79 protein-coding genes and 3 pseudogenes are annotated in these 83969 nt (G+C 59.9%); 35 read left to right on the top strand and 47 right to left on the bottom strand.

Annotated features, from left to right (window positions below):
• Positions 1 to 201 precede the first annotated feature (201 nt).
• Both AEQ67_RS05720 and AEQ67_RS05725 read left to right on the top strand, forming a co-directional pair.
• Positions 202 to 1224, top strand: a complete 1023-nt coding sequence (locus AEQ67_RS05720; protein WP_059402936.1) for a transporter — start codon at positions 202 to 204, stop codon at positions 1222 to 1224.
• A 211-nt stretch (positions 1225 to 1435) separates the two neighbouring features.
• The gene (locus tag AEQ67_RS05725) at positions 1436 to 3052 is read left to right on the top strand and encodes an inorganic phosphate transporter (RefSeq protein WP_059402937.1); all 1617 of its coding nucleotides are present in this window, start codon (positions 1436 to 1438) and stop codon (positions 3050 to 3052) included.
• 658 nt (positions 3053 to 3710) lie between these two features.
• Here AEQ67_RS05725 and AEQ67_RS05730 read toward each other — a convergent pair.
• Entirely contained in the window at positions 3711 to 4619 is a 909-nt protein-coding gene (locus AEQ67_RS05730; protein WP_059402938.1) for a LysR family transcriptional regulator, read from the bottom strand.
• Between the two features lie 121 nt (positions 4620 to 4740).
• Between AEQ67_RS05730 and AEQ67_RS05735 the strand changes: the two genes are divergently transcribed.
• The gene (locus AEQ67_RS05735) at positions 4741 to 5499 is read left to right on the top strand and encodes an SDR family NAD(P)-dependent oxidoreductase (protein WP_059402939.1); all 759 of its coding nucleotides are present in this window, start codon (positions 4741 to 4743) and stop codon (positions 5497 to 5499) included.
• Between the two features lie 44 nt (positions 5500 to 5543).
• On the opposite strand, the gene AEQ67_RS05740 is transcribed toward AEQ67_RS05735, so the two are convergent.
• A complete protein-coding gene (locus AEQ67_RS05740; RefSeq protein ID WP_059402940.1) occupies positions 5544 to 6398 on the bottom strand; it encodes an NmrA family NAD(P)-binding protein in 855 nt (284 codons plus the stop codon).
• A gap of 112 nt (positions 6399 to 6510) precedes the next feature.
• On the opposite strand from AEQ67_RS05740, the gene AEQ67_RS05745 reads away from it, so the two are divergent.
• Positions 6511 to 7425, top strand: a complete 915-nt coding sequence (locus AEQ67_RS05745; RefSeq protein WP_059402941.1) for a LysR family transcriptional regulator — start codon at positions 6511 to 6513, stop codon at positions 7423 to 7425.
• A gap of 90 nt (positions 7426 to 7515) precedes the next feature.
• On the opposite strand, the gene AEQ67_RS05750 is transcribed toward AEQ67_RS05745, so the two are convergent.
• A complete protein-coding gene (locus AEQ67_RS05750; RefSeq protein ID WP_059402942.1) occupies positions 7516 to 7953 on the bottom strand; it encodes a multidrug/biocide efflux PACE transporter in 438 nt (145 codons plus the stop codon).
• A gap of 89 nt (positions 7954 to 8042) precedes the next feature.
• Here AEQ67_RS05750 and AEQ67_RS05755 point away from each other — a divergent pair, with 89 nt between their 5' ends.
• Entirely contained in the window at positions 8043 to 8897 is an 855-nt protein-coding gene (locus AEQ67_RS05755) for a LysR family transcriptional regulator (protein WP_059402943.1), read from the top strand.
• 102 nt (positions 8898 to 8999) lie between these two features.
• On the opposite strand, the gene AEQ67_RS05760 is transcribed toward AEQ67_RS05755, so the two are convergent.
• From AEQ67_RS05760 to AEQ67_RS05775, 4 genes are all read right to left on the bottom strand, one after another.
• Positions 9000 to 10235 (bottom strand): RNA polymerase sigma factor, encoded by a 1236-nt coding sequence (locus AEQ67_RS05760; RefSeq protein WP_059402944.1) that lies wholly within the window; start codon positions 10233 to 10235, stop codon positions 9000 to 9002.
• Entirely contained in the window at positions 10235 to 10726 is a 492-nt protein-coding gene (locus tag AEQ67_RS05765; RefSeq protein ID WP_059402945.1) for an SRPBCC family protein, read from the bottom strand. The genes AEQ67_RS05760 and AEQ67_RS05765 overlap by 1 nt, the downstream gene beginning before the upstream one ends.
• A 26-nt stretch (positions 10727 to 10752) precedes the next feature.
• Positions 10753 to 11097, bottom strand: coding sequence for a YciI family protein (locus tag AEQ67_RS05770; protein ID WP_059402946.1), 345 nt, complete (start codon positions 11095 to 11097; stop codon positions 10753 to 10755).
• Positions 11098 to 11194: 97 nt separating this feature from the next.
• The gene (locus AEQ67_RS05775; RefSeq protein ID WP_059402947.1) at positions 11195 to 11620 is read right to left on the bottom strand and encodes a YybH family protein; all 426 of its coding nucleotides are present in this window, start codon (positions 11618 to 11620) and stop codon (positions 11195 to 11197) included.
• 141 nt (positions 11621 to 11761) lie between these two features.
• Between AEQ67_RS05775 and AEQ67_RS05780 the strand changes: the two genes are divergently transcribed.
• Together AEQ67_RS05780 and AEQ67_RS05785 are read left to right on the top strand one after the other, a co-directional pair.
• Positions 11762 to 12247, top strand: a complete 486-nt coding sequence (locus AEQ67_RS05780; protein ID WP_059402948.1) for a GNAT family N-acetyltransferase — start codon at positions 11762 to 11764, stop codon at positions 12245 to 12247.
• Between the two features lie 7 nt (positions 12248 to 12254).
• Entirely contained in the window at positions 12255 to 12860 is a 606-nt protein-coding gene (locus AEQ67_RS05785) for a pyridoxamine 5'-phosphate oxidase family protein (RefSeq protein ID WP_059402949.1), read from the top strand.
• A 138-nt stretch (positions 12861 to 12998) separates the two neighbouring features.
• Here AEQ67_RS05785 and AEQ67_RS05790 read toward each other — a convergent pair whose 3' ends face one another.
• The 3 genes from AEQ67_RS05790 to AEQ67_RS05800 all read right to left on the bottom strand — a co-directional run bounded on the left by AEQ67_RS05790 (position 12999) and on the right by AEQ67_RS05800 (position 14799).
• Positions 12999 to 13487 carry a GNAT family N-acetyltransferase gene (locus AEQ67_RS05790; protein WP_059402950.1) on the bottom strand — a complete coding sequence of 163 codons (489 nt, stop codon included), beginning with the start codon at positions 13485 to 13487 and terminating at the stop codon, positions 12999 to 13001.
• A 96-nt stretch (positions 13488 to 13583) separates the two neighbouring features.
• Complete coding sequence (locus AEQ67_RS05795; protein ID WP_059402951.1) at positions 13584 to 14069, bottom strand: GyrI-like domain-containing protein; 486 nt, start codon at positions 14067 to 14069, stop codon at positions 13584 to 13586.
• A 67-nt stretch (positions 14070 to 14136) separates the two neighbouring features.
• On the bottom strand, positions 14137 to 14799 hold the full coding sequence (locus tag AEQ67_RS05800) for a LysE family translocator (protein ID WP_059402952.1): 663 nt from the start codon (positions 14797 to 14799) through the stop codon (positions 14137 to 14139).
• Between the two features lie 139 nt (positions 14800 to 14938).
• On the opposite strand from AEQ67_RS05800, the gene alaC reads away from it, so the two are divergent.
• Positions 14939 to 16156 carry an alanine transaminase gene (alaC, locus tag AEQ67_RS05805; RefSeq protein WP_059402953.1) on the top strand — a complete coding sequence of 406 codons (1218 nt, stop codon included), beginning with the start codon at positions 14939 to 14941 and terminating at the stop codon, positions 16154 to 16156.
• Between the two features lie 118 nt (positions 16157 to 16274).
• Here the strand turns inward: alaC and AEQ67_RS05810 are convergent, their stop codons facing one another.
• A complete protein-coding gene (locus tag AEQ67_RS05810) occupies positions 16275 to 17627 on the bottom strand; it encodes a GntP family permease (protein ID WP_059402954.1) in 1353 nt (450 codons plus the stop codon).
• An 82-nt stretch (positions 17628 to 17709) separates the two neighbouring features.
• A complete protein-coding gene (locus AEQ67_RS05815) occupies positions 17710 to 18243 on the bottom strand; it encodes a gluconokinase (protein WP_059402955.1) in 534 nt (177 codons plus the stop codon).
• A 215-nt stretch (positions 18244 to 18458) separates the two neighbouring features.
• Here AEQ67_RS05815 and AEQ67_RS05820 point away from each other — a divergent pair, with 215 nt between their 5' ends.
• The 4 genes from AEQ67_RS05820 (at position 18459) to AEQ67_RS05835 (ending at position 22656) form a co-directional block, all read left to right on the top strand.
• Complete coding sequence (locus tag AEQ67_RS05820) at positions 18459 to 19490, top strand: LacI family DNA-binding transcriptional regulator (protein ID WP_059402956.1); 1032 nt, start codon at positions 18459 to 18461, stop codon at positions 19488 to 19490.
• A 247-nt stretch (positions 19491 to 19737) separates the two neighbouring features.
• A complete protein-coding gene (locus AEQ67_RS05825) occupies positions 19738 to 20370 on the top strand; it encodes a glutathione S-transferase family protein (protein WP_059402957.1) in 633 nt (210 codons plus the stop codon).
• A gap of 143 nt (positions 20371 to 20513) precedes the next feature.
• Positions 20514 to 21938 carry an MFS transporter gene (locus AEQ67_RS05830; RefSeq protein ID WP_059402958.1) on the top strand — a complete coding sequence of 475 codons (1425 nt, stop codon included), beginning with the start codon at positions 20514 to 20516 and terminating at the stop codon, positions 21936 to 21938.
• A 154-nt stretch (positions 21939 to 22092) separates the two neighbouring features.
• Positions 22093 to 22656, top strand: coding sequence for a hypothetical protein (locus AEQ67_RS05835; RefSeq protein ID WP_059402959.1), 564 nt, complete (start codon positions 22093 to 22095; stop codon positions 22654 to 22656).
• Positions 22657 to 22779: 123 nt separating this feature from the next.
• On the opposite strand, the gene AEQ67_RS05840 is transcribed toward AEQ67_RS05835, so the two are convergent.
• A complete protein-coding gene (locus AEQ67_RS05840; RefSeq protein WP_059402960.1) occupies positions 22780 to 23667 on the bottom strand; it encodes a LysR family transcriptional regulator in 888 nt (295 codons plus the stop codon).
• 99 nt (positions 23668 to 23766) lie between these two features.
• Here AEQ67_RS05840 and gstA point away from each other — a divergent pair, with 99 nt between their 5' ends.
• The gene (gstA, locus tag AEQ67_RS05845; protein ID WP_059402961.1) at positions 23767 to 24369 is read left to right on the top strand and encodes a glutathione transferase GstA; all 603 of its coding nucleotides are present in this window, start codon (positions 23767 to 23769) and stop codon (positions 24367 to 24369) included.
• A 101-nt stretch (positions 24370 to 24470) separates the two neighbouring features.
• Here the strand turns inward: gstA and AEQ67_RS05850 are convergent, their stop codons facing one another.
• The 4 genes from AEQ67_RS05850 to AEQ67_RS05865 all read right to left on the bottom strand — a co-directional run bounded on the left by AEQ67_RS05850 (position 24471) and on the right by AEQ67_RS05865 (position 28131).
• Positions 24471 to 25484 (bottom strand): ABC transporter substrate-binding protein, encoded by a 1014-nt coding sequence (locus AEQ67_RS05850; RefSeq protein WP_059402962.1) that lies wholly within the window; start codon positions 25482 to 25484, stop codon positions 24471 to 24473.
• Positions 25481 to 26023, bottom strand: a complete 543-nt coding sequence (locus AEQ67_RS05855) for a sigma-70 family RNA polymerase sigma factor (protein WP_059402963.1) — start codon at positions 26021 to 26023, stop codon at positions 25481 to 25483. The genes AEQ67_RS05850 and AEQ67_RS05855 overlap by 4 nt, the downstream gene beginning before the upstream one ends.
• 239 nt (positions 26024 to 26262) lie before the next feature.
• Positions 26263 to 27054, bottom strand: a complete 792-nt coding sequence (locus tag AEQ67_RS05860; protein WP_059402964.1) for a phosphate/phosphite/phosphonate ABC transporter substrate-binding protein — start codon at positions 27052 to 27054, stop codon at positions 26263 to 26265.
• A gap of 135 nt (positions 27055 to 27189) precedes the next feature.
• Positions 27190 to 28131, bottom strand: coding sequence for a fatty acid desaturase (locus AEQ67_RS05865; RefSeq protein ID WP_059402965.1), 942 nt, complete (start codon positions 28129 to 28131; stop codon positions 27190 to 27192).
• 437 nt (positions 28132 to 28568) lie between these two features.
• On the opposite strand from AEQ67_RS05865, the gene AEQ67_RS05870 reads away from it, so the two are divergent.
• Together AEQ67_RS05870 and AEQ67_RS05875 are read left to right on the top strand one after the other, a co-directional pair.
• A complete protein-coding gene (locus AEQ67_RS05870; protein WP_059402966.1) occupies positions 28569 to 29006 on the top strand; it encodes a GNAT family N-acetyltransferase in 438 nt (145 codons plus the stop codon).
• A gap of 59 nt (positions 29007 to 29065) precedes the next feature.
• Positions 29066 to 29887, top strand: a complete 822-nt coding sequence (locus AEQ67_RS05875) for a class I SAM-dependent methyltransferase (RefSeq protein WP_059402967.1) — start codon at positions 29066 to 29068, stop codon at positions 29885 to 29887.
• 136 nt (positions 29888 to 30023) lie between these two features.
• Here AEQ67_RS05875 and def read toward each other — a convergent pair whose 3' ends face one another.
• The 3 genes from def to AEQ67_RS05890 form a co-directional block, all read right to left on the bottom strand.
• Complete coding sequence (gene def / locus AEQ67_RS05880) at positions 30024 to 30563, bottom strand: peptide deformylase (RefSeq protein WP_059402968.1); 540 nt, start codon at positions 30561 to 30563, stop codon at positions 30024 to 30026.
• Complete coding sequence (locus AEQ67_RS05885; RefSeq protein ID WP_059402969.1) at positions 30560 to 31516, bottom strand: YihY/virulence factor BrkB family protein; 957 nt, start codon at positions 31514 to 31516, stop codon at positions 30560 to 30562. Before AEQ67_RS05885 ends, def begins: the two co-directional genes overlap by 4 nt.
• A 173-nt stretch (positions 31517 to 31689) precedes the next feature.
• Positions 31690 to 31881: a CsbD family protein gene (locus AEQ67_RS05890; RefSeq protein ID WP_046056167.1), complete on the bottom strand. Its 192-nt coding sequence runs from the start codon at positions 31879 to 31881 to the stop codon at positions 31690 to 31692.
• 200 nt (positions 31882 to 32081) lie between these two features.
• Between AEQ67_RS05890 and AEQ67_RS05895 the strand changes: the two genes are divergently transcribed.
• Entirely contained in the window at positions 32082 to 32459 is a 378-nt protein-coding gene (locus AEQ67_RS05895; RefSeq protein ID WP_033056806.1) for a hypothetical protein, read from the top strand.
• Positions 32460 to 32583: 124 nt separating this feature from the next.
• Here the strand turns inward: AEQ67_RS05895 and fadD1 are convergent, their stop codons facing one another.
• The gene (gene fadD1, locus AEQ67_RS05900) at positions 32584 to 34284 is read right to left on the bottom strand and encodes a long-chain-fatty-acid--CoA ligase FadD1 (protein ID WP_059402970.1); all 1701 of its coding nucleotides are present in this window, start codon (positions 34282 to 34284) and stop codon (positions 32584 to 32586) included.
• Positions 34285 to 34668: 384 nt separating this feature from the next.
• Complete coding sequence (gene fadD2, locus AEQ67_RS05905) at positions 34669 to 36357, bottom strand: long-chain-fatty-acid--CoA ligase FadD2 (protein ID WP_059402971.1); 1689 nt, start codon at positions 36355 to 36357, stop codon at positions 34669 to 34671.
• Between the two features lie 237 nt (positions 36358 to 36594).
• Between fadD2 and AEQ67_RS05910 the strand changes: the two genes are divergently transcribed.
• A complete protein-coding gene (locus tag AEQ67_RS05910) occupies positions 36595 to 37539 on the top strand; it encodes an alpha/beta hydrolase (RefSeq protein WP_059402972.1) in 945 nt (314 codons plus the stop codon).
• Positions 37540 to 37581: 42 nt separating this feature from the next.
• Positions 37582 to 38052 carry a MaoC family dehydratase gene (locus AEQ67_RS05915; RefSeq protein WP_059402973.1) on the top strand — a complete coding sequence of 157 codons (471 nt, stop codon included), beginning with the start codon at positions 37582 to 37584 and terminating at the stop codon, positions 38050 to 38052.
• Positions 38053 to 38139: 87 nt separating this feature from the next.
• Here the strand turns inward: AEQ67_RS05915 and AEQ67_RS05920 are convergent, their stop codons facing one another.
• The 4 genes from AEQ67_RS05920 to AEQ67_RS05935 all read right to left on the bottom strand — a co-directional run bounded on the left by AEQ67_RS05920 (position 38140) and on the right by AEQ67_RS05935 (position 41818).
• Positions 38140 to 39000: an efflux RND transporter periplasmic adaptor subunit gene (locus tag AEQ67_RS05920; RefSeq protein WP_059402974.1), complete on the bottom strand. Its 861-nt coding sequence runs from the start codon at positions 38998 to 39000 to the stop codon at positions 38140 to 38142.
• A gap of 11 nt (positions 39001 to 39011) precedes the next feature.
• On the bottom strand, positions 39012 to 39218 hold the full coding sequence (locus AEQ67_RS05925) for a DUF1656 domain-containing protein (protein ID WP_059402975.1): 207 nt from the start codon (positions 39216 to 39218) through the stop codon (positions 39012 to 39014).
• Complete coding sequence (locus AEQ67_RS05930; RefSeq protein WP_059402976.1) at positions 39205 to 41193, bottom strand: FUSC family protein; 1989 nt, start codon at positions 41191 to 41193, stop codon at positions 39205 to 39207. The genes AEQ67_RS05925 and AEQ67_RS05930 overlap by 14 nt, the downstream gene beginning before the upstream one ends.
• 157 nt (positions 41194 to 41350) lie before the next feature.
• A complete protein-coding gene (locus tag AEQ67_RS05935) occupies positions 41351 to 41818 on the bottom strand; it encodes a ferritin-like domain-containing protein (protein ID WP_059402977.1) in 468 nt (155 codons plus the stop codon).
• Positions 41819 to 42021: 203 nt separating this feature from the next.
• Between AEQ67_RS05935 and AEQ67_RS05940 the strand changes: the two genes are divergently transcribed.
• Positions 42022 to 42258 carry a DUF3820 family protein gene (locus AEQ67_RS05940; protein ID WP_007949456.1) on the top strand — a complete coding sequence of 79 codons (237 nt, stop codon included), beginning with the start codon at positions 42022 to 42024 and terminating at the stop codon, positions 42256 to 42258.
• 17 nt (positions 42259 to 42275) lie between these two features.
• On the top strand, positions 42276 to 43457 hold the full coding sequence (locus AEQ67_RS05945; RefSeq protein ID WP_059402978.1) for an aminotransferase class V-fold PLP-dependent enzyme: 1182 nt from the start codon (positions 42276 to 42278) through the stop codon (positions 43455 to 43457).
• Positions 43458 to 43459: 2 nt separating this feature from the next.
• On the opposite strand, the gene AEQ67_RS05950 is transcribed toward AEQ67_RS05945, so the two are convergent.
• The 4 genes from AEQ67_RS05950 to zwf form a co-directional block, all read right to left on the bottom strand.
• Positions 43460 to 44185, bottom strand: a complete 726-nt coding sequence (locus tag AEQ67_RS05950) for an intradiol ring-cleavage dioxygenase (protein WP_059402979.1) — start codon at positions 44183 to 44185, stop codon at positions 43460 to 43462.
• A 326-nt stretch (positions 44186 to 44511) separates the two neighbouring features.
• Complete coding sequence (locus tag AEQ67_RS05955) at positions 44512 to 45177, bottom strand: bifunctional 4-hydroxy-2-oxoglutarate aldolase/2-dehydro-3-deoxy-phosphogluconate aldolase (protein ID WP_059402980.1); 666 nt, start codon at positions 45175 to 45177, stop codon at positions 44512 to 44514.
• A 17-nt stretch (positions 45178 to 45194) separates the two neighbouring features.
• The gene (pgl, locus tag AEQ67_RS05960; protein ID WP_059402981.1) at positions 45195 to 45908 is read right to left on the bottom strand and encodes a 6-phosphogluconolactonase; all 714 of its coding nucleotides are present in this window, start codon (positions 45906 to 45908) and stop codon (positions 45195 to 45197) included.
• On the bottom strand, positions 45895 to 47361 hold the full coding sequence (gene zwf, locus AEQ67_RS05965; protein ID WP_059402982.1) for a glucose-6-phosphate dehydrogenase: 1467 nt from the start codon (positions 47359 to 47361) through the stop codon (positions 45895 to 45897). The genes pgl and zwf overlap by 14 nt, the downstream gene beginning before the upstream one ends.
• 226 nt (positions 47362 to 47587) lie before the next feature.
• Between zwf and AEQ67_RS05970 the strand changes: the two genes are divergently transcribed.
• Complete coding sequence (locus tag AEQ67_RS05970) at positions 47588 to 48448, top strand: MurR/RpiR family transcriptional regulator (RefSeq protein ID WP_177318169.1); 861 nt, start codon at positions 47588 to 47590, stop codon at positions 48446 to 48448.
• 107 nt (positions 48449 to 48555) lie between these two features.
• On the opposite strand, the gene AEQ67_RS05975 is transcribed toward AEQ67_RS05970, so the two are convergent.
• From AEQ67_RS05975 to edd, 11 genes and pseudogenes are all read right to left on the bottom strand, one after another.
• Positions 48556 to 49428 (bottom strand): D-hexose-6-phosphate mutarotase, encoded by an 873-nt coding sequence (locus AEQ67_RS05975; protein WP_059402983.1) that lies wholly within the window; start codon positions 49426 to 49428, stop codon positions 48556 to 48558.
• A 115-nt stretch (positions 49429 to 49543) separates the two neighbouring features.
• Entirely contained in the window at positions 49544 to 50890 is a 1347-nt protein-coding gene (locus AEQ67_RS05980; RefSeq protein WP_059402984.1) for a carbohydrate porin, read from the bottom strand.
• A 219-nt stretch (positions 50891 to 51109) separates the two neighbouring features.
• Complete coding sequence (locus AEQ67_RS05985; RefSeq protein WP_059402985.1) at positions 51110 to 52270, bottom strand: ABC transporter ATP-binding protein; 1161 nt, start codon at positions 52268 to 52270, stop codon at positions 51110 to 51112.
• 2 nt (positions 52271 to 52272) lie between these two features.
• A complete protein-coding gene (locus AEQ67_RS05990; protein WP_059402986.1) occupies positions 52273 to 53118 on the bottom strand; it encodes a carbohydrate ABC transporter permease in 846 nt (281 codons plus the stop codon).
• Positions 53111 to 54019, bottom strand: coding sequence for a carbohydrate ABC transporter permease (locus AEQ67_RS05995; RefSeq protein ID WP_054044927.1), 909 nt, complete (start codon positions 54017 to 54019; stop codon positions 53111 to 53113). Before AEQ67_RS05995 ends, AEQ67_RS05990 begins: the two co-directional genes overlap by 8 nt.
• A gap of 173 nt (positions 54020 to 54192) precedes the next feature.
• Positions 54193 to 55494 carry an ABC transporter substrate-binding protein gene (locus tag AEQ67_RS06000; protein ID WP_059402987.1) on the bottom strand — a complete coding sequence of 434 codons (1302 nt, stop codon included), beginning with the start codon at positions 55492 to 55494 and terminating at the stop codon, positions 54193 to 54195.
• 117 nt (positions 55495 to 55611) lie between these two features.
• On the bottom strand, positions 55612 to 56871 hold the full coding sequence (locus AEQ67_RS06005; RefSeq protein WP_059402988.1) for a D-mannose isomerase: 1260 nt from the start codon (positions 56869 to 56871) through the stop codon (positions 55612 to 55614).
• A gap of 235 nt (positions 56872 to 57106) precedes the next feature.
• Positions 57107 to 58574: pseudogene (locus AEQ67_RS06010) on the bottom strand (ATP-binding protein).
• A complete protein-coding gene (locus AEQ67_RS06015) occupies positions 58564 to 59295 on the bottom strand; it encodes a response regulator (RefSeq protein WP_059402989.1) in 732 nt (243 codons plus the stop codon). Before AEQ67_RS06015 ends, AEQ67_RS06010 begins: the two are co-directional and overlap by 11 nt.
• 157 nt (positions 59296 to 59452) lie before the next feature.
• Positions 59453 to 60403, bottom strand: a complete 951-nt coding sequence (locus tag AEQ67_RS06020) for a glucokinase (protein WP_059402990.1) — start codon at positions 60401 to 60403, stop codon at positions 59453 to 59455.
• Entirely contained in the window at positions 60400 to 62226 is a 1827-nt protein-coding gene (edd, locus tag AEQ67_RS06025; RefSeq protein ID WP_059402991.1) for a phosphogluconate dehydratase, read from the bottom strand. Before edd ends, AEQ67_RS06020 begins: the two co-directional genes overlap by 4 nt.
• A gap of 220 nt (positions 62227 to 62446) precedes the next feature.
• Here edd and gap point away from each other — a divergent pair, with 220 nt between their 5' ends.
• Together gap and AEQ67_RS06035 are read left to right on the top strand one after the other, a co-directional pair.
• Complete coding sequence (gene gap, locus AEQ67_RS06030; RefSeq protein WP_059402992.1) at positions 62447 to 63448, top strand: type I glyceraldehyde-3-phosphate dehydrogenase; 1002 nt, start codon at positions 62447 to 62449, stop codon at positions 63446 to 63448.
• A 148-nt stretch (positions 63449 to 63596) separates the two neighbouring features.
• Positions 63597 to 64061 (top strand): methylglyoxal synthase, encoded by a 465-nt coding sequence (locus tag AEQ67_RS06035; RefSeq protein ID WP_059402993.1) that lies wholly within the window; start codon positions 63597 to 63599, stop codon positions 64059 to 64061.
• 5 nt (positions 64062 to 64066) lie between these two features.
• Here AEQ67_RS06035 and AEQ67_RS06040 read toward each other — a convergent pair whose 3' ends face one another.
• The 5 genes from AEQ67_RS06040 to AEQ67_RS06055 are packed head-to-tail and all read right to left on the bottom strand — an operon-like array spanning position 64067 to position 70020.
• Positions 64067 to 64909, bottom strand: coding sequence for a DUF4123 domain-containing protein (locus AEQ67_RS06040; RefSeq protein WP_059402994.1), 843 nt, complete (start codon positions 64907 to 64909; stop codon positions 64067 to 64069).
• Positions 64906 to 66963, bottom strand: coding sequence for a type VI secretion system Vgr family protein (locus AEQ67_RS06045; protein WP_059402995.1), 2058 nt, complete (start codon positions 66961 to 66963; stop codon positions 64906 to 64908). The genes AEQ67_RS06040 and AEQ67_RS06045 overlap by 4 nt, the downstream gene beginning before the upstream one ends.
• A 34-nt stretch (positions 66964 to 66997) precedes the next feature.
• Positions 66998 to 68008, bottom strand: a complete 1011-nt coding sequence (locus AEQ67_RS36565) for a lipase family protein (RefSeq protein WP_330219458.1) — start codon at positions 68006 to 68008, stop codon at positions 66998 to 67000.
• Entirely contained in the window at positions 68009 to 69160 is a 1152-nt protein-coding gene (locus tag AEQ67_RS36570; protein WP_330219457.1) for a hypothetical protein, read from the bottom strand.
• A complete protein-coding gene (locus AEQ67_RS06055; protein ID WP_059402996.1) occupies positions 69157 to 70020 on the bottom strand; it encodes a hypothetical protein in 864 nt (287 codons plus the stop codon). Before AEQ67_RS06055 ends, AEQ67_RS36570 begins: the two co-directional genes overlap by 4 nt.
• Positions 70021 to 70314: 294 nt before the next feature.
• Here AEQ67_RS06055 and AEQ67_RS06060 point away from each other — a divergent pair, with 294 nt between their 5' ends.
• The 8 genes and pseudogenes from AEQ67_RS06060 to AEQ67_RS06090 all read left to right on the top strand — a co-directional run bounded on the left by AEQ67_RS06060 (position 70315) and on the right by AEQ67_RS06090 (position 79647).
• Entirely contained in the window at positions 70315 to 70833 is a 519-nt protein-coding gene (locus tag AEQ67_RS06060) for an RNA polymerase sigma factor (protein WP_059402997.1), read from the top strand.
• Positions 70834 to 70917: 84 nt separating this feature from the next.
• Positions 70918 to 71883 (top strand): FecR family protein, encoded by a 966-nt coding sequence (locus tag AEQ67_RS06065; RefSeq protein ID WP_059402998.1) that lies wholly within the window; start codon positions 70918 to 70920, stop codon positions 71881 to 71883.
• A 122-nt stretch (positions 71884 to 72005) separates the two neighbouring features.
• Positions 72006 to 74570, top strand: a complete 2565-nt coding sequence (locus tag AEQ67_RS06070; protein WP_059402999.1) for a TonB-dependent receptor — start codon at positions 72006 to 72008, stop codon at positions 74568 to 74570.
• Positions 74571 to 74684: 114 nt separating this feature from the next.
• Positions 74685 to 75287 (top strand): biliverdin-producing heme oxygenase, encoded by a 603-nt coding sequence (locus AEQ67_RS06075; RefSeq protein WP_059403000.1) that lies wholly within the window; start codon positions 74685 to 74687, stop codon positions 75285 to 75287.
• A 162-nt stretch (positions 75288 to 75449) separates the two neighbouring features.
• Entirely contained in the window at positions 75450 to 75845 is a 396-nt protein-coding gene (locus tag AEQ67_RS06080) for a YbaN family protein (protein ID WP_059403001.1), read from the top strand.
• A gap of 442 nt (positions 75846 to 76287) precedes the next feature.
• A pseudogene (locus tag AEQ67_RS36660) lies at positions 76288 to 77304 on the top strand (PDC sensor domain-containing protein); the annotation flags it as partial.
• Positions 77305 to 77406: 102 nt separating this feature from the next.
• Positions 77407 to 78162, top strand: a complete 756-nt coding sequence (locus AEQ67_RS36665) for a methyl-accepting chemotaxis protein (RefSeq protein WP_442965630.1) — start codon at positions 77407 to 77409, stop codon at positions 78160 to 78162.
• A gap of 135 nt (positions 78163 to 78297) precedes the next feature.
• On the top strand, positions 78298 to 79647 hold the full coding sequence (locus AEQ67_RS06090; RefSeq protein WP_059403003.1) for a CoA transferase: 1350 nt from the start codon (positions 78298 to 78300) through the stop codon (positions 79645 to 79647).
• A 142-nt stretch (positions 79648 to 79789) separates the two neighbouring features.
• On the opposite strand, the gene AEQ67_RS06095 is transcribed toward AEQ67_RS06090, so the two are convergent.
• Complete coding sequence (locus AEQ67_RS06095; RefSeq protein ID WP_059403004.1) at positions 79790 to 80653, bottom strand: DNA-3-methyladenine glycosylase family protein; 864 nt, start codon at positions 80651 to 80653, stop codon at positions 79790 to 79792.
• A 120-nt stretch (positions 80654 to 80773) separates the two neighbouring features.
• On the opposite strand from AEQ67_RS06095, the gene AEQ67_RS06100 reads away from it, so the two are divergent.
• The 4 genes and pseudogenes from AEQ67_RS06100 to AEQ67_RS06115 all read left to right on the top strand — a co-directional run.
• Complete coding sequence (locus AEQ67_RS06100) at positions 80774 to 81127, top strand: DUF5064 family protein (RefSeq protein WP_059403005.1); 354 nt, start codon at positions 80774 to 80776, stop codon at positions 81125 to 81127.
• Between the two features lie 181 nt (positions 81128 to 81308).
• Complete coding sequence (locus AEQ67_RS06105) at positions 81309 to 82817, top strand: sigma-54-dependent transcriptional regulator (RefSeq protein WP_059403006.1); 1509 nt, start codon at positions 81309 to 81311, stop codon at positions 82815 to 82817.
• A 450-nt stretch (positions 82818 to 83267) separates the two neighbouring features.
• A complete protein-coding gene (gene gcvH / locus AEQ67_RS06110) occupies positions 83268 to 83651 on the top strand; it encodes a glycine cleavage system protein GcvH (protein WP_059403007.1) in 384 nt (127 codons plus the stop codon).
• Positions 83652 to 83662: 11 nt separating this feature from the next.
• A pseudogene (locus AEQ67_RS06115) lies at positions 83663 to 83969 on the top strand (glycine dehydrogenase (aminomethyl-transferring)); the annotation flags it as partial.

Genomic DNA, 83969 nt, shown 5'->3' on the forward strand with positions numbered 1-83969 from the left:
CCCGAACCCCGTGTAGCAGCTGGCGAAGCCTGCGTTCGGCTCGGCCCGCGATCGGACGGAGCAGTCGCCTACTGAACACGCGGTCTCCCAATGGCAATGCATTGCCTGACTCACGTCTGCTTCGTCCGATCGCGGCCCGAGCCGAACGCAGGCTTCGCCAGCTGCTACATAAAGCGATTGCGTCTCCCCTTGCGAGCCCTCATGAACCACAGCATCGACCAAAGCCATCGCGACCCGGACCTGTTTGGTCTGCTTTACGGTTTCAGTTTTCGTCCCGGCGAGCGCGGTCGGGAGATCGACTCGGCCAAGGCGTTGCAGTGCCTGCAACAACCGGACGACAGTGAAGAATTTCTCTGGTTGCACCTGAACCTCGCTCACGCCGCGTGCGAGCGCTGGATGAAAAGCCATCTGGAATTGCCCGAGGAGTTTTTCGAAGCGCTGCACGAAGGCTCGCGTTCGACGCGCATCGAGCACGTCGATTCGGCGTTGCTGGCGGTGGTCAACGACGTGGTGTTCAACCTCAGCAGCATGGTTTCTTCGGATGTGTCGACGTTGTGGGTCTGCGCCCGCAGTCGGCTGATCATTAGCGCGCGCCTGCAACCGCTGCACTCGGTGGACAAGCTGCGCTCGTCGGTGAAGGCCGGTGAATGCTTCCGTTCGCCACTGGAGTTGCTGGTGCATTTGCTCCGAGATCAGGGCGAAGTGCTGACCCAGATCGTGCGCAAGACCAGCCTCAGCGTCGACCAGATCGAAGATGAGTTGCTGTCCTCGCGGCTGTCGACCAACCGCGCCGAGCTGGGTGCCAATCGCCGGGTGCTGGTGCGTCTGCAACGGCTGCTGGCGCTAGAGCCGGGCTCGCTGCTGCGCCTGCTCAATCGCCCACCGCAGTGGCTGCAGAAGGAGGACGTCAAGGAGCTGCGCAAGTCCACCGAGGAGTTCGCGCTGATCATCAACGACCTCACGGCACTGGGTGAGCGGATCAAGCTGTTGCAGGAAGAGATCGCCGCCAACCTCAATGAACAGAGCAACCGCACGCTGTTTACCCTGACCGTGGTCACGGTGCTGGCATTGCCGATCAACATTATCGCGGGGTTCTTCGGCATGAACGTCGGCGGAGTGCCGCTTTCCGGTGATCCGGAGGGGTTCTGGATTCTGGTGGCGCTGGTGGCAACGTTTACCGTGATTGCCGGGCGCTGGGCGTTTCGCAAGCGCCAGGATTACTAAGTCCACATCCTTGTAGGAGCGAGGCTTGCCCGCGAATGGCGCACCTCGGTCTAACTCAATGACCGCGTTATCGTTCTTCGCGGGCAAGCCTCGCTCCTACAGGGTTGGTGTGTAATTGGGAAAAAAACCAAACACTGATCCAACGCAGCCTCTCTGTAACATTCAGCAACGATCATGGCAGACACTCCTTCCCTCCTCAGGATTGTCCGTCATGGCTACTCCTTCCTTCACCGCCGCCCCGGCGCCCGCCACCAGTAGTGCCAAGCCGCAATTTGATAAAAAACCCGGCTTGCTGACGATCGTGGTGTTTTTCGCAGTATTGGCTATTGGCTTGCTGTTTACCGCTTACAGCCTGATGCACGACATGAACGAACTCGGCACCGTGGTGACCACCTGGACGCCGTTTCTGTTGCTCGGCGTGGCGCTGGTGATTGCGCTGGGCTTTGAGTTCGTCAACGGTTTCCACGACACCGCCAACGCGGTGGCCACGGTGATTTACACCAACTCGCTGCCGCCGAATGTCGCGGTGGTCTGGTCCGGGTTCTTCAACTTCCTCGGCGTGTTGCTGTCCAGCGGCGCGGTCGCGTTCGGCATCATCGCCCTGCTGCCGGTGGAGCTGATCCTACAGGTCGGCTCCTCCGCCGGTTTCGCCATGATCTTCGCCCTGCTGATCGCCGCGATCCTGTGGAACCTCGGCACCTGGTGGCTGGGCCTGCCAGCGTCGTCGTCGCACACGTTGATCGGTTCGATCATTGGTGTCGGCGTCGCCAACGCGCTGATGCATGGCCGTGACGGCACCAGCGGCGTGGACTGGGCGCAGGCGACCAAAATCGGTTATGCGCTGCTACTGTCGCCGCTGGTCGGCTTCGGCTTCGCCGCTTTGTTGCTGCTGGCCCTGCGCGCCTTCGTGAAGAATCGCGCGCTGTACAAAGAACCGAAAGGCACCACCCCGCCACCGTGGTGGATTCGCGGTCTGCTGATCGTGACCTGCACCGGCGTGTCCTTCGCCCACGGTTCTAACGACGGCCAGAAAGGCATGGGCCTGATCATGCTGATTCTGGTCGGCACCCTGCCCATGGCTTACGCGCTGAACCGCACCATGCCGGCGGATCAGGCGTTGCAGTTCGCCGCCGTGGCGGAAGTCACCCAGCAAGCACTGGTCAAGGCTGCGCCGCAACCGGCCCCGGCCGACCCGCGCCCGATACTGTCCGAATACGTGCGCAGCAAGGAAGCGACACCGCAACTGGTGCCGGCGCTCGCTGCACTGACCGGCCGCATCGGCGCTGAGGTCAAGGGTTATGGTTCGTTGTCGAAGGTGCCCGCCGAGGCCGTGGGCAACGTGCGAAACGACATGTACCTGACCAGCGAAACCATTCGCCTGATGGACAAGAACAAGGTCGGCAACTTCGACGCCGACACCAGCAGCAAGCTGCAACTGTTCAAACAGCAGATCGACAACTCCACGCGGTTCATTCCGCTGTGGGTGAAAATCGCCGTGGCCATCGCGCTGGGGCTGGGCACCATGGTCGGCTGGAAGCGCATCGTGGTGACGGTCGGCGAGAAGATCGGCAAGACTCACCTGACGTACGCCCAAGGCGCTTCGGCGGAAACCGTGGCCATGCTGACCATCGGCGCGGCGGACATGTTCGGGCTTCCGGTGTCGACCACGCATGTATTGTCTTCGGGGGTGGCCGGGACCATGGTCGCCAACGGCGGCGGATTGCAGATGAAGACCATCCGCAACCTGTTGATGGCTTGGGTGCTGACCTTGCCGGCGGCGATTCTGCTGTCGGGCAGCTTGTATTGGCTGTTCACCCAATTGTTCTGACCCCAAGACCTGTGTAGGAGCTGACTTGCCAGCGAAGAGGCCCTCGATATTTGCATCGCCCTTCAGGCCGCCTTCGCTGGCAAGCCAGCTCCTACAAGGTTGTGGATTGGATGACGGTCCCCAACCATTCCATGAATGCCGTTGCCGGGCAGCTTGTACTGGCTGCTCACCCCATTGTTCTGACGCCAACACCTCTGTAGGAGCTGGCTTGCCAGCGAAGAGGCCCTCGATATTTGCATCGCCCTTCAGGCCGCCTTCGCTGGCAAGCCAGCTCCTACAGGTGATGGGTTGTTGTGGATTGGATAACGGCCCCCAACCAATCCATGAATGCCGTTGCCGGGCAGCTTGTACTGGCTGCTCACCCCATTGTTCTGACGCCAAGACCTGTGTAGGAGCTGGCTTGCCAGCGAAGAGGCCCTCGATATTTGCATCGCCCTTCAGGCCGCCTTCGCTGGCAAGCCAGCTCCTACAGGTGATGGGTTGTTGTGGATTGGATAACGGCCCCCAACCAATCCATGAATGCCGTTGCCGGGCAGCTTGTACTGGCTGCTCACCCCATTGTTCTGACGCCAAGACCTGTGTAGGAGCTGGCTTGCCAGCGAAGAGGCCCTCGATATTTGCATCGCCCTTCAGGCCGCCTTCGCTGGCAAGCCAGCTCCTACAGGTGATGGGTTGTTGTGGATTGGATAACGGCCCCCAACCAAGCCATGAATGCCCGAACCCGCAACGGCAGATGCCGTTGCCGGGCATAGAGCAGCGAACCCTCCATCGACGGTGCATTGTGCTGTGGCAGCACCGCCACCAACTCGCCGCTGAGCAGGTAGGGTTTCATGCCCATCATCGGCGCCTGTGCCAAACCGAACCCACCCAGGCACGCCGATTCATAACCGTCAGTGCTGTTCACCGTGACGCTGCCGGCCATCGATACTCGATGCAGCTGGCCAACTTCCTCGTACAAAAATCCTTCCGACCGCGCGCCCAGCACACCGACGTAATGCACCAGTCGATGCTGCGCCAGATCGTCCAGCGTTTCGGGGATGCCATAGCGCTGCACATACGCTGGGCTGACGCAGTTGACCATGGTGAAATCGCACAGGTGACGCGCGACCACCGATTGATCCGGCTGAGCGCCAACGCGAACCACACAATCGAAGCCTTCGCTGAGCAAATCGACGCGGCGGTCGGTGGTGCTGATTTCGAGCTCAAGATTAGGGTGCAGCGCCATGAATTCCGGCAGCCGTGGCATCACGATGCGACGGGCCAGGATGTTCGGCATGTCGACGCGAATCCGCCCGGTGAGTGAGGCCGCGTCCTGGCGAAACAGCCCTTCGATTTCGTCCATGTGCGACAGCAAATCCTTGCTGCGCTCATACAACACCAAGCCGTCCTGAGTCGCCTGCACCTTGCGCGTGGTGCGTTGCAGCAAGCGCGTTCCTAACAGCGCTTCCAAGGCCTGCACGTGCTCCGACACCGTGGACCGGGGCAAACCCAGACTTTCACCGGCGAGGGTAAAACTCGACATTTCGCTGACGCGGACGAAGGTGCGCAGCAGTTCCAGTTTGTTCATGGGCCGACCTTCTATTGTTCGGATAAACCGACCAGTGATTCCAGTTTCACTCTGTTTATCACTACAAGGCGGATAAATAAACTTCCTCACATCAACCAACCACTGCTCTTGAGGAAGTCCCATGAACCGTAAAATCGCACTGATCACCGGCGCCAGCCGCGGCCTTGGCAAAAACGCAGCCCTGCACCTCGCAGCCCAAGGCATCGACGTCATCGGCACCTACAACAGCAAGGCTGATGAGGCGCACGCACTGGTCGCAGAAATCGAAAATCTCGGCGGTCGCGCCGCCATGCTGCAACTCGACGTTGGCCGCAGTGAAGGCTTCGCCGACTTCGCCACTCAGGTGGCCGATGTATTGAGCCGCCATTTTGATCGCGAGCATTTTGACTTCTTGATCAACAACGCCGGCATCGGCCTGAATGCGAGTTTCGTCGACACCACCGTCGCCCAGTTCGACTTGCTGATGAACATCCATTTGAAGGGGCCGTTTTTCCTGACGCAAAACCTGCTGCCGCTGATGGCAGACGGTGGACGAATCCTCAACGTGTCCAGCGGTCTGACCCGCTTCAGCTTGCCGGGTTACGGTGCTTATGCGGCGATGAAAGGGGCGATGGAAGTGCTGACGCGCTACCAGGCCAAGGAACTCGGTGCCCGTGGGATTTCCGTGAATACTTTGGCGCCTGGCGCGATCGAAACCGATTTCGGCGGCGGTACGGTGCGCGATAACAGCGAAGTGAACAGCTACGTGGCTGGCAATACCGCGCTGGGTCGCGTCGGTCTGCCGGACGACATTGGCGCTGCGATTGCGTTGTTGCTGGCGCCGGGCAGTCAGTGGATCAACGGCCAGCGTGTCGAGGCGTCGGGCGGAATGTTTCTGTAACTGGCGTACCGTTGAGCGGGCTGAACATCAGCCCGCTCATCCTTTCAACTGCGCGATACCAGACGCTCCAGCACCGTCAACAGCTCCACCCTGCCCTTGCGCGGCTCGCCTTCAAACTCGATCCAGCCCTCGTTGAACCCATCGATCATCTGCATTCGCGGCAGTGGATTGCGCATGCCTTGACTGGCGAACAACGCCTGCCACGTCTCGCGCGGCACACTTTGCATCCGTACCGGTTTGCCCAGCAGTGCGCTGAAAGCGGCGCCCAGTTGCAGCGGCGTGATGCGTTGCGGGCCTTCCAGTTCGACGATGCGTTTGCCCTGCCATGACGCCTGCAACAGCTCGGCAGCCACCCGGCCGACATCCGCCGTGGCGATCATCGGCACCGGTTTATCGAGGGGTTGCAGGAAACTCGGAATCATTCCTGAACCCATCGCGTGTTCGACGTCCCACTGAGCGTTTTCCATGAACCAGGCCGGGCGCAGGAAGGTGACAGGCGACTGCAGATTCGTTAACGCCTGCTCCAGCAATTGCAGCTGGTTCAGCAGGTTTGGCTGAGTGGCTTGGGCGCCGATGGTCGACAGGCACACAACCTTACCGGGGCGCGCGGCTGCAAGCGCAAGACGGATGTTTTCCACTACTTGCCGGGTTTCCGGGAAGCCCGGCGACGGGTCGAAATTCGACGGCATCATCACAAATACGCCTTCCACGCCGGAGAACGCCCGCGCCATGGCGTCACGATCGTCGACATCGGCAATCGCCACGTCACACCCGCGTTGCGCCCACGCCGCGCCTTTGTCTGCGCTACGCACCACGGCGCGCACGCTGTGACCGGCGGCCAACAATGTACGGGCGACTTCGCCGCCCACCTGCCCGGTAATGCCCATCACTGCATACATGAATTGTTCTCCTGCTCGAAGACGACCTGTGTCGCGATGAGGAAATAGTCAGCGATAAACGAAGATTCTCCGATAGCATGAATGTCATTGCACACGTGATCAGGATTCATCAATGAGCTTCGATGCCAGCCTTGCCAATGGCATGGGCGTGTTCAGCGCGGTGGTCGATGGCGGCAGTTTTGTCCGCGCCGCCGAAGCGCTGGAGCTGACGCCATCCGGCGTGAGCCGGGCCATTGCGCGCCTGGAAAAACGCCTGGGCATTCGCCTGTTCGACCGCACCACTCGCTCCGTCACGCTCACTGACGAAGGCCGACGGTTTTACGGAGAAATCGCGCCGCTGCTGGCCAGTCTCGAAGAGGCTGCCAATTCGGCCTCGAGCAGCGCCACTCAGGTCAGAGGGCGCTTGCGGGTCAACATGGACCCGTATTTTTCGCGGCTGATTCTGGGCCCGGCGCTGGGGCGGTTCATGGCGCGCTATCCCGAGTTGTACCTGGAACTGCAAACCCGCGATCAATTAGGCGACATGGTCGCGGACGGTTTTGATCTGGCGGTGCGCTTCGGCCACCCGGCGTCCTCGTCGCTGGTGGCGCGCAAGCTGCTGGACGTGCGGGTGCTGACCCTCGCCTCGCCGGCTTACCTGAAAAAACACGGACGCCCGCTAACACCGCAAGACATGGAGCACGAGCAGCACGTGTGCATGCAGTTTCGCGATCCACAAACCGCCCGGCCGTTTGGCTGGGAATTCCATCAACCGGGAAGACCGGTGCTGCATGTGCAGCCGCACTGCCGATTGTTGGTCAATGACGTCGGCACGTTGCACAGCGTCTGTGAAAGCGGCCAGGCCATCGCCCAGGTGCTGGACCTGGGGATAGCGCCGGCCTTGAAGGAGGGTCGTTTGATCGAGTTGTTTCCCGACTGGCCCGACGAGCGTTTTCCGTTGTTCGCGCTGTATCCGTCACGGCATTTGCCGGCGGCCAAGGTCCGGGCGTTTCTGGATTTTGTCATTGAGCTTTGTAGGGTGCGGTAGGCCAAGATCAAAAGATCGCAGCCTTCGGCAGCTCCTACAGGGGATCGCATTTCAACTGTAGGAGCTGCCGCAGGCTGCGATCTTTTGCTTTTATCCCTCGACAGACTGGCGCATCACCACGCGCTCGCGCACCACGTCATACACCCAGTGATAAACGTAGGTATACGGCAGGAAAAACAGCAACACACCGATGTCCAGCAGGAACGCTTGCCACAGGCTGATGTTCAGCCACCAGGCAATCAATGGCACACCGACCGCGACCAGGCCACCTTCGAACAGCAAGGCATGGACGACACGTACCCAAGCGTTACGCACGATCTGCAAGCGCTCGAGCAGGCGGTCGAACAGGCCGTTGAAAACCACGTTCCAGGCCAGGGCCAGGGCCGCGATCGCCATGGTCACCAGGCCCATGTCGAGCATCGGTTTGTCCATGATCCAGGCCAGCAACGGGGTACAGATCAGGATGGCCAGCAGTTCGAAACCGACGGCCTGGAAAATACGTTCAGTGATGGATTTGTTGAGGGTCATAATCAGACTCCCTAAGTGACTGTGGTTGCCATGATCGGCCATCACACCGATACTTCATAACCAATAACCATCGATCAAGGCGATAGTTCATGCCCTCCCACGAGGTGTTGCAGGCCTTCGTCCAAGCCGCGACCCAAGGCTCGTTTTCTGCTGCAGCGCGCAAGCTGGGGCGCAGTCAGTCGACCATCAGCGCGGCGGTCGCCAGCCTGGAAATCGATTTGAACCTGACCCTGTTCGACCGCCGCAGTCGCAAGCCGACACTGACGCCGGCCGGGCGCGTCATGCTGCTGCGGGCGGAAGAAATTCTGGCTGCCACCAGCCGTCTGGAAATGACCGCCAGCCAATTGTCCGAAGGGGTCGAGGCGAAACTGACGGTGGCGATTTCCGACACCTACCAGTCGGACCGATTTGAAGCAGCGCTGAGTAGCTTCGAGCAGCGGTATCCGGACCTGGAACTTGAATGCCTGATTGCCGAATGCGATGACCTCGTGGCGTTGGTGCAAAGCGGCCGGGCGCATGTGGCCTTCGCTGAGATGCAGGACAGTTACCCGCCGGATTTGGTCAGTTCGACGGTGGATGAACGCACGGAGATCGCGCTGTTTGTGGCCCATGAACACCCATTGGCGGCGCTGGGCACAGTCGATCAGGACGTGCTGCAACAACATCGCGAGTTGCGCCTGGCGACCATCGTCAATCCGTACGAAAGCCGGGCGAAGGGACGCGTCTGGTCGGCGCCGAGTTACTTGATGTTGATGGAAATGGCTCAGGGCGGGTTTGGCTGGGCGCCGTTGCCTCGGTGGTTGGTGGGGCGTTTTGGGGCGGGGACGTTGCAGGAACTTCAGGTTCGCGGCTGGCCGAAAACGGTGTCGGTGGATGCGCTGTGGTCGCGGCAGCATCCGCCGGGGCCGGCGGGGAGTTGGTTGTTGAGCAAGATGCTGGAATGAGATCAAAAGATCGCAGCCTTCGGCAGCTCCTACAGTTGATCTCCTGTGTACAGATCAACTGTGGGAGCGGGCTTGCCCGCGATGGGGCCAGCAAATTTCACCTCACTCCAACGCCCTGAGCCGGGCCTCGATAAACCGCCGCTCCGGCACCTGCTGCGTCAACTCCAACGCGCGCTCATACGCCGCACGCGCCTCCTCGACCCGCCCCAACTGCCGACAAAACTCCGCCCGCGCCGAATGCGCCAAGTGGTAATCGAGTAATTCACCGCGACCCAGAATCGCCTCGACCAGCGTCAGCCCCACTAACGGTCCATCCCGCTTCGACAGCGCCGCCGCACGGTTCAACTCGATCACCGGCGACGGCACGGCCTGCAGCAGCACGTCATACAGCCCGACAATTTCCACCCAATCGGTCTCCCCCACCGACGGCGCTTCGGCATGCACCGCCGCGATGGCCGCTTGCAGGCAATAAGGCCCGAACCGCCGAGTGGTCAGCGCCCGCTCCACCAGCGCACAGCCTTCGGCAATCATCCCCGCGTCCCACAACGAGCGGTCCTGCTCATCCAGCACAATCAACTCACCGCTGGTTGAGGTCCGCGCCGGGCGACGCGACTCATGCAACAGCATCAGTGCCAGTAGCCCCATGACTTCCGGCTCGGGCAGTAACTCCATCAATAACCGTCCCAGGCGAATCGCTTCGCGGGTCAGGTCCTCACGGGTCAGTTCAGTGCCGATGGACGCCGAATACCCTTCGTTGAACACCAGGTAAATCACCCGCAATACGCTGTCGAGGCGCTCGGGCAATTCGGCCAGGGTGGGTACTTGATAAGGGATTTTCGCGTCGCGGATTTTCGCTTTGGCGCGCACGATGCGCTGGGCGATGGTGGCCGGTGCGGAGAGGAAGGCCCGAGCGATTTCCTCAGTGGTCAGGTCGCAGACTTCCCGCAGCGTCAACGGAACCTGGGCGTCTGCCGCGAGTGCCGGGTGACAACAGGTGAAGATCAGGCGCAGGCGATCGTCTTCCACGTCTTCGTCACTCCAGTCGGCCTGCTCCAGCGCCTCCAGTTGAGCGATCAACATCGGCTGCGACGCGGTGAAACGTGCGCGCCGACGCAACGTATCAATGGCTTTGAAGCGCCCGGTGGACACCAGCCAGGCGCGCGGATTGTCCGGCACACCGTCACGCTGCCAGCGCTCGACCGCCACGAAAAATGCCTCGTGCAAGGCCTCTTCCGCGAGGTCGAAATCGCCGAGCAAGCGGATCAGGGTCGCCAGGATTCGCCGCGAATCTTCGCGATAAACCTGCTCGACCCGAGCCGTCACTGTCACGCCAGGCATCAGTCCGGCATGCCTTCGGTCACCAGCGTCACCAGCCGATCCAGGCTTTGCCCCCAACCGTCGTGAAAACCCATGGCCTCGTGAGCCTGCCGATCCTCTTCGGACCAGTGCATGGCGCGAGCGGTGTAGAGGGTTTTGCCGTCTCGGTCTTCGAGGGTCACTTCGGCGCTCATGAAGGGTTTTCCCGACGGAATCCAGCCGGGAATGAAGGCATCGGTAAAGACCAACCGTTCAGGGGCGACGATCTCCAGAAACACGCCCATGGTCGGGTACTCGGTGCCGTCCGGCGCGCGCATCAGGGTGCGAAACTGGCCACCGACCCACAGGTCCATTTCGCACTCGGGGGTGGTCATGCCGTGGGGCCCCCACCACTGCACGAGCAAGGCCGGCTCGGTCCAGGCGCGGAAGATTTTGCGGCGCGGTGCATCGATCAGACGGCTGATGGATAACTCGAACGCGGCAGGCTGTTTTTTATAGGGTTGCGGGCTCATGGGCTCTCCTGTCTTGTGATTGTTATTCAGGGATTCAACTGGCGAACGGGACGCACCTCGACGCAGCCGACCCGGGCCGCCGGGATGTTGCCGGCGACCTGGATCGCTTCATTGAGGTCCTTGGCATCGATCAGGTAGAAGCCGGCCAACTGCTCCTTGGTTTCGGCGAACGGGCCGTCGGTGATCGACATTTTGCCGTTGCGCATGCGCACGGTGGTGGCGGTCTGCACCGACTCCAGCGCCTCGGCGGCGATCATTCGGCCGCTGCCCTGGATCGACTCGGCGTAGGCCATGCACTCGGCGTCTTTCGGGCTTTCGGGCAGCGAGTGCAGTTCGCGCTCGCTGCTGTAGACCAGGCATAAATACTTCATGGAGGCTCTCCATTTCTTGGGGCTCAGCCCGAACCGAACTGATCAACTATGGCTGCAGTTTGCTGCTTTCGCGACATTCCCGACGACCAGCCGGCCCTCAAGGTTCCAGGTTGAACAAGGTCGTGCCGCTCATCATGTCGAACGGCGCCGACCAGTGTTCGTGAACGATGCGCCATTGCCCCTCGTCGCGCCGATAGCAGGCGGTCACGCGCATCCAGCAGGCCTGGGTTTCACCTTTCTCGTTGGTGCCGCCGCAATGGGCCAGCCAATGGGCGAAGGCAATGTGTTCGTCCGCGACGATGTTCATGTGGTCGAAGTCAAACTTGTGCGCGCCCTGGCACATTTCCATGCATTCCTGCCAATGCGCGCGGTAGGCGGCCTTGCCGCGAAATTGCAGGGCCTTGACCGCGTCGTAGGAGACGATGTCCTCGGCGTACAGGGGCATGAGTTTCTCGATGTCCTTGGCGATGACCGCCTGACGATACGTGTCGATCAGGGTCTGGATTTCGTGGGTCGCGTTCATGGTGGTTCTCCGTGGTTTTTGGTGTGAAGACACCCTTAGTCGTCTGGCGCAAAGCCAAATCGACAGTCCAAATAAAAATAATCCAGGAACGCAAACTCGTTAGAATTCGAAGCACATTCATGTTGGAAAAAGGACACTCCAGTGACAACCCGACTCGTGCCTTACGAATGCCTGAACGCGCGCCAGCGCCAGCAGGTCGAGGCCATTGAAGTTCACAAGGAACAAATCAAATTCTCCGGCGACATTCACGGTGCCTTGCACACCTTGCTGTCCAAACCCGGCCCCGGCGTCAAAGGATTTGCCCTGCTGGCCGAGGAGGTTCCTGTCGCCTTCCTGCTGCTCAAACGCCCGCCGGTCCTGCCCGCCTGGGCCGATGAACACAGCGCCACCCTGCATGCCTTGCAGGTCGATCAACGAGCCCAGGGCAAAGGGTACGGCAAGGCCTGTTTGCAAGCCTTGCCCGACGTGGCGCGCCAGGCCTGGCCACACATCAAAGCGCTGGAATTGTCGGTGGATGCAGACAACGAGGCCGCCATCGCGCTCTATGCAAAATTCGGCTGGGTCGACAGCGGCGAAGCCTACAAGGGCCGGATCGGCTACGAACGGCGCATGAGTCTGGTTTTCTGAGGTGGTTATGCTCGACAGCATCGAAGCACTGGAAGCGATCTACGGCCAACCTCACGACCGCGCCGTTCGCAAGCAAATCCCCTTTCTCAACGAGGACTACCAGGCGATGGTCCGCGCCTCGCCGCTGGTGATTATCAGCTCGGTCGGCCCCGACGGCCTGGACGGCTCACCCCGTGGCGACTTGCCGGGCTTCGTGCGGATCATCGATGAGCGGACACTGGCGATCCCGGATCGGCCCGGCAACAACCGCATCGACACCTTGCGCAACGTCGTGCTCGATTCGCGGGTGTCGCTGCTGTTCATCATTCCGGGGATCGGCGAGACGTTGCGGGTCAACGGTACGGCGCAGATCAGCGCCGAACCCGAGCTACTGGAGAGTTTTTCGGTCAACGGCAAACCGGCGCGCACGGTGATGCTGGTCACGGTGGAAGCGGCGTTTTTCCACTGTTCGAAAGCGATGGTGCGTTCGGACTTGTGGAACCCGCACAAGCATTTGGATCGCTCGGCACTGCCGACGGCGGGGGCGTTTCACAAGCGGCTGAATGACGGGCAGTTCGATGCCGAGGCGTATGACCGGGAAGCGCCGGTGAGGGTCCGCGACAGCCTCTACTGACAAACACATTCCCCCGGTAGGAGCTGTCGAGTGAAACGAGGCTGCGATCTTTTGATCTTGTTTTATAAGATCACGATCAAAAGATCGCAGCCTCGTTTCACTCGACAGCTCCTACAGGGGATTGGGTTGGGGTTGGGTTTATAGCTCCAGCACCATTTCATGCCACGCCATACCGCCGTGATCAGAGGCCGATGGCTTGATGTAGGCGAAGCCGAACCCGGCGTAGAGCGGTATGTGCCGTTCCTTGCACATCAGGTTGATGCTGACTTTATTCAGTGCCCGCATCCGCTCGATGAATTCAACCATCAAGCGTTTTGCCAGGCCTTGCCCCTGATAATCCGGGTGCACCACCACCGACATGATCACCACATGAGGCCCGGCCGGGTCGTGGCCGATCAGTTCCTTGAAGGCTTCGTCCGACATTTCCACCTGAAACGCCGCACCGGAGTTGATGAAACCGGCGACAACGCCGTCCACTTCGGCCACGATAAAACCCTCTGGCCAAGTGGCGATACGAGTGGCGATTTTCTCGCGGGTCGCGGCTTCGTCGCCTTCGTAGGCAACGGTTTCGATGGCGTAGCAGCGGTCCAGATCAGCAGGCGTGACGTTGCGGATGACGGTGTTCATGGCGACTCGGGATCAACGTGGGAAGGCCGCCGATCATAAATGAGCTTCAGCACGACATCGAGAGGCGAATCACTGAGCCGCCTCTCGATGCGTTCATTACGGTTTGAGCGGCAGCCAGATTTCCAGCACACCGGTGTTGAGCTTCGGGTTGAAGTCTTCGCTGTAGCGTTCGAACTCCGGGGCGTCCGCCGCTTGATAACCGGACTGCGGCAGCCAGGTTTTCCAGATGTACTGAAAGGTCTGCGGCAAGGTATCCAGAGAGCCCTTGTGCTCGAATACCGCGTAATGCTGGGGCTGAACCTCGACCCAGCGGTACTTGTCGGGCAGGTCGTCGAGCTTGCTGATTTCAACGCCGGCGATGTATTCGAAGCCGCCCTTGCCATCCGGATTGCAGCAGATGCCGTAGGTCACTTCGCTTTTTTGACCGGGAATCCGGCCAATTTCGGGTATGAACTTCTCCCATAAGTCAGGGATTTCTTTGGTCGTATTCGCAGTGAATCGTCCGCCAAGCCCTGCAATGAGCAGGAAGTGCCCGTGCTCGAAGCGAGGCTTGGCCGGTTCGATGCCTGTTTGCTCATCCATGACTCAACTCCTGGAACTAAAAAGTGGGTTCGGCTGGGAGTATAGAAGCCAAACCAGATTCGCCCACTTACAGCGTGTGCAACTGTTCGACGGCGCCGGAGCCGACGAACTCGTTGTACCCCGATAGGATCACGTAGACCGCGAAATAGCAGAAGATCGCCGCCGATGCCATGTACGAATAACGCAGCAGTTTGTCACCCAGCAATTTGCCGCCGTGGCTCGCCGCAAAGCATAAAGCGACACACCAAAGCACGCCGGCGCACAGAAACCCGCCAAGAAACAGCGCCGAACTGAGGGCTCCACCGCCGCCGGACCGGGCGATCAATGTGCCGCCCACCGCCGCGAACCAGAGAATGGCGCTGGGGGACGACATGGCGAGGAAGATCCCGCGAAAAAACTCCTTGCGGTGCGAGTTCTGCCCCACTTCTGCGGTCTGTGCCAGCACCGCTTCGTGGTGGATCGCCGAATAAATCATCTTCGCCGCGAAATACACCAGCAGCGCCGACCCGCCGATCCACAGCACCCAACGGACGGTTTCGTATTGCAGCAAAACGGTCATGCCCGCCAACGCCAGCACCGCGTAGATCAGGTCACCGACACATGTCCCCAACCCCAGGGCAAAGCCTTGAAAATAGCCGCGTTGCATCGCCAGCGTGATCATCGCGATGTTGGCCACGCCGATGTCCAGGCACAGCGAAAGGCTCAGCAAGAAGCCACTGCTAAATTCCATCAACCGATTTCCTTCGGAAAAATTTGTTTACATAGTCGCTGGACAGTTTGCCACATCAGCCCTTACATTCCGCCACAGGCCACCGCAGTGGCCAGCGTCGCTCGGACGGTTCCGGGCGCTCACGTTATCCGAGGCAACAATGGCTAACCCAGGTTCGCCGCGCCGCTTTGCGCGCATAGATCGACTCCCCCCTTACGTATTCAACATCACTGCCGAGCTGAAGATGGCCGCCCGTCGTCGTGGCGAAGACATCATCGACTTCAGCATGGGCAACCCTGACGGCCCTACTCCGCCGCACATCGTCGAAAAACTGGTTACCGTCGCCCAGCGCGAAGACACCCACGGCTACTCCACGTCCAAGGGTATTCCGCGCCTGCGCCGGGCGATTTCCAACTGGTACAAGGATCGCTACGCGGTCGACATCGACCCGGAAAGCGAAGCCATCGTGACCATCGGTTCCAAGGAAGGCCTGGCGCATTTGATGCTGGCCACCCTCGACCAGGGCGACACCGTGCTGGTGCCGAACCCGAGCTACCCGATCCACATCTACGGCGCGGTGATTGCCGGCGCCCAGGTGCGTTCGGTGCCGCTGATTCCCGGCGTGGATTTCTTCGCCGAACTGGAAAGTGCGATTCGCGGTTCGATCCCGAAGCCGAAGATGATGATCCTCGGCTTTCCGTCCAACCCTACCGCGCAATGCGTGGAACTGGATTTCTTCGAGCGGGTGATCGCCCTCGCCAAGCAGTACGACGTGTTGGTGGTGCACGACCTGGCTTACGCCGACATCGTCTACGACGGCTGGAAAGCCCCGTCGATCATGCAAGTACCGGGCGCCAAGGACATCGCGGTGGAGTTTTTCACCCTGTCCAAGAGCTACAACATGGCGGGCTGGCGCATCGGTTTCATGGTCGGTAACGCTGAACTGGTCAACGCCCTGGCGCGGATCAAGAGCTACCACGACTACGGCACGTTTACGCCGCTGCAAGTCGCGGCGATTGCGGCGCTGGAAGGCGATCAACAGTGCGTCAAAGACATCGCCGAGCAATACCGGCAGCGTCGCAACGTGCTGGTCAAAGGCCTGCATGAATTGGGCTGGATGGTCGAGAACCCGAAAGCGTCGATGTACGTCTGGGCGAAGATTCCCGACGCTTACGCGCACCTGGGCTCGCTGGAATTCGCCAAGAAGCTGCTCGCCGAGGCCAAGGTCTGCGTCTCGCCGGGTGTCGGGTTTGGGGAGTATGGGGATGATCATGTGCGCTTCGCGCTGATCGAAAACCAGGACCGGATTCGTCAGGCCGTGCGCGGGATTCGCGGGATGTTCCGGGCGGATGGGCTGGTCAGCAAAACCAGCGCCTGAAGCAAAAACCTGTAGGAGCTGGCTTGCCAGCGAAGAGGGCCTGACATTCAACATTGATGTTGACTGTCAGGCCGCTTTCGCTGGCAAGCCAGCTCCTACATTGGTTTTGCGGTGTTACTTAGACGAACAGCGACAACAGCAGGATAAAGCCCAGCGCAACGATGGACAGGATGGTTTCCATCGCGGTCCAGGTCTTGAAGGTTTCTGCCACGGTCATGTTGAAGTACTGCTTCACCAGCCAGAAACCGGCGTCGTTGACGTGAGACAGGATCAACGAACCGGCACCGGTGGCCAACACCAGCAGTTCACGGTTCACACCCGGAATCATCCCCACCACCGGCACCACGATGCCCGCGCCGGTAATGGTCGCCACGGTCGCCGAACCGGTGGCCACGCGAATCACCGCCGCCACCAGCCACGCCAGCAAAATTGGCGAGATCTGTGCGTTCACCGCCATGTGGCCGATCACGTCACCCACACCGCTGGTCACCAGCATCTGCTTGAAGCCACCGCCGGCACCGATAATCAAGATGATCGCGGCGGTCGGCGCAAGGCTGGCGTCGAGCAACTTGAGAATTTTGCTCGAGCCCATGCCCTGCTTGTGGCCAAAGGTGTACAGCGACAGCAGCAACGCCAGCAACAGTGCCGAAATCGGGTGACCGACCAGGTCCATGAAGGAGCGCGCGAAATTGCCTTCCGGCAACACCACGTCAGCAAAGGTCTTGAGCAACATCAGGAACACCGGCAGCAACACGGTGATCAGGGTGATGCTGAAGCTTGGCAGCTCTGCCGCATCCGGCTCGCGAGCCAGTTGATCCACCAGTTCCTGGTTGGGATGACCGGGAATGTACTTGGCAATGAAAGTGCCGTAGATCGGGCCGGCAATAATGGCGGTCGGCAGTGCAACGATCAGCCCGTAGAGAATGGTTTTACCGATGTCGGCACCGAACACGCCGATGGCCAGCAACGGACCCGGGTGCGGCGGAACCAGACCGTGCACAGCGGACAGACCGGCCAGCAGCGGGATACCGATCTTGATGATCGACACGCCGGTACGCCGGGCGACGATGAACACCAGCGGGATCAGCAGCACGAAACCGATTTCGAAGAACAGCGGAATACCGACCAGGAACGCGGCGAACATCATCGCCCACTGCACTTTGTCCTTGCCGAACGCGCGAATCAGGGTCTGGGCAATCTGATCCGCCCCGCCCGATTCGGCCATCATTTTGCCGAGCATGGTGCCCAACGCGAGGATGATCCCGACGAAGCCGAGCACGCCACCGAAGCCGTCCTGGAACGCCTTGATGATGGTGCCGATCGGCATGCCGGAGGTCAGGCCGAGAAACGCGGCGGCAATGATCAGGGCAATGAAGGGATGGAGCTTGAACTTGGTGATCAGGACGATAAGCCCGATCACCGTGACCACTGCATCGAGCAGCAGGAACGTCTCGTGGGACATGCCAAACATTAGGGGTGTCTCCTGGTTGTTGTTGTTATTAAAGCGGGTAATTCGCAAGCCATCAGGACAGCGCTATCTCTCGGAGCAAAACTCATACGGCGAGTTTCAGGCCATGTTCAAGCCACCAGTGGTGTGCCTGAACGGCCAATTCGTCGACGCTGTGGGTTGAGGCATCGAGGGCCAGCGTCAATGGCTCGCCAACGGGGGATTCGAGGGTCGCGAACTGGCTTTCGATCAACGTCGACGGCATGAAGTGACCCGGGCGGTGCGACACACGATCGGCGGCGACTTCAGGGGTCAGCTCAAGGAACACGAAGCCCAGGCCCGGCAAGGCGCTGCGCAGACGTTCGCGGTAAATGTGTTTGAGGGCCGAGCAGGTCAACACCGGGCGCTGGCCCTGGGCGTCAACGCGGCGCAATTCATCGCACAGGCTGTCGAGCCAGCCGGCACGGTCTTCGTCGTTCAGGGGGATCCCCGCGCTCATCTTTTCGATATTGGCGGCAGGGTGGAAAGTGTCGCCTTCAATGGCGGTCGCGCCGCTGAGTTGGCACAAGGCCTCGCTGACACAAGTCTTGCCGCAACCGGCAACGCCCATGATGACCAGGGCGGTGATGGGATGATTCATGTAACACCTCAGCGCGCAGACAGCGCTACCTTTGTCATCAATGACACTAGATCAAAAGTAGAAGTTGCCGACGCCTTCTTGTCATTTTTGTGGGTTGCAGCATGTTCGTTCCCAACGCCAAAAAGCGAGGATCAGGCAGACCCCGCTCACGCATTTGCAGCTGCATCGAGACAGCGCTACCTTAGTGCCTCGAATTTTGTTTGGCAAGCCGTCCGATGATCTCCCCTAAAAACGATAAAAATACGCGCACCACTGGCCGCCCCACCCTGAACGAAGTTGCGCGCCTGGCCGGTGTCAGCCCGATCACTGCCTCCCGCGCCCTGCGCGGCGTCAGCACGGTGGCCACCGAACTGGTGGAAAAAGTCCAGAAAGCGGCGCTTGAACTCAACTACGTGGTCAACCCTGCCGCCCGCGCACTGGCCTCGGCGCAGAGCCATTCGGTGGTGGTATTGGTGCCGTCGCTCTCAAACTTGCTGTTCATCGATACGCTGGAAGCCATTCATCAGGTTTTGCGCCCCAAGGGTTTCGAAGTGCTGATCGGCAACTTCCATTACTCGCGCGATGAAGAAGAAAACCTGCTGCGCAATTACATGGCCTATCAGCCGCGCGGGTTGCTGCTGACCGGTTTCGACCGCACCGAAAGTTCGCGCAGGATGATCGAGGCGAGCAACATTCCGTGCGTGTACATGATGGAACTGGACAGTGCCGCAGGCCTCAATTGCGTCGGTTTTTCGCAACTGGCGGCGGGTGAAACGGCGGCGGAACATTTGCTCTCCCGCGGACGCAAGCGCCTGGCCTACATCGGCGCGCAGCTGGATCAACGCACGTTGCTGCGCGGCGAAGGTTTCCGCCGCGCGCTACAAAAAGCCGGTTTGTATGACCCAGACCTGGAAGTGCTGACCCCGCGCGCCTCCTCCGTCGGGTTAGGCGGCGAGTTGTTCTTGCAACTTTTGGCCAGTCATCCGGATGTCGATGCGATCTTCTTCGGTAACGACGACCTGGCTCAGGGGGCGCTGCTGGAAGCCATGCGTTGCGGGATCAAGATCCCCGAACAAGTGGCGGTTCTCGGTTTCAACGACCTGCCGGCCTCGGCGCACATGGTCCCACGCCTGAGCAGCATCAGCACCCCACGAGAAGCCATTGGCCGTCGTTCGGCGGAGTTGATGCTGACCTTGCTGGCGGGTAATTCAGTGGCCAAACCGGTGCAGGACATGGGGTTTGAGCTGAAGGTGCGCGAGAGCACCTGATGTGACAATGGACTCGCGGAACACGCTCTTTTTGTAGCAGCTGGCGAAGCCTGCGTTCGGCTGCGCAGCAGTCGTCAAACCTGAATGTGCGGTCTTCCTGACAAACCGTGCGGTCTGATTTTACGACTGCTGCGCAGCCGAACGCAGGCTTCGCCAGCTGCTACAGATCGCGTTACGCCCTTGCTCACTCGCCTTGGCAGGCACACTATTAATTCCCGAAGCCTTGAACCGCTAACGGAGTAGCTCCATGGAACATGCACTGAAGATTCTCGGTAAAGCCTCCTCGATCAACGTCAGAAAGGTCCTGTGGACCTGTGAGGAGCTGGACCTTTCCTACGAACGTGAGGACTGGGGCGGCGGTTTTGCATCCACCCACACGCCCGAGTTTCTCAGGCTCAACCCCAACGCACTGGTGCCCGTGATCATCGATGAGGCCGGTGTGCTGTGGGAATCCAACACCATCTGCCGCTATCTGGCCGCTAAACACCAGCATACCGATCTGCTTCCCCACGAGCCGGCGGCGCGTGCCCGGGTGGAGCAGTGGATGGATTGGCAGGCCACCGAACTCAATGCCTCGTGGAGCTACGCGTTCACGGCGTTGGTGCGCAAGGATCCGGAGTTCCAGGACGCGCATCACATTGCCGCCGGTGTACGCGGCTGGAATCAGAAGATGGGCATCCTCGAGCATCAGCTCGCGGCCACCAAAGCCTATGTCGCCGGGCCCCGGTTCACGCTGGCCGACATTGTCATCGGGCTGTCGATCAACCGCTGGTTGATGACACCGATGGAACGGCCCGATTACCCGGCTATCGACGAGTATTTTCAACGGTTGGCACAACGCCCGGGATTCCTCAAATACGGCTGCAACGGCCTGCCTTGAGCGATCGTCGCGCTACGAACCGCCAAAATGTATGCATTCATTGCAAGAAATGGGTGAATCTCGGGGCAAAGTCACCGAGATTCACAATCATTGATTTCCGATAGCAGGCTAAGCTTCTCCATCAATAAGAAATGGACCTGCCCATGACTGCTCACTCACCCTCTATTGCTCAACCCGACGGAATCGACCCCGTTCGGGCCGCGCAAATATCCGCACGCATCGACAGGCTTCCTGCCGTCTCGACAATCTGGCGCTTGGTGGCGCTGCTCTCGATCGGTGGTTTTTTCGAACTGTATGACCTGTTTCAAACGGCCTACATCAGCCCCGGCCTGATTCGCGATGGCATTTTCGCCACTGGCAGCCAGGGCGTGTTCGGCTTCTCCGATCAGGCCGCTTTCGCTTCGGCGACGTTTCTCGGGTTGTTCCTCGGCGCGAGTCTGTTGAGTCCGTTGGCCGACCGTTTCGGCCGACGCGCGATCTTCACTTTCGCGTTGATCTGGTACACCGTTGCCACTGTCGCCATGGGTGTTCAGAGTTCAGCGTTGGGCATTATCTGCATGCGCTTTCTGGTCGGCATCGGGCTGGGTATCGAACTGGTGACCATCGACGCTTACCTCTCGGAACTGGTGCCCAAGCGCATGCGCAGTTCGGCGTTTGCCTTCGCGTTTTTCGTGCAGTTCCTGTCGGTGCCGGCGGTGGCGTTGATGTCCTGGTGGCTGGTGCCGCAAGCGCCTTTCGGTGTGTCCGGCTGGCGCTGGGTGGTGTTGGCCAGTGCGGTGTTTGCGTTGTTCATCTGGTGGCTGCGTTCGCGGTTGCCAGAGTCACCGCGCTGGCTGGCCCAGCATGGGCGGTTCGACGAGGCCAGCCGGATTCTCGACGGCATCGAAGCACGCTGCGTGAAGGACCAGGGCACGCCGCTGGATGAGCCGGAACTGGCGGCGGTGGATGTTCAGGGCACGGGCCGATTTGCCGACATCTGGCAGCCGCCCTATCGCCGTCGGGCCTTGATGCTGATCGTGTTTCACGTGTTCCAGGCGATCGGTTTCTTTGGCTTCGGCAACTGGCTGCCGGCGCTGCTCTCCGGCCAGGGCGTGAGCGTGACGCACAGCCTGATGTACGCCTTCATCATCACCCTCGCCTACCCGCTTGGGCCGTTGCTGTTCGTGAAGTTCGCCAACCGCTTCGAGAACAAGTGGCAGATCGTCGGCTCGGCACTGGGCGCCATGACCTTCGGTACGTTGTTCGCCCTGCAAACCAGCGCCTTCGGCCTGATCTTTTGCGGGGTGATGATCACCTTCTGCAACGCCTGGCTGAGCTTCAGCTATCACTCTTATCAAAGCGAATTGTTCCCGACCAACATACGCGCCCGGGCGGTCGGTTTCTGTTATTCGTTCAGTCGCCTGTCGACGGTGTTCAGCAGTTTGCTGATCGGGATTTTTCTCGAACACTTCGGTACGCCCGGGGTGTTGGCGTTCATCGTCAGCAGCATGCTGATCGTGATGCTGACCATCGGCTGGTTCGGTCCGCGAACCCGCAACCTGGCGCTGGAAAACATCGCGCATCGATGACGACTTTGCGGTCGAGCACTGCCGCCAAACGGCAAGGGTTGACCGCCGCCCCCCGCAGACCTCACGTCGCGCCCCCTGAAAACAGGGGGTTCTGGCGACGGCACGCTATTTGCTCAAGCCGCTGTACCGCAAATACCTACAAGGTCTATTCATCATGTTGGTCAGTGCTCATAAACAAACGTTAGTGACGCCTCTCCCGAAAAAACCCGGCAAAGATCCAACCGCCGAAGCCGCTGCCGGTCTGCAGAGCGTGCTGACGCAAGCCCTGCAAAACAACGTTCAGGCTCAAACCGCGCAGGCCGGCGCGCAGGTGCACGAATCGGCCACGCAAATCGCCACGCAGCAAGTCAGTAAGGCGAGCAAAATCAGCGACAACGTTGATGAGGCATTCGCCAAAACCCGCGTGAACCTGCAAGCGGTCAACGGGGCACTGCCTGACGCCGTGAAGGACAAGGTCGGTAGTGGCTCGGCCACAGACGAATTCAAGGACTACATGAGCAAAACGCCGGAACAGCGTATGCGCGACAGCATCCTGCAAGAGATGGGGCTGACGGAAGATGAAGTGAAACAGATGCCGCCGGAAAAACAACAAGCGATCGCCAAAGAAATCACCGACCGCATGCAAGACAAAGTAAAACTGGCGCAGGCCGAGAAAGAAAATAGCAGCAGCGAAAAAGGCAGCAGCCAGGTCGTCGACAAGTTCCTGGCCTCGCTTTAACAGAAGTCCACGCACACTGCAGGAACTGCCGAAGGCTGCGATCTTTTGATCTTCGACGTCGGTTTAAAGATCAAAAGATCGCAGCCTTCGGCAGCTCCTGCACGGGTTGTGGTGTGGGTCATTTCAGCGGCACATCGCAATCGGTTTGGCGAGCATCTCCAGCAACACCTGCACAGCGGCCGAAGGTGTTTTGTTCGACGCCGCCACCAAGGCAAATTCTCGATCGATGCGCGGACTCACCGGCAGGACGCACAGGCCCTGCCGCTGGGTTGGCAGTGTCATCGCCGGCACCACGGTCACGCCGATGTTTTCCCGTACCAGCGTAAATGCACTGCTCCATTCACGGACCTCGACCCGAACGTCATGCAGTTGCAATCCGGCATCGATGGCCAGGCTACCGGCGTTGGTCGAACAGCCTCCCGTGGCCAGCACAAAAGGTTGCTCGACCAGCTCTGCAAGGGAAACGCCTTCTTCATTGGAACGGCGCGCCAAAGGATGGCCGCCCGGCAGCACCGCCATCCAGGCATCACGCCCCAATAGAATGGCATTGCGCGCAGGTGTCGGGTTCAACACCACGCCGACATCCACCAGCCCGGCACCGAGCAGCGTTTCCACTTCGTCGTCGCTGACTTCCAGCGCGACCACCTGAATGCCGGGATAAAGCCGATTGAACTGGCGCAGCAGTGGCGGCAGCAACGTCGCCAGCACCATGGGGAAACTGGCCAGACGGATCGTTGCGCGCTGAATGCCTTTGCCGGCATCGACGGTGCTGCGAATGTTCTCCAGCGCGCCGAGCATGGTTCGCGCGTGCTCGATGACAGGCAGTCCGATGGCAGTCGGCAAGGTCTGGCGATTTTCCCGGCTGAATAGCTGGACGCCCAGGGTGTCTTCGATCAACGCCAATGCCTGACTGGCCCCTGATTGAGTCATGCCGACTCGCTCGGCAGCCCGGGTAATGTTGCCGGTATCCGCCACCGCTACCACCATTCGCCAGTGCATCAGATTCATCATGGCAGTAGCTTTCCTTATGGCAGTTGTCTGAAAGATTAATTTTACCGAGGGCGTCGCGCACTATGACACTGGCGCAAATCCCCAACCAGAGCCCTCCCGATGAAGTTGTACTACGCCCCCCAAGCCTGCTCGCTGGCGCCGCACATTGTGCTGCGCGAACTGGACCTGCCGTTCGAATTGGTCCGTGTCGACAACGCCACCAAGAAAACCTTTGATGGCGACGACTTCCTTGTCATTAACCCAAAGGGTTACGTTGCGGCGTTGCAATTGGACAACGGTGAGGTGCTGACCGAAGGCCCGGCGATCCTGCAATACCTCGCGGACCAGCGACCGGAGGCGAATCTGGCAGCCATGCCTGGGACATTCGAGCGGGTGCGCTTGCAAGAGTGGCTGAACTTCGTGTCGACGGAAATTCACGGTGGGTTGGGTTGGTTGTTCAGTTCGCAATTTGGGCAGGAGGTCAAAGCGCTGATCAAGGAGAAACTGTTCAAGCGCTTTGTGGTGTTGAGCCAAACGCTGGAGCGGCAGGATTATTTGATGGGCGACGGGTTCGGCATTGCCGATGCGTATTTGTTTACGGTGCTGCGCTGGACTCCGCTGTTTACCATTGATTTGAATCAGTGGCCGGCGTTGGTGCGGTTTCAGGCGAGGGTTGATCAGCGGCCGGCAGTGAGAGCAGCGTTGGTGGCGGAGTCGGTGTAAGTCTTTACATCGCTTCGCGGGCAAGCCTCGCTCCTACGGGTTAACACTATCCTGTAGGAGCGAGGCTTGCCCACGAATGCTATCTATCAATCACCGCTGAACTACAAACTCGCACTCACCTTGGTCGCCACCTCCCCCGGCACCCAGCCCTTCCACACCTGCGGCTGATCGCGCAAAAACGCTTCGGCGACTTCACGCGGTTTCTGCCGTTTTTCGCTCATCTGCGCCAGGGTCTGGTTCAGCAGATCAATCGGCAAGTCGACCTTTTCGAAGAACGCCACCAGGTCCGGATACTGCGCCTTGAACGGTGCAGACACACCAATCGCAAGGCTCGCCGGCATCGAGCGGGTGCCTTTGGGGTTCGGGTTGTTGGCATCGGCGAGGGTCTTCCAGGCTTCGGCATCGAACGCCGGCTCGTCGAGTTTCACCAGTTTGAAACGACCCAACAATGGTGTCGGCGACCAGTAGTAGAACAGCACCGGCTTACCACGACGGATTGAAGAAGCCACCTCGGCATCCAGCGCCGCGCCGGAGCCGGTGCGGAAGTTGACGAAGCTGGTGGTCAGGTCGTAGGCCTTGAGTTTCTGGCTGTTGACGATCTCCGAAGTCCAGCCCGTCGGGCTGTTGAGGAAGCGTCCGCGACTCGGGTCTTCCGGGTCGCGGAACACGTCTTTGTAGCGCGCCAGATCAGCGACGGATTTCAGCTCCGGGGCCAGGGGTTTGATGCCGCGTTCCGGGTCGCCCTTGATCACGTATTCCGGCACCCACCAGCCTTCGGTGGCGCCTTTGACCGTGTCACCCAGGCCAAACACTTTGCCTTCCGACGAGGCCTTGACCCAGGCTGGACTGCGCCCGGCCCACTCTTCGCCGATCACTTGAATGTCGTTCTTGGCCAGCGCCGCTTCGAGGCTGACGGTGCTGCCCGGCAAGGTATCCGTCGGGTAGCCGTAACCCTTCTCGACTATCAACCGCAAGATCTCGGTGATCAGGCTGCCACTCTCCCAGGTGATATCACCGAAGTGGATGGGCGCGGTTTTTTCTGCCGCCGGTGCCTGGGTGGCCATCAGGCTCAGGGCCAGCAGCGAACTGCCGAGCAGGGTTTTGATCGATCTCATGCAGACCTCCGGGTCAAGGGATTCAAGGGTTGATTGGCACTGTGCTGGGCGCACAAGGCCTGGGAGCGGGTCATGTAGACGCTGACCGAGCGCTGGGAAATGCCCAGCTCGGCGGCAATTTGCGGGTAGGTCAAACCGTCGACACGCGACAACAGGAAGGTCGCACGGACCTTGCCCGGCAGGCGCTCAAGTGTCCGGTCGAGGCCATGCAGCGCCTGGGTCAGTTGCACCCGTTCTTCAGGCGATGGCGCTTGCGGGTGATCGTCGTGTTGCCACTGAGCGAAGTGTTGGCGCTCCAGATCGCGGCGGCGCCAGAGTTGATAGATCAACCGTTGGGCGATGGTGGTGAGCAAGGCGCGAGGCTCGCGGATCGGCGTCAGCCCCGGCGATTCGAGCAACTGCACGAAGGTTTCGGCGGCGATGTCTTCGACGCTGGAACTGGTCCCCAGTTGCCGGCGCAACCGTGCGCAGAGCCAGGGGTAATGGGCGCGGAACAATCCGCCCACATCGTTACGATGGGCAAGGTCGGTGCCGGACATAGAGGCTCCAAGGGTTAGGGGTCGCTGAATGTCCGGTGATCCGGTGACGCGATCCTAGCAAGGAGCCTTATTCATTAATAATACTTAAAATGCATTTTTATATTCGATTATGGAATTTAGATAAAGGGATGTCTGATCCATCGCTTTCGCGGGCAAGCCTCGCTCCTACAAGTCTGCGGATATCCTGTGGGAGCGTGGCTTGCCCGCGAAAATGGGTCTGTCAGCACACATCTAAATCCTCAGCGCAATCGCCCGAACCCTAAAGCCTCCGCCTCTTGCTGATAATCGAGAACAATCTGGTAGTCGTTTTCGCTGGCCGGCAATACCGCTTGCAGCCCGAGGATCTCAGCAACCTCAGGCAACTCCCGCAACGCCTGATTCATCAGCTGACGAAGCTGCTCAACCTGTTCATCAGTGGCGGCGGCAGGGGTGATGTAAGGCAAGGTCGGACTGAATGCACTGCGAACCACGACGCGCAGGCCGGCTACTTCGTCTTCAGCGTGCCGGGCCAGATAGGCAAAGGTCACGCTGTCGATGGCCGCCAAATCGGCTTTGTCTTCACGCAGCCAGCGCAGGCTCTCACGGTGGCTGCCGCTGATGCCGACGCTGGCGAAGAACCGCCCTTCCCGATGCAACGGTGCCAGTCGGTGGCGCAGCAGGTTCATGCCGCTGTTGGAGTCTTCGCCATTGATCACACCGCGGCTGTCGCGAAAGGCTGGCAAGGTCCGTCGCGCATCATCGGCGCGACTCAACAACAGGCTGCAATGGTTGCCGCCGGTGCTGTCGGGCAGCTCATAGCGAGGACGGCCGACGACCCGAACCTGACGGCGTAAGGCCGTCATCAACGGGTAGCCGCAGGTTTGGGTCAGCAGCAAGTTCGGGGACAGCCACAGATCCATCAGCGACAACCCGTCGGCGTTGCGGCGGGTGACGGCCAGGTGTTCGAGGATTCGAGTCAGCCAGCGCTCGTTGGCCTGGCGGATCGGTTCGGGGGCGACGTACATCAGTAATTCAGCGATGTGTTGTGTCATCGAAATCTTCCCGGCAACGAAATTCAACTGTAGGAGCAAGCTTGCTCGCGATGGGGTCGTGTCAGTCGACATCAATCTAACCTGACACACCGCAATCGCGAGCAAGCTTGCTCCTACAAGGGTCTGCGTTCGCAATCAGTGGAACGGGTGTCTTGGGCTGTCGATGGCCTTGATCCCATTCTCGCGCCACAGCTGGCCATAACCTTGCACCAGAAACCCGCCGCTGCGCGCCAGCCATTGTTCACGGCGCGCGTGGTAGGCGCGGGGCAGGTCGTACCAGGGCAGGCCCGGCAAGTCGTGATGCACCAGGTGCAGGTTGAGGTTGAGGAACAGCCAGCGCCACGGCCATGCGGCTTCATTGAGCACAGTGCGTTGCTCGGGTTGTGCATGGGGACGATGTTCATAGTAAGAGCGGATCATCGCAATCGACAACGCGGGCACGCTGATCAGCAAAAGGTAGTGCCACACGGGCAGCACGCTGTAACGGGCGATGAACAGCAACATCAACAGGGTCAGCGCGCCGTGGGTCAGCCACATCAACCAGACCTGCCGCTCGCCCGCTTTCAGGCGTTGCAGTTCCTCCCTGGCCAGCGCCAGCAACGCCAGCGGCGCACCGAGGGCGAAACGTCCGAGCACGGTTTTGTTCAGCCAGTGCAGGCCCCGTTCAAACAACGAACTGCCCTGCCACTGCTCGGCGCTCAGGTAACGGCTTTCCGGATCGCGTCCGGGGATGGTCAGGTCCTCGTCGCGGTGATGCAGCAAATGGCTGTCGCGATAAAGGGTGTAGGGATACCAGACGGCGAACGGTGCGTAGCCGAGGATTTTGTTCAGCGATGTCCACCGGGTGGGATGGCCGTGCAGCAGTTCGTGCTGCACGGACAGCCAAAGCACCACCAACGGAATCAACAACACGGTGCTCCACCACAGCCCCAACCGGGCACTGCCCAGCACAAGGCTGAACCAGCCGGCGTACACGCCGATCAGCAGCAGCCAGGTAGGCCATTCGGTGCGGGCGGTCAGGCGTTGGCGCAGGGTGTCGATTTCTTCACGGTGGGCGCTATCGAAATAATGGGGCATGACGTTGCTCAGATCGGGGACCAGTCCCCCTCTGTGCAATGGCGCAGGGAAATCTTGCAGATTATTTGTTTATTTCAACGACCCTCTGTAGGAGCTGTCGAGTAAAACGAGGCTGCGATCTTTTGATCTTGATCTTTTCGGGATCGCTGAAAAGCAAGATCAAAAGATCGCAGCCTCGTTTTACTCGACAGCTCCTACAGGGGGGACGGGTGTGGCTTGGAGCTTAGTGACCGAACACATCCACCTTCTTGGCCTTCTTGTCCGCACGCTTTTCATCGGCGGTTTTCGCCGGTTTTTTCTTTGCTGCTTTCTTTGAATCCATGCCTTTGGCCATGATACGTACTCCACTCATACGGGATGTGAGATCAGGTATACACCTATCCCTTCGCCCGTGTTCTTTTATAATCGTGCGCCTTGCATACCGACAGTCCAATCCTATGCCCAACACCCAATACACCTTGCTCGCCGAGCCTTTGTGGCCATTGATGAACAAGTTTTATCGTGCTCACCAATCGTCGATGAAAGCGGTCCGCGACGCTCAACTGTGGGTGGCCAGGCGCGACGAGATCATCGGCGCACTGTGTTTGCGCCCGGTGGCGGATGGGCATTGGTTGACGGGATTGTTTGTTGACCCGGCGTGTCGCGAACAGGGGATCGCGGCGGCGTTGATCGCTCACGCCATCAAGGACGTCGAAGGCCCGGTCTGGCTGTTTTGTCACCCGGATTTGCGCGGCTTTTATGAGCGTCGCGGTTTTGCTTTCGACCCGTCGTTACCCTATTCGATGGCCGAGCGCTTGAGCCGTTATGCCCGCAGTAAACCGATGATTGCCATGGGCTTAGAACCGTTGGTGAGGTCGACCGTCGATAATGTGTGATCGGCCGGTGATAGCTGCATGCTAGCCTCGGGGTCGACTTCGACTTCTCAGGATTTTTCATGAAACCTGCCCTTCTGGCTTTGACGCTCGCCGCCTTGCTCAGCCCCACTTTCAGCCATGCCGCCCAAACCCGATCGGTGTCTGCCGAGCAATACGCCAATGTGCTGAAAGGCTCTTGGCGAGCGCCGGAGAACGTGGCGCGCGATGGCTACCGTCACCCGCAGCAGACGCTGCAATTCTTTGGATTGGCGCCGAATCAGACGGTGATTGAAATCACCCCCGGCAACGGTTGGTACAGCGAGCTGCTGGCACCATTGCTCAAGGACCACGGGCACTATGTCGCCGCCGTGCAGGCGCCGACGGTCAGTGATTACGCGCGCAAGAACGAAGAAAAACTCAAGGCGAAATACGCTGCGGCGCCAGCGCAATACGCCAAGGCCCAGGTGCTGGAGTTTGATCCAAAAGCACCGGCGCTGGGTCAACCCGGTTCGGCGGACACCGTGCTGACCTTTCGCAACGTGCACAACTGGGTGCTGGCAGACACGGCGCCGCTGATGTTCGAGGCGTTCTTCAAGGTGCTGAAACCGGGTGGCGTGCTCGGTGTGGTCGATCACCGGGCCAAGGACGGGGCGTCGCTGGACGACATCAAGCACAGCGGTTACCTGACCACCGATTACGTGGTGAAACTGGCGACGGATGCAGGCTTCAAGCTTGAGGGGCAGAGCGAGATCAATGCCAATCCGAAGGACACCAAGGATTACCCGGAAGGCGTCTGGACGTTGCCACCGGCGTTGACGTTGGGGGACAAGGATCGGGCGAAGTATGTGGCGATCGGTGAGTCGGACCGGATGACGTTGCGGTTCGTTAAACCCGCGAACTGATGCACAAAGACCAATGGAGATCAAATGTGGGAGCGGGCTTGCCCGCGATAGCGGTGTGACAGTCACCATCAATATTGACTGCCCGGCCGCCATCGCGGGCAAGCCCGCTCCCACATTGGTTTGAGGTGTGCCTGAATCAGTCGTCCGCGTTGGGATCAAGGTCCGGGAACATCACTTCGGTAAACCCGAACTTGCTGAAATCACTGATGCGCGACGGGTATAACCGGCCGATCAAGTGATCGCATTCATGTTGCACCACCCGCGCATGAAACCCCTCGGCAACGCGCACGATCGGATTGCCCTTGGGATCGAAACCCTCATAACGAATCTGCTGATAGCGCTCCACCGCGCCGCGCAGGCCCGGCACTGACAGGCAACCTTCGAAACCCTCTTCCAGCGTCGGACTCAGCGGTGTGATCAGCGGGTTGATCAGGATGGTCTGCGGCACCGCTTCGGCGTCCGGATAACGCTCGCTGTGCTCGAAACCGAAGATCACCAATTGCAGGTCGACGCCGATCTGTGGCGCGGCCAGGCCGACGCCACCGACGCTTTCCATGGTCTGGAACATGTCATCGATCAGTTGCCACAACTCAGGGCTGTCGAACATCTCGGCGGGCACTGGCGGCGCGATGCGCAGCAGGCGTTCATCGCCCATTTTCAGGATTTCACGGATCATTTTATGACTTCGTCAGTGGTCGGCTTGATCGAGTGGTCCCGACCCAGTCCCGAAACGTGTTGTTTAGGTTCGTGATCGAGCTCGCCGGGGACTTTTTCGCCATCATTCTTGCCTTCGGTCGACATGTGCTCGATCACCGCATTCATCTCGGCGCCGAGCAACAGCACCGCCGCGGAAATGTAGAAGTACAGCAACAGCACGATGATCGCGCCGATACTGCCATACATGGCGTTGTAGTTGGCGAACTCCTTGACGTACAGGCCAAATCCCAGCGACGCGATGATCCACACCCCCACCGCCAGCACCGAACCCGGGGTGATAAACCGAAACTCCTGTTTGACGTCGGGCATGACGTAATAAATCAGTGCCACCGCCATCATCAACAGAATCACCACCACCGGCCAACGGACGATGGTCCAGAGCGTCACGATGAAGTATTCAAGGCCGACTTGCGAGGCGATCCACTCCATCACCTGCGGCCCGAGCACCATCAGCGCGGCGGCGACCAGCAGCATGCCGGCGATGCCGACGGTGTAGATGATCGACAGCGGAAAGCGCTTCCACGCCGGCCGGCCCTCGACCACGTCGTAGGCCGCGTTCATCGCGCTCATCATCAGCCGCACGCCGGCGGACGCGGTCCACAGGGCAATCACGATACCCACCGACAGCAAGCCACCCTTGGATTGCTGGAGTTGGTCGATCACCGGATTGACCTGTTCCAGCGCCTGGGGCGGCAGGACCAGTTCCGATTGCAAGCGCAGCCAGGAGAAGAAGTCCGGCAGGTGCAGGAAGCCGATCAGGGCAATCAAGAAGAGAATGAAGGGAAATAGCGAAAACAGCATTTGATAGGCCAGCGCCGAGGCATAGGTCGACATCTCGTCGTCGACGAACTCGGTCACCGTGCGCACCATCACACGGTGTATGGGCAAGCCTTTCATGTGAGGGAAAAACATTAGCGTCTCCTTTCGCCGCAAATTTGGTCGAAGTCGTGGCGACTCAGGGGCCGTTTTTCTACATCAAAGTAGCGTACTTGGCGACTTTGAAACAATTTCCTTGCGCAAGTTCAGGCTGACACAAAAACGGCCATCCGCAGATGGCCGTTTCCTGTTGATTTTTAAAGGCCGGATCACGCCTTGTCGATGCCTTTTTTGAGCGCATCCTTGGCTTTGCCGACCGCTTGCTGGGCTTCGCCTTTCTTTTCCTGCACCACGCCTTCGGCGCGCATTTTGTCGTTACCGGTGGCCTTGCCGACGCCTTGCTTGACGTTGCCGGCGGCTTCGTTGGCCATGCCTTTTACTTTATCGCCAGTGCTGCTCATGGTGTTTCTCCTGTGAACAAATCAATGAGAAAAGTCGTTACACAAGGATTGACCGGAGGCGTTTGCACGGAGTTTCATTTATTTTCAGCAGGACATTTCATCGATCACAGCAGGTTGGGCTTTATGTTTGCCGACCAACCCCCGAGAATGCGCAACGTATTCAGGCCGTGGCGCTGAAGATCCAATCCCGTAGGAATGTTATGAAACTCGATAAAAAGCAGGCCATTGCCCGCAGAAACCAGGAACTCGGCGGTGCTGTGCTTGGCGTCAACAACTGCCATTTCACCGAATTGAACCGCAACCGCAACATCTGGTGGTTCGATATCCCGGTCGCGCGCCTGGCCATTGGTCAGTACGAATGGGTTCACCTGCTGATGCACACGCCGGATACCGACGAACTGCTGCACCTGAAAGTGCCGACGGTGTTCCTGCGCGAGAAGCTTGAAGGTTTGGTAGTGCGCAACGAAGGCAAGCGCAAAGCGGCGCTGAGCCTGGAATTGAGCGCGGATAAGGATTCGTACCTGCAGGACATGCGGCCGGCGGGCACTAACGTCAATTTCGCGCAGTTCCGTCTTTAAAAGCAAAAGATCGCAGCCTTCGGCAGCTCCTACAGGGTGTCGCCACCCCATGTAGGAGCTGCCGAAGGCTGCGATCTTTTGACCTTCAACAAAAAGCCCCGCATCTGCGGGGCTTTTTGTTTGATCAGGCGCTTACTTTCTTCACACCGAGTTTCTTCAGTTCCTCATCGCGCAGTTCGCGACGCAGGATCTTGCCGACGTTAGTGGTCGGCAGCGCATCGCGGAACTCCACGGAACGCGGCACCTTGTAGCCGGTGACGTTGGCGCGCATGTGCTCCATCACCTGTTCCTTGGTCAGCGTGACGCCCGGTTTAGCCACGATGAAGATCTTGATCGCCTCGCCCGACTTCTCGTCCGGCACGCCGATGGCGGCGCATTGCAGCACGCCCGGCAGGGTCGCCAGCACGTCCTCGAGCTCGTTCGGGTACACGTTGAAACCGGACACCAGGATCATGTCTTTCTTGCGATCGACAATGCGCATATAGCCGTCAGGCTGGATCAGCGCGATGTCACCGGTCTTTAACCAGCCTTCGCTGTCGAGGATTTCATCGGTGGCTTCCTGACGCTGCCAGTAGCCCTTCATCACCTGCGGACCTTTCACACACAGCTCGCCGATTTCGCCCATCGGCTGCTCAATGCCGGCATCGTCGATGACTTTGCACAGGGTCGACGGAACCGGGATACCGATGGTGCCGATCTGGATGTTCTGGATCGGATTCACCGTCGCCACCGGGCTGGTTTCGGTCATGCCGTAACCTTCGCAGATGGCGCAACCGGTAACCGCTTTCCAGCGCTCGGCCGCCGCCAGTTGCAGGGCCATGCCGCCAGACAGGGTGACTTTCAGGCCGGAGAAATCCAGCTTGCGGAAACCTTCGTTATTGCACAGGGCCACGAACAGCGTGTTCAGGCCAACGAAACCGCTGAACTTCCACTTCGACAGTTCCTTGACCATCGCCGTCAGGTCGCGCGGGTTGCTGATCAGGATGTTGTGGTTACCGATCAGCATCATCGCCATGCAATGAAAGGTGAAGGCATAGATGTGGTACAGCGGCAGCGGCGTGATCAGGATCTCGCAGCCTTCGTTGAGGTTGGAGCCCATCAGCGCCTTGCACTGCAGCATGTTCGCCACCAGGTTGCGGTGGGTCAGCATCGCGCCCTTGGCCACGCCGGTGGTGCCGCCGGTGTATTGCAGCACCGCGACGTCGCTGCTGGCCGGGTTGGCTTCAGCCACTGGCTGGCCATGGCCCTTGCTCAGCACGTCGTTGAACTTGATGGCTTTCGGCAGGTGATACGCCGGGACCATCTTCTTCACGTACTTGATGACGCTGTTGACCAGCAAGCGTTTTAGCGGCGGCAGCAGGTCGGCCACTTCGGTGACGATCACGTGCTTGACGCCGGTTTTCGGCACGACGATCTGGGCCAGGTGCGCCATGTTGGCCAGGCAGACCAGGGCTTTGGCGCCGGAGTCGTTGAATTGGTGTTCCATTTCCCGCGCGGTGTACAGCGGGTTGGTGTTGACCACGATCAGCCCGGCGCGGATGGCACCGAAGACCGCAACCGGGTACTGCAACAGGTTGGGCAGTTGCACAGCGATTCGATCGCCCGGCTTCAAGTCGGTATGCTGTTGCAGGTAAGCGGCAAAGGCACCGGACAATTCGTACAGTTCACCGTAGGTGATTGTCTTGCCCAGGTTGCTGAATGCCGGCTTGTTGGCAAAGCGTTGGCAGGATTGCTTCAACACTGCCTGAATATTCGGATACTCGTCTGGATTGATGTCGGCAGCAATCCCGGCAGGGTACTTATCCTTCCAAAAGTCTTCGATCATGGAAGCCCACTCCTCAGCAACGCGAATTCATCACCGCATTTGATGCGATTATTATTGGTGTGTGTTTTTGGTGTCTATTTTGTTGGTGAGTCTGGCTTTTTACTTAGGCCGAGAAGTCACAAGCGCGCCGAGAGTAGCAGCTTTGCCAAGGGTCGACTAGAGCCAAAAGCCGCCTCTACAGTCACGATTTTGACTCATGATTATCAAATAGTCATTTTTAGAGTAAAAATTCTATAAGGCCTTGAGAGCCTCTGAATCCGGGGCTTTTCAGTACCCCAAAAGCTTCGCGGGCAAGCCTCGCTCCTACAGGTTTGATGTCGGTCACACCGAACCTGTAGGAGCGAGGCTTGCCCGCGAACCGCGCAAAGCGCGGCCATTCACCACTCAAGCAATATCGCGCAACTCCCGCCGCAAGATCTTGCCCACCGGTGTCATCGGCAACGACTCACGCAACACGATGTGCTTGGGCACTTTGTACGCCGTGAAGTTTTCCTTGCAGTAAGCCTTCAGCTCTTCAAGGCTGACACCCGATTCACGGGCCACCACAAACAGTTTCACCGCCTCGCCCGAACGCTCGTCCGGTACACCGATCACCGCGCAGTTGGCGACTTTCGGGTGAGCCATGACCACGTCTTCGATCTCGTTCGGGTACACGTTGAAACCCGAGACGATGATCATGTCTTTCTTGCGATCGACGATGCGCACAAAACCGTCCGGGTCGATCACCGCGATGTCCCCGGACTTGAACCAGCCCTCGGCATCCAGCACTTCGTTGGTGGCTTCGGGTTTCTGCCAGTAGCCCTTCATGATCTGCGGGCCCTTGATGCACAGTTCGCCACGCTCGCCCAACGGCTGCTCGACGCCTTCATCGTTGATCACTTTCAGCGTGGTGCCCGGCACTGGCAGGCCGACCGTGCCGAGGCGCGACTGGTCGCCGTACGGGTTGGTGCAGGCCACTGGCGAGGTTTCGGTCAGACCGTAACCTTCGGTGATGCGGCAACCGGTGAGCTGTTCCCAGCGCTCGGCGGTGGCCTTGACCAGCGCGGTGCCGCCGGAGTTGGTGAGTTTGAGGCTGGAAAAATCCAGGGTCTTGAAGTCCGGGTGGTCCATCAGCGCGACGAACAGCGTGTTGAGCCCCAGCAGCGCCGAGAAGCGCCAGTTTTTCAGCTCCTTGATGAAGCCCTTGATGTCCCGTGGATTGGTGATCAGCACGTTGTGATTACCCGACACCATCATGCACATGCAATTCGCGGTGAAGGCATAGATGTGGTACAGCGGCAGCGGCGCGACCATCACCTCTTGCCCTTCACGCAACAGTGGCTGACCGTCCTTGCCCGACTGCTCCAGGCACGCCCGCACCTGTTGCATGTTGGCCACCAGGTTGCCGTGGGTGAGCATCGCGCCCTTGGCCAGGCCGGTGGTGCCGCCGGTGTATTGCAACACGGCGATGTCGCCGAGACTGGCGTTCAGCGGCTTGATTCCCAGGCCCCGGCCCAGACGCAGCGCGCTCTTGAAGGAGATGGCCTGGGGCAACGAATACGCCGGCACCATTTTCTTCACCTTGCTCACCATCGTGTTGACCAGCCAGCCCTTGGCGCCGGGCATCAGGTCGCCCATCTTCGCTTCGATCAGGTACTGGATGTCCGTGTCGGGAAGCACTTCCTGGACCTTCGCCCCGAACATGTTCAGGTAGACCAGCGCCCGGGCGCCGGAGTCCTTGAACTGATGACGCATCTCCCGCGCGGTGTACAGCGGGTTGGTGTTGACCACGATCAGCCCGGCGCGCAAGGCCCCGAACACGGCAATCGGGTAATGCAGGACATTGGGCATCTGCACCGCAATGCGATCCCCCGGCACCAGGTCGGTGTGGGCTTGCAGGTAACCGGCAAACGCGGCGCTGTAGCGTTCCAGTTCGGCGTAGGTCAGGGTTACGCCCATGTTGCTGAATGCCGGGCGGTCAGCAAATTTCTTGCAGGAACGCTCGAACACCTCGATCACCGACTTGTAGGCCCCTTGATCGATGTCCAGGGGCACGCCGGCCGGGCGTTTGTCATTCCAGAAATCAGGTTGCATTGTTCTTGTCCTCTTTACCTGAACCTATCCGGGGCCGCTTTCTGCCCTTCTTCAAAACAAAGAGCGAAAAAACGGGGCTGCACGGACACTAGCAGCTATGGCGAATCAGGCAAATATGCCAAAGGCCGTCATTGATCGTGTGAATCTTCCTGCCGTGGCGTGGCCTGATCAGACGGCGGGCGAAGGATGCGCTATACAATGCTGCTAGCCCGTGCCCATGTATGCAAAGGAACCGCCATGATCCACGACACTTTCTGGCTGACCGCGAGTGACCGCAGCCGCCTCTTCGTCAACCAGTGGCTGCCCGAGCCGCCTTTAAAAGCAGTGATCCTGTTGGCGCACGGTATGGCGGAACACAGTGGCCGCTACGCCCGTCTGGCGGAAAAACTCTGTGATCAGGATTATGGCGTCTACGCGCCGGACTTGCGCGGACATGGCAAAACTGCCGAAAACGGGACACTGGGCCATTTCGCCGACGACGATGGCTGGTGCAAAGTGGTGGGCGACCTGGCGAGCCTCAACCAGCACATCGGTCAACAACATCCGGGCGTGCCGATTGTGCTGCTCGGCCACAGCATGGGCAGCTACATTGCCCAGGCGTATCTGCTGCATCACAGCGCCAGCCTGCATGGCGCGGTGCTCAGCGGTTCGAACTTCCAGCCCGTGGCGCTTTATCGCGCGGCGCGGCAGATCGCTCGTCTGGAAAAACTGCGTCAGGGTCCCAAGGGATGTAGCGCGCTGATCGAATGGTTGTCGTTCGGCTCGTTCAACAAGCGATTCAAGCCTGCGCGCACGCGGTTCGACTGGCTCAGCCGCGATCCGGCGGAGGTCGACCTGTACGCCAATGACCCGCTCTGCGGCTTTCGCTGCACCAATCAACTGTGGATCGATTTGCTCGGTGGCTTGCAGCAAATCAGCAAAGCGTCCAATCTCGCTCAGATCGATCCGGGCCTGCCGCTGCTGGTGATAGGTGGTGAATGTGATCCGGTGAGCGAAGGCAAACGTCTGAAAGATCTGGCCCATGCGTTGCGCACGGCCGGCAGCCAGAACCTGCAACTGACTATTTACCCGCAGGCACGGCACGAACTGTTCAACGAGAGCAATCGCGATGAAGTGATCAATGACGTGTTGAACTGGATCGCCCAGGCGCTGAGCCACCGTCGGCCACCCCGATCGGAATAGTTTTTTTGTGAATTTATTTATTCGTGACAGGAATTGAAACAGATGACCCAGGTTACCAACACCCCTTACGAAGCCCTCGAAGTCGGCCAGACCGCCAGCTATAGCAAGACGATCGAAGAGCGCGACATTCAGTTGTTCGCCGCGATGTCCGGCGATCACAACCCGGTACACCTGGACGCAGAATTCGCCGCGGGCACCATGTTCAAGGAGCGCATCGCTCACGGCATGTTCAGCGGTGCGCTGATCAGTGCAGCAGTGGCCTGCGAGTTGCCTGGGCCGGGAACGATCTATATCGGTCAGCAGATGAGCTTTCAGAAGCCGGTGAAGATCGGCGACACCTTGACGGTACGCCTGGAGATTCTCGAGAAACTGCCGAAGTTTCGGGTGCGGATTGCCACGCGTGTGTTTAACCAGCGCGATGAGTTGGTGGTGGATGGCGAGGCGGAGATTCTGGCGCCGCGCAAGCAACAGACGGTGACGTTGCCGACATTGCCGGCCATTAGCATCGGCTGACCCACCGCTGATCCGTAGGAGCCGGCTTGCTGGCGAACCGGGCGACGCGGTGTGCCAGACATGCCGCCTTCGCTGGCAAGCCAGCTCCTACAGGGTCTCCTGCACCTGCACACTCGCCGTCATCCCCGAACTCAAATTCATCCCCTCCGGCACCTTGTCGAGCTTGATCCGCACCGGAATCCGCTGCGCCAACCTCACCCAGTTAAACGTCGGTTCCACCTCCGCCAACAGCTGTCCATCCGGCGTGGTGTTGCGGTCGGTGATCCCGCGGCTGATGCTTTCGACATGCCCCTGCAACGCCTCGCCGGCGCTCATCAACCAGACCTTGACCGGGTCGCCGACGCGAATCCGGGGCAGTTTGGTTTCTTCGAAATAGGCCTGCACATAGAACGTAGAATCGTCGATCAACGCCATCACCGATTGCCCGGCATTCACGTAATTGCCTTCGGCCAGACGCAGGTTGGTGATGTGGCCATTGCGCGGCGCATGCACCTGGCTGCGGGCCAGGTTGAGCTCCGCGACCTTGGCTTCGGCCTGGGCTTCGCGCAATTCGCCACGGGCGATGCCGGCGTTGATCTGCGCGTTTTCCCGCAGCTCGGCGCTGATCGCCTGTGGCCCGAGACTGGCGCGGCGACTGGCTTCGCGTTCGCGCAAATTGAGCTGTTGCTGGCGCGTCTCGACCACTGCTTTCGCCTTCTCCAAAGCAGCTTCAAAGCGATCGCGGTCGATGCTCAGCAACAGATCGCCGGCCTTGACCTGCTGGTTGTCAAAGGCCTTGAGTTCACGCACCCAACCCGACACGTCCGGGGCGATGACCACCACATCGGCGCGGATCCGCGCGTCACGGGTCCAGGGCGTCAACATGTAGTATTGCCACAAATGGAAACCGGCAAAAATCGCCACCGCCACCAGGCACAGGGTTACCGCGACACGTACGGGTGTACGCATGTTCAACTCCTTTATAAAGGTCCGAGGACGACAGTGATCACAGTCAATACACAGACGTACAAGGCGCAATCAAATAACGCTTCGTGCCAGATCCAGCGACCGGCCGGCGTCAGGCGCAGCAGCAGGCGCAAGGCACCGGTCACCAGCAGCGCCAGCAACACATAAATCAAAAACGGACTGAGCAGCACGCCACCCACCGACCACTCACGCAAGCCCATGGCTTTCCTCCTGCTGACGGCACCAGGCACGCCAACTGTTTTGCAATTGCAGCACCGCGCCCTGGGCCAGTTTCACCGCGTCGCTGGGGGGCAGCGCGTACAAGGTCTTGAGAAATTCTTCGCTCGGTTGCGCCAACGCCTCGGCGTTGCTAGCGGTCGGACCTTGCTCCAGGACTTTTTCCAGTTGGTCCAGATAGCGTCGTTGCTGCGCGCTGACCGGTGCCTGCGCCACCGCGAGGCTCAAGCGCAGATGCAGCAGTTCGTCGCCAATATCGAGGCCGAGCAAGCCGTCGTCCCAACGGCTGCGCGCCGGCTCCGGCAGTTCCGGATAGTGCCGCGCCAATTGCAGCAAGCGGTCGGCCATGCGCCCGCCAAACCAGCTTTCGGCACCGCGCAGATTGCGCCGGGTCAGGCGCAGCAGATCGTGGAGCGTCGCCGCCAACAATCGTCGGCCATGCCACGTCGGGTTGCGCAGGATCAGCAAGTGAAACGCCAACACGGCAGCGCCGACGCCCACCACCATGGCTTGGGCGCTGTTGAAGAACGTCGCGACATCGAATTTCATCGTGTTGAGCGGCGCGACCAACACAATGAAGTGCAGACAGAACGAAGTGGCCGTGGCGCCGATCTGTGGCTTGGCCATGCCCAGCGCCCCGAGGAACAACGGCACGCCCATGCCCATGCACAGCAAGGCAAAACCGCTCCATTGCGGCAGCAGAATCTGCCCGACGATAAACGCCGCCGGCACCGCCAGGAAAATCCCGCGCATAAAACTCATGCCAATTTGTGCACCGTTCTCGCGGCTGGCAAACAGGCTGCAGACCACGCACGTCAACACCAGCGCACCCGATGCGGCAGGCCATGCCGTCGCCAACCAGAAGCACGAGACCACCAGAAAGGCCAACGCACTGCGCGCACCGAACACCAGCGCCAATGACAGGTCGCGATGAGGTGTCAGGGTGCGCGGCGGGTCAACCGTTTCCTTACCCTCCTCGACCGCTTTCAACGCCGCGTTCGCCGCCATGGCGGTATCCATCAGCAAGGTAAAACGGACCAGGCAATAACTCTGCGCGGAGCTGATCTGCGGATCGTGCGAGGCGTCGAGCAATCGTGGCCGTAACGCTTGCAGGGTCGACGTATCGGCGCTGACCAGCGCTTCCTGAACCTCGATCATCCAGTGCAGCATTTGCTTGGACTCCTGGGGTTCCAACTGCTTCCACTGACGGCGCACCGAACGGGCGATGCGCAGCAGCATCAACAGTTTCTGGCTCAAGCCGCTGATCGCACGCGCACGTTGTCGACCGAGGCCGCCTTCGAACCAGGCATGCTCGCGCTGGGCATCCACCGCGACAATTCTGCCGAGAATCTCCAACAGACCTCTGCGCGCCTGACCATCGCCGGCCAAGGTTGCGCGCGCAGCATTCATCCCGCTTTGCCAGGCGGCTCGCGCCTGATCCGCCAGTTGCCGTTCGACGCGCATCGGCCACAGCAGCGCACTGGCGGCGGTGGCACAGAGAATGCCCAGGCAGATTTCCGTACAACGCGCCACGGCTTGATCGAACACCGTCAATGGATGGCTGATCGCCGGCAATGCGATGATCGCCACCGTGTAACCGGCCAGCACGAATGAATAGGACCAGGCGCTGCGCAGCAAGGTCGAACTCGCCGTACACAGCCCGAGCCACAACGCCAGGGCCAACAGGAACAGCCAGGGCGTCTGGGCGAACAAGCCCATGAACACCACCGACATGATCGTCCCGATCAACGTCCCCAACAGCCGCGCCAAACCCTTTTGCACCACCATCCCGGACAAGGGCTGGGCGACGATGAATGCGGTCATCAAGGCCCAAGCCGGTTGCTCCAGGCCCCAGCGCAACGCCAGCCACAGCGCCAGGCCTCCGCCGATCAAGGTCTTGATCGCGAACTGCAAGGCGCGGCGGTCAGGCGCGAATAAAGCCTGCAAAGTGATTGGCACGTCGAGGACTCTTGGGAAGACGATTTAACGATAGACGGCTTCGGTTGATTCACTTGAAAAACAAATTATTAGCTAGCTATCTATAACCCGTCCAGCGCTAATTCCCAGGCACAAAAAAACGCCAGACTGGCTGGCGTTTTTGACAGGCTTTAAGCACTTACGAGCGTGCGCGAGCCTGGTTACGCAGAGCTTTCACCTGGTCGTGGTTGCGTTGTACGCCGTGGTACTGACGTTCAACCAGGTCACGAATACCCACCAGGTTGTGCTTGTTGATTTTTTCGATGGCTTCCTTGTATGCCTTCAACGCATGGTCCTCACCGCGTTCGGCTTCGTTCAGCACAGCCTCTTCGTCCTTGCCGGTGAACATCGCTTTCACGTCGACCCAACGACGGTGCAAGTCACCGCTGACGCTGGTGGAAGTTTCCGGATCGCCGCCCAACGAACGTACCGTGCTCTGCAGTTCCGCAGCCGCAGTGGCGCAGTCAGCCGAGCGTTGCACGAACAGGGTTTTGAGTTCAGGGTGTTTGATGTCTTCAGCGCAAGTCTTGAACCCTTCCTGACCGTCTTTGCTGGTTTCAATCAGGTCGTTGAGTACAGAGATGGCTTCTTTATTCATGTCGGTCATTTTCAATTCCTCGCGGGTTGATGAAAGATGCATTAGGTATTGCACCCTGCATGCCAGCTTTGAATTGACAATTTAATCGTTATATTTCAACAGGTTATATTTTAATGCGAAATCTGTATCCGCTTTTTTTGCATGATCTGTCATTTGGCCTGCATGCAGAATGCCTGTATTTTCCAGACTGTTTGAATCAAGACGACTGATTGATGAACCCTGAAAAGCTCGAACTGCTGATTACCCGTGAAATGCCCTTCGGCAAATACAAGGGCCGAATCATTGCCGACCTGCCCGGCCAATACCTGAACTGGTTCGCCCGGGAAGGTTTCCCCCATGGTGAACTCGGTGGCCTGCTGGCCCTGATGCAGGAAATCGATCACAACGGCCTGTCGGAGTTGCTCGAACCGCTGCGCGCCAAACACGGCAAACCTGCCCCTCGCCACTGATCCTGACTGAGTAATCCATGCCCGATAACACTCGCCGCGCCCGTGATGAAGCCTTTTGGCTGACCTTTGCCGATCGTTATGCTGTTGAACCCGGCCCGGTGAACCTGGAAAACGGTTACTTCGGGCGCATGTCCCGAACGGTGGTCGAGGAGTATCAGCGCAACATCGAACTCATCAATCGCAGCAACTCGGTGCATGTGCGTCAGCAATTCGAGGTGGTTGAAAGCCTGGAGATTCGCGCGCAGCTCGCCGAGCTGATGGGCGTACCCGCCGGCAGCGTCGCCCTGACTCGCAACGCTTCGGACGGTTTGCAATCACTGATCCGCAACTACAACCGCCTGCAGCCGGGTGACCAGGTGCTGATCTGCGACCTGGAATACGACACCGTCAAAGGCGCCATGCGCTGGCTGGCGCGCCATCGTGGCGTCGAAGTGATCGAGATCGAACACGCGCACCCCGCCACGTTCGACAGCTTGCTGGCCAGCTACCGTGAAGCCTTCGTGCGTTATCCGCGACTCAAACTGATGGCCCTAACCCACGTCACTCATCGCACCGGGTTGGTGATGCCGGTGCAGGCGATTGCCGCGATCGCCAAAGAGCATGGCGTCGACGTGATCCTCGACGGCGCCCACGCGCTTGGCCAACTGGAGTTCAATCTCGACAAACTGGGCATCGCCTTTGCCGGGTACAACCTGCATAAGTGGATCGGTGCGCCGCTGACGCTGGGCTTCATGTACATCGCCCCGGAACGCCTGGCCGACATCGACCCGGACATGGGCGAGATGCATTTTGCGCATTACGATATTCGCGCCCGCACGCCCTATAGCACGCCGAACATCCCGGCGCTGCTGACCCTGCCGCTGGTGTTCGAGGAGCACCGCGCAATGGGTGGTTCTGCCGCCAAGGGCGCACGGCTCAATTACCTGCGTAACCTGTGGGTGCGCGCAGTGCGCGAGCTGCCAGGCATCGAAGTCATGACCCCGGATGACCCGCGACTGTATTGCGGTATCACCTCGATGCGCTTCACCCGGTATGCCGATCAACAGGCAATGGCCGAGCGGCTACTCAACGACTACAACCTGTTCACCGTGGTGCGCAGTGGTGCGGCGTGTGGTCCGTGCATCCGCATCACGCCCGGGCTCACCACCACCGCAGCCGACATGCGCTTGCTGGCCAAGGCACTGACCGAACTGCGCTGACGTCACACGGTGTATTTGTCGAAATCTTCGGGTTTGATCTGTGTCGACACCGCAAACGTGTCGACACCGATGGTGGTATGGCCGAAAAAGCCGTCTTCATTCGAGTCGCGCCCGAGGGTGTGAACATTCAGGATCGAGGCTTCGCCGCCCATGGTTTCATAGAAATAATCCTCTTCGTTGGTCAGCGCCGAGACGGCTCGACCGCGATACTCCCGGGCATTAAGCACCGCGCGCGAGGCGACGCCGGGGAAGTACAGTTGACCAACCCAGGCAACGTGTCGCTCTTGCAGATAGTTGTTACCGCCCGTGATGCGCACCGCGACGTGGATGTGCAGCGCGCGGCCGGCATAGAACCCCGGATAGATCGTGGTGAAACGCACGATGCCTTTCTTGTCGGTGAACTGCCCTCCGCGCAGGTAGGTGTCGTCGTCGGTGCGCGGGATCGAGCCGATGTCACCGACATCGGCTTCCTTGTCCGGATTGACGTTGCTCCAGCCTGAATACGCCCCGCGCGCGTTGCAATGCCAGATATCCACCAGCGCATCTGTCACCGGATGGCCGGTCATGGCGTCGACAATCGCCAGCCGCAACACCAAGGGAATACCCTCGGCGCCTTCGCTGATGTTTCGCCTGATCAGTTTGGGGTTTCGGAAATACGGGCCGGCGATTTGTTCCGGGGAAAGCTGATAAACCGCTGGTGTGGGTGCAACCGAGGTGATGTCGTCCATGACGTTCTCTCTTCCATAAGATGAACGCAGGCTAGCACTGGCCGAACATCGAGAGGCGGTAACTATGTATCGCATGATGTCGACTTTGTAGCAGCTGGCGAAGCCTGCGTTCGGCTGCGCAGCAGTCGTAAATCCAGATTGCACGGTTTGCCTGACACACCGCGTGTTCTGATGTTACGACTGCTGCGCAGCCGAACGCAGGCTTCGCCAGCTGCTACAAAGGATGTGTCGGCAGCGGTTTTTTTTACGGGCAAAAAAAAACGGTGCACCGACCAAGCGCACCGTAAAGCCGTAGAACACACAACGAAGTGTTTGGTAAAAGCCGATCAGTCCAGCAGCGCCAATGCTTCGGCGGTGCATTCCTGGATGCGGGCCCAGTCGCCGTTCTTGATCCACTCCGGATCAAGCATCCAGCTACCGCCCACGCACATCACGTTTTTCAACGCCATGTAGCTCTTGATATTGGCCGGGCTGACGCCGCCAGTCGGGCAGAATTTCACTTCGCCGAATGGACCGCCCAGGGCTTTGATGGCCGCGACGCCACCGCTGACTTCCGCCGGGAACAGCTTGAAGCGGCGATAACCCAGGCCGTAGCCTTCCATGATGCCCGAGGCGTTGCTGATGCCTGGCAACAGCGGAATCGGGCTGTCGACGCTGGCTTCGAGCAGATCACGGGTGATGCCCGGCGTGACGATGAACTGCGAGCCCGCCGCTTCAGCGGCGGCCAGCATGTTGCGATCGAGCACGGTGCCGGCGCCGGTCACCAGTTCTGGACGCTGCTCACGCAGAATCTGAATGGCCTTGAGGCCGAACTGCGAACGCAGGGTCACTTCCAGGGCGGTCAGGCCACCGGCCGCGAGGGCATCGGCCAGCGGCAGGACGTCCTGTTCGCGAGCGATGGTGATCACCGGCAGAATCCGCGCCTTGGCGCAGAGGCTGTCGATCAGGGCAACTTTATCCGCCATGGATACGGTCGGGGATGTGTTTGTCATAGCGGCTGTTCCTTGGCTCATGGGCACCAGTAAATCTCTAACGTAGGTTGCAAAAACGCGCGAATCGGCATGGCGGCGACATCGTCACCGGCCAATGCGGCACTCAAAGTAGTCAGTTTGGACTGACCGGAAATCGATAGAACGGTGGTCTTGGCCGAAGCCAGCAGCGCACGACTCATGGTCAGGCGCTGATGTGGCACGGTCGGCGCCAGCATCGGGTAGCAACGGCGTGTGCCGTCGACTTTCAAGGCGTCGGCCAGGTTCGGGCTGTTCGGGAACAGTGAAGCGGTGTGCCCGTCATCGCCCATGCCGAGAATCAGCACGTCGATCGCCGGCAATTCGGCGAGCAAACGGTCGGCCTGCTCAGCCGCCTGTTCCAGGTTGGCACTGGCGCTGTAGAGGCTCAAGAATTGAGCCTTGGCCGCCGGGCCTTGCAACAGGTAGCGCTTGAGCAGACCGGCATTGCTGTCGGCGTGCTCAACCGGCACCCAGCGCTCGTCGGCCAGGGTGACGACAACCTTGGACCAGTCGAGTTTTTGCTTGGCCAGGTTCTGGAAAAACGCCACCGGGCTGCGTCCACCGGAGACCACCAGCGTTGCAGTACCGCGAGCGTCGATGGCGTCACTCAGTTGCTTGGCCACATTCAGCGCCAAACCATCGGCCAGTAGCACCGGGCTCTTGAACTCATGAGCGCTGACGCCCTGAGGCAGTTTCAATTCAGATATCGCCATACCACGACCTCCCATCCCGCGTGATCAGTGCAATGGAGCTCATTGGTCCCCAGGAGCCGGCCGCGTACGGCTTGGGCGCATCACCGGATTTTTTCCACCCGGCGATCAACTGGTCACACCACTTCCACGCGGCTTCGATTTCATCTTTACGGACAAACAGATTCTGATTGCCGCGCATCACTTCCAGTAACAACCGCTCGTAGGCATCGGGAATCCGTGCGCTACGCCAGGTATCGGAAAAATTCAGCTGCAACGGACCGCTGCGCAGCTGCATGCCCTTGTCCAGGCCTTGTTCTTTGGTCATCACGCGCAAGGAAATGCCTTCATCCGGTTGCAGGCGGATAATCAGCTTGTTGCTGATTTGCAGGCGCTGCTCGGGGGCGAAGATGTAGTGCGACGGTTCCTTGAAGTGGATGACGATCTGCGACAGCTTCTGCGGCATGCGTTTGCCGGTGCGCAGGTAAAACGGTACGCCGGCCCAACGCCAGTTGCGGATGTCGGCACGCAGGGCGACGAAGGTTTCGGTGTCGCTCTGGGTGTTGGAGTTGGGCTCTTCCAGGTAACCGGGCACCGGTTTGCCTTCGCTGTAGCCGGCAATGTACTGGCCGCGCACCACTTGCGTGGTCAGGCCTTCCGGGCTGATCGGCGCCAGCGCCTTGAGCACTTTGACTTTCTCGTCACGGATGCTGTCGGCGGACAGGTCGGCCGGCGGGTCCATGGCGATCAGGCAGAGCAGTTGCAGCAGGTGATTCTGGATCATGTCCCGCAGCTGGCCAGCCTTGTCGAAGTAGCCCCAGCGGCCTTCGATCCCGACCTTCTCGGCCACGGTAATTTCCACGTGGGAGATGTAATTCTGGTTCCACTGGGTTTCGAACAGGCTGTTGGCGAAACGCAGGGCGATCAGGTTTTGAACGGTCTCTTTGCCCAGGTAGTGGTCGATGCGGTAAGTGCGGTTCTCCGGGAAGAACTGCGCCACGGCGTCGTTGACCTTGCGCGAGGACTCCAGGTCCGAACCGATGGGTTTTTCCAGCACCACGCGGGTGTTTTCCGCCAGGCCGACCTTCGACAGGTTCTCGCAGATCGCGCCGTAAACCGCTGCCGGGGTGGCGAAATAGGCAATGACCCGTTGCGCGCTACCGGCCATCTCCGCCAGGGCGACGTAATCGTCAGCCTTGAGGAAATCGACGTGTAGGTAGCTCAGGCGCGACAGGAAACGTTCGACCACGGCTTCGTCCAGTTCTGCACCGACGTAGCGGCGCAGCTCAGAGGCGATGAACGCCAGATGCTCCTGTTCGCTGCCAGGCTCACGGGCCAGCGCGATAACTCGCGTGTCCTCGTGCAAGAGGCCTGCGCCGTCGAGTTGATAGAGGGCAGGAAACAGCTTGCGCAAGGCCAGGTCGCCAAGGGCGCCGAACAAGGCAAAGGTGCACGGTTCAACCGTAATCGAAGGCATGATGTTTGTTCTTTTATCAAGTTAAGCTACAAATACCTTTTTTCAAGGCATCACTCAAGGGAAAATGTAGTAATAACCACAACATTTTCGCAAAATACAGATTCCGAGTGGTGGTCGGTCGGAGCCATCAGTAGGATAGGCCACCGTTACGGGCCGCATCAAAGGCCCTTTTTGCATAGCAGACCGCTTGTTTGCGCTGCTGACTTAAGGAACATCTATGGACCGCGTGCGAAATTTACTGGAACAGATCCAGAATCGCCTTGAAGACCTGAACAAGGCCGAACGCAAAGTCGCCGAAGTGATCCTGCTCAACCCACAGCAGGCCACCCGGTTCAGCATCGCCGCCCTCGCCCAGGCCTCAAAAGTCAGCGAGCCGACAGTCAACCGTTTCTGCCGTTCGTTCGGCGTCAGCGGTTACCCGGAACTCAAGCTGCAATTGGCGCAAAGCCTGGCCAGTGGCGCGGCGTATGTCAGCCGTGCGGTCGAGGCCGATGACAATCCCGAGGCGTACACGAAAAAGATCTTCGGCAGCGCCATCGCCTCGCTGGACAGTGCCTTGCAGGCGCTGGACCCGAACCTGATCAGCCGCGCCGTCGACCTGTTGATCCAGGCCCGGCAGATCCACTTCTTCGGCCTCGGTGCCTCGGCCCCGGTGGCGCTGGATGCGCAGCACAAGTTTTTCCGTTTCAACCTGGCCGTCACCGCCCATGCGGACGTGCTGATGCAGCGGATGATTGCGTCGGTGGCCCACACTGGCGAGCTGTTCGTGATCATTTCCTACACCGGCCGCACCCGCGAACTGGTGGAAGTGGCGCGCATTGCCCGGGAAAACGGCGCTTCGGTGCTGGGCCTGACGGCCGAGGGTTCGCCATTGGCCAAAGCCAGTACGTTGAGCCTGAACATTCCGTTGCCGGAAGACACCGACATCTATATGCCGATGACCTCGCGGATCATTCAGCTGACGGTGCTGGATGTGCTGGCGACCGGCATGACCTTGCGTCGGGGCGTGGACTTCCAGCCGCATTTGCGCAAGATCAAGGAAAGCCTGAATGCCAGTCGGTATCCGATTGGGGATGAGTTCAATTAGGCCAGGATTTTGATTGCCTGCCCGGGCCTCTTCGCTGGCAAGCCAGCTCCTACAAAAGCGGTGCGCAGCCTGTAGGAGCTGGCTTGCCAGCGAAGGCGCCAGCCACCTCAACACATCACTTGAGCCAAACCGCCAACCCGCGCCTGCAAACTCAAATGCGCCCGCTCCCCCGGCGCCAGGCTCAGGCTATCCGTCCCACCGCTGGCCGCTTCCACGCAGACAAACTCGCACACCTCATTCCAGCTCACCCCCAATAACGGCCGCGAACCCGGATGCCAAACCACGGTGTCGGCATGGTCGCCGGTGTCGATGCACAATTCCCGCTGCCAGGCGTGGTCCTTGAGCTGCAATTCACCGTCATGCTGGAACACCCGCTGACAGCCGCCATCGACTCGAAGCTCGCCTTCCTGATGACAAACCTGACGGTTCAACTGGTCGTAACCGTGCGCCCCGTCGAGCCCAGACAGCGCTATCTCACCAACGTCACCAATACGCCAATACGCGTGCAACGCCTGACTCAATTGGCACGGCAGGCTGTCCTGATGCTCGGTGCTCAGGCGTAAATCCATACGTTCGCCAAGGTGTGCATGCAGGTCCACTTGCCAGTCGCATAGCTGAAGCTGCCAATGCAGGCGCACGCCATCGTCGTCATGGCGGCTGTCGATCAGCTTCCAGTCGATCAACCGAGCCCAACCATGGGACGGCCAGGCGTTTTCACTCGGATGCCGGCCATACCACGGCCAACACACCGGCACACCGCCGCGAATCGCCCCGACCTGTGGCCACTTCGCCGCGCACCACAACCAGGGTTTCTGGCCCTTGGGCTGGAAGTGCAGCAACTGCGCGCCCTGCCGACTGAACACCGCCTGACACAGCGGATGGTCGATCACCAGCACATCGCGCTTCTGATAGCGCTCCCACGCAAACACCGGACGTTCGCGCAAGGATTTGAAGAAGCGTTGTAGCGGATGCTCATGCATGTGCCACGGTCCTGAAAATCATCTGTCACCCGGGGTGCGCCGCCCCCAAAAAAAAGCGGACAGCCTGGGCTGTCCGCAAAAATGCGCACATAGAGAGGAGCTTATCGCAACAGCGTTAGAACACCGACTGAATTTTCAGGCCGGCGACCAGCGCGTTATCAACTTCATCAACACCACCTGGGTGAGTGATGTATTGCAGGTTAGGACGCACAGTCAGCCAGTTGGTAACGTGGAAGCCGTAGTTGACCTCGTAGTTGTACTCGGTGGAACGCAGTGGCGCGAACAGTGGATCTTCGTAGTTGGTGACGCCATTGGCGGCGTTGGTCAGCTCAGCGTTTTTCTTCACGTCATCGTTGACATGGATACGGGCGAAACCGATCCCCATGTCATCTTTCGGACGTGCATCGAACGGGCCTTTGTACACAAACATCAGCGACTGGTAGTTGTCGACGATGTTGGTGTCCTTGTCGTGGAAAGTGGCGTTGGCCGCGATGTTCAGACCGCGGGAAGCGTCACCGTTGTGGCTGGTGAGTTGTTGCTGCGCAACGAACCAGTAGCCGTGCTTGCTGCTGTGGCTGCGGAAGGCGTTGCCACTGGTGGCCGCATCATCGCCGTTGTCGTCTTCACGAACGTCATCAGCCTTGGCCGTGCTTTTGTAGTAACCGACACGGTATTCGCCCGGCAGATTGCCAGGGTTAGGCAACCAGACCAACTCGACCGGCAAGACGGTGCCCGCCGTACCACTGCCGCTGAGCTTGAAGCCGTTACCGTGCTCCAGTTGCGTCGGGTTCTGGTTGTACGCGCCGATCTGCGCATAGAACTCAGGCGAGATGTTGTACTTGACGCGGATCGCGGCCTGGCTGATCGGCCAGTTGTACCAGATGTTGGTCGCCCAGTTACCCACCTGGGAACCGCAGAAGGCCAGGTTCTGGAACTCGCACGGGAAGGTGTTGAAGTCTTCGCCTTCGCCGAAGTAACCGGCCTTGACGTCCAGTTTGTTGTCGAAGAACTGGTGCTTGATCCACAGTTGGGTCAGACGGACCATGTGGCCACGACCGTAGACTTCCTGCGAGGAACTCAAGGTGCCGGCACGCGGGTCGCCCACACGGTCATTGGAGATGTTTTCACCGTTACGGTTGGTGAACTGGACCTTGGCCTGGGTGTTATCCCAACCGAACAGTTTTTGCAGGTCCAGCGCCGCGCCCAGGCCAAACTGGTCGGCGTAACGCGCAGTCTTGTCGTTGTTGAAGCCGCCGTGGAGGTTGCCACCCACTTCACCGACGTAGTCCATTTTGATGTCGATGCCTTGCTCGATCAGCTTGGTTCGTTCTCCACCCCAATCACCGGTCATCCACTCAGAATCGGCGCTGAACGCGTCAGCCGCGTGCACACTACCGGCCAGCATCATTGCCGCAACGGCTGACAACTGGCAGATAAGCTGAGCGTTGTTCTTCTTCTTCATCCCTACATCCTCGTTTTATTGTTATTAACTGTTTTTATCTAACGCGGTTACATCAAGTGCAGTGCGCGTCAGGCCTCACACCGCGTATTCCCCTGGTGGAGTGAACTCCTGTGGGAGCTGGCTTGCCTGCGATGGCATCAATCCGGTTCGACGTCGAACCGAGGCGCCTGCATCGCGGGCAAGCCCGCTCCCACATGACCGCATTCCAACATTTGATTTTTAGCGGCCTTTGAACTGCGCCACGTTGGCACTGTGGTTCTCGGCTTGCGGCAGACCGGCCACCCCCAGGCGCTCACCGGTCTTGGCATCGAACAACAACACTTTCGATGGATCGAATTGCAGGGTCAGGGTCTCGCCGACATTGGGCGCAACGTCCGGTGCCAGGCGGCAGCAGACTTTGGTGTCGTTGAGATTGACGAACACCAGGGTGTCCGGCCCGGTCGGTTCGGTGACCTGGACTTCGGCACGAATGGTCGGCAAACCATTCGGCTCGCCGTTCGCCAACACGATCTGCTCCGGGCGCATGCCGAGGATCACTTCGCGATCTTCAAGACCGGCGTCCTGCATGCCCAATGGCAATTCGCAGCGCGCCTGACCACTGTCGAGCAATGCCACCAGACGACCGTCCTTGCGCTGCAAACGCAGCGGAATGAAGTTCATCGGTGGCGAGCCGATGAAGCTCGCCACGAACAGGTTGGCCGGGTTGTTGTAGATGTCTTTCGGTGTACCGAATTGCTGAATGATCCCGTCCTTCATCACCGCCACCTTGTCGCCCAGGGTCATGGCTTCGATCTGGTCGTGGGTCACGTAGACCGTGGTGGTTTTCAGGCGCTGGTGCATCAGTTTCATTTCGGTGCGCATCTCGACCCGCAGCTTGGCGTCGAGGTTGGACAGCGGCTCGTCGAACAGGTAAATCTTCGGCCGCCGCGCCAGGGCACGGCCCATGGCCACGCGCTGTTGTTGACCGCCGGAGAGCTGGCCGGGCTTGCGGCTCAGCAGGTGTTCGATCTGCAGCAGCTTGGCCACCCGCGCCACTTCCGCTTCGATATCGGCGGCGGGCATTTTGCGAATTTTCAAGCCGAAGGCGATGTTCTCGCGCACGCTCATGGTCGGGTACAGCGCATAGGACTGGAACACCATGGCGATGTCGCGGTCTTTGGGGCTCATGCCGCTAACGTCCTGATCATCGATCATGATCGCGCCGCCGGTAATGGTCTCCAGGCCGGCGATGCAATTCATCAGGGTCGACTTGCCGCAACCCGAAGGTCCGACCAGGATCAGGAACTCACCGTCCTTGATCGACAGATCGATGTCCTTGAGGGTGTCCGGCAGGCCGGGGCCATAGGTCTTGTTTACATTGCGAAGTTCGAGCGTAGCCATGATTACCCCTTGACTGCGCCGGCCGTCAGCCCGCGCACGAAATACTTGCCTGCGACCACATAGACCAGCAGGGTCGGCAGCCCGGCGATCATCGCCGCCGCCATATCAACGTTATATTCCTTGGCCCCGGTACTGGTGTTGACCAAGTTGTTCAACGCCACCGTGATCGGTTGCGAATCACCGCTGGAGAACACCACGCCGAACAGGAAGTCGTTCCAGATCTGAGTGAACTGCCAGATCAGGCAGACCATGATGATCGGGGTGGACATCGGCAGGATGATCAAGCGGAAGATGGTGAAGAAACCCGCGCCATCCAGCCGCGCCGCCTTCACCAGCGCGTCGGGAAAGCTGACGTAGTAGTTACGGAAAAACAGCGTGGTGAACGCCAGGCCGTAGACCACATGCACGAACACCAGGCCCGTGGTGGTGCTGGCCAGGCCCATCTTGCCGAGGGTGAACGAGGCCGGCAGCAGGACGGTCTGGAACGGCAGGAAGCAACCGAACAGCAGCAGGCCGAAGAACAACTGCGAACCACGAAAGCGCCACATCGACAGCACATAGCCGTTCAGCGCACCGATGGCGGTGGAGATCAGCACCGCCGGGACGGTGATCTTGATCGAGTTCCAGAAATACCCGTCGACCGTGGCCCAGGCCTTGACCCAGCCAATGCCGCTGACCACGGTCGGCCAGCTCAGCAGGTTGCCGGTGTTGATGTCTTCCGGCGTCTTGAAACTGGTCAACAGCATGACCACCAGCGGAATCAGGTAAAGCAATACGGCAAGGATCAGCACGCCGTAGATCGCGATGCGACTCAGGCTGATAGAAGGTTTGGCAGCGAAACTAGTCATGACGCTTGGTCCTCAGCTCGGAGTACAGGTAAGGCACGATGATTGCGAGAATCGCACCGAGCATCAGAATCGCACTGGCCGAGCCCATGCCCATCTGGCCGCGACTGAACGTAAAGGAATACATGAACATCGCAGGCAGGTCGGAGGAGTAACCCGGGCCGCCAGCAGTCATTGCCGCCACCAGGTCGAAACTCTTGATCGCGATGTGGGCCAGGATCATTACCGCGCTGAAGAACACCGGGCGCAGGCTGGGCAACACCACTTTCAGGTAAATCCGCGGCATGCTCGCGCCATCGATCTGGGCGGCACGGATGATCGATTGATCAACCCCACGCAGACCGGCGAGGAACATCGCCATGATAAAACCCGAGGCCTGCCATACCGCCGCAATCACCAGGCAATACACCACGCGGTCCGGGTCGATCAGCCAGTCCAGGCGAAAGCCTTCCCAGCCCCAGTCACGCAACAATTTGTCCAGGCCCATGCCCGGGTTGAGCAACCATTTCCAGGCCGTACCGGTGACGATCATCGAGAGCGCCATCGGGTACAGGTAAATGGTGCGGATGAAACCTTCGCGACGAATGCGCTGGTCAAGAAACACCGCCAGCAGCACACCGATCACCAGGGTGATACCGATAAACATGCCGCCGAAAACTGCCAGGTTCTTGCTCGCCACCCACCAACGGTCGTTGTCGAACAACCGCTGGTATTGCGCCAGGCCCGCCCATTTGTAAGTGGGCAGGAAGGTCGAAGTGGTGAACGACAGGACAAACGTCCAGAGGATATAGCCATAGAAGCCCACCAGGACGATGAACATGCTCGGCGCCAGCACCAGTTTGGGGAGCCAGCGCTGCAATGCATCGAACGGCGAGGCCTTGCTGAACACAGCAACAGAACTCATGGGAAGATCCCGTACTAGAGAAAAGGACTACTTAGGCATCCCTTGTGGGAGTGGGCTTCTGTGGGAGCTGGCTTGCCTGCGATGGCATCACCTCAGTGCAACTGATAAACCGAGGTGATGCCATCGCGGGCAAGCCCGGCTCCCACAAAATCCCTGCCACAAGGTGCTAACGGTTACTTGGCCGCTTTGATAGCTGTGCCGAGTTGCTTGGCGGCCGTGGCCGGATCGGCTTTCGGGTCGTTGATGAAGTTGGTCACGACATCAAAGAACGCACCCTGTACCGCCAGCGTGGTTGCCATGTTGTGCGCCATGCTTGGCTGCAGGCCGCCGGACTTGGCGTCCGCCAGGAAGTCCTTGGCGGCGGTCTGGGCGCAGGCGTCGAAACCGTATTTGCCCATGTCGTTCAGCATGTCGATTCGAACCGGGATCGAGCCTTTGTTGATGCTGAAGACTTTCTGGAAGTTCTCACCCAGCACGATCTTCGCAATGTCTTGCTGAGCGGCAGCAGTGCCCTTGTCTTTCTGCTTGAACACGGCCAGGGAATCGATGTTGTAGGTGAAGGCCTTGTCGGTGCCCGGGAAGGCTACGCACTCGTAGTCTTTACCGGCGACTTTCTTGGCTGCCGTCCACTCGCTCTTGGCCCAGTCACCCATGATCTGCATGCCGGCCTTGCCGTTGATGACCTTGGCCGCTTCGAGGTTCCAGTCCTGGCCTTTGCCGTCGACGTCCATGTAGGTCGCGACTTTCTTCAGCTCGGTCAGCGCCTTGACCATTTCAGGACCGGTCAGCGCAGCGTTGTCCAGATCGACCAGGGCTTTCTTGTAGCCGTCGACGCCCATGACCGAAAGCACCACCGCTTCGAATACGGTGCTGTCCTGCCAAGGCTGGCCGCCGTGGGCCAGCGCAATGAAGCCCGCAGCCTTGAGCTTGTCGCCGGCCGCGTAGAATTCCTGAAGGGTGGTCGGGGCTTTTTCGATGCCGGCTTTCTTGAAGACTTCCGGGTTGATCCACAGCCAGTTGACGCGGTGAATGTTCACCGGCACGGCCACGTAGTCACCCTCGTACTTCACGGTATCGGAGACTTTCTTGTCGAGCAGGCTGTCCCACTTTTCGGTCTTGGCAGCGTCTTTCAACACGTCGGTGTCGAGCAGGCCGGTAGACGCCCATTCCTGGATGTCCGGACCTTTGATCTGCGCTACGCCTGGCGGGTTACCGGCCACGGCGCGGCTTTTGAGTACGGTCATGGCGGTAGCGCCACCACCACCGGCGACTGCGCCGTCCTTCCAGGTGAAGCCGTCTTTTTCGACTTGAGCCTTGAGGACATCGACCGCTGCCTTTTCACCACCAGAGGTCCACCAGTGAACGACTTCCACCGAACCTTTGGAATCGGCGGCAAGGGTACTCAACGGGAATGCAGAAAGAGGGAGCAGTGACGCGAGAGAAATGACAGTAGCGAGGCGAGAAATCGCATTCATCTAGTAGTACCTTTCTTGTTGTTATGCATGCAAGTCTGGTGCTTGCGCTGCATAGGATTTTAAACAGGAGTTATCCCTTCGCAGGTAACGAAGGGACGTTCGAATGTCACCACATGGTTACACAGGAACGCTCTGGGACAATGCTGCCAGCGCACTGGCCATGCTTGGCGCCAGGGGCAGGCGCGGGATCAGGACCGCTTGCCAGGCGTGATAAAGGTCGGGTTTACCGGCCCAGATATCGGCACTCGGGCGGTTCTGCGGATCGAGTTCGTGGTGCCAGCTGCCATCGCATCGATCGATGAAATGCCTGTCACAGAATTCCCAGAACAGTCGATACCAGCGTTCGTATTGCGCATCGCCGGTGCGCTTGAGCAGAGCACTGGCGGCGGCGCTGGCTTCGCAGTGAGTCCAGTGCAAGCGATGGCGAACCACGGCGCGATTGTCCCAGTCGAGGGTGTAGACAATTCCCGGCGCACCGTCGACGTTCCAGCCGTGACGGCAGTTGTGCTCGAAGAGTTTTTGCGCGTCGGTGGCGAGCCAGCCCGGTGTCAGCATCCCGGCCTGAACCCGCGCGGCTTCGAGGTGCAGCAACAACCGCGCCCATTCGAAACCGTGGCCCGGCGTGGTGCCGTAAGGGCGAAAACCGTCGGCCGGGTTGTCGTGGTTGTATTCGCGCAGGGGTTGCCAGTCGCGGTCGAAATGCTCGACCACAAGGTAATCGTTGGCAGCGGCGTGACCGTGAATGACCCGTTCGACAATGCGCTGAGCGCGGCACAGCCAGCGGTTGTCGTCGGTGACATCGGCCAACGCGAGAAACGCTTCGGTGGCGTGCATGTTGCTGTTGGCGCCGCGATAGGCTTCTTCATCAGTCCAGTCGCGGTTGAAGGATTCGCGCATCGCGCCCTCCTCCTCGCTCCAGAAATGCCTGTCGATGATGTTGATCGCATCATTGAGCAAAGCCTGGGCGCCAGGCCGTTGCGCGACGACGGCGGAACTCGCGGCCAGGGCGACGAAGGCATGCAGGTAGGCCGCTTTGCCGGTGTTGTCGTCGCGATGCTGTGCGACCGCGAACCAGCCGCCGTGCTCGGCATCACGCAATGGCCCGCTGAGGGCCTGGACGCCGTGATCGACCAGTTCGGCAAAACCCGGCAAGCCCTGGATATGAGCCATGGAGAAGCTGTGGGTCATGCGCGCGGTGTTCATGGTTTCGGCTTGCGCGTTGGCCGGCAGGCGGCCTTGATCGTCGAGGTTGCCGAAACCTTCGGGGAGCTTTGAAGCCTTGGCAAATGCCAGCAGGCGCAAGCCTTCGGCGGAGAGCCACTGTTGGTGAGCGGGTGCGTTCAGCCAACTGCTGAAGGCCGGGTGGAAGGTGTCCATGGGGTGCCTTTTTTGTTGTTATGACTGCGGGCAGTCTAAACAACGGGCGGTGGCGGGCTTGTAACGAAGGGGGCGAGTTATGTCACCAGACTGTGACATTTTCCTTGGGGGATTTGTTGACTGATCCAGCCTCATCGCGGGCAAGCCCGCTCCCACAAGGTTTTGCACATAACTTGAAAACACAACTGATCCTGTGGGAGCGGGCTTGCCCGCGATGAACGATAACGCGGTCTTATTAATCAACACTGCGCGGCAACTGCAACGTCACGCGCAACCCGCCTTCACGCAAATTCTGCAGGCTGACTTCACCCCCATGGCTATGGGCAATATTGCGCGCAATCCCCAACCCCAGCCCATAACCCTGCTGCTGCCCGGCCAACCGGAAGTGCGGTTCGAACACCTGCTCCATCCGCTGCTCCGGCACCCCCGGCCCTTCATCGTCCACATGCAGGATGAATGCGCTCTGATCGTCATCGATATGCAGATGGGCTTTCTGCCCATACTTCAAGGCGTTGTCGATCAGGTTGCCGATGCAACGCTTGAGCGCCAGCGGCTTACCTGGATACGCCGCCAACGCACGCCCCTGCTGCGTCACGCGGCCATTACCGTTGGGCGCCAGATACGGTTCCACCAGGCAATCGAGCACATGATTGAGGTCCACCGGCTCGATGTTTTCGTGGATGTCGGTGTCTTTCACACATTGCAGCGCGCCTTTGACCAGCAGCTCCAATTCATCCAGATCACGCCCGAACTTGGCTTGCAGCTTTTCGTCTTCGAGCAATTCGACCCGCAGTCGCAGCCGGGTAATCGGCGTGCGCAGGTCATGGGAAATCGCACTGAACAACTGGCTGCGTTCAGTCAGGTAACGGCTGATGCGTTCGCGCATTGCGTTGAAGGCACGGCCGACCTCGACCACTTCACTGCCACCGCCCTCGGCCACCGGTTCGACTTCGGCACCCAGGGACATATCGCGCGCCGCCCGTGCCAGGCGCTTGAGCGGGCGACTTTGCCAGTGCACCAGCAGGCCGATGAACAACAGCAAAAAGCCGCTGGTGAGCACGATGAACCAGACCTGCTGCGCCGGCAGTCCTTGCTCTTCAAGACTGGTGTAGGGCTCGGGCAACAAGGACGCGATGTACAACCATTCGCCCGGTGCCATCTGGATTTGCGTGACCAGCACCGGCGGGTTCACCGGGTCCCGGGCCAACGCGGAGGGCGCCCAGGAGCGCGGCAATTCCTCGAGTTTCCGTCCGCTGTTGAAGATTCGCCGGGCTTCGGGGCTGACGAAAGTCACCGCGATATCGGCGTCATGGCCCAGGGGCTCACGCCGCACTTCGTCCACCGCCTTGAGCACCGCCGCTTTGCGCGGGGTGATCGGCAATACTTCCATGCCCAGGGGTTTGTCGTTGAGGGTTACCACAAATCGGGTGCCGCCCATGCTGCGCAGCTGGTCGAGTACCAGCGGCCTGAATGCGACCGGCAGCGAGCGGAAGTAACTGACGCTGGCGGTCACCGCAAGGGCAAGGCCGCGGGCGCTGGTGACCAGGCCTTCAGTTGGGTAGCGCGCAATTGCGGGACCCAGATCACGCCCGACGGCGCTGGGCGAACAGCACCGCCAGCAAGGGCGGCAGCAACATCCGCCCGAGCAGCGAACGCGGCACCGGGATGCGCGCAGCGAGTTTGCGCAAAAACTCAGTGGCCATTGCTGGCAACCACATTGGCTGCCAGTTGATAGCCGCTGCCACGCACGGTGCGGATCAGTCGTGGCGGTTTTTCGGGGGCGCGCAGGGGTGGGGGCAGGCGACGGCCCGCCATGTCGACGAGGCGATCCAGCGGCATCAAGTCGCGGCCACGGGTGGCGTTGCCGATGGTGTCGCGGTCGAGGATTTCCTGGGGGTGATCGAGGAACAGTTTCAGCAGCGCGAAATCGGCGCCAGAGAGAATCACTTCTTCACCGTCAATGTGGAACAGCCGATGGCTGACCATGTCCAGGCGCCAGTCATCGAAGGCCAGCACTTCACTGCCGGAACGTTCCTGACCGAACTGCGCCCGGCGCAACAAGGCTTTGATGCGCGCCTGCAATTCACGGGGGCTGAACGGTTTGCCGAGGTAATCGTCGGCGCCCAACTCCAGGCCAATAACGCGGTCGGCTTCGTCGGAGCTGGCGGTGAGCATGATGATCGGCACTTGCGCCTGACGCGGATGCTGGCGAATCCAGCGGCACAGACTGAAACCGTCTTCGTCCGGCAGCATCACGTCGAGGATCACCAGGTCACTCGGCGCGTCGTTCATCGCCTGGCGAAAACCTGCGCCATCGGGCGTGGTACGGACCTGGAAACCGGCGCGGGTCAGGTAGGTGTCCAGCAACTCGCGTATCTCTTGATCGTCATCGACCAACAAAATCGACTTGTTGACTGAGCTCACAGGAAGGCGTCCTTGTTATTTGAATTGGGCGGATTATGCCTGATCGATCGCTATTCTATGTGTCTGTGCGGGCCTCTTCGCGGGCAAGCCTCGCTCCTACAAGGATTTCGGTAATCCTGTAGGAGCGAGGCTTGCCCGCGAAGGGCGCGACGCGGTCTCAAGCCTGCTCCAGCGCCACCCCTGCGCCCATCAATCCGGAATACGGCGCCGTCACCAGCCACACCGGAATCCCCTTGAAGTAATCGCTCATGCAGCCCTTGTCGGCGAAGCACCGGGCAAAACCGCTTTCGATAAAGAAATCGGCAAACCGCGGAATCACCCCGCCCACAATGTACACGCCCCCGCGCCCACCGGTGGTCAGCACATTGTTACCGGCCACGCGCCCAAGCCAGCAGCAGAACTGTTCAAGCACTTCCAGGGCAATCGGATCGCCCGCCAGACCGGCAGCGGTAATCGCTTCGGGTGTTCCGAGAACCGGCTCATGACCGCCGCCCGCGCAGATCGCCCGATAGCCGCGCGGCAAGCCGCTACCACTCAACGCGGTTTCAGCACTGACATGGCCAATCTCATTGAAGATGTGCTGCCACAGTTGAGTTTCCCGCGGACTGCTCAGCGGCAAATCGACGTGACCGCCCTCTCCCGGCAGCGCAGCGAAACGGCCCTCCCCAAGATCGAGCAAGGTGCCAACGCCAAGGCCAGTGCCCGGACCAATCACCACCGCTGGCCGCAACGGTTCCGGCGTGCCTTCGCAGACCACCCGAAACTCGCCCGGTTGCAAACGGGTCATGCCCAGCGCCATCGCCGAGAAGTCGTTGACCAACAGCAGTTGATCGACCTGCAAGGTCTGGCAAAACCCCTTGCGGCTGAGTCGCCAGTGATTGTTGGTGAACTTGAATTCATCGCCACTCACCGGGCCGGCCACCGACAGGCATACCGAACCGATGTCGCCGGGTTTCAGCCCCAAGCCGCTGAGGTAGACGCCAATGGCCTCCTCCGGACTGGTGTGATCTGCCGTCGCCAGCACCTGGACAGATTCCAGCTGCTGGTTTTTCCACAACGCGAAACGTGCGTTGGTCCCACCGATGTCACCGACCAAAGCCAGTTTCAATTAAGCGTCTCCAGGGCAGAAGTAAAGGCGCTGGCGCCCTGCTCTGCGGAGCTGAAGGCCATGCGCATGAAACCAAACAGTTCGCGCCCGCTGCCGATGTTATTGGCCAACAGGCCCTTGGCCGGCGTGCGCGCTGCAAATTCTTCGGCGTCCACCTTAAGCTCCAAAGTGCCTTTGACGCCATCGACGCGGATGATATCGCCCTCTTGCACTCGCGCCAAAGCGCCGCCCACATACGCTTCTGGGCTGACGTGAATCGCCGCCGGGATTTTCCCCGAGGCGCCGGACATACGCCCGTCAGTCACCAGCGCCACCTTGAAGCCGCGATCCTGCAGCACGCCGAGGAACGGCGTCATTTTGTGCAGCTCCGGCATGCCGTTGGAACGCGGGCCCTGGAAGCGCATCACCGCGACAAAATCCTTCTCCAGCAAACCGGCCTTGAACGCGTCGGCCAAATCCTGCTGATCCTGGAACACCATGGCCGGGGCTTCGACGATCTGGTTTTCCAAAGCGACGGCTGAAACTTTCATCACACCGCGACCGAGGTTGCCTTCCATCACGCGCAAACCGCCCTCTGGCGAAAATGCCCGGGCGACCGGACGCAGGATGGTTTCGTCGAGGCTTTCGATCGGGCCTTCGCGCCAGACCAGTTCGCCGTTTTCAAGGAATGGTTCCATCGTGTAGCGGCTCAAGCCGTGGCCAAGCACGGTGTTGACGTTTTCGTGGAGCAGACCGGCTTCCAGCAACTCGCGGATCAGGAACGACATGCCGCCCGCCGCCTGGAAGTGGTTGATGTCGGCCTTGCCGTTCGGGTAGACGTGGCTCAGGGTCGGCACCACCTCGGAGAGGTCGGCCATGTCCTGCCAGGTCAACTGGATACCCGCGGCCATGGCGATGGCCGGCATGTGCAGGGTGTGGTTGGTCGAGCCACCGGTGGCGTGCAGCGCCACGATGGAGTTGACCAGCGAGCGCTCGTCGACGATTTCGCCGATCGGCATGAAGTCGCCGCTCTGCTTGGTCAGGCGCGTCACCTGATGCGCCGCTTCGCGGGTCAAGGCATCGCGCAATGGCGTGTTCGGGTTGACGAAAGAGGCACCCGGCAAGTGCAGGCCCACGACCTCCATCAGCAACTGGTTAGTGTTGGCGGTGCCGTAAAAAGTGCAGGTGCCAGGGCTGTGGTAGGACTTCATTTCCGATTCGAGCAGCTCTTCGCGGCTGGCCTTGCCTTCGGCGTAGCGCTGGCGCACATCGGCTTTCTGCTTGTTGGAAATGCCCGAGACCATCGGCCCACCCGGCACAAAGATGGTCGGCAGATGACCGAAACGCAACGCACCCATCATCAGGCCCGGCACGATCTTGTCGCAGATGCCGAGCATCAGCGCGCCGTCGAACATGTTGTGGGACAACGCCACGGCGGTGGACAGCGCGATCACTTCACGGCTTGGCAGGCTCAGTTCCATGCCCGGCTCGCCTTGGGTCACGCCATCGCACATGGCCGGGGTGCCGCCGGCGAACTGGCCGACGGAGCCGATTTCACGCAGGGCTTTTTTGATCTGTTCAGGAAAGACTTCGTACGGCTGATGCGCCGAGAGCATGTCGTTATATGACGAAACAATCGCAATGTTGGCGGAGTTCATCATCCGCAGACTGTTCTTGTCGTCGGTGCCGCAGCCGGCCACGCCATGGGCGAAGTTGGCGCATTGCAGCTTGCCGCGCATCGGACCGTCGCTGGCTGCACCGCGAATCAGTGCAAGGTAAGCCTCACGCGTGGCGCGGCTGCGGGCGATAAGCCGTTCGGTGACCTCAAGGACGCGGGGATGCATGTGTAGAACTCCAGGCTAACGGATGTGGCGACCTGATTGTCTATGCTGATCAAGAGCCGGTGTCGATGGGATGACAGACGGTTTTCTTGATCGGTCGGACCAGTTGATTCAGGTCACTAGTTGTAGATTGAACAAAATATTGCCATTAAAAAGGCTTGTTTTCTATTTTTTTGCGAATAATCTTGTAATTCCAACAACAAAACGACGGCGGCCCAGTTAAATGACTCTTCGAATCGCAATCAATGGTTTTGGCCGAATTGGCCGTAACGTCCTGCGGGCACTGTATACCCAAGGCTATCGCCAGGATCTGCAGATCGTCGCCATCAACGACCTGGGCGACAGCTCGATCAACGCTCATCTGCTCAAGTACGACACCGTTCACGGCACGTTCGACGCCGATGTCCAGCACGATCAGGAAAGCCTGACCGTCAACGGCGACCGTATATCGGTCAGCGCCATTCGCAACCCGGCCGACCTGCCCTGGGCCGCAGAAAAAATTGATGTCGTGTTCGAATGCACCGGTTTGTTCACCGACCGGGCCAAAGCCGCCGCGCATATTACGGCCGGCGCGCGCAAAGTGATCATCTCGGCCCCGGCCAAAGGTGCCGACGCCACTGTGGTTTATGGGGTGAACCACGACATCCTGCGCCAGTCGCACCAGATTATTTCCAACGCATCGTGCACCACCAACTGCCTGGCCCCGGTGGCTCAGGTGCTGCACCGCGAGCTGGGCATCGAAAGCGGTTTGATGACCACTATCCACGCCTACACCAACGATCAGAACCTGACCGACGTCTACCACACCGACCCGTACCGCGCCCGTTCGGCGACCCAGAACATGATCCCGAGCAAGACCGGCGCCGCTGAAGCCGTCGGCTTGGTGCTGCCGGAACTGGCGGGCAAACTGACCGGCATGGCGGTGCGTGTTCCGGTGATCAACGTGTCGCTGGTGGACCTGACCGTGCAGCTCAAGCGCGAAGCGTCGGCCGATGAAGTAAATGCACTGCTCAAAGAAGCCAGCCAGCATTCGAAGATTCTTGGCTACAACACCTTGCCGTTGGTCTCCAGCGACTTTAACCATAACCCACTGTCGTCGATCTTCGATGCCAACCACACCAAATCCAGCGGCAAGCTGCTCAAGGTACTGGCCTGGTACGACAACGAATGGGGCTTCTCCAACCGCATGCTCGATAACTGCCTGGCGCTGTGCAACGCGGAATAAGCAGCACTTCCCACTTCTTGTAGGAGCGAGCTTGCTCGCGAAGGATGCAAGGGCCCCGCGCTCACTCAGGCGACCCTTGTCATCGTTAACGACCTTCGCGAGCAAGCTCGCTCCTACAAAGTGCGCGCCATTTCAGGAGCAGTCACCGATGATCGGTATCAGCTTTACCCAAAAAACCATCGCGGCGCGCAAGCGTATCGCCCTGGTGGCCCATGACCACTGCAAGGTGTTTTTGCTGGACTGGGCTGAGCGACAAAAAGACAAACTCGCGCAACACGAACTGGTCGCCACCGGCACCACCGGGCTGCTGTTGCAACAACGCCTGGATCTGCCGGTGGAAAGCATGATCAGCGGCCCACTCGGCGGCGACCAACAACTCGGCGCGCGAATCGCCGAGCAGCGGGTCGACATGCTGGTGTTCTTCTGGGACCCGTTCGAACCACAGCCCCACGACCCGGACATCAAGGCATTGCTGCGGGTCGCGGCGGTGTGGAACATCCCGGTGGCGTGCAACGAATGCAGCGCCGACTACTTGCTCAGCAGTCCGTTGATGGAACAGGCGCATCAACACCGCATTCCGGATTACGCGACCTATCTGTCGGGACGGGGTTAGTACGATCAGGGTTTGACCTCGGGGAGTCGCTCGTCGCGCAGGCGCTCAAAATGAGCCTGCGCGTGTTCTTCAGGCCTCGGATTCCAGTTTTTGATACCGGGCGTGTGCATCTCCCGCAAGCGCTCGACCACCAGAAAATGCAGCTGCTCCGGCGTCTGCCATCCCCATCGCTGTGCCAGGTCGAGTTGTTCTGTCAGCCAGGCTCTTGGCGACAGGTCTTCCGGCAATCGGGCAAGGTCCTCACTGTGCTCTGCCAACAGGTACTGACCCACATTGGCCAACAGGATCGCTCGTTCCTGGTCGACCGGCGTCGGGATATCCAGCCATTGCGCAGAGTCGGGAACCGGGTATTCGCCCGGTGCCGGATTCTGCGCTGCCATCCAGTGCTCACCCTGCCAGTAACAGGCACCGATGACCGGTCCCAGATATTCGGGATACGCCGACTCAGGAAGATGGGCCAGTGCTCGCGCCAACACCCGATTGTCGTGGAAACGGTACAGCGCCTGTTGCGGTCGTTTCCCGACAAACAGACGTTCGCGCCAATGTTTCACCAGTATTCCGATTGAGTGATTGTCGATGCTCGCCAGCCACCCCCAATCCAGGGACGACCCTTCGAACAACTCATTGAGCGATGACGGATTCAGACTATCGATTAAAAAAACAAACGGGCCGCCCACGGCCAGCGCGGCGACGGCGGTCTCCCTGTAGACGCTGCGATAGCATTCAGGTGTCAGCTGGTGCAACAACGCCTGATGAATCCGCGGCGCCGCCTTCGAATCAAGAATCAAACACAGACTACGACCCAGTTGTGATTGCTGCGCCATCCACTGAACAGGCAAGTTACTCATGCGCAGATTCCTTCTGTTGAACAAACGCCCTCGCGACAGGCCTCGCAGATCGGGCAGAAGTCAGCCGATTGCTCGCTAGCCAGAGTCATCAGCGCCCGTTGGACAAAAGCGATGACCGGTGCTCGTTCGATCGGGGCCATCAATGCCTGTGTTGCACCCGGCATCAGCGGCGCCGCCAGCGTCCCCCGCGCGGGGCTGCCCCCCACCTCGATCGCACAACTGCTGTAAATGCCACTCGAACTGATCACAATGTGCTGGTCGCCCGCACACAAGGTCATGTTATCGCCGGCGTCGAGCACCAGTTTCACACCTCCTTTGAAATGAATTTCCTGACCCGCCTCTATGACCAGCACCTCGCCCACATAGGTATGGCTGTTTTGCGCAACGTGCAGATGATCATTGGCCATCAGTCGGGTTTTACGGTCGCCTGTCGTCGTGCGATGTTCTTCGCTCTCGAACACACTGGTGCTGGTGCCCTTGATGGTTTCCCGGCGCTCGCGCCCGACTTCCAGACGACTGTCGTTTTCAATTTTTTGCTCCATGTCACGCTGCGCCCGAAGGTAGATCAACTCTTGCCCGGCGCGATCTTCGATGTGCAATTCACTGAACCCTGTGCTGTTGAGCGAACTGCGACTGCGAAAGACGCTTCGGGTCTTGTGCTGCGGCAGCTCATAAGGCACCGGGTTGGTACGGTGAGGCAGGCAACCGGAAATCACCGGGCGATCAGGGTCGCCATCCATAAAGGTGACCAATACTTCCATGCCGACACGGGGAATGCTCACCACCCCATAGCCGTCGCCCGCCAAAACGGTCGAGACTCTCAACCAGCAACTGCTTTTATCGGTTTGCGGGTCAGTACGGTCCCAGTAGAAACAGACTTTGACCCGACCGTATTCATCGCAGTGGATCTCCTCGCCTGCCGGCCCGGTGACTTTGGCAGTCTGACTGCCGGAAAGGGTTGGCTTGGGGTATTTTTTCGGCGGTCGATACGGTGTATCCCAAGGCGTCGCAGTGAAGGTATTGCGATAGCCCTGGAAATCAGCGGTAGGGAGCTGACTGGGCATCGCCTCTTCAAGCACCTGTAATTGCCGGCCTTCATGCGTCACGCCGGTCAGGAGCCAAAGATCATTCCATTGCGCACAATGATGATCCTTCATGTCGAGAAAGTGACCGCTGTGCAGGTTACCGAGGTCGCTGGCGCCTTCCGCCAAGCGGTAATCGCTGCGATGTTGCTCCAATTGGCGCGTGGCCAGCCGCTCGCCCTCATCAGCGGTTTTGAACCGTCCCGGCGCCCGGTAATCCTCCAGCGCCGGAGCGACCGGGCTTTTGCTTTGTTCTTCGAGAAGCCGGTTGGGCTTTTCGAAGTCATAGTCCCGAATTGCCACTTGGCTGGGACGCGTGGCGAGACGCACGCCGAAGGTATCAATCACCGGGTGATCGGCAACCTGAGCATTTTTTTGTCGAAAGGTGGACGGGGCCAACCGGCGAAAGTACGTCTGATCATCACCAAACGCCAATAGGTGCCCTTGTGGGCTGTGCTGGAAATGGTAGTGAATGCCCGACTCTTCACAGAGTCGCTGAATAAACCCCAGATCGGTTTCGTTGAACTGAACACAGTACTCGCGTGGCAGATAGACGCTTGGGCCCAGTTGAAAGGTGAACGAATCGCCGAGCATGCCGTGCTTGTTCAGCACTTCGGTAATGATCTGCTCGACGCTGCGTTGCTGAAAAATCCGCTGGTCGCTGCACAGGGCCAGATACGCCAGTTGAGGCACCAGCGTCAGTTCATAGCGTGTCAGTCGTTCACCTGACTCGCGCTGCGCAACGTTATAAATCAGCCCGTGCAGGCCCTCGCCGGGAGGACCAAAGCCGAGGAATGCAGGTTTGTGCAGCGGCGTCTCGAGGTCGAGATTTGACCGCTCGCTGACCAGTTCCAGGGTCACCTCATAGGGCTGGCTGATCGATTCCGTGGCTTTGAAGGCCAGGACCTGAAAGTCATGCTGCAAGCCGCTGATATCGAGATAGAAGCGTGGTTGGGAGATTGAGTCATGCATCTTTTTAGTCCTTTAAATCCAGCGCTGGCGATACTCAGACAATCGAATCGATATCCAGCGGCTCACGGGCCAGCCGAAATCCATCATCCAATGGCCTTGGAATCATTGCGTACTGCTCCTTACGCTGATTTTCAGCCTGTTTGAACCAGCGTTCCACGCCACCGGCAAACTCCGGTAACTGGGCAGCACTGCCGTACACATCAGCCAGGGTGAGGCGGCGATAGCGCAAGTTTTGCAGGCGTTTGCGGGTTCTCTCGAGCCGGTCACGCTCTCTGTACAACGCCTCAATGGTGGCGCTTTCATCTTTCGTCGCGCCACGCGGTCCCTCGTTATGGCGCATCTGCTGGGCATACTCGTGAAGTTTCACCTTGAGCGCCGCGAGGGCAATATCGACAACGTCGTACTCACGTTCGGTGACAACGGTCGTGCCGGTTTCCTGGCTTTGCTGCCAGCGGCGCAAAGTCGCCCAGGCGCAAGGGATGTAGCTGGCGATCATCATATGGTCGGTGTAGTTGATCAGTTGCGCGAGCAGGCCATCGCGGGCCGGCATATCACCCCGCCGGGTCTTTTCCAGCATGGCGGTACAGGCGGCGTCGTCGATGGACTCGCAGTCCGGGTCCCACAAAACTGCCGACCATTCTTTGTCACCAAAGCGCACGGGCATGAAATGCTGCTGTTGCCCGTGATGCTGATAGGGATCACCGCCGACGCGCACCAGGCCTGCGCCAAACAGCAACAGGCCATAAGGTCCGGAAACCACCGTGGCCCCCAGGCCCGGAACCCAGACCTTCCAGTTAGCGTCCATCCACGGCGCCGGCACGCCGGGCACCGGGTCGTTGTGGTTGACCATGCGGTGATGGACGAGGTCGGTGGCGCCTTTGACGAAGGCCGAATCGCCGGCGCGTGGGGCGCCGTAGGTGTAGAGGAGGATGTTGTAATCCTCATCCGGGAAACGGCGTAATGCTTCTGCCAACAACAAGGCGATGGCGCCGCCCAGGCTGTGGCCGCAGATAATGATTTTTTGGCCGGAGTGAAATTTATCCAGTTAACGCAAGACGAACGCTTTCAACGCTTGAAACGCGCTGTAAAAACCTTGATGGACGCTCCCGACACCTTCTTCGAACGGAACCTGAAGCGCGTGCGCATCACGTAACGCATCTTTCAGGCTGGCCGTGCCGCGCACCGAAATCAGAATGACTTCGTCGTGGTGGCAAATAAACGCCTGGGTATCGCCGCCATCTTCCTGATCATCGAAAAAATGCTGGTTAGCCGGGTGTTCCTGGTCTTGCCCTTTATCCGGATGGTTTTGCTCATACAGCGTCGGATCGAACGGCAGGATCTCCAGCCGCTTTGAATACGGCACATCCTCGTACATCGGGTAAAACCTTTGGGTTTGGCTCTTATCGATTCGCCAACTCTCCCGGTAACCGGCCAACGCTTCGCCAAACAAATTGCCAATGCTCGGGTCCAGCGCAAAACGCACCTTGTCCAGCGGCTTTTTCGCCGGGTCCTGAGCAAAGTCGGTGTAACTCAAGGTCGCCATGAGTGCCAATTGATAGAGGTTCAGGGCACAGAAATTGTCATCGGTGGACAGCATGGGTCGCAAGGCGCGCATTGGCCGCACTTCCAGCACATTGTGTTGGTTGGGGCTCAGGGCAATGCCGAACGAATGCTCGGGACCGAAACCCAGTTCGCTCATGGCCCGAAGCAGTGCGCTTTGTGGTTCGTAGAAGCGCCTGACCACCGGAGGCAAATGCGCGCCTTCACGGACCAGGTCCCGCACCTCAACCTGGACGAAGATGTCGGCCTCCTTCATTACCGAGTTATGTTCGCGACGAAATCCGTCTTCGTGGAAGAAGCGGGTTTGTTCGGCGCGGAACTGGAGGCCGGTGATGGGGAGGGGGTAAGACTTCCGTATTATCAAGTCTCGGTAAGTTGCCTCCACGCCTTGATACGGAGCATCCAACTTAAGTACGACAGGGCCTTGATAATGATTCTCTACTTTGGCAACTCCCTCACCATCTAAACGCCCTGTGTATTCTTGGCCGATGCTGTCCATAACGGTGTAAGGCAATCCGCTGTAAGGTTCCCCATCCCCGTGCTCGTCAACCAATCTAAAACTCGTCCAATGCCCTCGCAGCGGACAGGCCAACATCTTGTTGCTGAAACAAGGGTTTTCTCGCTCCTGAAGTTTCATGTCTGACTTCCTTTTTCAGTACAGTTTGGGTAGACGGTGCAGGTCCTACCGTCAGGCATTTTGAAATCTTTGAATTGGGGTGGCTCCAGACAGAGTTCTTCTATATCTCGTCCCCATCGGCCCCCGCACGGTTTCCAGCCATTCGGAGTTTTGAACCAATACAGATCAAAATAAGGCGCTTCCTGATTCGCCATCCCGAAGACCATCCTCACCGTTCTGCCCGGCAATTGATCGCGCTGCAACACCCCGCCGGCCATGCTTTTCACCATCTGCCCCTTCGCGTCGACAGCCCGGCAGTGCAGGATTTTCCGAATATTGCGTTTGGGTCCAACGGTACGAAACAACCACTGACACTGCCCCCGAAACTCTCGAACGCCAGAGACGGTATACGCCTGAAAATCCCCCCCAAGCACATCGCGAAAGGAAAGACTGGCAAAGTCGCCGCCTATGTCAGACCAGCGCGTGCCCCACTTCGCGTCGAGGTTCAACCTCAAGCTACTCAACACCAACGGACAGCCACCCGCGCGCGTCGTCAGCGGAATCTGAAACTCGGCGGTGCGCGCAACATTCTGGTATTCGCTGGTGAAGAACTTTCGATTCGGCGCCACTTTTCCGCGTTGGCGCGGCGGCGCCTCACAGGTTTCGCCGGTAGCCGGTTCGTAATAGGCGTCAGCCTTGACCCTGAAATCCGCCGGCACTTCGGCCTGTAACGTAAAGCTCTCTGCCGGTGCAAAAACACAACCGCCAGCGGCGAGCGCCAGCGCAACAGTTGCCAGTGCGCGAGCCAACTGCCGGCTCACGAAACACAACAATTGGCCGTTATTGAGAGCTGGCTTTTCCCATTCATGGAGTGCCGTCACTTGATGTCCCTGTCAAAACCACGCTGAAAAACAAAGTATCAACAGGGGTATAGCAGTCATCCACAACTGTCTGAGGGGCCAGGAAGCGTTTGGGATCTCGCCTACGCCAGTCTCTGAAATATCTGACATTTGCAGCCATGCAATGACTGAGAGCTGCGCCATTTTCCGCAAAAAGGGCAGTTCTCCATCAGCATCCTCCCGCTCCGAACGTATGACGACGCTTACAAACAAGTGCTTGACCGCCCACACAGATGATAAGCATTATCATTCGCTCGAAATGGATCAGGTTCTCCCGTGAGTCAATCGCGCTTCAATCACGTCTTCATCGCCCAGCGCGTTTCGCTGCTGCGCACCCTGGAGCGGATGGTCAACAATCACAGCACCGCCGAAGACCTCTTGCAGGAAACCTACCTGCGCGTAACGCGTGCGCTCAGTGAGCGGGCCATCGATCACCTTGAACCCTTCGTTTTCCAGACGGCGCGCAACCTGGCGCTGGACCATTTGCGTGCGCGGCGCATTCAATCGCGGATGATGCTCGATGATGTTCCGACGGACGTGGTGGAAAGCATCGCCGCGCCTGCCAGCAGTGCCGAGGAGGCTGCCCATGCCGAACAGTTGCTGGAGCGTTTGAACGTGAGCCTCAATGAACTTAGCGCCCGTCAGCAGCAGATTTTCATCCTCAGCCGTCTGCACGGGCACAGTTATCTGGAGATTGCCGAGAAGCTCGGCGTGTCGTTGAGTACCGTGCAAAAAGAGCTGAAGCTGATCATGGCGATCTGCATCGGTGTCGCCGAGCGGTTAAACGGCGACTGAATCCACAGGGCTTTGCTACCCTTGCTGCACTTTCGAGCTCCACTAAAAAAAACAGCCGTGCACAGACACTGCCGAGGAAACACCGTGACGGACACCCACCGCTCCCCTCCGCCCTCCCCGGCGCGGGACCCCGCAAGCGCGATGGACCAGGCTTTGGACTGGCTGATTGTGCTGGGCAGTCCGAGCGAAGAACAGACACGCCAGTTCCACGCCTGGCTCGAGGCCGATCCGTTGCATGCCCAGGCGTTTGCCAAGGCACAGGCGATCTGGGATGGCCCGCACGTCGTGCAAAGCGCGCAAAGCCTGGCCGCCAAGCCGCCGAAAGTGAGCGTCCTGTCGCGCCTGCGTCCACACTGGAAACCACTGGCGACCGCTGCGGTTTTGATCCTCGGCCTGTTCAGTTTCAGCAATCTGCCGATGCGCCTGCAGGCGGATCACTTGACCGTGGTCGGTGAACGTCAGCGCTTGCAACTGGAGGACGGTTCGCACGTGCTGCTCAACACCAACTCGGCGTTTTCCAGCACCATCAACGATCAACAGCGCGTGGCCCGTTTGTTCCAGGGCGAGGCGTTTTTCGAGGTGGCGGCCAATCGCGGTCAGCCGCTGGAAATCGATGCCGGCCCGGTCAAGGCCAGTGTGCGCGATACCGCGTTCGCGGTGCGCTACCTCGATGGCGTGGCGCAGGTTCGGGTGCAGCGTGGCGACGTCGACTTGCAGGCCACCCGCGACGATGCGCGGGTGCGATTGTCGGCCGGCGAAAGCATCCGCATCGGCCCCAACGGTTTCGACCGACCGGACAAGCTCGATGCCGCAACCGACCTGGCGTGGGTGCAGGGTCGACTGGTGTTCGAAAACTGCCCGCTGAGCCAGGTGCTGGCGGAGCTGCGTCGCTACTATCCAGGCTGGATCATCAACAACAACGAGCAGTTGGCCGACGTCGCAGTGACCGGCAATTACCGTCTCGATCAGCCGCTGGACGTGGTTCGTTCGCTGGCTCACATCACCTCGGCCCGGCTCCAGGAGTTTCCGGCGCTGGTGATCTTGAACTAAATGAGAATTATTTTTACTCGATAGCTGAAGCTCGTACGTCTCGTTATAGCCAATGCAATTGATTCGCATCTTTAAATGCCAATCAGCACCTATAAAGATTCGTGCGACACGGAGCGCTATCGATGTCCTCTCGCCTTACCCGCCAAGCCTCTTCACCTTCCCGCGTGCTGTCGCTGCTGACCGTCGCCATCCTGATGGCCGGCAGCGCGCCGCTCATGGCTGCCACCGCCCCCGAGCAGCCGACCCGCAACATGGGCGATTACGCGTTCGCCATTCCTCAGCAGTCGCTGGTCTCGGCACTGACCGCTTTTACCGCCGTAACAGGCTGGCAGGTCGGCTTGCCGGCCGAACTGGCGCAAGGTGTGGCATCGCCGGGTGTACGGGGCTCCTTGCCGCCGGAGAAAGCCCTGGATCGCCTGTTGGTGGGGACCAACCTGAGCTATCGCAAACTGGGCAATAACAACATCGTGCTGGAGAAGCGCAGCTACAACAGCGCGCTCAACCTGGAACAGGTGACCATCAGCGCCACCCGTAACGAACAGGACGTGAACAGCGTGCCGAGCACGGTCAGCGTCTACACCCGTGAAGACCTCGACCGTAACAACGTGAACAGCATCAAGGATCTGGTGCGTTACGAGCCGGGTGTTTCAGTCGGCGGCGCCGGTCAGCGCGCCGGCATCACCGGCTATAACATCCGCGGCATTGACGGTGACCGCGTGTTGACCCAGATCGACGGCGTGCAGGTGCCGGACAGCTTCTTCAATGGCCCGTACGCCCAGACCAACCGCAATTACGTCGACCCGGAAATCGTCAAACGCGTGGAAATCCTCCGCGGCCCGGCATCGGTGCTGTACGGCAGCAACGCGATTGGCGGCGCGGTCAGCTACTACACCCTGGACCCGGACGACATCATCAAGGCGGGCAAGGATGTCGGTGCGCGCCTGAAGACCGGTTACAGCTCGGCGGACGATAGCTGGCTGACGTCCGGCACCGTGGCCGGTCGCACCGACGACTTCGATGGCTTGCTGCACCTGAGTCAGCGCAATGGCCATGAAACAGAGTCCTACGGTGAAACCGGCGGCACCGGCCTGAACCGCACCGAGGCCAACCCCGAGGACGTGCGCACCACCAACGTGCTGGCGAAGCTGGGCTGGAACTACGCCGACGACGCACGCTTCGGCCTGACCTATGAGCACTACAAGGATGACCGCGACACCAACCAGCTCAGCGCAGTGGGCGGCCCGTTCAACGCGGGACGCGGTTTCGGCTTCTATAAATCCCGTACCGGCAACGACACCATCACTCGCGAGCGTTTCGGCCTGGAGCACAGCTTCGGTCTGGACAGCGCCCTGGCCGACAACATCAAGTGGACGCTGAACTACCAGATCGCCAAGACCGACCAGAGCACCGAAGAAATCTACGCGCCGTCGCGCACAGTGCTGCGCAACCGCGATACCACCTACAAGGATCGCCAATGGGTGTTCGATGCCCAGGCTGACAAGTCGTTTGCCATCGCCGCCACCGACCACCTCGTCACCTATGGCACCACGATCAAGCAAGACAAAGTCACCGGCCTGCGTACCGGCAGCGGCACCTGCCTGACTGTGGCCGGCGCCTGCCGAGCCATTGGTGCAGCCAGCGCCACCGACACCCTGACCCCGGCCAGCGACTTCCCGGATCCGACCATCAACACCTACAGCCTGTTCGCCCAGGATCAGATCAGCTGGAACAACTGGACCTTCGTACCCGGCGTACGCTACGACTACACCCAACTCAAGCCACACATCACCGACGAGTTCCTCGCCACCGCCGACCAGAGCGGCAACGGCGAAGTGAACGACGACACCAAGACCTGGCATCGTCTGTCGCCAAAATTCGGCACCACCTACAGCTTCAATGACAACTACACCTGGTATGGCCAATACGCCGAAGGCTTCCGCACGCCGACCGCCAAAGCCTTGTACGGTCGCTTCGAAAACCTGGCCGGCGGCTATCAGGTCGCGCCTAATCCGAACCTGGAACCGGAAAAGAGCAAGAGCTATGAAACCGGCCTGCGCGGCCAGTTCGAGGCGGGCACCTTCGATGTCGCGGTGTTCTACAACAAATTCCGCGACTTCATCGACGAGAACGCCATCACCCCCGGTTACTCCGAGACCACGTTCCAGAGCAACAACATCAAGCACGCCACCATCAAGGGCGTGGAGCTCAAGGGTCGCCTGAACCTGGACAGCCTCGGTGCCCCAACCGGCCTTTATACCCAAGGCTCGGTGGCGTACTTGTATGGCCGTAACGATGACAGCGGCCAGCCGCTGAACAGCATTAATCCGCTGACCGGCGTGTTCGGCCTCGGTTACGACCAGGACAACTACGGTGCCCTGTTGAGCTGGACACTGGTCAAACACAAGACCCGCGTCGACAGCACCAGCTTCAAAACCCCGGATGGCACCAGCACCCAGTTCAAGACTCCGGGTTATGGCGTGCTCGACCTCGCCGGTTTCTACAAGGTCACCGACGACGTGACCGTCAACGCCGGTCTCTACAACCTGACCAACAAAAAGTACTGGCAGTGGGATGACGTGCGCGGTTACGACAGCGTCGGCGAAGCCTCGGTGACTCAACCGGCCAACCTCGATCGCCTGACTCAACCGGGCCGTAACTTCGCGGTCAATCTGGTGTGGGATATCTGACCCTGTCCACCTCGCGGCACTGCGTTATAGAAGCAGTGCCGTGAGGATTTTTTACTGTCCGGCGCCTCGCCATTCGTCTCGTTACCAAGCGCCTCTTTTTCTCAAGGATTTCACATGACCACTCAGGACACTGCTCAACGCCCTGCTCTGCGTTCGCAACGCTTGAACCAGATCACTAACGAACCACACACCAAACTCGATGCCCTGGTCAAAGCCCACGCACCGTTTGAAACCCAGGCCAATTTCGCCCGTTTCGTGGTCGCGCAGTACCTGTTCCAGTCGGAACTGGTGTCGCTGTACAACGATGCCGAACTGACCGCCATCGTCCCGGACCTGCCAGCTCGTTGCCGTGCGGAAGCAGCGAAGGCCGATCTGGCGGACCTGGACACCGAAGTGCCGGCTCCCGTCGCCGGTGCCGTGAAAAATCCAACCAAAGCCGAGGCGCTGGGCTGGCTGTTCGTATCCGAAGGTTCGAAACTCGGCGCGGCGTTTTTGATCAAGCGTGCCGTGGGCCTGGGCCTGAGCGAAACCTTCGGTGCCCGCCACCTCGGTGAACCGGCTGGTGGTCGTGCTGAAGGCTGGAAAAGCTTCGTCAAAACCCTCGACGGGTTGGAGTTCAGCGCTCAGGAAGAAGCCGAGTTGGATAAAGGCGCGATCGATGCGTTCAACCGCTTCACGGTGTTGCTGGAACAGGCTTACACCCCGGAACCCGCCTGACAGAATGCAATCCCCTGTGGGAGCGGGCTTGCCCGCGATAGCGGCCTACCATTCAAAAAAGATGCTGAATGTAGTATCGCTGTCGCGGGCAAGCCCGCTCCCACAGGGGACGGAGCAAGCCTGTAAGATTCCGATCCGCCTCACACCCGTTCCCTTGAGCCCATGCCTCAACCAGCCACCTCCAAGATCACCCGTCTCCTCTTCGGCCTGCTGGCCTACGTCAGCCTGGGCATCGGCCTGATCGCCATCGTCATCCCCGGCCTGCCGACCACCGAGTTCATCCTGTTGGCCGCCTGGGCCGCGACCAAAAGTTCGCCGCGCCTGAGTGCCTGGCTGGAAAACCATCGATTGTTTGGCCCGATCCTCAGCAACTGGCGCAACGGCAAAATCATCGCACGCCGGGCCAAGGTCAGCGCCACCGTCAGCATGCTGCTGTGCGCCGGCTTGATGCTGGTCATGCTCGATCACGGCTGGCCAATTTACCTGGCCATCGCGGGCATGAGCCTGGGCAATCTGTGGATTTGGTCGCGACCGGAGTCGGTGCTGGAAATCTCCTGAATTCCAGTCCTTTTCAGGGTATTTACCTGCGCAAACGTTCACCTGCTACCGCTGGTCGGCAGGCCATTCATGCAACGTCTGCCCACGCCGATGTGCATTGAATGGCGCTGAATGGACTTGGCGAACCGGGTCGACCCCGACTCACAGCCAACACCTCATCCATTCGCGAGTTCGCCCTATGTTCGACTCTCTCTCCATCCGCCTGAAAATAGTCCTGTTATCCGGTCTGTGCCTGCTTGGTGTGGTCGCATTGATCGTCGGCATGAACTTCTACCAGACCAATCAGAACGATGAACTGGTCAGCGCGTCCAGCAGCAAGATGCTCACCGACAGTGTGCAGGACCTGCTCCAGGCCAAGGCTGCCGAGCAAGCCGTGCGGGTGCAGAAGACCTTTGGTGAAAGTCTGCTGGTGATCACCGCGCTGGCCGATCAGATCAAGGACATGCGCACCCTGGCCGCCAAGCGTTCGCTTGAGGCCGGCGCCCTGCGTGAAGAGTTGAACCAGAGCCTGAAAACCGCCTTCGAGCGCAACAGCAAAGTGCTGGGGATCTGGCTGGCGTTCGAGCCCAATGGTCTGGACGGCAAGGACAGTGAGTTCGCCAATGATGCGGCGCGCCAGTCCAACGAAGCCGGACGCTTCGCCAGTTACTGGAGCCGTGCCGGCGGTGCCGGGATCAACACGATCATGGTCGAAGACGACATGACCAAAACCACCCTGAGCCTCAGCGGCACACCTTACAACAGCTGGTACACCTGCCCCCGCGACAGCAAGCGCACCTGCCTTTTGGACCCGTATGCCGACACCGTCGCCGGCAAGGAAATGTTGATGACGACCATTTCCGTACCGCTGCTGGTGGATGGCAAATCCATCGGCGTGGTTGGCGTGGACATCGCCCTCGACGCCCTGCAAGCGGCGGCGGTCGACTCCCAGCGCGACTTGTTCAACGGCGCCGGGCACATGCTGATTGTCTCTGGCAGTGGCGTGCTCGCCGGTTACAGTGTCGACGCGAGCAAAGTCGGCAAAAGCATCGCTGACACCCTGGGCGCCGACGGCAAGGACGTCCTGCAATTGCTCAGCGCCGGCACGCCGAAGATCCTCGAACAAGGCGACTTGATCCGCGCGGTTTACCCGGTCAGCCCGATTGCCGACTCCAAAGCCTGGGGCGTGGTGATCGACCTGCCGAAACAAGTGCTGCTGGCCGACTCGGTCAAACTGCAAACCGTACTCGATGACGCCCAGCAAAGCGGCACGATCAAGGCTGTGTTGGTGGCGGTGATTGCCGGCCTGGTTGGCCTGCTACTGATCTGGCTGACCGCCTCCGGCGTGACCCGACCGATCAACAGCGTGGCCGAAATGCTCAAGGCGATTGCCAGTGGCGACGGCGACCTGACCCAACGTTTGCACTACAGCAAGAAAGACGAACTGGGCGAACTGGTCAGCTGGTTCAACCGCTTCCTCGACAAGCTGCAACCGACCATCGCGCAGATCAAGCAAAGCATCACCGACGCCCGCGGCACCGCCGACCAGTCTTCGGAAATCGCCCGCCAGACCAGCGAAGGCATGCAGGTGCAGTTCCGCGAAATCGACCAGGTCGCCACCGCCTCCAACGAAATGAGCGCCACTGCCCACGACGTTGCCAACAGTGCCTCGAACGCGGCCAATGCCGCCAAGGGTGCCGACCAGTCGGCCCGCGATGGCATGTCGATCATCGAGCGCAGCACCCGCGACATCAATCAACTGGCCGACGAAGTCAGCAAAGCCGTGACCGAAGTCGAAGCGCTGGCGGTCAACAGCGAGCAGATCGGTTCGGTACTGGAAGTGATCCGCAGCATCGCCGAGCAGACCAACCTGCTGGCGCTCAACGCCGCGATCGAAGCGGCTCGTGCCGGTGAGAGCGGTCGCGGGTTTGCGGTGGTCGCCGATGAAGTGCGCAACCTGGCTAAACGCACACAGGACTCGGTGGAAGAAATTCGCATCGTGATCGAACGCATCCAGACCGGCACCCGTGGCGTGGTCGCGACCATGCATTCGAGCCAGACCCAAGCCCACAGCAACGCCGGGCAGATCCAGCAAGCGGTCCAGGCCCTGAGCAAAATCAGCGACGCGGTCACCGTAATCAGCGACATGAACCTGCAAATCGCCAGCGCCGCCGAACAGCAAAGCGCCGTGGCCGAAGAGGTCAACCGCAACGTCTCGGCGATTCGCACCGTCACTGAAACCCTGACTGGCCAGGCCACCGAATCAGCGCAGATCTGCAGCCACCTCAACTCCCTGACCACCCAGCAAATGAAACTGATGGATCAGTTTCGGGTGTAGCAACCCATCACAATTCCCTGTGGGAGCTGGCTTGCCTGCTCCCACAGGGTCATATGTTCGGCCAGCATTTGGCGTTTTCATCTGACCAAGCCGTTTTTTGATCTATGATCGAGCCCTCATTCCGGAGGGCCTTCGATGACTGGTTTACTCACGTCCATTCAAGCCGCACTCGGCTTGCCCAACACCCCAATTCCGTTCACCGCGGACGGCGCCCTGCCCTCGGCGTTTGCCGTCACTGACCTGGCCTGCGCCAGCATTGCCGCCGCCGGCCAGGCCATCAGTGAATTGCTCAATCAACAAACCGCTCGCTTGCCCAACCTTGAAGTGGACCGCCGTCTGGCTTCGTTCTGGTTCGCCACTTCGATCCGCCCGGTCGGCTGGAGCGTACCGCCGCTGTGGGACCCGATCGCGGGTGACTACGCGACCAAGGACGGCTGGATTCGCCTGCACACCAACGCCCCGCACCACCGGGCCGCCGCCGAAACGGTGCTCGGCGCCTGTGCCGACCGCCCGGCGATGGCGAGCAAAGTGGCGCAATGGGCAAAGAGCGATCTGGAACAAGCCGTGGTCGATGCCGGCGGTTGCGCCGCCGAGATGCGCAGCTGGCAACAATGGCAAGCCCACCCCCAAGGTCAGGCGGTCAACGCCGAACCGCTGATTCAATTCGCCGCCAACAGCAGCCAGAATGCCAAACCGTGGCAGGGTTCGGTGGCGCAACCATTGGCCGGGATCAAGGTGCTGGATTTGACCCGCGTACTGGCCGGCCCTGTCGCCAGCCGCTTCCTCGCCGGGCTTGGCGCCGACGTTTTGCGTATCGACCCACCGACCTGGAACGAACCGGGCGTGGTGCCTGAAGTCACACTGGGTAAACGTTGCGCACGCCTGGACCTTCACGACAAGGCCGATCGCGTCCTGTTCGAAAGCCTGCTCAAGGACGCCGACATTTTGCTCCACGGCTACCGCGCCGATGCACTCGAGCGCCTGGGTTACGGTGTAGCCGATCGCCAGCAAATGGCCCCCGGCCTGATCGACGTCTGCCTGAACGCCTATGGTTGGAGCGGCCCCTGGCAGAATCGCCGTGGGTTCGACAGCCTGGTGCAAATGAGCAGCGGGATTGCCGAAGCCGGCCTGCAGTGGAAGCACGCGGATAAACCGACACCCTTGCCGTTACAAGCGCTGGATCACGCCACCGGGTATTTGATGGCGGCCAGTGCGATCAAGTTGTTGGCTGAGCGGCTGGGCAGTGGACGTGGTGGATCGGCACGGTTGTCACTGGCGCGGACGGCGAAGTTGCTGATTGAAAACGGGCCCGGAACCAGCGATCCGTTGCGTGCAGAGGATGACAACGATCAAGGGCTGTTGGTTGAGCAAACGCCCTGGGGACCGGCCCATCGGTTGCAGGTGCCGTTAAAAATCACCGGGACGCCATTGCAGTGGGCGATTCCTGCAGGGGAATTGGGTTCGCATCGCGCGCAGTGGTGGTGACGCTTATGGCCGCATCGCGGGCAAGCCCGCTCCCACAGTTGATTGATGTCGCACACATAATTTGTGATCGATAAAAGATTCCTGTGGGAGCGGGCTTGCCCGCGATGGGGCGAGAACAGTCAGCACAAAGTCAGGATCAGCATCAGTCCGACCGGCTCAAAGAAGTCCAAAGCAGCTGCGCCGCATACCCCCGCCAAGGCCGCCAGACCTCAGCCCGTTGCAACAATTCCCGCGCCGACACCGGCCTCCCTTCAAGCGCCACCAGCGCATTGATCAATCCCACATCCCCGCTTGGAAACGCATCCAACTCCCGCAACTGCCGCAAGGCAATGTACTGCGACGTCCAGTCACCAATCCCGTGTAATGCCCGCAACCGGGCAATCCCCCCTTCGCGACCCGGTTCAAATAACAGCGGATCATCAAGCAGCGCCTGAGCCACGCCCGACAGCGTCCGCCCACGGCTTTTCGGCATCCCCAACGTCGCCAGATCCGCAGCAGCCAACACGCCCGCCTGAGGGAACACATGGGTCAATCCATGCCGTGACGAACCCAGCGGCTCGCCATACCTGGCCACCAGTTTCCCCGCCAGTTTGATCGCCGCGGCCACGCTGATCTGCTGCCCCAACACCGCACGAATCGCCAACTCCAGGCCGTCCCACGCCCCCGGCACCCGCAGCCCCGGATGCTCGGCGATCAACCGCGCCATCAATGGATCAACCGCCAACTGGCGATGCATCGTTGGCAGATCCGCGTCCAGGTCAAACATCCGCCGCAACCGCGCGACGATCTCGGGTACGGCGGCAGAGTCTGGAAAATCCAGCGTCAGCTCAAGCGCATCCGCCGCCCCAGGCTTGATCGAAAGCGTGCCGTGAACGCCGTTCAATGCGATGCTGCGCGAGTACACGCCGTCGACCACCCCTTCCATCCCGGCAATCGCCCGCGCCGACAAGAATCCCAGCATCGCTGGCCAGTCGTAGGGCGCAGAATACTCAAGCAACCATCTCATAGCCTCTCCACTGTTCAGTGCAACCACGGCCGCGCAACCGTATGAGCGACCAATAAAAGAAACTCTGAGGCCGGCCTTAGGTCTGCCTTGGTTCAATGCCTTTTTGAAGGAGCGACGCCAATGGCTACATTTGAGCCCGGTCACCTGCACATCGAGCGCCACGCGCTGAACGAGGATGACTACAGTTTCAATCTGAGCATCGAGTATGCAGTCAGCCAGGATCCCGAAGCAGGCATGCTCTTCAAGTTGCATGGCACGGTTGAAGACAAGGAACTGAATGAAGAATTCTTCCTGCCCAAGGATCAGGCCTTCGACTTCGCCCGCCATGCCACGCGCATCGCGCAAAATTACGGCCTGCCCAAGAATGCCAGCATCACGTCAGTACACAAGGAATACGACCTGATGTTTGAAGATATCCGGGCGCAGCTCGACGTCAAATCCGGCGACCCGGTCAAACCCGAACACCTGGAATAATACAAATCGTCGAAGGCCCCCATAACCTGTAGGAGCGAGGCTTGCCCGCGAAGCTTCTGGCAATCTTGATAGCCACTTCGAGAGCAAGCCTCGCTCCTACAATTTGCATGCGCATTTCACCTAACACCCCGCCCCAAGGCATACTTGCCACCCTTCGCACGTCAGAACCAAAAACCGCCCCATGCGTATCCACGTCAGCTTCATCGACCGCGTCGGTATTACCCAGGAAGTCCTGGCCTTGCTCGGTGGGCGCAATCTCAATCTGGATGCGGTGGAAATGGTCCCGCCCAACGTCTACATCGACGCCCCGACCCTGAGTCCGGAAGTCCTCGAAGAGTTGCGCGATGCACTGTTCAGCGTGCGCGGCGTGCAAGCGGTGACGGTGGTCGACATCCTCCCGGGCCAGCGCCGTCACTTGCAGCTCGACGCGTTGCTTGCGGCCATGACCGACCCGGTGCTGGCCCTCGACAGCGCCGGCAAAGTGTTGCTGGCCAACCCGGCATTGATCGCTCTGTACGGCCGCGAACCGGCCGGTGAAAGCGTCGCCGAACTATTTGCCGACCCGGCCCTGCTCGACGCCCTGCTTGAACAAGGCTTCCGGCTGCCGCTGCGGGAAATCACCGTCAACGGCCAGACGTTGCTGCTGGACGCCACGCCGATCACTGATGCTGGCGCGCTGCTGACCCTGTATCAACCGAACCGCATCGGCGAACGCCTCTCGGCGCTGCACCACGACCATGCCGAAGGCTTCGATGCGCTGCTCGGTGAGTCCCCGGTGATCCGCACCCTCAAGGCCCGTGCTCAACGCGTCGCGGCGCTCGATGCGCCGTTGTTGATCCAGGGTGAAACCGGCACTGGCAAAGAACTGGTGGCCCGTGCCTGTCACGCCATCAGTGCTCGGTGCAGTTCACCGTTCCTCGCGCTGAACTGCGCGGCATTGCCGGAGAACCTCGCCGAAAGCGAGCTGTTCGGCTATGCCCCTGGCGCCTTCACCGGCGCACAGCGGGGCGGCAAACCGGGGCTGATGGAACTGGCCAACCAGGGCACGGTGTTTCTCGATGAAATCGGCGAGATGTCGCCGTACTTGCAGGCGAAATTACTGCGTTTCCTAAACGACGGCAGCTTCCGCCGGGTGGGCGGCGATCGCGAGGGGAAGGTTAACGTGCGAATCCTCTGCGCCACGCACCGCGCCCTGGAAAAAATGGTCAGCGAAGGTTCATTCCGCGAAGACTTGTTCTATCGCCTCACCGCCCTCAACGTCGAAGGCCCGCCACTGCGCGAACGCGGCCAGGACATTCTGCTACTGGCGCGCTATTTCATGCAGCAGGCCTGCGCGCAGATCCAGCGCCCGGTCTGTCGCCTTGCACCGGGGACTTACCCGGCGCTGCTGGGCAATCGCTGGCCGGGCAACGTGCGGCAACTGCAAAACGTAATCTTCCGCGCGGCGGCCATTTGCGAAAGCACCCTGGTCGACATTGGCGACCTCGACATCGCCGGCACCTCCGTGGCGCGCCAGAGCGACAGCGAAGTCGACAGCCTGGAACAGGCCATGGAAGAGTTCGAGAAACCCCTGCTGGAAAAACTCCACGACAGCCCCCCCCCCCCCCGCCAACGGCCCAACCGCCTGCAAACCTCGCACACCGCGATTGCCCACCGGTGGCGCAAGTACGGCATTCCCAACAAGCCGTAAGGCTGAAAACAGAATCTCATTACCGACACAAAACCTGTGGGAGCGGGCTTGCCCGCGATGGCGATCTAACATTCGACTTCGATGTTGAAGGTGATGGCCTCATCGCGGGCAAGCCCGCTCCCACAGGTTTTACGTCAGGCCAGAAGGCTCTTCAAAAGCGACCTCCATCTGTACTGAAAGCGCTACAGTGGAATGATATCGCTACACCCTCCCCCGACCGCCACTGTGCAAGGCTTTGATCCCCTTAGGCTTTTTTCCTGGCTCTGAGCTGTAGCGATTTCGCTACAGCCAGCAAATCCTTACACATTGAATTAATGCATAAGTTATTGATTTACAAAGAATAAAAAACATTGGCCGCGATTTTGCTTAGTAACCCACCATAAATCAGGGCTTTTGCCTAAAGCATTCAATAGCGTCCACCAGACGAGTCTGGCCCCCTTAGGAGTTTCCATGAGCGAGTTGCGTTTTACTGAAGATCACGAATGGCTGCGTACCGAAGCTGACGGCACCGTCACAGTCGGCATCACCGCTTTCGCACAGAACGCCCTGGGCGACGTGGTTTTCGTACACCTGCCTGAGCCGCAGTCCTACGACAAAGGCGCTGAAGCCGCCACCGGGGAATCGGTGAAAGCCGCCAGCGGCGTGTACATGCCGTTGGATGGCGAAGGGCTGGAAGTGAACCCGGCACTCGACAGCAGCCCTGAACTGGTCAACGAAGATCCGCTGGGGGAAGGCTGGTTCTTCCGCTTCCAGCCAACCGACGCTTCGGCTGTCGCCAAACTGCTGGATCAGGACGCTTACGACCGCCTGATCAAAGCCAACGCCGAAGCCTGAGGAGCGCTGACATGACTCAAGTAACCCTTACGACCGCCAACGAATTCATCGCCCGCCACATCGGCCCGCGCGCTGGCGACGAACAAGCCATGCTCAACAGCCTCGGCTTCGACTCGCTGGAAGCCCTGAGCGCCAGCGTCATCCCCGACAGCATCAAGGGCACCAGCGTCCTCGGCCTGGAAGACGGCCTCAGCGAAGCCGATGCCCTGGCACTGATCAAGTCCATCGCCGGCAAAAACCAGCTGTTCAAGACCTACATCGGCCAGGGTTACTACGGCACGCACACGCCGTCGCCGATCCTGCGCAACCTGCTGGAAA

Source organism: Pseudomonas sp. RIT-PI-q, assembly GCF_001297125.1.
Taxonomy (GTDB): Bacteria; Pseudomonadota; Gammaproteobacteria; order Pseudomonadales; family Pseudomonadaceae; genus Aquipseudomonas.

Excerpts from the sequence above, each read along its gene's own strand:
- AEQ67_RS05720 (WP_059402936.1), top strand. The coding sequence starts at position 202 with ATGAACCACAGCATCGACCAAAGCCATCGCGACCCGGACCTGTTTGGT.
- AEQ67_RS05725 (WP_059402937.1), top strand. The coding sequence starts at position 1,436 with ATGGCTACTCCTTCCTTCACCGCCGCCCCGGCGCCCGCCACCAGTAGT.
- AEQ67_RS05730 (WP_059402938.1), bottom strand. The coding sequence starts at position 4,619 with ATGAACAAACTGGAACTGCTGCGCACCTTCGTCCGCGTCAGCGAAATG.
- AEQ67_RS05735 (WP_059402939.1), top strand. The coding sequence starts at position 4,741 with ATGAACCGTAAAATCGCACTGATCACCGGCGCCAGCCGCGGCCTTGGC.
- AEQ67_RS05740 (WP_059402940.1), bottom strand. The coding sequence starts at position 6,398 with ATGTATGCAGTGATGGGCATTACCGGGCAGGTGGGCGGCGAAGTCGCC.
- AEQ67_RS05745 (WP_059402941.1), top strand. The coding sequence starts at position 6,511 with ATGAGCTTCGATGCCAGCCTTGCCAATGGCATGGGCGTGTTCAGCGCG.
- AEQ67_RS05750 (WP_059402942.1), bottom strand. The coding sequence starts at position 7,953 with ATGACCCTCAACAAATCCATCACTGAACGTATTTTCCAGGCCGTCGGT.
- AEQ67_RS05755 (WP_059402943.1), top strand. The coding sequence starts at position 8,043 with ATGCCCTCCCACGAGGTGTTGCAGGCCTTCGTCCAAGCCGCGACCCAA.
- AEQ67_RS05760 (WP_059402944.1), bottom strand. The coding sequence starts at position 10,235 with ATGCCTGGCGTGACAGTGACGGCTCGGGTCGAGCAGGTTTATCGCGAA.
- AEQ67_RS05765 (WP_059402945.1), bottom strand. The coding sequence starts at position 10,726 with ATGAGCCCGCAACCCTATAAAAAACAGCCTGCCGCGTTCGAGTTATCC.
- AEQ67_RS05770 (WP_059402946.1), bottom strand. The coding sequence starts at position 11,097 with ATGAAGTATTTATGCCTGGTCTACAGCAGCGAGCGCGAACTGCACTCG.
- AEQ67_RS05775 (WP_059402947.1), bottom strand. The coding sequence starts at position 11,620 with ATGAACGCGACCCACGAAATCCAGACCCTGATCGACACGTATCGTCAG.
- AEQ67_RS05785 (WP_059402949.1), top strand. The coding sequence starts at position 12,255 with ATGCTCGACAGCATCGAAGCACTGGAAGCGATCTACGGCCAACCTCAC.
- AEQ67_RS05790 (WP_059402950.1), bottom strand. The coding sequence starts at position 13,487 with ATGAACACCGTCATCCGCAACGTCACGCCTGCTGATCTGGACCGCTGC.
- AEQ67_RS05795 (WP_059402951.1), bottom strand. The coding sequence starts at position 14,069 with ATGGATGAGCAAACAGGCATCGAACCGGCCAAGCCTCGCTTCGAGCAC.
- AEQ67_RS05800 (WP_059402952.1), bottom strand. The coding sequence starts at position 14,799 with ATGGAATTTAGCAGTGGCTTCTTGCTGAGCCTTTCGCTGTGCCTGGAC.
- alaC (WP_059402953.1), top strand. The coding sequence starts at position 14,939 with ATGGCTAACCCAGGTTCGCCGCGCCGCTTTGCGCGCATAGATCGACTC.
- AEQ67_RS05810 (WP_059402954.1), bottom strand. The coding sequence starts at position 17,627 with ATGTTTGGCATGTCCCACGAGACGTTCCTGCTGCTCGATGCAGTGGTC.
- AEQ67_RS05815 (WP_059402955.1), bottom strand. The coding sequence starts at position 18,243 with ATGAATCATCCCATCACCGCCCTGGTCATCATGGGCGTTGCCGGTTGC.
- AEQ67_RS05820 (WP_059402956.1), top strand. The coding sequence starts at position 18,459 with ATGATCTCCCCTAAAAACGATAAAAATACGCGCACCACTGGCCGCCCC.
- AEQ67_RS05825 (WP_059402957.1), top strand. The coding sequence starts at position 19,738 with ATGGAACATGCACTGAAGATTCTCGGTAAAGCCTCCTCGATCAACGTC.
- AEQ67_RS05830 (WP_059402958.1), top strand. The coding sequence starts at position 20,514 with ATGACTGCTCACTCACCCTCTATTGCTCAACCCGACGGAATCGACCCC.
- AEQ67_RS05835 (WP_059402959.1), top strand. The coding sequence starts at position 22,093 with ATGTTGGTCAGTGCTCATAAACAAACGTTAGTGACGCCTCTCCCGAAA.
- AEQ67_RS05840 (WP_059402960.1), bottom strand. The coding sequence starts at position 23,667 with ATGATGAATCTGATGCACTGGCGAATGGTGGTAGCGGTGGCGGATACC.
- gstA (WP_059402961.1), top strand. The coding sequence starts at position 23,767 with ATGAAGTTGTACTACGCCCCCCAAGCCTGCTCGCTGGCGCCGCACATT.
- AEQ67_RS05850 (WP_059402962.1), bottom strand. The coding sequence starts at position 25,484 with ATGAGATCGATCAAAACCCTGCTCGGCAGTTCGCTGCTGGCCCTGAGC.
- AEQ67_RS05855 (WP_059402963.1), bottom strand. The coding sequence starts at position 26,023 with ATGTCCGGCACCGACCTTGCCCATCGTAACGATGTGGGCGGATTGTTC.
- AEQ67_RS05860 (WP_059402964.1), bottom strand. The coding sequence starts at position 27,054 with ATGACACAACACATCGCTGAATTACTGATGTACGTCGCCCCCGAACCG.
- AEQ67_RS05865 (WP_059402965.1), bottom strand. The coding sequence starts at position 28,131 with ATGCCCCATTATTTCGATAGCGCCCACCGTGAAGAAATCGACACCCTG.
- AEQ67_RS05870 (WP_059402966.1), top strand. The coding sequence starts at position 28,569 with ATGCCCAACACCCAATACACCTTGCTCGCCGAGCCTTTGTGGCCATTG.
- AEQ67_RS05875 (WP_059402967.1), top strand. The coding sequence starts at position 29,066 with ATGAAACCTGCCCTTCTGGCTTTGACGCTCGCCGCCTTGCTCAGCCCC.
- def (WP_059402968.1), bottom strand. The coding sequence starts at position 30,563 with ATGATCCGTGAAATCCTGAAAATGGGCGATGAACGCCTGCTGCGCATC.
- AEQ67_RS05885 (WP_059402969.1), bottom strand. The coding sequence starts at position 31,516 with ATGTTTTTCCCTCACATGAAAGGCTTGCCCATACACCGTGTGATGGTG.
- AEQ67_RS05890 (WP_046056167.1), bottom strand. The coding sequence starts at position 31,881 with ATGAGCAGCACTGGCGATAAAGTAAAAGGCATGGCCAACGAAGCCGCC.
- AEQ67_RS05895 (WP_033056806.1), top strand. The coding sequence starts at position 32,082 with ATGAAACTCGATAAAAAGCAGGCCATTGCCCGCAGAAACCAGGAACTC.
- fadD1 (WP_059402970.1), bottom strand. The coding sequence starts at position 34,284 with ATGATCGAAGACTTTTGGAAGGATAAGTACCCTGCCGGGATTGCTGCC.
- fadD2 (WP_059402971.1), bottom strand. The coding sequence starts at position 36,357 with ATGCAACCTGATTTCTGGAATGACAAACGCCCGGCCGGCGTGCCCCTG.
- AEQ67_RS05910 (WP_059402972.1), top strand. The coding sequence starts at position 36,595 with ATGATCCACGACACTTTCTGGCTGACCGCGAGTGACCGCAGCCGCCTC.
- AEQ67_RS05915 (WP_059402973.1), top strand. The coding sequence starts at position 37,582 with ATGACCCAGGTTACCAACACCCCTTACGAAGCCCTCGAAGTCGGCCAG.
- AEQ67_RS05920 (WP_059402974.1), bottom strand. The coding sequence starts at position 39,000 with ATGCGTACACCCGTACGTGTCGCGGTAACCCTGTGCCTGGTGGCGGTG.
- AEQ67_RS05925 (WP_059402975.1), bottom strand. The coding sequence starts at position 39,218 with ATGGGCTTGCGTGAGTGGTCGGTGGGTGGCGTGCTGCTCAGTCCGTTT.
- AEQ67_RS05935 (WP_059402977.1), bottom strand. The coding sequence starts at position 41,818 with ATGACCGACATGAATAAAGAAGCCATCTCTGTACTCAACGACCTGATT.
- AEQ67_RS05940 (WP_007949456.1), top strand. The coding sequence starts at position 42,022 with ATGAACCCTGAAAAGCTCGAACTGCTGATTACCCGTGAAATGCCCTTC.
- AEQ67_RS05945 (WP_059402978.1), top strand. The coding sequence starts at position 42,276 with ATGCCCGATAACACTCGCCGCGCCCGTGATGAAGCCTTTTGGCTGACC.
- AEQ67_RS05950 (WP_059402979.1), bottom strand. The coding sequence starts at position 44,185 with ATGGACGACATCACCTCGGTTGCACCCACACCAGCGGTTTATCAGCTT.
- AEQ67_RS05955 (WP_059402980.1), bottom strand. The coding sequence starts at position 45,177 with ATGACAAACACATCCCCGACCGTATCCATGGCGGATAAAGTTGCCCTG.
- pgl (WP_059402981.1), bottom strand. The coding sequence starts at position 45,908 with ATGGCGATATCTGAATTGAAACTGCCTCAGGGCGTCAGCGCTCATGAG.
- zwf (WP_059402982.1), bottom strand. The coding sequence starts at position 47,361 with ATGCCTTCGATTACGGTTGAACCGTGCACCTTTGCCTTGTTCGGCGCC.
- AEQ67_RS05975 (WP_059402983.1), bottom strand. The coding sequence starts at position 49,428 with ATGCATGAGCATCCGCTACAACGCTTCTTCAAATCCTTGCGCGAACGT.
- AEQ67_RS05980 (WP_059402984.1), bottom strand. The coding sequence starts at position 50,890 with ATGAAGAAGAAGAACAACGCTCAGCTTATCTGCCAGTTGTCAGCCGTT.
- AEQ67_RS05985 (WP_059402985.1), bottom strand. The coding sequence starts at position 52,270 with ATGGCTACGCTCGAACTTCGCAATGTAAACAAGACCTATGGCCCCGGC.
- AEQ67_RS05990 (WP_059402986.1), bottom strand. The coding sequence starts at position 53,118 with ATGACTAGTTTCGCTGCCAAACCTTCTATCAGCCTGAGTCGCATCGCG.
- AEQ67_RS05995 (WP_054044927.1), bottom strand. The coding sequence starts at position 54,019 with ATGAGTTCTGTTGCTGTGTTCAGCAAGGCCTCGCCGTTCGATGCATTG.
- AEQ67_RS06000 (WP_059402987.1), bottom strand. The coding sequence starts at position 55,494 with ATGAATGCGATTTCTCGCCTCGCTACTGTCATTTCTCTCGCGTCACTG.
- AEQ67_RS06005 (WP_059402988.1), bottom strand. The coding sequence starts at position 56,871 with ATGGACACCTTCCACCCGGCCTTCAGCAGTTGGCTGAACGCACCCGCT.
- edd (WP_059402991.1), bottom strand. The coding sequence starts at position 62,226 with ATGCATCCCCGCGTCCTTGAGGTCACCGAACGGCTTATCGCCCGCAGC.
- gap (WP_059402992.1), top strand. The coding sequence starts at position 62,447 with ATGACTCTTCGAATCGCAATCAATGGTTTTGGCCGAATTGGCCGTAAC.
- AEQ67_RS06035 (WP_059402993.1), top strand. The coding sequence starts at position 63,597 with ATGATCGGTATCAGCTTTACCCAAAAAACCATCGCGGCGCGCAAGCGT.
- AEQ67_RS06040 (WP_059402994.1), bottom strand. The coding sequence starts at position 64,909 with ATGAGTAACTTGCCTGTTCAGTGGATGGCGCAGCAATCACAACTGGGT.
- AEQ67_RS06045 (WP_059402995.1), bottom strand. The coding sequence starts at position 66,963 with ATGCATGACTCAATCTCCCAACCACGCTTCTATCTCGATATCAGCGGC.
- AEQ67_RS36570 (WP_330219457.1), bottom strand. The coding sequence starts at position 69,160 with ATGAAACTTCAGGAGCGAGAAAACCCTTGTTTCAGCAACAAGATGTTG.
- AEQ67_RS06070 (WP_059402999.1), top strand. The coding sequence starts at position 72,006 with ATGTCCTCTCGCCTTACCCGCCAAGCCTCTTCACCTTCCCGCGTGCTG.
- AEQ67_RS06075 (WP_059403000.1), top strand. The coding sequence starts at position 74,685 with ATGACCACTCAGGACACTGCTCAACGCCCTGCTCTGCGTTCGCAACGC.
- AEQ67_RS06080 (WP_059403001.1), top strand. The coding sequence starts at position 75,450 with ATGCCTCAACCAGCCACCTCCAAGATCACCCGTCTCCTCTTCGGCCTG.
- AEQ67_RS36665 (WP_442965630.1), top strand. The coding sequence starts at position 77,407 with ATGCAGGTGCAGTTCCGCGAAATCGACCAGGTCGCCACCGCCTCCAAC.
- AEQ67_RS06090 (WP_059403003.1), top strand. The coding sequence starts at position 78,298 with ATGACTGGTTTACTCACGTCCATTCAAGCCGCACTCGGCTTGCCCAAC.
- AEQ67_RS06095 (WP_059403004.1), bottom strand. The coding sequence starts at position 80,653 with ATGAGATGGTTGCTTGAGTATTCTGCGCCCTACGACTGGCCAGCGATG.
- AEQ67_RS06100 (WP_059403005.1), top strand. The coding sequence starts at position 80,774 with ATGGCTACATTTGAGCCCGGTCACCTGCACATCGAGCGCCACGCGCTG.
- AEQ67_RS06105 (WP_059403006.1), top strand. The coding sequence starts at position 81,309 with ATGCGTATCCACGTCAGCTTCATCGACCGCGTCGGTATTACCCAGGAA.
- gcvH (WP_059403007.1), top strand. The coding sequence starts at position 83,268 with ATGAGCGAGTTGCGTTTTACTGAAGATCACGAATGGCTGCGTACCGAA.